108 protein-coding genes and 1 riboswitch (2 of these 109 cut by a window edge) are annotated in these 113,413 nt (G+C 72.0%); of the genes, 81 read left to right on the forward strand and 27 right to left on the reverse strand.

Annotated features, from left to right (window positions below; genetic code table 11):
• From ACFYXK_RS16705 to nusB, 14 genes are all read left to right on the forward strand, one after another.
• On the forward strand, positions 1–42 hold the end of the coding sequence (locus tag ACFYXK_RS16705; protein WP_389411775.1) for a DUF948 domain-containing protein. It extends 390 nt beyond the left edge of the window; 42 of the gene's 432 nt are visible here — the last part of the coding sequence; its start codon lies beyond the left edge, outside the window; its stop codon occupies positions 40–42.
• A gap of 8 nt (positions 43–50) precedes the next feature.
• Positions 51–392: a DUF6167 family protein gene (locus ACFYXK_RS16710; protein ID WP_389411776.1), complete on the forward strand. Its 342-nt coding sequence runs from the start codon at positions 51–53 to the stop codon at positions 390–392.
• Positions 392–3,061, forward strand: a complete 2,670-nt coding sequence (gene alaS, locus ACFYXK_RS16715; protein WP_389411777.1) for an alanine--tRNA ligase — start codon at positions 392–394, stop codon at positions 3,059–3,061. The genes ACFYXK_RS16710 and alaS overlap by 1 nt, the downstream gene beginning before the upstream one ends.
• A gap of 2 nt (positions 3,062–3,063) precedes the next feature.
• Positions 3,064–3,534 carry a Holliday junction resolvase RuvX gene (gene ruvX, locus ACFYXK_RS16720; protein ID WP_046780370.1) on the forward strand — a complete coding sequence of 157 codons (471 nt, stop codon included), beginning with the start codon at positions 3,064–3,066 and terminating at the stop codon, positions 3,532–3,534.
• A gap of 229 nt (positions 3,535–3,763) precedes the next feature.
• Complete coding sequence (gene mltG / locus ACFYXK_RS16725) at positions 3,764–5,422, forward strand: endolytic transglycosylase MltG (protein ID WP_389411778.1); 1,659 nt, start codon at positions 3,764–3,766, stop codon at positions 5,420–5,422.
• Positions 5,419–6,240, forward strand: a complete 822-nt coding sequence (locus ACFYXK_RS16730; protein ID WP_389411779.1) for a shikimate dehydrogenase — start codon at positions 5,419–5,421, stop codon at positions 6,238–6,240. The genes mltG and ACFYXK_RS16730 overlap by 4 nt, the downstream gene beginning before the upstream one ends.
• Positions 6,241–6,448: 208 nt before the next feature.
• On the forward strand, positions 6,449–7,633 hold the full coding sequence (gene aroC, locus ACFYXK_RS16735) for a chorismate synthase (RefSeq protein ID WP_383512062.1): 1,185 nt from the start codon (positions 6,449–6,451) through the stop codon (positions 7,631–7,633).
• Positions 7,630–8,148 carry a shikimate kinase gene (locus tag ACFYXK_RS16740; protein WP_383512061.1) on the forward strand — a complete coding sequence of 173 codons (519 nt, stop codon included), beginning with the start codon at positions 7,630–7,632 and terminating at the stop codon, positions 8,146–8,148. Before aroC ends, ACFYXK_RS16740 begins: the two co-directional genes overlap by 4 nt.
• Positions 8,145–9,236 (forward strand): 3-dehydroquinate synthase, encoded by a 1,092-nt coding sequence (aroB, locus tag ACFYXK_RS16745; protein ID WP_389411780.1) that lies wholly within the window; start codon positions 8,145–8,147, stop codon positions 9,234–9,236. The genes ACFYXK_RS16740 and aroB overlap by 4 nt, the downstream gene beginning before the upstream one ends.
• The gene (gene aroQ / locus ACFYXK_RS16750) at positions 9,233–9,667 is read left to right on the forward strand and encodes a type II 3-dehydroquinate dehydratase (RefSeq protein WP_327363271.1); all 435 of its coding nucleotides are present in this window, start codon (positions 9,233–9,235) and stop codon (positions 9,665–9,667) included. Before aroB ends, aroQ begins: the two co-directional genes overlap by 4 nt.
• Positions 9,668–9,747: 80 nt before the next feature.
• Positions 9,748–10,515 (forward strand): AAA family ATPase, encoded by a 768-nt coding sequence (locus ACFYXK_RS16755; RefSeq protein WP_389411781.1) that lies wholly within the window; start codon positions 9,748–9,750, stop codon positions 10,513–10,515.
• 76 nt (positions 10,516–10,591) lie between these two features.
• Positions 10,592–11,701 (forward strand): M24 family metallopeptidase, encoded by a 1,110-nt coding sequence (locus tag ACFYXK_RS16760; RefSeq protein WP_389411782.1) that lies wholly within the window; start codon positions 10,592–10,594, stop codon positions 11,699–11,701.
• A 59-nt stretch (positions 11,702–11,760) separates the two neighbouring features.
• Positions 11,761–12,327: an elongation factor P gene (efp, locus tag ACFYXK_RS16765; RefSeq protein ID WP_389411783.1), complete on the forward strand. Its 567-nt coding sequence runs from the start codon at positions 11,761–11,763 to the stop codon at positions 12,325–12,327.
• A gap of 2 nt (positions 12,328–12,329) precedes the next feature.
• On the forward strand, positions 12,330–12,761 hold the full coding sequence (gene nusB, locus ACFYXK_RS16770) for a transcription antitermination factor NusB (protein WP_356848408.1): 432 nt from the start codon (positions 12,330–12,332) through the stop codon (positions 12,759–12,761).
• A gap of 201 nt (positions 12,762–12,962) precedes the next feature.
• Here the strand turns inward: nusB and bldD are convergent, their stop codons facing one another.
• The gene (bldD, locus tag ACFYXK_RS16775; protein ID WP_007263032.1) at positions 12,963–13,463 is read right to left on the reverse strand and encodes a transcriptional regulator BldD; all 501 of its coding nucleotides are present in this window, start codon (positions 13,461–13,463) and stop codon (positions 12,963–12,965) included.
• Between the two features lie 263 nt (positions 13,464–13,726).
• On the opposite strand from bldD, the gene pyrR reads away from it, so the two are divergent.
• The 14 genes from pyrR to ACFYXK_RS16845 all read left to right on the forward strand — a co-directional run bounded on the left by pyrR (position 13,727) and on the right by ACFYXK_RS16845 (position 30,404).
• Positions 13,727–14,323: a bifunctional pyr operon transcriptional regulator/uracil phosphoribosyltransferase PyrR gene (gene pyrR / locus ACFYXK_RS16780; RefSeq protein WP_383512057.1), complete on the forward strand. Its 597-nt coding sequence runs from the start codon at positions 13,727–13,729 to the stop codon at positions 14,321–14,323.
• Positions 14,324–14,467: 144 nt separating this feature from the next.
• Positions 14,468–15,457, forward strand: a complete 990-nt coding sequence (locus ACFYXK_RS16785) for an aspartate carbamoyltransferase catalytic subunit (protein WP_030294587.1) — start codon at positions 14,468–14,470, stop codon at positions 15,455–15,457.
• Positions 15,458–15,459: 2 nt separating this feature from the next.
• The gene (locus ACFYXK_RS16790) at positions 15,460–16,746 is read left to right on the forward strand and encodes a dihydroorotase (RefSeq protein WP_389411784.1); all 1,287 of its coding nucleotides are present in this window, start codon (positions 15,460–15,462) and stop codon (positions 16,744–16,746) included.
• Positions 16,743–17,324 (forward strand): hypothetical protein, encoded by a 582-nt coding sequence (locus tag ACFYXK_RS16795; RefSeq protein WP_389411785.1) that lies wholly within the window; start codon positions 16,743–16,745, stop codon positions 17,322–17,324. Before ACFYXK_RS16790 ends, ACFYXK_RS16795 begins: the two co-directional genes overlap by 4 nt.
• The gene (carA, locus tag ACFYXK_RS16800; RefSeq protein WP_389411786.1) at positions 17,321–18,469 is read left to right on the forward strand and encodes a glutamine-hydrolyzing carbamoyl-phosphate synthase small subunit; all 1,149 of its coding nucleotides are present in this window, start codon (positions 17,321–17,323) and stop codon (positions 18,467–18,469) included. Before ACFYXK_RS16795 ends, carA begins: the two co-directional genes overlap by 4 nt.
• The gene (gene carB, locus ACFYXK_RS16805) at positions 18,462–21,770 is read left to right on the forward strand and encodes a carbamoyl-phosphate synthase large subunit (RefSeq protein WP_389411787.1); all 3,309 of its coding nucleotides are present in this window, start codon (positions 18,462–18,464) and stop codon (positions 21,768–21,770) included. Before carA ends, carB begins: the two co-directional genes overlap by 8 nt.
• 83 nt (positions 21,771–21,853) lie before the next feature.
• Complete coding sequence (locus ACFYXK_RS16810) at positions 21,854–22,963, forward strand: quinone-dependent dihydroorotate dehydrogenase (RefSeq protein ID WP_383512052.1); 1,110 nt, start codon at positions 21,854–21,856, stop codon at positions 22,961–22,963.
• A 26-nt stretch (positions 22,964–22,989) separates the two neighbouring features.
• Positions 22,990–23,823, forward strand: a complete 834-nt coding sequence (gene pyrF / locus ACFYXK_RS16815; RefSeq protein ID WP_389411886.1) for an orotidine-5'-phosphate decarboxylase — start codon at positions 22,990–22,992, stop codon at positions 23,821–23,823.
• Positions 23,824–24,124: 301 nt separating this feature from the next.
• Positions 24,125–24,448 (forward strand): integration host factor, encoded by a 324-nt coding sequence (locus ACFYXK_RS16820; RefSeq protein WP_008740406.1) that lies wholly within the window; start codon positions 24,125–24,127, stop codon positions 24,446–24,448.
• Between the two features lie 61 nt (positions 24,449–24,509).
• Positions 24,510–25,073: a guanylate kinase gene (gene gmk, locus ACFYXK_RS16825; RefSeq protein WP_030157469.1), complete on the forward strand. Its 564-nt coding sequence runs from the start codon at positions 24,510–24,512 to the stop codon at positions 25,071–25,073.
• 62 nt (positions 25,074–25,135) lie between these two features.
• Positions 25,136–25,408 (forward strand): DNA-directed RNA polymerase subunit omega, encoded by a 273-nt coding sequence (gene rpoZ, locus ACFYXK_RS16830; protein ID WP_004948662.1) that lies wholly within the window; start codon positions 25,136–25,138, stop codon positions 25,406–25,408.
• Positions 25,409–25,508: 100 nt separating this feature from the next.
• Positions 25,509–26,723 (forward strand): bifunctional phosphopantothenoylcysteine decarboxylase/phosphopantothenate--cysteine ligase CoaBC, encoded by a 1,215-nt coding sequence (coaBC, locus tag ACFYXK_RS16835; protein ID WP_389411788.1) that lies wholly within the window; start codon positions 25,509–25,511, stop codon positions 26,721–26,723.
• Positions 26,724–26,918: 195 nt separating this feature from the next.
• The gene (metK, locus tag ACFYXK_RS16840) at positions 26,919–28,127 is read left to right on the forward strand and encodes a methionine adenosyltransferase (RefSeq protein WP_266631096.1); all 1,209 of its coding nucleotides are present in this window, start codon (positions 26,919–26,921) and stop codon (positions 28,125–28,127) included.
• A gap of 156 nt (positions 28,128–28,283) precedes the next feature.
• The gene (locus ACFYXK_RS16845) at positions 28,284–30,404 is read left to right on the forward strand and encodes a primosomal protein N' (protein WP_389411789.1); all 2,121 of its coding nucleotides are present in this window, start codon (positions 28,284–28,286) and stop codon (positions 30,402–30,404) included.
• 203 nt (positions 30,405–30,607) lie between these two features.
• Here ACFYXK_RS16845 and ACFYXK_RS16850 read toward each other — a convergent pair whose 3' ends face one another.
• Complete coding sequence (locus tag ACFYXK_RS16850; RefSeq protein ID WP_053786081.1) at positions 30,608–31,126, reverse strand: hypothetical protein; 519 nt, start codon at positions 31,124–31,126, stop codon at positions 30,608–30,610.
• 296 nt (positions 31,127–31,422) lie between these two features.
• Here ACFYXK_RS16850 and fmt point away from each other — a divergent pair, with 296 nt between their 5' ends.
• Entirely contained in the window at positions 31,423–32,367 is a 945-nt protein-coding gene (gene fmt, locus ACFYXK_RS16855; protein WP_389411790.1) for a methionyl-tRNA formyltransferase, read from the forward strand.
• Between the two features lie 136 nt (positions 32,368–32,503).
• Entirely contained in the window at positions 32,504–33,964 is a 1,461-nt protein-coding gene (locus ACFYXK_RS16860) for an RsmB/NOP family class I SAM-dependent RNA methyltransferase (RefSeq protein ID WP_389411791.1), read from the forward strand.
• A 19-nt stretch (positions 33,965–33,983) separates the two neighbouring features.
• Here the strand turns inward: ACFYXK_RS16860 and ACFYXK_RS16865 are convergent, their stop codons facing one another.
• Positions 33,984–34,748: a serine hydrolase gene (locus ACFYXK_RS16865; protein WP_389411792.1), complete on the reverse strand. Its 765-nt coding sequence runs from the start codon at positions 34,746–34,748 to the stop codon at positions 33,984–33,986.
• 1,419 nt (positions 34,749–36,167) lie between these two features.
• Positions 36,168–37,415 carry an MFS transporter gene (locus ACFYXK_RS16870; RefSeq protein ID WP_389411793.1) on the reverse strand — a complete coding sequence of 416 codons (1,248 nt, stop codon included), beginning with the start codon at positions 37,413–37,415 and terminating at the stop codon, positions 36,168–36,170.
• A 133-nt stretch (positions 37,416–37,548) separates the two neighbouring features.
• Here ACFYXK_RS16870 and rpe point away from each other — a divergent pair, with 133 nt between their 5' ends.
• From rpe to ACFYXK_RS16895, 5 genes are all read left to right on the forward strand, one after another.
• Positions 37,549–38,235, forward strand: coding sequence for a ribulose-phosphate 3-epimerase (rpe, locus tag ACFYXK_RS16875; RefSeq protein WP_383512045.1), 687 nt, complete (start codon positions 37,549–37,551; stop codon positions 38,233–38,235).
• A 91-nt stretch (positions 38,236–38,326) separates the two neighbouring features.
• Positions 38,327–39,373, forward strand: coding sequence for a sugar-binding transcriptional regulator (locus ACFYXK_RS16880; protein ID WP_199828124.1), 1,047 nt, complete (start codon positions 38,327–38,329; stop codon positions 39,371–39,373).
• Between the two features lie 115 nt (positions 39,374–39,488).
• Complete coding sequence (locus tag ACFYXK_RS16885) at positions 39,489–39,710, forward strand: CarD family transcriptional regulator (RefSeq protein ID WP_053788968.1); 222 nt, start codon at positions 39,489–39,491, stop codon at positions 39,708–39,710.
• 70 nt (positions 39,711–39,780) lie between these two features.
• Positions 39,781–40,227: a ribonuclease domain-containing protein gene (locus ACFYXK_RS16890; RefSeq protein ID WP_389411794.1), complete on the forward strand. Its 447-nt coding sequence runs from the start codon at positions 39,781–39,783 to the stop codon at positions 40,225–40,227.
• The gene (locus ACFYXK_RS16895; protein WP_383512043.1) at positions 40,224–40,598 is read left to right on the forward strand and encodes a barstar family protein; all 375 of its coding nucleotides are present in this window, start codon (positions 40,224–40,226) and stop codon (positions 40,596–40,598) included. The genes ACFYXK_RS16890 and ACFYXK_RS16895 overlap by 4 nt, the downstream gene beginning before the upstream one ends.
• 52 nt (positions 40,599–40,650) lie before the next feature.
• Here ACFYXK_RS16895 and ACFYXK_RS16900 read toward each other — a convergent pair whose 3' ends face one another.
• The 5 genes from ACFYXK_RS16900 to ACFYXK_RS16920 all read right to left on the reverse strand — a co-directional run bounded on the left by ACFYXK_RS16900 (position 40,651) and on the right by ACFYXK_RS16920 (position 44,132).
• Complete coding sequence (locus ACFYXK_RS16900; RefSeq protein ID WP_383512042.1) at positions 40,651–41,130, reverse strand: group II truncated hemoglobin; 480 nt, start codon at positions 41,128–41,130, stop codon at positions 40,651–40,653.
• On the reverse strand, positions 41,127–41,462 hold the full coding sequence (locus tag ACFYXK_RS16905) for a putative quinol monooxygenase (RefSeq protein ID WP_030157498.1): 336 nt from the start codon (positions 41,460–41,462) through the stop codon (positions 41,127–41,129). The genes ACFYXK_RS16900 and ACFYXK_RS16905 overlap by 4 nt, the downstream gene beginning before the upstream one ends.
• An 83-nt stretch (positions 41,463–41,545) precedes the next feature.
• Positions 41,546–42,073 (reverse strand): hypothetical protein, encoded by a 528-nt coding sequence (locus ACFYXK_RS16910; protein ID WP_389411795.1) that lies wholly within the window; start codon positions 42,071–42,073, stop codon positions 41,546–41,548.
• A gap of 68 nt (positions 42,074–42,141) precedes the next feature.
• A complete protein-coding gene (locus ACFYXK_RS16915) occupies positions 42,142–43,863 on the reverse strand; it encodes an FAD-dependent oxidoreductase (RefSeq protein WP_389411796.1) in 1,722 nt (573 codons plus the stop codon).
• Entirely contained in the window at positions 43,860–44,132 is a 273-nt protein-coding gene (locus tag ACFYXK_RS16920) for a UBP-type zinc finger domain-containing protein (protein ID WP_389411797.1), read from the reverse strand. The genes ACFYXK_RS16915 and ACFYXK_RS16920 overlap by 4 nt, the downstream gene beginning before the upstream one ends.
• A 267-nt stretch (positions 44,133–44,399) precedes the next feature.
• Here ACFYXK_RS16920 and ACFYXK_RS16925 point away from each other — a divergent pair, with 267 nt between their 5' ends.
• The 29 genes from ACFYXK_RS16925 to ACFYXK_RS17065 all read left to right on the forward strand — a co-directional run bounded on the left by ACFYXK_RS16925 (position 44,400) and on the right by ACFYXK_RS17065 (position 73,698).
• Positions 44,400–45,224, forward strand: coding sequence for a type 1 glutamine amidotransferase domain-containing protein (locus ACFYXK_RS16925; protein ID WP_389411798.1), 825 nt, complete (start codon positions 44,400–44,402; stop codon positions 45,222–45,224).
• 30 nt (positions 45,225–45,254) lie between these two features.
• A complete protein-coding gene (locus ACFYXK_RS16930; protein WP_389411799.1) occupies positions 45,255–46,898 on the forward strand; it encodes a thiamine pyrophosphate-binding protein in 1,644 nt (547 codons plus the stop codon).
• 53 nt (positions 46,899–46,951) lie between these two features.
• Positions 46,952–47,383: a nuclear transport factor 2 family protein gene (locus ACFYXK_RS16935; protein ID WP_389411800.1), complete on the forward strand. Its 432-nt coding sequence runs from the start codon at positions 46,952–46,954 to the stop codon at positions 47,381–47,383.
• A 29-nt stretch (positions 47,384–47,412) separates the two neighbouring features.
• Positions 47,413–47,868, forward strand: coding sequence for a nuclear transport factor 2 family protein (locus tag ACFYXK_RS16940; protein WP_030298780.1), 456 nt, complete (start codon positions 47,413–47,415; stop codon positions 47,866–47,868).
• A gap of 13 nt (positions 47,869–47,881) precedes the next feature.
• Positions 47,882–48,262 carry a nuclear transport factor 2 family protein gene (locus ACFYXK_RS16945; protein WP_266631133.1) on the forward strand — a complete coding sequence of 127 codons (381 nt, stop codon included), beginning with the start codon at positions 47,882–47,884 and terminating at the stop codon, positions 48,260–48,262.
• 13 nt (positions 48,263–48,275) lie between these two features.
• Positions 48,276–49,895, forward strand: coding sequence for a GMC family oxidoreductase (locus tag ACFYXK_RS16950; RefSeq protein ID WP_389411801.1), 1,620 nt, complete (start codon positions 48,276–48,278; stop codon positions 49,893–49,895).
• Complete coding sequence (locus ACFYXK_RS16955; RefSeq protein WP_389411802.1) at positions 49,888–50,499, forward strand: DJ-1/PfpI family protein; 612 nt, start codon at positions 49,888–49,890, stop codon at positions 50,497–50,499. Before ACFYXK_RS16950 ends, ACFYXK_RS16955 begins: the two co-directional genes overlap by 8 nt.
• The gene (locus ACFYXK_RS16960; protein WP_389411803.1) at positions 50,499–50,930 is read left to right on the forward strand and encodes a VOC family protein; all 432 of its coding nucleotides are present in this window, start codon (positions 50,499–50,501) and stop codon (positions 50,928–50,930) included. The genes ACFYXK_RS16955 and ACFYXK_RS16960 overlap by 1 nt, the downstream gene beginning before the upstream one ends.
• A 1-nt stretch (position 50,931) precedes the next feature.
• Positions 50,932–52,761 (forward strand): AGE family epimerase/isomerase, encoded by a 1,830-nt coding sequence (locus ACFYXK_RS16965; RefSeq protein ID WP_383512033.1) that lies wholly within the window; start codon positions 50,932–50,934, stop codon positions 52,759–52,761.
• A 37-nt stretch (positions 52,762–52,798) separates the two neighbouring features.
• Entirely contained in the window at positions 52,799–53,155 is a 357-nt protein-coding gene (locus tag ACFYXK_RS16970; RefSeq protein ID WP_383512032.1) for an STAS domain-containing protein, read from the forward strand.
• Positions 53,152–55,287, forward strand: coding sequence for a glycogen debranching protein GlgX (glgX, locus tag ACFYXK_RS16975; RefSeq protein WP_389411804.1), 2,136 nt, complete (start codon positions 53,152–53,154; stop codon positions 55,285–55,287). The genes ACFYXK_RS16970 and glgX overlap by 4 nt, the downstream gene beginning before the upstream one ends.
• 52 nt (positions 55,288–55,339) lie before the next feature.
• Positions 55,340–55,651: an STAS domain-containing protein gene (locus ACFYXK_RS16980; RefSeq protein ID WP_266668944.1), complete on the forward strand. Its 312-nt coding sequence runs from the start codon at positions 55,340–55,342 to the stop codon at positions 55,649–55,651.
• 5 nt (positions 55,652–55,656) lie between these two features.
• Positions 55,657–56,121, forward strand: a complete 465-nt coding sequence (locus tag ACFYXK_RS16985) for an ATP-binding protein (protein WP_389411805.1) — start codon at positions 55,657–55,659, stop codon at positions 56,119–56,121.
• Positions 56,103–57,368: a PP2C family protein-serine/threonine phosphatase gene (locus tag ACFYXK_RS16990; RefSeq protein WP_383512029.1), complete on the forward strand. Its 1,266-nt coding sequence runs from the start codon at positions 56,103–56,105 to the stop codon at positions 57,366–57,368. The genes ACFYXK_RS16985 and ACFYXK_RS16990 overlap by 19 nt, the downstream gene beginning before the upstream one ends.
• Complete coding sequence (locus ACFYXK_RS16995) at positions 57,368–58,111, forward strand: MinD/ParA family protein (protein WP_389411806.1); 744 nt, start codon at positions 57,368–57,370, stop codon at positions 58,109–58,111. The genes ACFYXK_RS16990 and ACFYXK_RS16995 overlap by 1 nt, the downstream gene beginning before the upstream one ends.
• 71 nt (positions 58,112–58,182) lie before the next feature.
• Positions 58,183–58,923 (forward strand): type 1 glutamine amidotransferase domain-containing protein, encoded by a 741-nt coding sequence (locus ACFYXK_RS17000; protein ID WP_383512027.1) that lies wholly within the window; start codon positions 58,183–58,185, stop codon positions 58,921–58,923.
• A 32-nt stretch (positions 58,924–58,955) separates the two neighbouring features.
• Complete coding sequence (locus tag ACFYXK_RS17005) at positions 58,956–60,440, forward strand: aldehyde dehydrogenase family protein (protein WP_389411807.1); 1,485 nt, start codon at positions 58,956–58,958, stop codon at positions 60,438–60,440.
• Complete coding sequence (locus tag ACFYXK_RS17010; RefSeq protein WP_389411808.1) at positions 60,377–61,129, forward strand: NADPH-dependent F420 reductase; 753 nt, start codon at positions 60,377–60,379, stop codon at positions 61,127–61,129. Before ACFYXK_RS17005 ends, ACFYXK_RS17010 begins: the two co-directional genes overlap by 64 nt.
• 2 nt (positions 61,130–61,131) lie before the next feature.
• Positions 61,132–61,674 carry a (2Fe-2S)-binding protein gene (locus ACFYXK_RS17015; protein WP_389411809.1) on the forward strand — a complete coding sequence of 181 codons (543 nt, stop codon included), beginning with the start codon at positions 61,132–61,134 and terminating at the stop codon, positions 61,672–61,674.
• A gap of 5 nt (positions 61,675–61,679) precedes the next feature.
• Complete coding sequence (locus tag ACFYXK_RS17020; RefSeq protein ID WP_389411810.1) at positions 61,680–64,085, forward strand: xanthine dehydrogenase family protein molybdopterin-binding subunit; 2,406 nt, start codon at positions 61,680–61,682, stop codon at positions 64,083–64,085.
• Positions 64,082–64,906 (forward strand): FAD binding domain-containing protein, encoded by an 825-nt coding sequence (locus ACFYXK_RS17025; RefSeq protein ID WP_389411811.1) that lies wholly within the window; start codon positions 64,082–64,084, stop codon positions 64,904–64,906. Before ACFYXK_RS17020 ends, ACFYXK_RS17025 begins: the two co-directional genes overlap by 4 nt.
• A gap of 26 nt (positions 64,907–64,932) precedes the next feature.
• Entirely contained in the window at positions 64,933–66,201 is a 1,269-nt protein-coding gene (locus ACFYXK_RS17030) for an MFS transporter (RefSeq protein WP_389411812.1), read from the forward strand.
• Entirely contained in the window at positions 66,198–67,712 is a 1,515-nt protein-coding gene (locus ACFYXK_RS17035) for an ATP-binding protein (RefSeq protein ID WP_389411813.1), read from the forward strand. Before ACFYXK_RS17030 ends, ACFYXK_RS17035 begins: the two co-directional genes overlap by 4 nt.
• A 15-nt stretch (positions 67,713–67,727) precedes the next feature.
• A complete protein-coding gene (locus ACFYXK_RS17040) occupies positions 67,728–68,069 on the forward strand; it encodes a nuclear transport factor 2 family protein (RefSeq protein WP_030656331.1) in 342 nt (113 codons plus the stop codon).
• 117 nt (positions 68,070–68,186) lie between these two features.
• On the forward strand, positions 68,187–68,834 hold the full coding sequence (locus ACFYXK_RS17045; RefSeq protein WP_389411814.1) for a TMEM175 family protein: 648 nt from the start codon (positions 68,187–68,189) through the stop codon (positions 68,832–68,834).
• Between the two features lie 71 nt (positions 68,835–68,905).
• Positions 68,906–70,234 (forward strand): IS701 family transposase, encoded by a 1,329-nt coding sequence (locus ACFYXK_RS17050; protein WP_389411815.1) that lies wholly within the window; start codon positions 68,906–68,908, stop codon positions 70,232–70,234.
• Complete coding sequence (locus ACFYXK_RS17055; RefSeq protein WP_389411816.1) at positions 70,234–71,388, forward strand: XdhC family protein; 1,155 nt, start codon at positions 70,234–70,236, stop codon at positions 71,386–71,388. The genes ACFYXK_RS17050 and ACFYXK_RS17055 overlap by 1 nt, the downstream gene beginning before the upstream one ends.
• A gap of 150 nt (positions 71,389–71,538) precedes the next feature.
• Positions 71,539–72,981: a GuaB1 family IMP dehydrogenase-related protein gene (locus ACFYXK_RS17060; RefSeq protein WP_389411817.1), complete on the forward strand. Its 1,443-nt coding sequence runs from the start codon at positions 71,539–71,541 to the stop codon at positions 72,979–72,981.
• A 147-nt stretch (positions 72,982–73,128) separates the two neighbouring features.
• Positions 73,129–73,698 carry a sigma-70 family RNA polymerase sigma factor gene (locus ACFYXK_RS17065; RefSeq protein ID WP_389411818.1) on the forward strand — a complete coding sequence of 190 codons (570 nt, stop codon included), beginning with the start codon at positions 73,129–73,131 and terminating at the stop codon, positions 73,696–73,698.
• Here ACFYXK_RS17065 and ACFYXK_RS17070 read toward each other — a convergent pair.
• The 7 genes from ACFYXK_RS17070 to ACFYXK_RS17100 all read right to left on the reverse strand — a co-directional run bounded on the left by ACFYXK_RS17070 (position 73,644) and on the right by ACFYXK_RS17100 (position 83,225).
• Entirely contained in the window at positions 73,644–76,508 is a 2,865-nt protein-coding gene (locus tag ACFYXK_RS17070) for an ATP-binding protein (protein ID WP_389411819.1), read from the reverse strand. The genes ACFYXK_RS17065 and ACFYXK_RS17070 overlap by 55 nt on opposite strands.
• Positions 76,509–76,601: 93 nt before the next feature.
• On the reverse strand, positions 76,602–77,837 hold the full coding sequence (locus ACFYXK_RS17075) for a sensor histidine kinase (RefSeq protein ID WP_389411820.1): 1,236 nt from the start codon (positions 77,835–77,837) through the stop codon (positions 76,602–76,604).
• Positions 77,834–79,570 (reverse strand): cation acetate symporter, encoded by a 1,737-nt coding sequence (locus ACFYXK_RS17080; RefSeq protein WP_389411821.1) that lies wholly within the window; start codon positions 79,568–79,570, stop codon positions 77,834–77,836. Before ACFYXK_RS17080 ends, ACFYXK_RS17075 begins: the two co-directional genes overlap by 4 nt.
• Before the next feature lie 116 nt (positions 79,571–79,686).
• Entirely contained in the window at positions 79,687–79,962 is a 276-nt protein-coding gene (locus tag ACFYXK_RS17085; RefSeq protein ID WP_383512006.1) for a hypothetical protein, read from the reverse strand.
• 207 nt (positions 79,963–80,169) lie between these two features.
• Positions 80,170–80,991: a LytR/AlgR family response regulator transcription factor gene (locus ACFYXK_RS17090; RefSeq protein WP_389411822.1), complete on the reverse strand. Its 822-nt coding sequence runs from the start codon at positions 80,989–80,991 to the stop codon at positions 80,170–80,172.
• 121 nt (positions 80,992–81,112) lie between these two features.
• A complete protein-coding gene (locus ACFYXK_RS17095; protein ID WP_389411887.1) occupies positions 81,113–82,087 on the reverse strand; it encodes an SCO0930 family lipoprotein in 975 nt (324 codons plus the stop codon).
• A gap of 124 nt (positions 82,088–82,211) precedes the next feature.
• The gene (locus ACFYXK_RS17100) at positions 82,212–83,225 is read right to left on the reverse strand and encodes a GDSL-type esterase/lipase family protein (protein ID WP_389411823.1); all 1,014 of its coding nucleotides are present in this window, start codon (positions 83,223–83,225) and stop codon (positions 82,212–82,214) included.
• 443 nt (positions 83,226–83,668) lie between these two features.
• Between ACFYXK_RS17100 and ACFYXK_RS17105 the strand changes: the two genes are divergently transcribed.
• Both ACFYXK_RS17105 and ACFYXK_RS17110 read left to right on the forward strand, forming a co-directional pair.
• A complete protein-coding gene (locus ACFYXK_RS17105; RefSeq protein ID WP_389411824.1) occupies positions 83,669–85,138 on the forward strand; it encodes an amino acid permease in 1,470 nt (489 codons plus the stop codon).
• A gap of 10 nt (positions 85,139–85,148) precedes the next feature.
• Positions 85,149–85,604: an Lrp/AsnC family transcriptional regulator gene (locus ACFYXK_RS17110; protein ID WP_030027017.1), complete on the forward strand. Its 456-nt coding sequence runs from the start codon at positions 85,149–85,151 to the stop codon at positions 85,602–85,604.
• A gap of 26 nt (positions 85,605–85,630) precedes the next feature.
• On the opposite strand, the gene ACFYXK_RS17115 is transcribed toward ACFYXK_RS17110, so the two are convergent.
• Positions 85,631–85,933 (reverse strand): WhiB family transcriptional regulator, encoded by a 303-nt coding sequence (locus ACFYXK_RS17115; RefSeq protein ID WP_383511998.1) that lies wholly within the window; start codon positions 85,931–85,933, stop codon positions 85,631–85,633.
• A 97-nt stretch (positions 85,934–86,030) separates the two neighbouring features.
• Positions 86,031–86,747 carry a GNAT family N-acetyltransferase gene (locus ACFYXK_RS17120; RefSeq protein ID WP_389411825.1) on the reverse strand — a complete coding sequence of 239 codons (717 nt, stop codon included), beginning with the start codon at positions 86,745–86,747 and terminating at the stop codon, positions 86,031–86,033.
• Positions 86,748–87,246: 499 nt separating this feature from the next.
• Between ACFYXK_RS17120 and ACFYXK_RS17125 the strand changes: the two genes are divergently transcribed.
• The 3 genes from ACFYXK_RS17125 (at position 87,247) to ACFYXK_RS17135 (ending at position 90,337) form a co-directional block, all read left to right on the forward strand.
• Entirely contained in the window at positions 87,247–87,618 is a 372-nt protein-coding gene (locus ACFYXK_RS17125) for a hypothetical protein (protein WP_383511994.1), read from the forward strand.
• A 169-nt stretch (positions 87,619–87,787) separates the two neighbouring features.
• Positions 87,788–88,588: a carbon-nitrogen hydrolase family protein gene (locus ACFYXK_RS17130; protein ID WP_389411826.1), complete on the forward strand. Its 801-nt coding sequence runs from the start codon at positions 87,788–87,790 to the stop codon at positions 88,586–88,588.
• A 51-nt stretch (positions 88,589–88,639) separates the two neighbouring features.
• Positions 88,640–90,337, forward strand: coding sequence for a flavin monoamine oxidase family protein (locus tag ACFYXK_RS17135; RefSeq protein ID WP_389411827.1), 1,698 nt, complete (start codon positions 88,640–88,642; stop codon positions 90,335–90,337).
• A gap of 122 nt (positions 90,338–90,459) precedes the next feature.
• On the opposite strand, the gene ACFYXK_RS17140 is transcribed toward ACFYXK_RS17135, so the two are convergent.
• From ACFYXK_RS17140 to ACFYXK_RS17150, 3 genes are all read right to left on the reverse strand, one after another.
• Positions 90,460–91,101 carry a DUF5995 family protein gene (locus tag ACFYXK_RS17140; protein ID WP_389411828.1) on the reverse strand — a complete coding sequence of 214 codons (642 nt, stop codon included), beginning with the start codon at positions 91,099–91,101 and terminating at the stop codon, positions 90,460–90,462.
• Between the two features lie 76 nt (positions 91,102–91,177).
• Complete coding sequence (locus ACFYXK_RS17145) at positions 91,178–92,605, reverse strand: uracil-xanthine permease family protein (protein ID WP_389411829.1); 1,428 nt, start codon at positions 92,603–92,605, stop codon at positions 91,178–91,180.
• A 65-nt stretch (positions 92,606–92,670) separates the two neighbouring features.
• Positions 92,671–93,885 carry an MFS transporter gene (locus tag ACFYXK_RS17150; protein ID WP_389411830.1) on the reverse strand — a complete coding sequence of 405 codons (1,215 nt, stop codon included), beginning with the start codon at positions 93,883–93,885 and terminating at the stop codon, positions 92,671–92,673.
• 55 nt (positions 93,886–93,940) lie between these two features.
• On the opposite strand from ACFYXK_RS17150, the gene ACFYXK_RS17155 reads away from it, so the two are divergent.
• Positions 93,941–95,101: an ROK family transcriptional regulator gene (locus ACFYXK_RS17155; protein WP_389411831.1), complete on the forward strand. Its 1,161-nt coding sequence runs from the start codon at positions 93,941–93,943 to the stop codon at positions 95,099–95,101.
• A gap of 60 nt (positions 95,102–95,161) precedes the next feature.
• Here the strand turns inward: ACFYXK_RS17155 and ACFYXK_RS17160 are convergent, their stop codons facing one another.
• The 4 genes from ACFYXK_RS17160 to ACFYXK_RS17175 all read right to left on the reverse strand — a co-directional run bounded on the left by ACFYXK_RS17160 (position 95,162) and on the right by ACFYXK_RS17175 (position 100,507).
• Complete coding sequence (locus tag ACFYXK_RS17160) at positions 95,162–96,151, reverse strand: CorA family divalent cation transporter (RefSeq protein ID WP_389411832.1); 990 nt, start codon at positions 96,149–96,151, stop codon at positions 95,162–95,164.
• 165 nt (positions 96,152–96,316) lie between these two features.
• Positions 96,317–97,084 carry an SDR family oxidoreductase gene (locus ACFYXK_RS17165; protein WP_389411833.1) on the reverse strand — a complete coding sequence of 256 codons (768 nt, stop codon included), beginning with the start codon at positions 97,082–97,084 and terminating at the stop codon, positions 96,317–96,319.
• Positions 97,085–97,138: 54 nt separating this feature from the next.
• On the reverse strand, positions 97,139–98,035 hold the full coding sequence (locus ACFYXK_RS17170; protein ID WP_389411834.1) for an RNA polymerase sigma-70 factor: 897 nt from the start codon (positions 98,033–98,035) through the stop codon (positions 97,139–97,141).
• A gap of 102 nt (positions 98,036–98,137) precedes the next feature.
• The gene (locus ACFYXK_RS17175; RefSeq protein ID WP_389411835.1) at positions 98,138–100,507 is read right to left on the reverse strand and encodes a chitinase C-terminal domain-containing protein; all 2,370 of its coding nucleotides are present in this window, start codon (positions 100,505–100,507) and stop codon (positions 98,138–98,140) included.
• 279 nt (positions 100,508–100,786) lie between these two features.
• A riboswitch (FMN riboswitch) is annotated at positions 100,787–100,916 on the forward strand.
• Positions 100,917–101,149: 233 nt separating this feature from the next.
• Between ACFYXK_RS17175 and ribD the strand changes: the two genes are divergently transcribed.
• The 10 genes from ribD (at position 101,150) to ACFYXK_RS17225 (ending at position 109,957) form a co-directional block, all read left to right on the forward strand.
• A complete protein-coding gene (ribD, locus tag ACFYXK_RS17180) occupies positions 101,150–102,226 on the forward strand; it encodes a bifunctional diaminohydroxyphosphoribosylaminopyrimidine deaminase/5-amino-6-(5-phosphoribosylamino)uracil reductase RibD (protein WP_389411888.1) in 1,077 nt (358 codons plus the stop codon).
• Positions 102,227–102,865 carry a riboflavin synthase gene (locus ACFYXK_RS17185; protein WP_389411836.1) on the forward strand — a complete coding sequence of 213 codons (639 nt, stop codon included), beginning with the start codon at positions 102,227–102,229 and terminating at the stop codon, positions 102,863–102,865. It begins immediately after the preceding gene.
• Positions 102,862–103,515, forward strand: a complete 654-nt coding sequence (locus ACFYXK_RS17190; protein ID WP_266669010.1) for a nicotinamide mononucleotide transporter family protein — start codon at positions 102,862–102,864, stop codon at positions 103,513–103,515. Before ACFYXK_RS17185 ends, ACFYXK_RS17190 begins: the two co-directional genes overlap by 4 nt.
• Positions 103,512–104,810, forward strand: coding sequence for a bifunctional 3,4-dihydroxy-2-butanone-4-phosphate synthase/GTP cyclohydrolase II (locus ACFYXK_RS17195; RefSeq protein WP_389411837.1), 1,299 nt, complete (start codon positions 103,512–103,514; stop codon positions 104,808–104,810). Before ACFYXK_RS17190 ends, ACFYXK_RS17195 begins: the two co-directional genes overlap by 4 nt.
• 58 nt (positions 104,811–104,868) lie before the next feature.
• Complete coding sequence (ribH, locus tag ACFYXK_RS17200) at positions 104,869–105,354, forward strand: 6,7-dimethyl-8-ribityllumazine synthase (RefSeq protein ID WP_328622006.1); 486 nt, start codon at positions 104,869–104,871, stop codon at positions 105,352–105,354.
• Positions 105,355–105,389: 35 nt separating this feature from the next.
• A complete protein-coding gene (locus ACFYXK_RS17205) occupies positions 105,390–105,671 on the forward strand; it encodes a phosphoribosyl-ATP diphosphatase (RefSeq protein ID WP_266631220.1) in 282 nt (93 codons plus the stop codon).
• 77 nt (positions 105,672–105,748) lie between these two features.
• Positions 105,749–106,597, forward strand: a complete 849-nt coding sequence (gene hisG, locus ACFYXK_RS17210; RefSeq protein WP_383511971.1) for an ATP phosphoribosyltransferase — start codon at positions 105,749–105,751, stop codon at positions 106,595–106,597.
• A 56-nt stretch (positions 106,598–106,653) separates the two neighbouring features.
• Positions 106,654–107,118: a PH domain-containing protein gene (locus ACFYXK_RS17215; RefSeq protein WP_389411838.1), complete on the forward strand. Its 465-nt coding sequence runs from the start codon at positions 106,654–106,656 to the stop codon at positions 107,116–107,118.
• A 299-nt stretch (positions 107,119–107,417) separates the two neighbouring features.
• On the forward strand, positions 107,418–108,887 hold the full coding sequence (locus ACFYXK_RS17220; protein WP_389411839.1) for a hemolysin family protein: 1,470 nt from the start codon (positions 107,418–107,420) through the stop codon (positions 108,885–108,887).
• Positions 108,884–109,957: a hemolysin family protein gene (locus ACFYXK_RS17225; protein ID WP_383511965.1), complete on the forward strand. Its 1,074-nt coding sequence runs from the start codon at positions 108,884–108,886 to the stop codon at positions 109,955–109,957. The genes ACFYXK_RS17220 and ACFYXK_RS17225 overlap by 4 nt, the downstream gene beginning before the upstream one ends.
• 40 nt (positions 109,958–109,997) lie before the next feature.
• On the opposite strand, the gene ACFYXK_RS17230 is transcribed toward ACFYXK_RS17225, so the two are convergent.
• Together ACFYXK_RS17230 and ACFYXK_RS17235 are read right to left on the reverse strand one after the other, a co-directional pair.
• Positions 109,998–111,944, reverse strand: a complete 1,947-nt coding sequence (locus ACFYXK_RS17230) for an AAA family ATPase (RefSeq protein ID WP_389411840.1) — start codon at positions 111,942–111,944, stop codon at positions 109,998–110,000.
• A gap of 377 nt (positions 111,945–112,321) precedes the next feature.
• Positions 112,322–112,957 (reverse strand): uridine kinase, encoded by a 636-nt coding sequence (locus tag ACFYXK_RS17235; RefSeq protein ID WP_383511961.1) that lies wholly within the window; start codon positions 112,955–112,957, stop codon positions 112,322–112,324.
• A gap of 172 nt (positions 112,958–113,129) precedes the next feature.
• On the opposite strand from ACFYXK_RS17235, the gene ACFYXK_RS17240 reads away from it, so the two are divergent.
• On the forward strand, positions 113,130–113,413 hold the start of the coding sequence (locus ACFYXK_RS17240) for a peptidase C39 family protein (RefSeq protein WP_389411841.1). 1,138 nt of this gene lie beyond the right edge of the window; 284 of the gene's 1,422 nt are visible here — the first part of the coding sequence; the start codon lies at positions 113,130–113,132; the stop codon falls past the right edge of the window.

The following is a 113,413-nucleotide window of genomic DNA, read 5'->3' on the forward strand; positions in this document are numbered from 1 at the left end:
CGTACGGTGCCGACGCCCCGGCGCCGGAAGCAGAAGGGCTGAAACCTCCGATGTTCCGCCGAGCCTTCTGGTTCACCGCCGGCGCAGCCGCCGGCGTCTGGGCCACCACCAAGGTCAACCGCCAGCTCAAGAAGCTGACACCGGAGAGCCTCGCCGCCCAGGCCGCCGACAAGGCCCTGGAGGCGGGCCACCGCCTCAAGGACTTCGCCCTCGACGTGAAGGCGGGAATGTCGCAGCGCGAGGACGAGCTGAACGACGCACTGGGGCTCCACCAGGATCCCGACCGGCCCGACAACGTCACCGCCCTTCCGGGGCCGCGGCGGCTGCAGGCCATCCAGAACGACAAGACCACCCACTCGAAACTTTCGTACAACCGGAATGAGGACCACTGATGGAGTCGGCTGAAATCCGCCGCCGCTGGCTGAGCTTCTTCGAGGAGCGCGGTCACGCCGTTGTCCCTTCGGCGTCGCTCATCGCGGACGACCCGACTCTGCTGCTGGTCAACGCGGGCATGGTCCCGTTCAAGCCGTACTTCCTCGGCGAGACCAAGCCCCCGGCCCCCCGGGCCACCAGCGTGCAGAAGTGCGTCCGTACGCCGGACATCGAAGAGGTCGGCAAGACCACCCGCCACGGCACGTTCTTCCAGATGTGCGGCAACTTCTCCTTCGGCGACTACTTCAAGGAAGGCGCCATCAAGTACGCCTGGGAGCTGCTGACCAGCTCCGTGGCGGACGGCGGCTACGGCCTGGAGCCGGAGAAGCTCTGGATCACCGTCTACCTCGACGACGACGAGGCGGAGACGATCTGGCGCGACGTGATCGGCGTCCCCGCCGAGCGCATCCAGCGCCTGGGCAAGAAGGACAACTTCTGGTCCATGGGCGTTCCGGGTCCCTGTGGCCCGTGTTCGGAGATCAACTACGACCGCGGCCCCGAGTTCGGCGTCGAGGGCGGCCCGGCCGTCAACGACGAGCGCTACGTGGAGATCTGGAACCTGGTCTTCATGCAGTACGAGCGCGGCGCCGGCGACGGGAAGGAAGACTTCCCGATCCTCGGTGACCTGCCGTCGAAGAACATCGACACCGGTCTCGGCCTCGAGCGCCTCGCGATGATCCTGCAGGGCGTGCAGAACATGTACGAGACCGACACCCTGCGCGTGGTCATGGACAAGGCCACCGAGCTGACCGGCGTGCGCTACGGCGCCGCCCGGAACACCGACGTCTCGATGCGTGTGGTCGCCGACCACATCCGCACCTCCGTGATGCTCATCGGTGACGGCGTCACCCCCGGCAACGAGGGCCGCGGCTACGTGCTGCGCCGCATCATGCGCCGCGCCATCCGCAACATGCGCCTCATGGGCGCCACGGGTCCGGTCGTCCAGGACCTGGTCGACGTCGTGATCAACACGATGGGGCAGCAGTACCCGGAGCTGGTCACCGACCGCAGGCGCATCGAGACCGTCGCGCTCGCCGAAGAGGCCGCCTTCCTCAAGGCCGTCAAGGGCGGCACCAACATCCTCGACACCGCCGTGACCGAGACCAAGGCCTCCGGCGGCACCGTCCTCTCCGGCGACAAGGCGTTCCTGCTCCACGACACCTGGGGCTTCCCGATCGACCTCACCCTGGAGATGGCCGCCGAGCAGGGCCTGACCGTGGACGAGCCCGGTTTCCGCCGCCTGATGCAGGAGCAGCGCGACCGCGCCAAGGCCGACGCCAAGGCCAAGAAGACCGGCCACGCGGACATGTCCGCCTACCGGGAGATCGCCGACAACGCCGGCGGCACCGAGTTCACCGGCTACGCCACCAACCAGGGCGAGTCCACGATCGTCGGCCTGCTGGTCAACGGCGTCTCGGCGCCCGCCGCCTCCGAGGGCGACGACGTCGAGGTCGTCCTGGACCGCACCCCCTTCTACGCCGAGGGCGGCGGCCAGCTCGCCGACCAGGGCCGCATCAAGCTCGACTCCGGCGCCGTCATCGTCGTCCGCGACGTGCAGCAGCCCGTCCCGGGCGTCTCCGTGCACAAGGGCTCCGTCCAGGTCGGCGAGGTGACGGTGGGCGCCTCCGCGTACGCCGCCATCGACGTGAACCGCCGCCGGGCCATCGCCCGCGCCCACTCGGCCACGCACCTGACCCACCAGGCGCTGCGCGACGCGCTGGGCCCGACGGCCGCCCAGGCCGGTTCCGAGAACAGCCCCGGCCGCTTCCGCTTCGACTTCGGCTCGCCGAACGCCGTCCCCGGCACGGTCCTCACCGACGTCGAGCAGAAGATCAACGACGTGCTCTCCCGCGAGCTCGACGTCACCGCCGAGATCATGAGCATCGACGAGGCGAAGAAGCAGGGCGCCATCGCCGAGTTCGGCGAGAAGTACGGCGAGCGCGTGCGCGTCGTGACCATCGGCGACTTCTCCAAGGAGCTGTGCGGCGGTACCCACGTCGGCAACACCGCTCAGCTGGGCCTGGTGAAGCTGCTGGGCGAGTCCTCGATCGGCTCCGGCGTGCGCCGTGTCGAGGCCCTCGTCGGCGTGGACGCGTACAACTTCCTCGCCAAGGAGCACACGGTCGTCGCCCAGCTCCAGGAGCTGGTCAAGGGCCGTCCGGAGGAGCTGCCGGAGAAGATCGCCTCCATGCTCGGCAAGCTGAAGGACGCCGAGAAGGAGATCGAGAAGTTCCGCGCGGAGAAGGTCCTCCAGGCCGCCGCCGGTCTCGCCGAGAACGCCCAGGACATCCGCGGCGTCGCCCTCGTCGTGGGCACCGTCCCGGACGGCACCGGCGCCGACGACCTGCGCAAGCTGGTCCTCGACGTCCGCGGCCGCATCCAGGGCGACCGCCCGGCCGTCGTGGCCCTGTTCACCACGGCGAACGACCGCCCGCTGACCGTCATCGCCACCAACGAGGCCGCCCGCGAGCGCGGTCTCAAGGCCGGCGACCTGGTCCGCACCGCCGCCAAGACCCTCGGCGGCGGCGGTGGCGGCAAGCCCGACGTCGCCCAGGGCGGCGGCCAGAACCCGGCCGCCATCCCCGACGCCATCGCCGCGGTCGAGCGCCTCGTCGTCGAGACGGTCTGACCATGACTCTGCGCCGCGGTCGCCGTCTCGCCATCGATGTCGGGGACGCCCGTATCGGGGTCGCCTCGTGCGACCCCGATGGGGTCCTCGCCACACCGGTGGAAACCGTTCCGGGCCGGGACATCCCCTTCGCCCACCGGCGGCTGCGGCAGCTCGTCGAGGAGTACGAACCCCTGGAGGTCGTGGTCGGTCTGCCCCGTTCGCTCAGCGGGCGGGAGGGGCCGGCCGCGGCCAAGGTGCGCGCGTTCGCCACGGAACTCGCCAAGGGAATCAAGCCGGTGACGGTCCGTCTGGTGGACGAGCGGATGACCACGGTCACCGCCGCCCAGGGGCTGAGGGCCTCGGGGAGGAACGCGAAGAAGGGCCGTTCGGTGATCGACCAGGCGGCCGCAGTGGTGATCCTTCAGAACGCTCTTGAGACCGAACGGGTATCAGGTAATCCGCCCGGTGAGTGCGTCGAAGTGGTTGTCTGATCGCGATACGGTAACGTTCCGCGCGATGCGGCGGCATTCGAACAGTCGTCGCCCACCACTTCAGAGGCGGAACCGGGTGCCGCGGCGGATGTAGCCGTTGCCTCCGTCTCGCGGCTCTAGGGGATCGATGACTGAGTATGGCCGGGGCCGTGGCCCCGAACCGTGGCACCCTGAGGATCCCCTGTACGGGGACCAGGGGTGGACCGGGCACGAGGCCCAGCAGGCTCAGATGCCCCATGCCGGTGGCCCGCAGCAGCATCCGCAGGAGCCGCAGTACCCGCACGACCCGCAGCAGTACCCGCAGTACCACCAGCAGAACCCGCAGTACCAGCAGGACCAGTACCGGCAGGACCCGCAGTACCAGCAGCAGTACGTGCAGCAGGGGTACCCGGAGCAGCAGCAGGGCTATGCCCCGCAGCAGCCCCTCCAGGCCCAGCAGCAGCACCAGCTGCTGCAGCCGCAGCAGCAGCCGGGGTACGACGGCCAGGGCTGGGACACCGGCCAGGGCCAGTACGCCGCTGTTCCGCAGGCCGACCCGTACCTCGGCGCGGACCCGTACGCCCAGCAGCCCGTCGGCGGCTACCCGGGCGAGGCCCCCGACCTCTACGGCACCCCCGAGGCCTACCCGCCGCCGCAGCCCCCGGGCCGGCGCCACCTGGTCACGGAACAGGAGCCGGAGCCGGAGGCGGAGTACGCCGACGACGAGCCCGAGAAGGCCTCGATCCTGCCCGGCGGCGGAGACGACGACGATTCCGACGAGCCGAACGCCGGCGGACGCCGCGGCCGCTCGAAGGGCAAGCCCAAGCGCCGCAACGGCGCGGCCTGCCTGATCGCCGCCGTCGTCATCGTGGCCGTCATCGGCGGTGGCGGCTACTACGGCTACGACTACATCAAGTCCAAGTTCAGCACCGGCGAGGACTACGCCGGTGAGGGCGAGGGCTCCGTCGCCATCGACATCCCCAAGGGCACCGGCGTCGGTGAGATGGGCCGCATCCTCAAGGCGCACGGCGTCGTCAAGAGCGCGGACGCCTTCGTCGCCGCCGCCAAGGCCAACCCCAAGGGCGGTGCGATCCAGGCGGGCTCCTACGTGATGAAGGAGCACATGTCGGGCAAGGCCGCCGTGGACCTCATGGTGAACGGCGCCGGGGTCAACGCCCTCGACGTCATCCCGGGCTGGAAGAACATCCAGGTCTACAAGGCCATCGACGACAAGCTCAAGCTCAAGGAGGGCACGACCAAGGACATCGCCTCCAAGGAGGCGAAGAACCTCGGTCTGCCCGAGTGGGCCAACAACAACAAGGACATCAAGGACCCGCTCGAGGGCTTCCTCTACCCGGCCCGCTACGACCTCAGCAAGGACGCGAGCCCCCAGTCGCTGCTCAAGCAGATGGTGGCCAAGTCCAACGAGGCCTACGCGAGCGCGGACCTCCAGGGGCAGGCGGCCAAGCTGGGCCTCGCGAACCCGCTGCAGCTCGTCACCGTCGCGAGCCTCGTCCAGGCCGAGGGCAAGTACCAGCACGACTTCGACAAGATCTCCCGGGTGGTCTACAACCGCCTCAAGCCGGGCAACACCGAGACGTACGGACTGCTCGACTTCGACTCCACCGTCAACTACATCAAGGGCCAGAGCACCCTGGACGTCGGTGCCGTCAACGACCTGCGCAAGCTCGACGACCCGTACAACACGTACAAGATCAAGGGCCTGCCCGCCGGCCCGATCGGCAACCCGGGCCCGGACGCGCTGAAGTCGGCGATCAACCCGGCCGCCGGACCGTGGTACTACTTCGTGTCGGTGAACGAGAACGAGACCCTCTTCGCCGTGACGAACGCCGAGCACAACCAGAACCGCCAGCGGTACGAAGAGGAACGGAAGAAGGCAGGGCAGTGATACGCGCAGCCGTGCTCGGTTCACCGATCGAGCACTCCCTCTCACCGGTGCTGCACCGCGCCGCGTACCAGGAGCTCGGCCTCGTCGACTGGTCCTACGACCGCTTCGAGATAGACGAGGCCGCGCTCCCGCAGTTCGTCGCCGGCCTCGGCCCCGAGTGGGCCGGGCTGTCCCTGACGATGCCGCTCAAGCGCGCCGTCATCCCGCTGCTCGACGCCATCAGCGACACCGCCGCCTCCGTCGAGGCGGTCAACACGGTCGTCCTGACGAAGGACGGACGCCGCCTCGGCGACAACACCGACATCCCCGGCATCGTCTCCGCGCTCCACGAGCGCGGCGTCGACAAGGTGGAGAACGCCACCATCCTCGGCGCCGGCGCCACCGCCTCCTCGGCCCTGGCCGCCCTCGCCCGGATCTGCTCCGGCGAGGTCACGGTGTACGTGCGCTCCCGGGCCCGCGCCGACGAGATGCAGGAGTGGGGCGAGCGCCTCGGCGTGGCCGTCCGCACGGCCGACTGGACGGACGCCGCCGACGGGCTCGGCGCGCCGCTGGTCATCGCGACCACCCCGGCCAGCGCCACGGACTGGCTGGCAGCCGCCGTCCCGGCCGGTCCGGGCACCCTGTTCGACGTCCTGTACGACCCGTGGCCGACCGCCCTCGCGGCGGCCTGGTCGCAGCACGGCGGCCGCCTCCTCGGCGGCCTGGACCTCCTCGTCCACCAGGCGGTGCTCCAGGTCGAGCAGATGACCGGCCGCCACACCGCGCCGCTGGCCGCCATACGGGCCGCCGGCGAGGCCGCCCTGCGCGCCCGCCACTGAGGTCCGGGCGGCACACCTGATGCACTGCGCACACTGATCTTGCTCGCGTGAAACCGGACCCGCCAGGGTGGGGAGGGTGCACCGGCGTCCGCCAGCTGGACCGGAGGGCGGTGTACCGGCCCGGACGTGGGAGGATCGGGTATGGCGGGTCCGGGCCGCGCACCCGGCCGCGCCGCCGCAGTACCAGGCGCGAGCATGAGGAGCATCGTTGAGCAGGTTGCGTTGGCTGACCGCCGGGGAGTCGCACGGTCCGGCGCTGGTGGCGACGCTGGAGGGGCTTCCCGCCGGCGTTCCGGTCACCACCGAGCTGGTGGCCGACCATCTGGCGCGGCGCCGGCTCGGGTACGGGCGCGGTGCGCGGATGAAGTTCGAACAGGACGAGGTGACCTTCCTCGGCGGTGTCCGCCACGGTCTGTCCCTGGGTTCGCCGATCGCGGTCATGGTGGGCAACACCGAGTGGCCGAAGTGGGAGAAGGTCATGTCGGCCGATCCCGTGGACCCCTCGGAGCTGAAGGAGACGGGCCGCAACGCCCCCCTGACGCGTCCGCGCCCGGGCCACGCCGACCTGGCGGGCATGCAGAAGTACGGCTTCGACGAGGCCCGGCCGATCCTGGAGCGCGCGAGCGCCCGTGAGACCGCCGCCCGCGTCGCCCTCGGCGCCATCGCCCGGTCCTTCATCAAGGAGACCGCGGGCATCGAGATCGTCTCGCACGTCATCGAGCTGGCCGCGGCCAAGGCCCCGTACGGCGTGTACCCGACCCCCGCGGACGTGGAGAAGCTGGACGCCGACCCGGTGCGCTGCCTCGACGCGGACGCGTCGAAGGCGATGGTCGCCGAGATCGACCAGGCCCACAAGGACGGCGACACCCTCGGCGGCGTCGTCGAGGTCCTCGCGTACGGGGTCCCGGTCGGCCTCGGCTCGCACGTGCACTGGGACCGCCGCCTGGACGCCCGCCTCGCGGCCGCGCTGATGGGCATCCAGGCCATCAAGGGCGTCGAGGTCGGCGACGGCTTCGACCTGGCCCGCGTACCGGGCTCGCAGGCGCACGACGAGATCGTGTCCACCCCCGAGGGCATCAAGCGCACCTCCGGCCGCTCCGGCGGCACCGAGGGCGGTCTGACCACCGGTGAACTGCTGCGCGTACGGGCCGCCATGAAGCCGATCGCGACCGTCCCGAAGGCGCTCGCCACGGTCGACGTCGCCACCGGCGAGGCCGCGGCCGCGCACCACCAGCGCTCCGACGTCTGCGCCGTCCCCGCCGCCGGCATCGTCGCCGAGGCGATGGTCGCCCTCGTCCTCGCGGACGCGGTCGTCGAGAAGTTCGGCGGCGACTCGGTGCCCGAGACCCGGCGCAACGTCCGGTCGTACCTCGACAACCTGCAGATCCGGTGACGGGCGGACCACTGGTCGTCCTCGTCGGCCCCATGGGGTCCGGCAAGTCCACGGTGGGGGCGCTGCTCGCCGAACGGCTCGGCGTCCCCTACCGGGACACCGACGCCGACATCGTCGCGGCCCAGGGCCGCGAGATCTCGGACATCTTCGTCGACGAGGGCGAGCCGTACTTCCGTGAGCTGGAACGGCAGGCGGTCGCCGCCGCCCTCGCCCGGCACACCGGAATCCTCGCCCTCGGCGGCGGCGCCGTCCTCGACGCGGGCACCCGGCAGCTGCTGGCCGGCCTGCCCGTCGCCTACCTCTCCATGGACGTCGAGGAAGCCGTCCGGCGCGTCGGCCTGGGCGCCGCGCGCCCGCTGCTCGCCGTCAACCCGCGCCGCCAGTGGCGCGAGCAGATGGAGGCCCGGCGCCCCCTGTACACCGAAGTCGCGCGCGTCGTGGTGGCCACCGACGACCGCACCCCCGAAGAGGTCGCCCAGGCGGTCCTCGACGCTCTGGAGTTGAAGGACGTATGACAGACCAGGTGACGCGCATCCAGGTCGGCGCCGTAGCCGGACACGACGCGTACGACGTGCTGGTCGGCCGGCAGCTGCTCGGCGAGCTCGGCGCACTGATCGGCACCCAGGCCCAGCGGGTCGCCGTGATCCACCCCGAGGCGCTGGCCTCGACCGGTGAGGCGCTGCGCGACGACCTGGCCGCACAGGGCTACGAGGCGGTCGCCATCCAGGTGCCGAACGCCGAGGAGGCCAAGACGGCCGAGGTCGCCGCGTACTGCTGGAAGGCGCTGGGCCAGTCCGGGTTCACCCGCACCGACGTGATCGTCGGCGTCGGCGGCGGAGCCACCACGGACCTCGCGGGCTTCGTGGCGGCCACCTGGCTGCGCGGGGTGCGCTGGATCGCCGTACCGACCACCGTCCTCGCGATGGTCGACGCGGCCGTCGGCGGCAAGACCGGCATCAACACCGCCGAGGGCAAGAACCTGGTGGGCTCCTTCCACCCGCCGGCCGGCGTGCTGTGCGACCTCGCGGCGCTGGACTCGCTGCCGGTCCACGACTACGTCAGCGGCCTCGCGGAGATCATCAAGGCCGGTTTCATCTCCGACCCGGTGATCCTCGACCTCATCGAGGCGGACCCGCAGGGCGCGCGTACGCCCGACGGCCCGCACACGGCCGAGCTGATCACCCGCTCCATCCAGGTCAAGGCGGACGTGGTCTCCAGCGACCTCAAGGAGGCCGGGCTGCGGGAGATGCTCAACTACGGGCACACCCTCGCGCACGCCATCGAGAAGAACGAGCGCTACAAGTGGCGCCACGGCGCTGCCGTGTCCGTCGGCATGGTCTTCGCCGCCGAACTCGGCCGCCTCGCCGGCCGGCTCGACGACGCGACGGCCGACCGGCACCGGGAGATCCTCGCCTCCGTCGGCCTGCCGCTGACCTACCGCGGCGACCAGTGGCCCCAGCTGCTCCAGACCATGCAGGTCGACAAGAAGTCCCGCGGCAACCTGCTGCGCTTCATCGTCCTCGACGGACTGGCCAAGCCCACCGTCCTCGAGGGCCCCGACCCGGCACACCTGGTCGCCGCGTACGGCGAGGTGTCGGCGTGAGCCGCAAGGTGCTCGTGCTGAACGGCCCGAACCTGGGCCGGCTCGGGTCGCGCGAGCCCGACGTGTACGGTGCCACTTCGTACGCCGGACTCGTGGAGAGCTGCCGCGCGCTCGGCGAGGAGCTCGGCTTCGACGTCGAGGTCCGCGAGACCAACGACGAGGGCGCGATCGTACGCTGGCTGCACGAGGCGGCGGACGGCAAGATCCCGGTCGTGATCAACCCGGGTGCCTTCACGCACTACTCGTACGCCATGCGGGACGCGGCCGCGCAGCGCACCGCGCCGCTGATCGAGGTGCACATCTCGAACCCGTACGCCCGCGAGGAGTTCCGGCACACGTCGGTCATCGCCTCGGTGGCGACCGGGACGGTGGCGGGCTTCGGCATCGGCTCGTACCGGCTGGCGCTGCGCGCACTGGCGGACGAAGTCTGACGGTGCTGGTGGGCGGCTCCGCCGCCGCGGTCATATAACGTTCTCGCATCAGTCGGTGGAACGAGACGGAGTGGCAGCGGATGCAGCAAGGAGTGGGGGGCGGCGGCGCCGGCTGGGGGCAGCCGGGACATCATCCGTCGGCGCCCCCGCAGCCGCCGATACCCCCCGCACAGGGGTGGCCGGTGCCTGCGCCGCCGCAGGCACCGCCGCCGCACGTGCCGCCGCCACCGCCGTCCGGCCCCGAGGCCACGACGGGGCACATCCCGCTGCCGCCCGCCGTGCCCGGCACCGGCGGCGCCACGCTGGCCGTGCTGCTGATCGGCCCGGCGGGCGCGGGGAAGACCACGGTGGCCCGGCACTGGGCCAGCACCCGGCCGGTGCCGACCGCGCACGTGAGCCTGGACGACGTCCGGGAATGGGTGTGCTCGGGCTTCGCGGACCCGCAGGCGGGCTGGAACGACCATTCCGAGGCCCAGTACCGGCTGGCCCGCCGCACCTGCGGCTTCGCCGCCCGCAACTTCCTGGCCAACGGGATCTCCTGCATCCTCGACGACGCCGTGTTCCCCGACCGGCCCGTGGTGGGCCTGGGCGGCTGGAAGCGCCACGTCGGCCCCGCCCTGCTGCCGGTCGTCCTCCTTCCCGGCCTGGAGATCGTCCTGGAGCGCAATGCGGCCCGCTCGGGGAACCGGCGCCTCTCGGACGAGGAGGTCGCCCGCATCCACGGCCGGATGGCCGGCTGGTACGGCTCCGGCCTGCCGATCATCGACAACTCGGACCTCGACGTGGAAGGCACGTCCCGGGCCCTGGACGAAGCCCTGGCCCGCGCCATCGCGGCACCCGCCTTCTGACCGCCCCGCGCGGCCGGGCCCTCGTACGGGCGTGCTCACCAGGCCGGATGCGCGGGGCGCTCGTACGCTCGAAGACATGTCAGACGTGTACGCGGCCCGCCGGGGCCTGCTTCGCGACCGCTGTGCCGCCGCGGGGAACGCCGCCGCACTGATCACGCGTCCGGCGAACGTCCGCTACCTCGCCGGGGCGTCCCCGCCGGGCGCCGTCCTGCTCGTCGGGCCGGGCGGTGAGGACATGCTCTTCACCGTCGGCCCGCCCAGCGGCGAAGCCGACGAGGGCCGCCTCGACGATCAGCTCAGACTCTCCGTGCTGTCCGCCCCCGGCAGCGACGCGGCCGTCGCCGCCGGCGACACGGCCGCCTCCCTGCGCGCCGACTCGCTGGCCGTCGAGGAGCACCACCTCACCGTCGCCCGGCACCGGGCCCTGCGCTCCGTCGCGCCCAAGCTGCGGCTCGCAGACCTCGGGACCTCCGTGGAGCAGCAGCGCCTCGTCAAGGACGAGGAGGAGATCGCCTGCCTGCGGATCGCCGCCGAGATCGCCGACCAGGCGCTCGGCGAACTGCTGGAGTCGATCCTGGTGGGCCGCACCGAACGCCACCTCGCCCTGGAGCTGGAGCGCCGCCTCGTCGACCACGGGGCCGACGGACCGGCCTTCCCGACCTCCGTCGGCACCGGGCCGAACTCGGGGAGCTCCCGGCACCGGCCGTCCGACCGCCGCGTCGAGGAGGGCGACTTCCTCTCCGTCTGCCTCGGCGCCAATTACCGCGGCTACCGCTGCGAGATCGGCCGGACCTTCGTCATCGGCACCAGCCCGGCCGACTGGCAGATCGAGCTCTACGATCTTGTTTTCGCGGCCCAGCGGGCGGGACGCGAGGCCCTCGTGCCCGGCGCCGCGTACCGCGAGGTCGACCGTGCCGCGCGCTCCGTACTGGACTCCGCAGGACATGGTGAATCCATTGCTCCGTGGACCGGACACGGCGTCGGCCTCGAAATCGACGAGGACCCGCAGCTTGCACCTACGGCAATGGGTAAACTGGACGCTTGCGTGCCGGTCACCGTCGAACCGGGGGTTCACCTCCCGGGCCGGGGAGGTGTCCGGATCGATGACACGCTCGTCGTGCGCCCCGAGGCGGACGGCGGTCCCGAGCTACTCACCATTACGACCAAGGAGCTGCTCGCGCTCTAGCCCGCTGCGGCGGGCTGTGCGCGCACCCGTGGTCTTCCAGTGCAGGAGATTCCGCAACCGTGGCTTCCACGAACGACCTCAAGAACGGCATGGTGCTCAAGCTCGACGGTGGCCAGCTCTGGTCCGTCGTCGAGTTCCAGCACGTCAAGCCCGGCAAGGGCCCGGCCTTCGTGCGCACCAAGCTGAAGAGCGTGATGTCCGGCAAGGTCGTCGACAAGACGTTCAACGCCGGCACGAAGGTCGAGACGGCCACCATCGACCGCCGCGACATGCAGTTCTCGTACATGGACGGCGACTACTTCGTCTTCATGGACATGCAGACCTACGACCAGCTGATGGTCGACCGCAAGGCCGTCGGCGACGCCGCCAACTTCCTGATCGAGGGCTTCACCGCCTCGGTCGCCCAGCACGAGGGCGAGGTGCTCTACGTCGAGCTCCCGGCCGCCGTCGAGCTCGTCATCGAGCACACCGACCCGGGCGTCCAGGGCGACCGCTCCACCGGTGGCACCAAGCCGGCGCGCCTGGAGACCGGGTACGAGATCCAGGTCCCGCTCTTCGTCACCACCGGCGAGAAGGTCAAGGTCGACACCCGCACCTCCGACTACCTCGGCCGGGTGAACAGCTAACCGTGGCTGCCCGCAGCAACGCGCGCAAGCGCGCATTCCAGATCCTGTTCGAGGCCGACCAGCGCGGGGTGCCCGTGCGCGAGGTCCTCGCGGACTGGATCCGCCACGCGCGGTCGGACGACCGGCAGCCGCCCGTCAGCGCCTTCACGATGGATCTCGTCGAGGGTTACGCCGACAAGGTGAACCGCATCGACGACCTGATCGTCACCTACGCCGTGGACTGGGAACTCGACCGCATGCCGGTCGTGGACCGGAACATCGTGCGGCTCGGTGCCTACGAGCTGATCTGGGTGGACGACACCCCGGACGCCGTGGCCATCGACGAGGCCGTCCAGCTGGCCAAGGAATTCTCGACGGACGAGTCCCCCTCGTTCGTGAACGGGCTGCTGGCCCGCTTCAAGGACCTGAAGCCGAGCCTGCGCCGGGGAGAGTAGACCCCGGCGGTTCGGCGAGAACGGAGGGCCCGCAGCGCACATGCGCCGCGGGCCCTCCGTTTCTGCTTCCGCTTCCTTCGTGCTCCGCCTGCGGTTCCGCTTGCGCTGCCGGGCCCGGAGACGCGAAACCGGCGTGGGCCGGGAGCCACGGCCGGCTCCCGGCCCACGCCGGTAACGTTTCTGCTGGTCCTGGGCGCGGGACTAGATGTCCTCGTGCGCCACGGCGCGACGCGCATCCGCGTCGAGCACGCCCCAGCTGATCAGCTGCTCGGTCAGGACCGAGGGGGACTGGTCGTAGATGACGGCGAGGGTGCGCAGGTCGTCCTGACGGATCGACAGCACCTTGCCGTTGTAGTCCCCGCGCTGGCTCTGGATGGTCGCCGCGTACCGCTGCAGCGGACCGGCCTTCTCGGCGGGCACGCCCGCGAGGCGCTCGAGGTCGAGGCGCAGCTTCGGCGGCGGCTCGGCCGCCCCTCCGGGGGTCGTGCCCGGCAGGAGCTCCTGCACCGGCACCCCGTAGAAGTCCGCCAGCTCGGCAAGGCGCTGGACGGTCACGGCGCGGTCCCCGCGCTCGTACGATCCGACCACCACGGCCTTCCACCGGCCCTGGGACTTCTCCTCGACACCGTGGAGGGAGAGGCCCTGCTGGGTGCGGATGGCGCGGAGCTTGGCCCCGAGCTGTTTGGCGTATTCGCTGGACATAACGCTCCCGGACGCTGTGACGCTGTGACGACATGGACGCTGACGACATGGACCACGTGCGGCTCCGCCGCGCGGCTGGTAACTCACTGTGAGGTTACGCAGCGTTACTTGGATGCGTCAAGCCGAATGCTCTTCGACGCCCACGTACGAGGGGCGGGCACCGGCCCGGTGCGGGTTCCCCACCAGGGTCCTGGTACCGTGGAGGACGTACATCAGACGTCCTTTAAGGTCCGTCCCGTGAGGCGGAGAAGGAGGTCCTTTTCATGGACGCTCAGGCTGCTCAGAACGTCGATGCCCAGAGCATCGAGGCGATGCGCCCCGTGCTCGAGGCACAGGACATCGCGCGGGTGCTGACCCGCATCGCCCACGAGATCGTCGAACGCGCCAAGGGCGCCGACGACGTGGTGCTCCTCGGCATCCCCACCCGCGGTGTGTACCTCGCCCGCCGGCTGGCCGCCAAGCTCGAAGAGATCACCGGCACGAAGATCCCGGTCGGATCCCTCGACATCACCATGTACCGCGACGACCTGCGGATGAAGCCCGCCCGCGCGATCGGCCGCACCGAGATCCCCGGCGACGACATCGACGGGCGCCTCGTCGTCCTCGTCGACGACGTGCTCTTCTCCGGCCGCACCATCAGAGCCGCCCTCGACGCACTGGGCGACCTCGGCCGCCCCCGCGCCGTACAGCTCGCGGTCCTCGTCGACCGCGGCCACCGCGAGCTGCCGATCCGCGCCGACTACGTCGGCAAGAACCTCCCCACGTCGCTGCGGGAGACCGTCAAGGTCCAGCTCCAGGAGGAGGACGGCCGAGACGCCGTACTGCTCGGGCAGCGGACCGACGCGGCCGCCGGGCGGTAGTAGCCCGTACGGGTGAGGGGCCCCGAACGCGGGGGCCGTGCGCGAGCCTGCCCGCCGGGCCGCACTCCCTCCCGTCCGCCGCTCCGCCCCTCACCGCTCTGACCTCGCCACTGCTCTGACCTCACCGACATACGGAGCACCCTGATGAAGCGCCACCTCATCTCGGCCGCCGATCTCACGCGCGACGACGCCGTCCTCATCCTCGACACCGCCGAGGAGATGGCACGCGTCGCGGACCGGCCGATCAAGAAGCTGCCCACCCTGCGCGGCCTCACCGTCGTCAACCTCTTCTTCGAGGACTCGACCCGCACCCGGATCTCCTTCGAGGCGGCCGCCAAGCGGCTCTCCGCCGACGTCATCAACTTCTCCGCCAAGGGCTCCTCGGTCTCCAAGGGCGAGTCCCTGAAGGACACCGCGCTGACCCTCGAGGCCATGGGCGCGGACGCGGTCGTCATCCGCCACCACGCCTCCGGCGCCCCCTACCGGCTCGCGACCTCCGGCTGGATCGACTCCGCCGTCGTCAACGCGGGCGACGGCACCCACGAGCACCCCACCCAGGCGCTGCTGGACGCCTTCACCATGCGCCGCCGCCTGGTCGGCCGCGACGCCGGCCTCGGCAAGGACCTGAACGGCCGGCGTATCACCATCGTCGGCGACGTCCTGCACAGCCGGGTCGCCCGCTCCAACGTCCAGCTGCTCCACACGCTCGGCGCCGAGGTCACCGTGGTGGCCCCGCCCACCCTGGTCCCGATCGGCGTCGAGAGCTGGCCCTGCGAGGTCTCGTACAACCTCGACGAGGTGCTGCCGAAGTCCGACGCGGTCATGATGCTGCGTGTGCAGCGCGAACGCATGAACGCCGCCTTCTTCCCGACCGAGCGCGAGTACTCCCGCCGGTACGGGCTCGACGGCGACCGCATGGCCAAGATGCCCGAGCACGCCATCGTCATGCACCCCGGACCGATGAACCGCGGCATGGAGATCACCGCCGAGGTCGCCGACTCCGACCGCTGCACCGCCGTCGAGCAGGTCGCCAACGGCGTCTCCACCCGGATGGCCGTCCTGTACCTGCTGCTCGGAGGCTCCGAGCCCGCCGTCACCACAACCAGCACGCCCCGCATCGAGGAGAGCAAGTAATCATGAGCAAGATCCTGATCCGTGGGGCGAAGGTACTCGGTGGCGAGGCGCAGGACGTCCTGATCGACGGCGAGACCATCGCCGAGGTCGGCACCGGACTCTCCGCCGAGGGCGCGACCGTCATCGAGGCCGAGGGCCAGGTCCTCCTCCCCGGCCTCGTCGACCTGCACACCCACCTGCGCGAGCCCGGCCGCGAGGACTCCGAGACCGTCCTGACCGGCACCCGCGCCGCGGCCTCCGGCGGCTTCACCGCCGTCTTCGCCATGGCGAACACCTTCCCGGTCGCCGACACCGCCGGCGTCGTCGAGCAGGTCTGGCGGCTCGGCAAGGAATCCGGCTACTGCGACGTGCAGCCCATCGGCGCCGTCACCGTCGGCCTGGAGGGCAAGCAGCTCTCCGAGCTGGGCGCCATGCACGAGTCCGCCGCCCGCGTCACCGTCTTCTCCGACGACGGCAAGTGCGTCGACGACGCCGTGATCATGCGCCGCGCCCTGGAGTACGTGAAGGCCTTCGGCGGCGTCGTCGCCCAGCACGCCCAGGAGCCCCGCCTGACCGAAGGCGCCCAGATGAACGAGGGCGTCGTCTCCGCCGAGCTGGGCCTGGGCGGCTGGCCCGCCGTCGCCGAAGAGTCGATCATCGCCCGCGACGTCCTCCTCGCCGAGCACGTCGGCTCCCGCGTGCACATCTGCCACCTCTCCACCGCCGGCTCCGTCGAGATCGTCCGCTGGGCCAAGTCCCGCGGCATCGACGTCACCGCCGAGGTCACCCCGCACCACCTCCTCCTCACCGACGAGCTGGTCCGCTCGTACAACGCGGTCTACAAGGTCAACCCGCCGCTGCGCACCGAGCGCGACGTGATGGCCCTGCGCGAGGCACTCGCCGACGGCACGATCGACATCGTCGCCACCGACCACGCCCCGCACCCCCACGAGGACAAGGACTGCGAGTGGGCCGCCGCAGCCATGGGCATGGTGGGACTGGAGACCGCGCTCTCCGTCGTCCAGCAGACGATGGTGGAGACCGGGCTCCTCGACTGGGCGGGCGTCGCCGAGCGCATGTCCTTCGCCCCGGCGCGGATCGGCGGCCTGGACCACCACGGCCGCCCCGTCTCGGCAGGTGAACCCGCGAACCTGACGCTGGTCGATACCTCGTACCGTGGTGTCGTGGACCCCGCACACTTCGCCTCCCGCAGCCGCAACACGCCTTACGAGGGCCGTGAGCTGCCGGGTCGCGTCACTCACACCTTCCTGCGGGGCCGGGCAACGGTCGTGGACGGGAATCTGGCGTGACACCTGCAGTAATCCAACTGGCCGCCGAGGCCGCCGAACGACGGTCGGCGGAGGTGACGGACTGGGGCGCCCGCATCGCGTGGGTGATCGGTCTGCTCGTCTTCATCGCGTTCGTGTACTGGCTGATGCGGCAGGGCTGGAAATGGCGCGGAGCCCTGCAGAGCGATCTGCCGGAGCTCCCCGCCGCCCCCGGCGGCCTCCCCGAGCACCGGCTGGCCCTGACCGGCCGGTACCACGGGTCCACCACCGCCGGGCAATGGCTCGACCGGATCGTCGCCCACGGTCTGGGCGTCCGCAGCCGGGTCGAGCTCACGCTCACCGACGCGGGCCTCGACGTGGTCCGTCCGGGTGCCACCGACTTCTTCGTACCGGCCGCGCAGCTGCGCGGCGCCCGCCTCGACAAGGGAATCGCGGGCAAGGTACTCACCGAGGGCGGTCTCCTCGTCGTCACCTGGGCGCACGGCGACAAGCTGATCGACTCCGGATTCCGCTCCGACCGCGCGGCCGAACACGCCGCCTGGGTCGAAGCACTCAATCTCATGAACCAATCCATCACGACGGAAGGCGCCGAACGATGACGACCTCCACCAGGGGAGCAGCCAAAGCTCCCGCCGTACTCGTCCTGGAGGACGGTCGGATGTTCCGCGGCCGCGCCTACGGCGCTGTGGGGGAGACCTTCGGCGAGGCCGTGTTCTCCACCGGCATGACCGGCTACCAGGAGACCCTCACCGACCCGTCGTACCACCGGCAGGTCGTCGTGATGACCGCCCCGCACGTGGGCAACACCGGCGTCAACGACGAGGACCCCGAGTCCTCCCGCATCTGGGTCGCCGGGTACGTCGTACGCGACCCCGCCCGCATCCCCTCCAACTGGCGCTCGCAGCGCTCGCTGGACGAGGAGCTGGTCAAGCAGGGCGTCGTCGGCATCTGCGGCATCGACACCCGCGCGCTGACCCGCCACCTGCGCGAGCGCGGCGCCATGCGCGTCGGCATCTTCTCGGGCGAGGCCTGGGCGCACGTCCGCGACGAGGCCCTGCTGGCGAAGGTCCAGGCCTCCCCGCAGATGAAGGGCGCGAACCTCTCCGCCGAGGTCGCCACCAAGGCGACGTACGTCGTCCCCGCCATCGGCGAGAAGAAGTTCACCGTCGCCGCCGTCGACCTCGGCATCAAGGGCATGACCCCGCACCGGATGGCCGAACGCGGCATCGAGGTGCACGTGCTGCCCGCCACCGCCACCGTCGAGGACGTCTACGCGGTCCGGCCCGACGGCGTGTTCTTCTCCAACGGCCCGGGCGACCCGGCCACCGCCGACGGCCCCGTCGCCGTCATGCAGGGCGTCCTGGAGCGCAAGACCCCGCTCTTCGGCATCTGCTTCGGCAACCAGATCCTGGGCCGCGCGCTCGGCTTCGGCACGTACAAGCTGAAGTACGGCCACCGCGGCATCAACCAGCCGGTGCAGGACCGCACCACCGGCAAGGTCGAGGTCACCGCGCACAACCACGGCTTCGCCGTGGACGCGCCGCTCGACAAGGTCTCCGAGACCCCCTACGGCCGCGCCGAGGTCTCCCACGTCTGCCTGAACGACCAGGTCGTCGAAGGCCTCCAGCTGCTCGACCAGCCGGCCTTCTCCGTCCAGTACCACCCCGAAGCGGCTGCCGGCCCGCACGACGCCGCATACCTCTTCGACCGCTTCGTATCCCTGATGGAGGCCGAGCGTGCCTAAGCGCACCGATATCCAGTCCGTCCTGGTCATCGGCTCCGGCCCGATCGTCATCGGACAGGCCGCCGAGTTCGACTACTCCGGCACCCAGGCCTGCCGCATCCTCAAGGCCGAGGGCCTGCGGGTCATCCTGGTGAACTCCAACCCGGCGACGATCATGACCGACCCGGAGATCGCCGACGCCACGTACGTCGAGCCGATCACCCCCGAGTTCGTCGAGAAGATCATCGCGAAGGAGCGCCCCGACGCGCTGCTCCCGACCCTCGGCGGCCAGACCGCGCTCAACACCGCGATCTCCATGCACGAGCAGGGTGTGCTGGAGAAGTACGGCGTCGAGCTCATCGGCGCCAACGTCGAGGCCATCAACAAGGGCGAGGACCGCGACCTCTTCAAGGGCGTCGTCGAGGCCGTCAAGGCCAAGATCGGATACGGCGAGTCCGCCCGCTCGGTCATCTGCCACTCGATGGACGACGTCATCAAGGGCGTCGACACCCTCGGCGGCTACCCCGTCGTCGTCCGCCCCTCCTTCACCATGGGCGGCGCCGGCTCCGGCTTCGCCCACGACGAGGACGAGCTGCGCCGCATCGCCGGCCAGGGCCTCACGCTCTCCCCGACCACCGAGGTGCTCCTGGAGGAGTCCATCCTCGGCTGGAAGGAGTACGAGCTGGAGCTGATGCGCGACACCAAGGACAACGTGGTCGTCGTCTGCTCCATCGAGAACTTCGACCCGATGGGCGTCCACACCGGCGACTCCATCACCGTCGCCCCGGCGATGACGCTGACCGACCGCGAGTACCAGCGGCTGCGCGACATCGGCATCGCGATCATCCGCGAGGTCGGCGTCGACACCGGCGGCTGCAACATCCAGTTCGCGATCGACCCGGTCGACGGCCGCGTCATCGTCATCGAGATGAACCCGCGCGTCTCGCGCTCCTCGGCGCTCGCGTCGAAGGCCACCGGCTTCCCGATCGCCAAGATCGCCGCCAAGCTGGCCATCGGCTACACGCTCGACGAGGTCCCCAACGACATCACCGAGAAGACGCCGGCCTCCTTCGAGCCGTCCCTCGACTACGTCGTGGTCAAGGCCCCGCGCTTCGCCTTCGAGAAGTTCCCGCTGGCCGACGCCACCCTCACCACCACCATGAAGTCGGTGGGCGAGGCCATGGCCATCGGCCGCAACTTCACCGAGGCCCTCCAGAAGGCCCTGCGCTCCCTGGAGAAGAAGGGCTCGCAGTTCACCTTCGTCGGCGACCCCGGTGACAAGGCCGAGCTGCTGGCCACCGCGGTCCGCCCGACCGACGGCCGCATCAACACCGTCATGCAGGCCATCCGCGCCGGCGCCACCCAGGAAGAGGTCTTCGAGTCCACGAAGATCGACCCCTGGTTCGTCGACCAGCTCTTCCTGATCAAGGAGATCGCCGACGAGCTGGCCGGCGCCGAGAAGCTCGAGCCCGAGCTCCTCGCCGAGGCCAAGCGGCACGGCTTCTCCGACGCCCAGATCGCCGAGATCCGCGGCCTGCGCGAGGACGTCGTCCGCGAGGTCCGCCACGCCCTCGGCGTCCGCCCGGTCTACAAGACGGTCGACACCTGCGCCGCCGAGTTCGCGGCGAAGACCCCGTACTTCTACTCCTCGTACGACGAGGAGTCCGAGGTCGCGCCCCGCACCAAGCCCGCGGTGATCATCCTGGGCTCCGGCCCGAACCGCATCGGCCAGGGCATCGAGTTCGACTACTCCTGCGTCCACGCCTCCTTCGCGCTCAGCGACGCCGGCTACGAGACCGTGATGGTCAACTGCAACCCGGAGACCGTCTCGACGGACTACGACACCTCCGACCGCCTGTACTTCGAGCCGCTGACGCTCGAGGACGTGCTGGAGATCGTCCACGCCGAGTCGCTGGCCGGCCCCATCGCCGGCGTCGTCGTCCAGCTCGGCGGCCAGACCCCCCTCGGTCTCGCCCAGGCGCTCAAGGACAACGGCGTCCCCGTCGTCGGCACCTCGCCCGAGGCCATCCACGCCGCCGAGGACCGCGGCGCCTTCGGCCAGGTCCTCGCCGAGGCCGGCCTGCCCGCCCCCAAGCACGGCACCGCGACCACCTTCGCGGGTGCGAAGGCCATCGCCGACGAGATCGGCTACCCGGTCCTCGTCCGCCCGTCCTACGTGCTCGGCGGCCGCGGCATGGAGATCGTCTACGACGAGGCCCGCCTCGAGTCGTACATCGCCGAGTCCACCGAGATCTCGCCGACCCGCCCCGTGCTGGTCGACCGCTTCCTCGACGACGCCATCGAGATCGATGTCGACGCCCTCTACGACGGCAACGAGCTCTACCTCGGCGGCGTCATGGAGCACATCGAGGAAGCCGGCATCCACTCCGGCGACTCCGCCTGCGCCCTGCCCCCGATCACCCTCGGCGGCTTCGACATCAAGCGGCTGCGCGCCTCCACCGAGGCCATCGCCAAGGGCGTCGGCGTCCGCGGCCTGATCAACATCCAGTTCGCGATGGCGGGTGACATCCTCTACGTCCTGGAGGCCAACCCGCGCGCCTCCCGCACCGTCCCCTTCACCTCGAAGGCGACCGCGGTCCCGCTCGCGAAGGCCGCCGCCCGCATCTCGCTCGGCACCACCATCGCCGAGCTGCGCGAGGAGGGCATGCTCCCGAAGACCGGCGACGGCGGCACCCTGCCGCTCGACGCGCCGATCTCCGTCAAGGAGGCCGTCATGCCGTGGTCGCGCTTCCGCGACATCCACGGCCGCGGCGTCGACACCGTCCTCGGCCCGGAGATGCGCTCCACCGGCGAGGTCATGGGCATCGACTCCGTCTTCGGCACGGCGTACGCCAAGTCGCAGGCCGGCGCCTACGGCCCGCTGCCCACCAAGGGCCGCGCGTTCATCTCCGTCGCCAACCGCGACAAGCGCTCGATGATCTTCCCGGCGCGCGAGCTGGTCGCCCACGGCTTCGAGCTCATGGCCACCTCCGGCACCGCCGAGGTGCTGCGCCGCAACGGCATCAACGCCACCGTGGTGCGCAAGCTCAGCGAGGGCGAGGGCCCGAACGGCGAGAAGACCATCGTCCAGCTGATCCACGACGGCCAGGTCGACCTGATCGTCAACACCCCGTACGGCACCGGCGGCCGCCTCGACGGCTACGAGATCCGTACGGCGGCCGTGGCGCGCAGCGTCCCGTGCCTGACCACGGTCCAGGCGCTCGCCGCGGCCGTCCAGGGCATCGACGCGCTCAACCACGGCGGCGTGGGCGTCCGCTCGCTCCAGGAGCACGCGGAGCACCTGACCGCGGCCCGCGACTAGCAGCCCGTACGAGGAGGGGGACACGGATGCGCGATGCGCATCGGTGTCCCCCTCGTCATGAGCGCACAAGGGATCTTCTCGACATGTACAAACTCTTCTTCGACCTCGTCTTCAAGCGGATGGACCCGGAGCAGGCCCACTACCTGGCCTTCCGCTGGATCCGGCTCGCCGCCCGCACCCCGGTGCTGCGCACCTTCGTGGCGGCGGCCCTGGCCCCGCGCCACAAGGAGCTGCGCACCGAGGCGCTCGGACTGCGCATGCACGGCCCCTTCGGCCTCGCGGCGGGCTTCGACAAGAACGCCGTGGCCATCGACGGCATGTCCATGCTCGGCTTCGACCACATCGAGATCGGCACGGTCACGGCGCAGGCGCAGCCGGGCAACCCCAAGAAGCGGCTGTTCCGGCTCGTGCCGGACCGCGCGCTGATCAACCGGATGGGCTTCAACAACGAGGGCTCCGCGGCCGTGGCGGCCCGCCTGGCGGCCCGGGTCCCCGTCTTCAAGACGGTCGTGGGCGTCAACATCGGCAAGACCAAGGTCGTGCCGGAGGAGGAGGCGGTGGCGGACTACGTCGCCTCCACCGAGCGCCTGGCCCGCCACGCGGACTACCTGGTCGTGAACGTCTCCTCGCCGAACACGCCGGGCCTGCGCAACCTCCAGGCCACCGAGTCCCTCCGGCCGCTCCTGACGGCCGTACGGGAGGCCGCGGACCGCACGGTGACCGACCGCCGGGTCCCGCTCCTGGTGAAGATCGCGCCGGACCTCGCGGACGAGGACGTGGACGCGGTCGCGGACCTGGCCCTGGAGCTGGGCCTGGACGGCATCATCGCGACGAACACCACCATCGCGCGGGAGGGGCTGGGCCTGAAGTCCGACCCGTCCCTCGTGAAGGAGACCGGAGGCCTCTCCGGCGCCCCCGTCAAGGAGCGCTCCCTGGAGGTCCTGCGCCGCCTGTACGCCCGTGTGGGCGACCGCCTGGTCCTGGTGGGCGTCGGGGGCATCGAGAACGCCGAGGACGCCTGGCAGCGGATCCTGGCCGGCGCGACCCTGATCCAGGGCTACAGCGCGTTCATCTACGAGGGCCCGTTCTACGCCCGCGCCATCCACAAGGGCCTGGCCGCGCGCCTGGCCGTCAGCCCGTACGCGACCCTCGCCGAGGCCGTCGGCGCCGAAACCCGAAAGGCCGCCCAGTGACCGAGACCCCCGTGAACGAGAGCGCCGTGACCCCCTTCGGCACCCGCCTGCGCGCGGCGATGGACTCCCGCGGCCCCCTGTGCGTGGGCATCGACCCGCACGCGGCCCTGCTGTCGTCGTGGGGCCTGAACGACGACATCGCGGGCCTGGAGAAGTTCTCCCGCACGGTCGTGGAGGCCCTGGCCGACTCGGTGGCCGTCTTCAAGCCGCAGGCGGCCTTCTTCGAGCGCTTCGGCTCGAAGGGCATCGCCGTGCTGGAGCAGACCGTGGCCGACGCGCGGGCCGCGGGCACGCTGGTCGTGATGGACGCGAAGCGCGGTGACATCGGCTCGACGATGGCCGCGTACGCGCAGACGTTCCTCTCGCCGTCCTCGCCGCTGTTCTCCGACGCCCTGACGGTGTCCCCGTACCTGGGCTACGGCTCGCTGCAGCCGGCGGTGGAACTCGCCCGCCGCTCGGGCGCCGGTCTCTTCGTCCTCGCGCTCACCTCGAACCCGGAGGGAGCGGAGGTCCAGCGCGCGGTGCGCGAGGACGGCCGCACGATCGGCGCGACGATGCTGGCCCACCTCGCGGCGGAGAACGAGGGCGCGGCGCCGATGGGCTCCTTCGGAGCGGTGGTCGGGGCGACGCTGGGCGACCTGTCGTCCTTCGACCTGGACATCAACGGGCCGCTGCTGGCCCCCGGCATCGGCGCGCAGGGTGCGACGGCGGCCGATCTGCCGGCGGTCTTCGGCGCGGCGGTCCGCAACGTGGTCCCGAACGTGTCGCGGGGCGTGCTGAAGCACGGTCCGGACGCCGCGGCCCTGCGCGCCTCGGCCACCCGGTTCGCGGACGAAATCCGCGAGGCGGTCTCCGTCTGAGGCCGTTCGGAAGTGCCGTCGGGCGCTCAGGCCGCACCGCACGTCGCACGGTCTGACGAAATTCGAACGTCTTTCACCGGACAAAACCGGGGTGGTTTGTCCGTGATGTACGGTTCAGTGGAGGCTGACCAGGACTTTTCGTCCGTTCTCGCTGACTGGAGCGGCCTTGGCCGCTAGTCTCCGATCAGAGTGAACGAGCAGCGAACGAGTTCCACCGCTGTTCGGGCATTCGCCTGGTGTGGCGCCCTAGGGTTCCCCACCGGTCCGTATCCGACAGTTCGACATCCGAGGTGACGTAGGCGTGGCTCTTCCGCCCCTTACCCCTGAACAGCGCGCAGCCGCGCTCGAAAAGGCCGCCGCGGCTCGCCGGGAGCGGGCCGAGGTGAAGAATCGACTCAAGCACTCCGGCGCCTCGCTCCAAGAGGTCATCAAGACGGGCCAGGAGAACGACGTCATCGGCAAGATGAAGGTCTCCGCCCTGCTGGAGTCCCTGCCTGGCGTGGGCAAGGTCCGCGCCAAGCAGATCATGGAGCGCCTCGGCATCTCCGAGTCCCGGCGTGTCCGAGGTCTCGGTTCCAACCAGATCGCGTCTCTGGAGCGTGAGTTCGGCACTCCTGCCGGCTGACGCGTTGCCTGAAGTTCTCCCGGCGTTCTCAGGCAGTCCCGAGAACCTGGATAATCGCTCTATGGCAGCAGAGGTTCGTCCGCGGCTGACCGTGCTCTCCGGCCCTTCGGGGGTCGGCAAGAGCACGGTCGTCGCGCATATGCGCAAGGTCCACCCCGAGGTATGGCTCTCGGTGTCGGCCACCACCCGCAAGCCGCGGCCCGGTGAGCGACACGGAGTCCACTACTTCTTCGTCAACGACGACGAGTTCGACAAGCTGATCGCCAACGGCGAGCTGCTGGAGTGGGCCGAGTTCGCGGGCAACCGCTACGGCACACCGCGCGGCGCGGTGGTGGAGCGACTCGAGAACGGCGAGCCCGTTCTCCTGGAGATCGACCTCCAGGGCGCGCGACTCGTCCGCGAGTCCATGCCCGAAGCACAACTCGTCTTCCTGGCGCCGCCGAGCTGGGACGAGCTGGTCCGCCGGCTCACCGGCCGCGGCACCGAATCGCCCGAGGTCATCCAGCGCAGGCTGGAGACCGCCAAGGTCGAGCTCGCTGCCGAGTCCGAGTTCGACACCACCCTGGTGAACACCTCCGTCGAGGACGTGGCGCGCGAGCTGCTAGCCTTGATGGAAGTTGTCTGATCGTTGATCGATGTTCATTTCGATCAATGCTTGATCTTTCACCCATCTTCGGAAGGTAGAGCGTGTCCTCTTCCATCACTGCGCCCGAGGGCATCATCAACCCGCCGATCGACGAGCTGCTCGAGGCCACGGACTCGAAGTACAGCCTCGTGATCTACGCGGCCAAGCGCGCGCGTCAGATCAACGCGTACTACTCGCAGCTCGGTGAGGGCCTGCTCGAGTACGTCGGCCCGCTGGTGGACACCCACGTCCACGAGAAGCCGCTTTCGATCGCGCTGCGCGAGATCAACGCGGGTCTGCTGACCTCCGAGGCCATCGAGGCCCCGGCTCAGTAAGGCACCGAGCATTCCTTTCACCACAGGCCCGGCAGAACATCTGCCGGGCCTGTGGTGTGTCATAGACACGTACGACGATCAGCGAGAGAGGGCGTGTGTGGTGGGTAAGCCGAAGGTCGTGCTCGGAGTCAGCGGCGGGATCGCCGCCTACAAGGCGTGCGAGCTGCTGCGCCGGCTGACCGAGTCCGGACACGACGTACGGGTGGTGCCCACGGCGGCGTCCCTGAACTTCGTGGGCGAGGCCACCTGGGCCGCGCTGTCCGGCAACCCGGCCGGAACCGAGGTCTGGGAGACGGTCCACGAGGTCCCCCACGTCCGGATCGGGCAGGGCGCCGACCTCGTCGTCGTCGCCCCGGCCACCGCGGACATGCTCGCCAAGGCGGCCCACGGCCTCGCCGACGACCTCCTCACGAACACGCTGCTCACCGCGCGCTGCCCCGTGGTGTTCGCCCCCGCCATGCACACCGAGATGTGGGAGCACCCCGCCACCCGGGAGAACGTGGCCACGCTGCGCCGCCGCGGCGCCCTCGTCATCGAGCCCGCCGTCGGCCGGCTCACCGGCAAGGACACCGGCAAGGGGCGGCTGCCCGACCCCGAGGAGATCTACGAGGTCTGCCGCAGGGTCCTGGCGCGCGGCGTGGCCGAGCCCGACCTGGCCGGCCGGCACGTGGTGATCAGCGCGGGCGGCACGAGGGAGCCGCTCGACCCGGTCCGCTTCCTAGGCAACCGCTCCTCCGGCAAGCAGGGCTACGCGCTGGCCCGCACGGCCGTCGCCCGCGGGGCCCGGGTCACCCTCGTGGCGGCCAACACCGCGCTGGCCGACCCGGCCGGGGTGGACGTCGTACGGGTCGGGACGGCCGTACAGCTGCGCGAGGCCGTCCTCGAGGCGGCCGCGGCCGCCGACGCCGTGGTGATGGCCGCGGCCGTGGCCGACTTCCGGCCGGCCGAGTACGCCGACGGCAAGATCAAGAAGAAGGACGGGCAGGATCCGGCCCCGGTGGCGCTCGTCCGCAACCCCGACGTCCTCGCCGAGATCTCGGCCGACCGGGCCCTGGAGGGCCAGGTCGTGGTCGGTTTCGCCGCCGAAACTGACAATGTCCTCGCGAACGGCCGGGCCAAATTGCTCCGCAAGAGGTGTGATCTTCTCGTCGTGAACGAGGTGGGCACATCCAAGACCTTCGGTTCCGAGGAGAACGAAGCTGTGATCCTTGCCTCCGATGGGGCAGAGGTGGCGGTTCCCTTTGGTCCGAAGGAAGCGCTGGCCGAAGTGATTTGGGACCAGGTCGTCCCGCGACTCGCTCCCCGACGCGCCTGAGCGACGGCTCTTCTCGTAGCGGATTCCATGAGCCAGAATGGAGTGCCGCAGGTCACATGGCTCCCATTGGGCGAGACAGGTGGTCCGGCAAACGGTGGCGACCGATAAACTGCATTCGGAACGTGATCGGGCGCAGCCCCCGGTGTGGTTCCGCCAAATGATCAGCCAGCAGCCGCTGCAACCCCAGGGAGCGTTGTGTCCCGTCGCCTGTTCACCTCGGAGTCCGTCACCGAGGGTCACCCCGACAAGATCGCTGACCAGATCAGCGACACGATCCTCGACGCACTTCTCACCGAGGACCCGACCTCGCGTGTGGCCGTGGAGACCCTCATCACCACCGGTCTCGTCCACATCGCCGGTGAGGTGACGACGAAGGCGTACGCGCCGATCGCGCAGCTCGTCCGCGACAAGATCCTCGAGATCGGCTACGACTCGTCGAAGAAGGGCTTCGACGGCGCCTCCTGCGGCGTCTCGGTGTCCATCGGCGCGCAGTCCCCGGACATCGCGCAGGGCGTCGACACCGCGTACGAGAAGCGCGTCGAGGGCGACGAGGACGAGCTCGACAAGCAGGGCGCCGGCGACCAGGGCCTGATGTTCGGCTACGCGTGCGACGAGACCCCCGAGCTCATGCCGCTCCCGATCCACATCGCGCACCGGCTCTCGCGCCGCCTGTCCGAGGTCCGCAAGAACGGGACCATCCCGTACCTGCGCCCCGACGGCAAGACCCAGGTCACCATCGAGTACGACGGCGACAAGGCCGTCCGCCTCGACACCGTCGTCGTGTCCTCGCAGCACGCCTCGGACATCGACCTGGACTCGCTGCTCGCCCCGGACATCCGCGAGTTCGTCGTCGAGCACGTGCTCAAGGAGCTCGTCGAGGACGGCATCAAGCTCGACACCGACGGCTACCGCCTCCTGGTCAACCCGACCGGCCGCTTCGAGATCGGCGGCCCGATGGGCGACGCCGGCCTGACCGGCCGCAAGATCATCATCGACACGTACGGCGGCATGGCCCGCCACGGCGGCGGCGCCTTCTCCGGCAAGGACCCGTCCAAGGTCGACCGCTCCGCCGCGTACGCGATGCGCTGGGTCGCCAAGAACGTGGTCGCCGCCGGCCTCGCCTCGCGCTGCGAGGTCCAGGTCGCGTACGCCATCGGCAAGGCCGAGCCCGTGGGCCTGTTCGTCGAGACCTTCGGCACCGCCAAGGTCGAGGTCCAGAAGATCGAGGACGCGATCGGCCAGGTCTTCGACCTCCGCCCGGCCGCGATCATCCGCGACCTGGACCTGCTGCGCCCGATCTACGCCCAGACCGCCGCGTACGGCCACTTCGGCCGCGAGCTGCCGGACTTCACCTGGGAGCGCACCGACCGCGTCGACGCGCTGCGCACGGCTGCCGGCCTGTAAGCCCACCCCGCCGCACGGCGGACCCGTACGGCCCCGGACCCGCTGGTCCGGGGCCGTACCGCGTTGATCGGCCGCGACCCGGCACCCGTGCCGCTCCCGCCCGCCCTCATCTCGGGAGGGCGCCCACTGTCGGTGGCGTTTGGTAAGAATGCTGCTGTGAGCAGGGACAACGGCGAGAGCGAAACCGAGGCGGGCGGCCCGCCGGAGCAGCTCGCGCTGATACGGGAGATGGTCGCCGAGGCGAAGGCCAAGGCCCCCAAGGCCAAGCCGCGCACCTGGCGGGGCGCCGCCCTCGCCAAGGAGCTGCCGGTCGCCCGGATCCTCGTCAACAAGGGCGTCCTCCACCTCGACCAGCTCTGGGACTACGCCGTCCCCGAAGAGCTCTCCGAAGCGGCACAGCCCGGAGTCCGCGTCCGGGTCCGCTTCGGGGCCGGCGCGCACCAGGTCCACGGCGGCCGCCGCGAGGGCGGCGGCCTCATCGACGGGTTCATCGTCGAGCGCCGCGCCGAATCCGACTACAACGGTGCCCTGGCCGCCCTCGCCCACGTCGTCTCGCCCGAGATCGTGCTCACCCCGGGCATGCTGGCCCTGGCCCGGGCCGTCGCCGACCGGTACGCGGGCAGCCTGGCCGACGTACTCCAGCTCGCCCTGCCCCCGCGCAACGCGCGCGCCGAGGCCAAGCCCTCACCCGAACCGCTGCCCCCGCCCGCCGCCCCCGAACCGGGCGGCTGGACGCGGTACGGCTCAGGCCCCGCCTTCCTGCGGGCCCTCGCCGGCGGCGGCGCCCCGCGCGCCGTCTGGACCGCCCTGCCCGGCCCCGGCTGGGCCGACGAGCTGGCCCGCGCCATGGCCGCCACCCTCGCCTCCGGCCGCGGCGCCCTCGCCGTCCTGCCCGACGGGCGCACCGCAGCCCGGGTCGACGCCGCGCTGACCGCCCTGCTCGGCGAAGGGCGGCACGCGCTGCTGACCGCCGAATCGGGCCCCGAGAAGCGCTACCGCCAGTGGCTCGCCGTGCACCGCGGCTCGGTGCGGGCCGTCATCGGCACCCGGGCCGCGATGTTCGCGCCCGTACGGGACCTCGGGCTGGTCGCCGTCTGGGACGACGGCGACTCCAGCCACAGCGACGACCACGCGCCGTTCCCGCACGTACGCGAGGTCCTGGAGCTGCGGGCCGTCGGCGACGGCTGCGGATTCCTGGCCGGGAGCACGAGCTGCACCGTGGAAGCCGCCCAGCTGGTCGAGACGGGCTGGGCGCGGCCGCTCGTCGCCGACCGGGAGACGGTACGGGCCTGCGCGCCCCGGATCCGGACCGTCGGCGACGAACTGCTGGCCCGCGACGAAGCGGCCCGCGCCGCCCGGTTGCCCAGCCTGGCCTGGGAGACCGTACGCGAGGGCCTGAAGTCCGGGCCCGTGCTCGTCCAGGTGCCCCGGCGCGGCTATGCGCCGAGGCTCGCGTGCGAGCGGTGCCGCACCCCCGCCCGCTGCAAGGCCTGCGCGGGGCCGCTGGAGGCCCCCGACGCGCGGGACCTGCACTGCGGCTGGTGCGGACGGCAGGAGACCGCCTGGCACTGCGAGGAGTGCGGATCGTTCCGGCTGCGCGCCCAGGTGGTGGGCGCCCGGCGGACCGCCGAGGAGCTCGGGCGGGCCTTCCCGGCCGTGCCCGTGCGCACGTCCGGCCGCGACCACGTCCTGGACGAGGTGCCCGACCGGCCCGCGCTGGTGGTGAGCACCCCCGGAGCCGAGCCGGTCGCGGCGGGCGCCGGATACGCGGCGGCGCTGCTCCTGGACGGCTGGGCGATGCTGACCCGGCCCGACCTGAGGGCCGGGGAGGACGCCCTGCGCCGGTGGATCGCGGCCGCCTCGCTGGTCCGCGGGGAGGGGCAGGTCGTCGTGGTCGCCGAGCCGACGCTGCGCCCCGTCCAGGCCCTCGTGCGGTGGGATCCGGTGGGCCACGCCGTACGGGAGCTCGCGGAACGGGCCCAGCTCGGCTTCCCGCCGGTGTCCCGGATGGCGGCCGTGGCCGGGCGGGGCGAGGCCGTGGAGGCCTTCCTGGCCGGAGCCGGGCTGCCGCCGGACGCGGAGGTGCTGGGCCCGGTCCCGGTGCCGGGCCGGCGCGGGGAGCCGTCGCCGGGGGAGCGGGCCCTGGTCCGCGTCCCGCCCGGCAGCGGGGCCGCACTGGCGGCCGCCCTGAAGTCGGCCCAGGCGGCCCGGCTGGCACGCGGAGTCCCGGCGGCGGAGGCGGTCCGGGTCCGGATCGACCCGCCGGACATCGGCTAGGCCCCGCCGGCCAGACGGGACTTTGACGACACTCCCCAGTGCCGTGACCGGCCGGGGCGCAGCCGAACGCCCCCGGCGGGAACGACCGAGGCGGTCGCCCCGCCGGGGGCGGGATGCGGGTACGGCGTCAGGCCGGCCGGCCGTCGGAGGTCGGCGTCCCGGCGGCCGGCGGGGTTCGGCCGTGGCGGTGCAGCCGTGCCGGGTCAGCCGTTGCGGGGCCCCGGGAAGGCCCCCGAACGGGCCGCGGCCGCGGGCTGGGACTCCTCGCGCACCGGCTGCGGCGGGACCGAGCGGGCCGCCGGGACGGTGGGCAGCGGCCCCAGGGTCCGGGTGGTGGTGCCCTCGGCCAGCGGCTCCGCGGACTCCGCGGCCTGGGCCCGCCGGGCCCCGTACCGCCGGTGCACGGCCTGCTTGGTGACGCCGAGCGCGGAACCCACCGCGTCCCACGAGAAGCCGAGCGAGCGGTCGAAGTCCACCGCTGCGGTCACCAGCGTCTCGACGCTGTCCCGCAGCTCCTGCGCGAGACGGACGGTGGGCGCGGGGGCCCGGCCATAGACGACGAAGCCCGTGGAGGGACCGGAGCGGCGCGGGCGGTACACGTTGCCGAGCTGGGCGGTGAGCGTACGCAGAGCATCCACCTGCCGGCGGACCCGCTCGATGTCCCGCACCAGGAGGTGCAGGCTGGCCCGTGCTTGGGCGTCGTGGGTGGCGTGGTCGGCCATGAAGAAGCCTCTCGAACCGGTGCTGAAGAGCGGATCGGGCCGCAGACACCGTTCTCATCGCGGCCCGGTTTCGGTCAATCTCTCTTGACCAACGCGCCATACGGCACGGAAGTCACGCACCGGGGGCGTGTCGGCATATGCGAGAGGCGCGCGGGTGTCCCCACGCCCCCTGACGAGGCATCCAGGCCCCCTGAACGGCCCCGGGGGCGCCTGCGGATCGGGCCGGGCAGCCCCAACGGCGCCGGGAACATAGACTGGTGCGCTGCTGACAGCCGAGATAGCGAGGTAGGACCCCAGTGAAGCTCGTCTTCGCAGGCACCCCCGAGGTCGCCGTGCCCGCCCTGGACGCCCTCATCGCCTCCGGGCGCCACGAGGTCGCCGCCGTCGTCACCCGGCCCGACGCACCGGCCGGCCGCGGCCGCCGGCTCATCGCCAGCCCGGTCGCCGAGCGCGCCGAAGAGGCCGGCATCGAGGTCCTCAAGCCGGTCCGCCCCCGGGACCCGGAATTCCAGGCCCGGCTGCGCGAGATCGACCCGGACTGCTGCCCGGTCGTCGCGTACGGCGCGCTGATCCCCAAGAGCGCCATCGAGATCCCCCGCCACGGCTGGGTCAACCTGCACTTCTCGCTGCTGCCCGCCTGGCGCGGAGCGGCGCCCGTACAGCACTCGATCATGGCGGGGGACCAGGTCACCGGCGCCTCCACGTTCCTCATCGAGGAGGGCCTGGACTCCGGCCCCGTCTACGGGCACCTGACCGAGGAGATCCGGCCCACCGACACCAGCGGCGACCTGCTGACCCGCCTCGCCTTCGCCGGCGCCGGCCTGCTGGCCGCCACGATGGACGGCATCGAGGACGGCACCCTGCGTGCCGTCGGGCAGCCCGCCGACGGGATCTCGCTCGCCCCCAAGATCACCGTCGAGGACGCCCGGATCGACTGGAAGGCCCCCGCGATGCGCGCCGACCGCATGGTGCGCGGCTGCACGCCCGCACCCGGCGCCTGGACCGTCTTCCGCGGCGAACGGCTCAAGCTGATCTCCGTCGGCCTGGTCGCCGACCGCACGGACCTGGCCCCCGGCGAGCTCGCCCCGGCCAAGAACAACGTCTACGTCGGCACCGGCTCGCACGCCGTGGAGCTGCTCTGGGTACAGCCCCAGGGCAAGAAGCCGATGCGCGGCGCCGACTGGGCACGCGGGGTGCGGATCGCTCCCGGCGAGCGCGTCGGCGGCACGGACGTAGGCTGATCCGTACCGGAACCCTTTTTCGGGACCCACCCCCCCGGTCGCGACCGGCAACCCGTGCGGGCACCCGCCTCGCCGTCAGCAGCACCCCGTACACCCCGTACACCTCGTACACCCGTAAACCCGGAGCACCTTTCACGTGAGCGAACAGTCCCGTCCCCCGCGCAGCGACGCAGGCAAGCGGCAGGCCAAGCCGTACCGCCGCCCCAAGAAGGACCCCGTCCGGCTGCTGGCCTTCGAGGCGCTCCGGGCGGTGGACGAGCGCGACGCGTACGCGAACCTCGTCCTGCCCCCGCTGCTGCGCAAGGCCCGCCAGACGGAGGGCTTCGAGGCACGGGACGCGGCGCTGGCCACCGAGCTCGTGTACGGGACGCTGCGCCGGCAGGGCACGTACGACGCCGTCATCAAGGCCTGCATCGACCGGCCGCTGCGGGAGGTGGACCCGCCCGTGCTGGACGTGCTCTCGCTCGGCGCCCACCAACTGCTCGGGACCCGGATCCCCCCGCACGCGGCGGTGTCGGCCAGCGTGGAGCTCGCCCGGGTGGTGCTCGGCGACGGGCGCGCCAAGTTCGTGAACGCCGTGCTGCGCAAGATCGCCGCGCACGACCTGGACGGCTGGCTCGAGCGGGTGGCCCCGCCGTACGAGGAGGACGCCGAGGAGCACCTCGCGGTGTACCACTCGCACCCGAGGTGGGTCGTCAGCGCACTGTGGGACGCGCTCGGCGGCGGCCGGGCGGGCATCGAGGACCTGCTCGAAGCCGACAACGAGCGGCCCGAGGTCACGCTGGTGGCACGGCCCGGACGGTCCACCCCCGAGGAACTGCTCGAGGCGGTCGGCGAGGACTCGGCGCTGCCGGGGCGCTGGTCGCCGTACGCCGTCCGGATGGCCGAGGGCGGCGAGCCCGGAGCGCTGGAGGCCGTCCGCGACGGCCGCGCCGGCGTCCAGGACGAGGGCAGCCAGCTGGTGGCGATGGCCCTCGCAGCCGCGCCGGTCGAGGGCCGCGACGAGCGCTGGCTGGACGGCTGCGCGGGACCCGGCGGCAAGGCGGCCCTGCTGGGCGCCCTGGCGGCGCAGCGCGGGGCGTTCCTGCTGGCCTCCGAAAAGCAGCCGCACCGGGCACGGCTCGTGGAGCGCGCCCTGGCCGGCAACCCCGGCCCCTACCAGGTCATCGCGGCGGACGGCACCCGGCCGCCGTGGCGGCCGGGCTCCTTCGACCGGGTCCTGATGGACGTCCCGTGCTCCGGCCTGGGCGCGCTGCGCCGCCGCCCGGAGGCGCGGTGGCGCCGCCGCCCCGAGGACCTGGAAGGCTTCGCCCCGCTGCAGCGCGCACTGCTGCGGGAGGCGCTGTCCGCCGTCCGGGTGGGCGGCGTCGTGGGCTACGCCACGTGCTCCCCGCACCTGGCGGAGACCCGGGTGGTCGTGGACGACGTCCTGCGCGGCCGCGGCGCGGGCGCCTCGCCGGTGGATGCCGAACTGATCGACGCCAGGCCGTACATGGCGGGTGTCCCGGCCCTCGGCGACGGCCCGGACGTCCAGCTGTGGCCGCACCTGCACGGCACGGACGCGATGTACCTGGCACTGATCCGGCGTACGGGCTGACGGGGCGGGCCCGGCAGGCTCATCGGCAGAAGCCCTTGTCCACCACGGCCTCCACGCGATGGGCCGCCGCCTCGTCCTTCGCCATGACGGTCACGGCGACGGAGACGGCGCGGCCGTCGTCGGTGGCGCCCCCGCGGGTCTCGTACCCCGGAATGTCGCCGCCGTGGCCCCAGTACACCCCGTCGCAGGACAGTGGCCTGCTGACCAGGCCCAGCCCGTAGCGGGCCCCGCGGCCGAGGTACTCGGCGGGGACGGTGGTGCGCATCTGGGCGAGCTGTTCGGGGGCGAGGAGGCGGCCGCCGAGCAGGGCGCCGTGGAACCGGTTGACGTCGCTGTTGGTGGAGATCAGCTGGCCAGCCGCCCAGCCCCAGCCGGGTCCATCTCGGTGTACTCCTCCAGCGGACCGTCGGGCGCCGGGCGGGGGCGGGGGCGGTGCGCGGGGTCCGCGTGCGCGGGGTCGGGTGGGCCGGGCGGGGTCCGGGGCCGGGGCCTGTGGGCTCGGGGTCGGGAGGGGCGAGCGGGACGCCGGGGGCGGGGTCCGTGTGCTCGGTGTCGGTGGAGTGTCCGGGGGTTTCCCGGCAGTCCACTGTCCTTCCGTGTCGTGCCGGTCCCTCAAGGGCGCTCCCTGCGGTCGCGTCGCTTCGCGATGTCGCTGCGCTCCACCCTTGACCGACCGGCCCGCCCCGGAATGCCATAAGACTGCCGGGAAGCCCCCGAAGGAACGGTCAGGGGGTTCGTGTTCCGATTGGCCCCGATCAGAGATCCCGGGCGGGGCCCCGGTCATCCGGAGTCCGCTCACCAGAACCACAGAGCCAGGCCGGTGACGGGGCCAGGGGGAGGGCACGGTCCCCTGAAGGGCCCAGATGAAGCCCTTTCCGGGTCCAGGCAGGGTCAACCTGCACCAGACAGCGATGAGATGACGATGCGGTGAGGGGTGGGCCCGCACACGCCCCAGATCGCTACGCGCTCCTCATCTCTCAGCGTCCGACGGCCGTCTGGGGCTGGACATAGGCCGCCCAGACGCCTCCCATGGGCAGCTTTTCGCGCGTCTGCACGCTATGTGGGGCGTAAGGAGGGTGAGAGGGAGCCTGATGCCGGATTTCTCAACCTCCCACTCCGGCAGGGCGTCTTCTGGCGCTCAACTGGCGGATGAAAGGGGCAAACGACCCGCTGTCGCATGCCCGGCCGGTCCTCGGCCGGTCGTGGGCGGCTTATGTCCAGCCGAGGGCGGGCTGCGGACGCCAAACCAGGCGGAGCGCGTAGCGATTCGATGCGTCCACGGGCCAGCTGGCACTGGATCGTCATCTCATCGCTGTCTGGTGCAGGTTGACCCTGCCAGGGTCCGGAAAGGGCTTCCTCTGGGCCCTTCAGGGAGCCCTTCCCCTCCCCGCGCACCCTTACCGGCTGGGCTCTGTGGCCCTGGTGAACTGGGTGCGGAGGGACAGGGGATGCCGGTCCGCATCTCTGATCGGGGCCAATCGGAATCCGAACCCCCTGGCCATCCTTCGGGGGCTTCCCGACAGTCTTTGGCATTCCGGGGCGGGCCGGTCGGTCAAGGGTGGCCGAAGGCCATCGCGAAGCGACGCGACGACGAAGGAGGAGCGCCCTTGAGGGACCGGCACGACACGGAAGGACAGTGGACTGGCGGGACGCCCCCGGACACACTCCGACACCGAGTCGACGGACCCCGCCCCCTGGCCCCCGGTGCGCTCCACTGACGCCGAGTGCACGGAGCCCGCCCCTGGCCTCCGATGCATTCCTGCTGACCCCGAGCACACGGACTCCGCCCTCTGCCCCCGATCCGCCCTCCCGGCGCCGTGCACACAGACCCGCCGAACCCAGCCCCCGATGCGTGGGTCGACGCCGCGTGTGTGGCTCGGCCCGTGGTCCCCCGTCCGGTATGCCTGCTCCCGTGTGTGCGGCTCCGGCCTGTCGTCTCCTGTCCGGTTTGCCGGCCCCCGCGTGAGTGGCTGCCGTCCACCGTCCCCCGTCCGGTCTGTCTGCTCCCGGGCGGGTGGCTGCCGTCCGCCGTCCCCCGCCCAGTCCGTCCGCTCCCGGGCGCGTGGCTCCGGCCCGCCGTCCCCCGCCCGGTCCGTCCGCTCCCGGGCGCGTGGCTCCCGTCCACCGTCCCCCGCCCAGTCCGTCCGCTCCCGCGTGCGTGGCTCCCGCCCGTCGCCCCCACCCCGCCCACCCCCGCTCGACCTCACACCCCCTCCACCCGCCTCCGTACCGGCGACAGGGACAGCGGGAGCCAGGCCAGGGCCATGATCGTGGCTCCCGTCCAGAGGGTGGTGTGGAGGGTCGTGAGGTCCGTCAGGAGGCCCGACAGGGCCGCGCCCAGGGCCATGGCGCCGGTCAGCATGAAGCGGAAGGTGGCGTTCATGCGGCCCAGCAGGGCGTGCGGGGTCAGGTGCTGGCGGAGGCTGACGGCCAGGACGTTGTTCGAGCCGATCTTCATCATGGCCAGCAGCCACCCGGCCCCCGCCACCCAGAGCCAGACCCCGCGGTCGAGCAGGGGCACCATCAGGGTCGCCGGGGTCAGGCTCAGGACCAGGGCGCGGCCGTAGCCCACGCGGGCCGCGAAGGGCCGGGCCAGCCGGGCGCCCAGGAGCAGTCCCATGCCGCCCGCGGCCCAGAACAGGCCGAGGGCGGCCGGGGACAGCCCGAGCTCCCGTACGAAGAGCACCGGAAGCATGGTGTTGATGATCGCGCCGCCCAGGTTGCTGAGGGAGGCGTTGAGTGCCAGGGCCCGCAGCTCGGGGTGGCCCAGTACGTGCCGCAGCCCCTCCCGGATCTGGGCCCGCAGCGGTGTCCGGTCGGCGGCCGGCGGGGCCGGGGCGGTGCCCATGCCGGTCAGGCGGAGCGCGGAGGCGAGGTACGCGGCCGCGGCGAAGGCCAGCGCGAGGGGGGCCGAGAGGGCGGCGACCAGGGCTCCGCCCGCCCCGCGGCCGGCGATGTTGGCGACGGCCATCAGGGTGACGATGGCCGCGTTGGCCCGGACCAGCCCCGCGCGGCCGATCAGCCGGGGCAGCACGCTCTGTGCGCCGACCTCCGAGAAGACGGTGGCGCAGCCGCCGAGGAGCACGGCGGCGTACAGCTGCGCGAGCGTGAGTGCGTCCAGCCACCAGGCGAGGGGGAGCGAGGCGAAGAGGGCCGCGCGCGCGAGGTCCGCGGCGACGAGGACCCGGCGGGTGCGCAGGCGGTCCACCCACGCGCCGGCCGGCAGCCCGATGAGGAGGAACGCGGTGGTGGACAGCGCGGCGAGGGTGCCGACCTGGCCGGCGGTCGCGTCGAGGGCGGTGAGGGCGAGCAGCGGGACGGCCACGTGGCCGGTGTTGGTGCCGAGCTGGCTGAGGGTGGTGGCGGAGAAGAGGGTGCGGAAGTCCTTGGTGCGCCAGGGCGAGGTGTCGGTGGTCCCGGACGCTGCTTCGGTCTCGGTGGCGGGTGTCATGCAGAGAACCGTGCCGGAAGACGATCTATTAGAACAAATTAATTGTTCTCCGGGATCGGTTAAGTGTTGCTACGAACGTCTCGAGTTCCGGGGTCGTGGCCGGAAGTGCGCGCAGGCATGGCAGGCTTGGGGCATGGCCGCTCAGATTTATCCCAGCATCCTGTCCGCCGACTTCGCGCGCCTCGCCGACGAGGTGAAGGCCGTGGAGGGGGCCGACTGGCTGCATGTCGACGTCATGGACAACCATTTCGTCCCCAACCTCACCCTCGGTATGCCGGTCGTGGAGTCCCTGAGCCGCGCCACGGACATTCCGCTGGATCTGCACCTCATGATCGAGGACCCGGACCGCTGGGCCCCGCAGTACGTCGAGGCCGGAGCCGGGTCGGTCACCTTCCACGCCGAAGCCGCCGCCGCGCCCGTGCGGCTCGCGCGGGAGATCCGGGCCAAGGGGGCGCGGGCGTCGATGGCGCTCAAGCCCGCCACGCCGATCGAGCAGTACGAGGACATCCTCCCCGAGCTCGACATGCTGCTGATCATGACGGTCGAGCCGGGCTTCGGCGGCCAGCCCTTTCTCGACATCATGCTCCCCAAGATCCGCCGTACCCGGGAGCTGATCGCCAAGCACGGACTGGAGCTGTGGCTCCAGGTCGACGGCGGGGTCTCGGCCACGACGATCGAGAGGTGTGCCGAGGCCGGCGCCGACGTGTTCGTCGCGGGAAGCGCGGTCTACGGGGCCGTCGACCCGGCCGCCGCCGTACGTACCCTGCGGGAGCAGGCGGACGTCGCGATCGCCGCGGCGCCCTGGGCCTGCGACCACTGAAACAAGGGTTGGTGAACAGCTCGGTGAACGGAAGCTGTCCAGGCTGATCAACGGCCGCCGGATCTGACAGGATGAACGGCGAGTCGAGAGTGTGAACAGCAGTGAGGAGAACGCGGTGTCTGCAATGTCGGCGGGACGGTCAGCCCTGCGGATGGGACCCGCGGAGCTGGTGCAGGCGGCGGCCATGGCCCGCCGCTTCTACCTGGAGGGCAAGTCCAAGATCCAGATCGCCGAGGAGTTCGGCGTGAGCCGCTTCAAGGTGGCCCGGGTCCTGGAGACCGCCCTCGAGCGCGACCTCGTGCGGATCGAGATCCGGGTACCCGCCGAGCTCGATGCGGAGCGGTCCGACGCGCTGCGGGCCCGGTACGGGCTCCGGCACGCCGTGGTGGTCGAATCCCCGGCGGACGCGACCGAGGACGCCCCGGATCCGGAGAACCTGGGCGCGGTCGCCGCCGACCTGCTCGGCGAGCTGGTCAACGAGGGCGACGTACTGGGCCTGGCCTGGGGGCGGTCGACCATCCACATGGCCGCCTCCCTGCACCGGCTCCCGCAGTGCACCGTGGTGCAGCTGACGGGTGTGTACGACGCCGGTACGGCCGAGCGCGGCTCCGTGGAGGCCGTACGGCGGGCCGCCCAGGTCTCGGGTGGTGACGCGCACCCGATCTACGCGCCGATGCTGCTCCCCGACCCGGCGACGGCGGCCGCGCTGCGGAACCAGACGGGGATCGCCCGGGCCTTCGAGTACTTCGACAAGGTGACCGTCGCGGCGGTGTCGATCGGCTCCTGGGAGCCGGGGATCTCGACCGTCCACGACATGCTCACGGACGAGGAGCGGGCGCACTACGCCTCGCTGGGCGTCGCCGCCGAAATGTCCGCCCACCTGTTCGACTCCGAGGGTCGGCGCGTGGGACGGGACCTCGGTGAGCGCTGCATCACGGTCGAGGCGGACCGGCTGCGCCGGATCCCCGAGGTCGTGGCGATCGCGGGCGGGCTGCGCAAGGCCTCCGCGATCGGGGCGGTGCTCCGTTCCGGCCTGGTGACCAGCCTGGTCACGGACACGGCGGTCGCGGACTATCTGCTCACCGAGTCGGCCCCGGGGCTGCGGCCGGCGCTTGAGCGGGCCGACCCGGACGACTGATCCGGCGCTGCGGGTCCCGCGGCGGGCGCCGTGGGACCTCGTGAGGCCGATGGTGCCGCAATTGAGATCCGAACAGCGGGCCGTGCGGCGGCCTGTGGGGCGCATACTGGTCTCAATGACAAAGTCAGCAGTACCTCGCCGCCATTTGCCGTCCAGCCCGTTCAAGGCCCCCGTGGAACCGCCGCTCCGGCAGTTCAGCGTCGGCGACCGGGTCTCTCACGATGAGCACGGCCTCGGCCGTGTCGTCGGTATCGAGGAGGGGATCGCTGTCCTGGTCGACTTCGGGTCGGTCCAGAAGAGAATTCTGAGTCCTTACACCAAGATGGCCGCCCTCTGAGGGTGCCGCCGTCGCGGAGACCGTTACCGCGCGATTCGCGAGCGAATCGGATATTTGGCACGATCGGTGCATGATCTTCAGGGACGTGCCCCGGTCGTTGCTGCGTTGTGTCGTGGGGGCGGTGTTCCTTTGCGTTGCGCTGGTCGGCGTGGCGGGGTGCGGTGGGGAGAAGGCCGCGCCGTCCGCCGCGGCCGGGGTGAGTTCAGGGGCTGATGCCCCCGCGCCCGTCTGGGCCAAGGGGATGGCCGCCGTACGGGCCGATGCGCTGCCTTCGCAGGCGCGGGACGTGCTCGTACTCATCGACAAGGGCGGGCCGTATCCGTACCGGCAGGACGGGACCGTCTTCGGGAACTTCGAGAAGGTCCTCCCGCAGCAGAAGCGCGGCTACTACCACGAGTTCACGGTGAAGACACCGGGAGAGCGCGACCGCGGGGCCCGGCGGATCGTGACCGGTGAGGGTGGGGAGTTCTTCTACACGGACGACCACTACGACACGTTCAAGGCGGTTCTGCGATGACCCTGGACCCGCAGCCGCTCGCCCCGGCGGTCGCCGCCGCCGAGAAGGCGGGCTGGACGACCCTACGGGTGGACCTGGCCGGTGTGCGCAGCAAGGCCGAGCTGATGCGGCGGTGGGGGGCGGCGCTGGCCGTGCCGGCGTGGTTCGGGGGGAACTGGGACGCGTTGGCCGATGCGCTGATCGACCTGTCGTGGTTGCCGCGGGCGCCGGGGCGGCTGGTGGCGGTGACGTCGTGGTCCTCGTACGCGGGGGCGCGGCCGGGGGACTGGGAGACGCTGCAGGAGGTCCTGGAGGGGGCGGTGGAGTACTGGCGCGACGCCGAGGAGGGGGCCTTGGCCGTCGTGCTGGCCGAGCCGCCGCCCGCCGGATGAGGGCCCGGACACGGCTGTGGGGGCGCAGGCTCTGCCTCCGCCCCCACGGGGACTAGCTCTTCGGGATCCACGGGGGTGTTTGGCCCCAGGACCAGACCGGGATCTTCGCCGCGTCCACCGGCGGGGGGTTGGGGCCCGAGTAGATCAGGGCCATGCGGGTGCCCCATTCGATGTAGTAGGCGAACACCGCCCGGAACTCGGGGTCCGTCGGGAGGCCGACCTCGTCGGCCGTGTCCATCAGCAGGTCCACCCAGCGGCGGCGCTGCTTCTCGGTGATGCCGCGGCCCAGGTGCTTGGTGGCCATGTGCTGGTGGCCGCCGTGGTGGGCCGTGTACTCCGCCGGGCCGCCGAAGACCTCCGACAGCCAGACGGCGACGTGCTGGGGGTGCTCCGAGTCCATGCCCGCGAAGACCGGGGCCAGGATCTCGTCCTGCAGGGCGTGCGCGTAGAAGGCGTCCGTGAGGCGGTTCATCGCCTCCGCTCCGCCCATCCACTCGTAGATGGTGGGAGTGGTGCCGGGTGTGGTGCTCATGACTGGGGTGCGGCCTTTCCGGGGCCGGCCACGTCGGTGACGCGGTAGTGCTGCATCTCCTCGATGGCCTTCACGTACGGGCGGATCGCGCTGAAGAACGCCGGGAAGTGCTCGCCCTTGCGGAATCCGTTGAGGTGGGCGTCGACCGACGTCCAGCGGATGCGCAGGATGTAGCGCTCCCGGTCGTTCTCCTCCTCGCAGCGGGCCAGCTCGTAGTCGATGCACTCGGGTGACGCGGCCAGGGCCTCAGCGGCCTGGCGGTACGAGTCCTCGAAGGCCTGCTGGTCGTCCAATGCGATCCGGTAGCGGATGTATTCGACGGTGGTGGTCATGGGGCGTGCCTCTCCCTGTGATCGGGTGCCGGTCGGCTCGCTGTCAGACTTGCGTGATCATGCCCGGGTGGGGAGGACTTTCCTCATTCCGACCCAGACTTCTGGGAGTCCGTGGTGTCGGAGGCCTCGGACGCGTCCGAGACGTCGGGGCCGGCCGCGCGGACCTGCCGGACCTTGGCCAGCGAGTCGCGGAGCTCGGTCAGCCACTCGTCCGTGTTGCGGCCGACGAGGCGGACGCACCAGGCGAGGGCGTCGGCCCGGCTGCGGGCGACGCCGCCCGCGACCAGGGTGTCGAGGACCTGGCGCTCCGGCTGGCGCAGGCGCGTCATCACCGGGACCGCCAGGTGCGTGAACAGGACGCGGTCGTCGCCGGACTGGACGGCCCAGGCGACCTTGCGGCGGTAGAGCTCCTCCGCCTCCCGCGCCACCTCGATGCGCTGCTCGCGGGTGCGCTCGCGGAACTCCTTGACGGATTCGGTCGCCGGGATGGCCCCGACGACCGTGATCTCCTCGCGGTCGACCGCCACGTCGACCAGGGACTCGTACACGTCCACCGGAAGGCGGTCCGCGAACCACTGGCGAAGCTGCTCGCTCTGCTCGGATGTAATCATGTAATCAACGTTGCATCCGGCGGCCGCTTGATCGCAAGCGATTCGCGTTCGCTCTCAGCCCAGCGCCCTCAGCCCATAGAGCGGTAGCGGTGGATCAGCGAGACCGCCATGGCTCCCTCGCCCACGCCCGACGCCACGCGCTTGACCGAGTGTGCCCGGACGTCGCCGGCCGCGAAGACGCCCGGGACGCTGGTCTCGAGCGGGTACGGGGCGCGCTCCAGGCTCCACTCCGCCGGGAGTTCCCCGCCGTTCGCGATCAGGTCCGACCCGGTGAGCACGAAGCCGTACTCGTCGCGTTCGACCACGCCCGACAGCCAGTCGGTGTGCGGGCGGGCGCCGATGAAGGTGAACATGAAGCGGGCCGGGACCTGCGTGTCCTCGCCCGTCGTCGAGTCGTGGAGCGTCAGCTTCTCCAGGTGCTCGTCGCCGTCCAGCCGGACCACCGTCGTACGGACCTTGACCTCGATGTTCGGGGTGCGGTCGATCTCGTCGATCAGGTAGCGGGACATGCTCGCGTCCAGGGACTCGGCGCGGACCAGGATGGTCACCCTGGCCGCGTACTTGGCGAAGTGCACCGCAGCCTGGCCGGCCGAGTTCGCGCCGCCCACGATGAACACGTGCTGGGAGATGCACGCCGAGCTCTCGGTGGTGGCCGCGCCGTAGTAGAGCCCGGCGCCCTCGAAGCGGTCCGCGCCGGGGGCCTCCAGGCGGTTGTACGAGACCCCCGTGGCCAGCAGCACCGTCTCGGCGCTGATCTCCGTTCCGTCGGCCAGCGTCAGGATCTTCGCCGGGTCGTCCCGGGTCAGCGAGACCACCTCCACCGGGTGCAGGATCTCGGCGCCGAAGCGGGAGGCCTGGATGGTGGCGCGGCGGGTCAGGTCGCCGCCGGAGAGGCCCGAGGGGAAGCCGAGGTAGTTCTCGATCAGGCTGGAGGTGCCGGCCTGGCCGCCCGGGGCGCGGGAGTCCAGCATCAGCGTCGAGAGGCCCTCCGAGGCCGCGTACACGCCGGCCGCCAGGCCCGCCGGTCCCGCGCCGACGATGACGCACTCGTAGTGCGGGCGGGAGGCGGTGGTGGCCAGCCCCAGCCGCCGGGCGAGCTCGGTGTCGGAGGGCGCGGAGAGGACCGTCCCGTCCGGGAAGCGGACGAGGGGGAGCGCCGCATCGGGCTGGGCGGCGATCAGGGTCAGGGCTTCGGGGTCGCGCTCGACGTTGAGGAAGCGGAACGGCTGGCCGTTGCGGGTGAAGAAGTCCCGGACGGCGTGGGTGCCGGGGGAGACGAGGTGTCCGGCGACGATGATGCCGTCGTACGCGGGGCGGTAGGTGGCCAGCCAGTCCGAGAGCAGGTCGTCCAGGACCGGGAAGAGCCGTTCGTGCGGCGGGTCCCACGGCTTGAGCAGGTAGTAGTCCAGCCGGACCCGGTTGATGGCGGTGATCGCCGCGTCCGTCTCCGCGTACGCCGTGAGCAGCACCCGGCGGGCGTCGGGGAAGCGGCTGACGGCCTCGAGGAGGAACTCGACGCCGGTCACGTCGGGCATCCGCTGGTCCACGAGGAACAGCGCCGGGTCGTGGCCGCGCTCGTCGAGGGAGTCCAGGATCTTGAGGGCGTCGGCGGCGGAGGAGGCGCCGAGCACCCGGTAGCGGTCGCCGTAGGCGCTGCGCAGGTCGCGGCGTACGGCCCGCAGCACCTGGGGATCGTCGTCCACGGCCAGGATGACGGGCTTCCTGCTCTCCGCGCGCTCGGCCGCGGCCGCCGTGGCGTGGGCGGTGGCGCTCTCCGGGGCCGCGCTCATGCCGCGTCCAGCATCAGCTTGTCGGCGTAGCACCAGGCCCAGGTCTCACCGGGTTCGTGCGACGCGGCGATGGGGTGCTCGCTCCTGCGGTAGTGCTTGGTGGCGTGGCGGTTCTTGGAGGAGTCGCAGCATCCGACGTGCCCGCAGCTGAGGCACATCCTCAGGTGCACCCAGGTGTCGCCGAGGGCGAGGCACTCCTCGCAGCCCTCGGTGCCTGGCTTCACCGGACGTATCTGATCGATGTGTGTGCACAACAGGTCCGTCGTCATCGTCCCCGTCCCTCTCCTCGGTCCTTCACGCACCCGTGATTCACGGAGCGTCCAGACCATAGGTCGGTGCCCCCGTAATGGTTCACTGATTCGGCCGAAGTCAGGAAGTCCCGCGGCTACTTCATGACCTCCGGAAGCGACTACCTGAGGTGCCCGTGCGACCTGCCTTCCTACCTCACGAAGTCGCGTACGGGCGCTTTGACGCAGGCCCCGGGCGCAAGCAGTGTGGGTCACGCCAACGACAACAGGCGGCGCCTGGAGGAATCCGTGAGCAGAAAGATTCTGGTCATTGTCTCCGAACACGGTTACTGGGCCGAAGAACTGATAGGCCCCGTATCGAAGTTCGATGAGCAGGGCTACGAAGTCGTATTCGCCACGCCGACGGGAAAGCGTGCGCACGCTCTTCCGCCGAGCCTCGACGCGAACTTCATCGATCCTCCGCTGGGACGCTCGGTCACCACCGAGGAGAACGCCCGGCTGGGCCGGGAGTTCGAGCAGTCGAGCCGGCTGGACTCGCCGCTCGACATCGAGGCGTGGGTCCCCGAGCGGCCGTACACGAGTGACGAGGGCTATCTGCGCAAGCTCGAGCAGTACCACCGGGATCTGGACAAGCTCGAGGCCGACATCGCCGGCTACGACGCGGTCCTCATCGTCGGCGGCAGCGGGCCCATCGTCGACCTCGCCAACAACGAGCGCGTGCACGCCCTGATCCTGGCCTTCCAGAAGGCCGGCAAGGTCGTGGCGGCCGAGTGCTACGGCGTGGCCTGCCTGGCCTTCGCCCGGGACTGGGGCGACCGCAAGAGCATCATCTGGGGCAAGCACGTCACCGGCCACTGCAAGGAGTACGACTACAAGGACGGCACCGGATTCCTCGGTACCGACTTCAACATGGGCCCGCCGCCGTACCCGCTGGAGTACATCCTGCGCGACGCGACCGGCCCGCGCGGGGCGTACCACGGGAACTTCGGTCACCCGCTCTCGGTGATTGTCGACTACCCGTTCGTGACCGGCCGTTCCACCCCCGACTCGTATCTCACGGGGCAGAAGATCGTGGAAGTCCTGGAGGAAGGCCTCACCCGCTACGGGTGGTGATCCGGAAACCGTGAGAATGAGGGGGAATTCATGGTAGCCACTCCCGGACGGGAAAGGCTGATCGAGCAGTTCAAGGCCGACGGCCTGAATGTGATGTTCGGAAATCCGGGGACGGTGGAACAGGGATTCCTCGACGCGGTGGACGCGGCGGAGGACTTCCACTACGTCCTCGCCCTCCAGGAGACCGTGGCCGCCGGCATCGCCGACGGCTACGCCCGGGCCACCGGCGGCGCGGCCCTGCTCCAGCTGCACTCCGGAGTGGGGCTGGGCAACGGCATCGGGATGCTGTACCAGTCGCTGCGCGGCCACACCCCGCTCGTCGTGGTCGCCGGCGACGCCGGGGTCCGCTACGACGCCATGGACGCGCAGATGGCGTCCGACCTGGTGGCGATGGCGAAGCCGGTGACGAAGTACGCGACCCGGGTCACCGACCGGCACTCCGTACTGCGCACCATCCGCCGGGCGGTCAAGATCGCCCTGACCCCGCCGCGCGGCCCCGTGTTCGTGGCGCTGCCGATGGACGTGCTGGACGAGCTGAACTCGGAGCCCGTCCTGCCCGCCGCGGTGCCCCTCACGGACGTGGCGCCCTCACCCGCCTCGGTGGGGCGGGCGGCCGAGCTGCTCGCCTCCGCGGAGCGGCCCGTGGTCCTCGTGGGCGACGGGGTCTCGCTCTCCGGCGCCCAGCGCGAACTGGCCGCCGTCGCCGAGCTGCTGGGCGCCGACGTGTACGAGGTGGACTCGTCCGAGGTGAACATCGCGGCCTCGCACCCGCTGCGCCGCGGCCAGACGGGCCACATGTTCGGCCCGCACAGCAAGGAGCTCGTCGCCGGCGCGGACGGAGTGCTGATCGTCGGCACCTACGTCTTCCCGGAGGTGTTCCCCGAGCTGGAGAGCCCCTTCCGGGCCGGCGCGAAGGTCGTCCACATCGACCTGAACGCGTACGAGATCGCCAAGAACCACCCGGTGGACCTGGGCCTGGCAGCCGATCCCCGGCAGGCGCTGCGCGCGCTGGCCGGCGTACTCGAACGCCTGCTGACCCCGCAGCGGCGGGCGGCCGCGGCCGCCCGGCTCGACGACCGCACCCGCGAGCGGGCGCTGGCCGCCCGGTCGGGGGAGACCGAGCAGGACGGCACGCCGATGGCCGTCTTCCTGCGGACCCTGGCCGAGCGCACCGGCGGGGACCTGATCGTCTTCGACGAGGCGCTGACCACCTCCCCGCTGGTCACCCGGTACCTGCCTCCGGAGCGGCCGGGCGACTACCACCTCACCCGGGGCGGGTCGCTCGGCGTGGGCTTCCCGGGGGCGGTCGGGGCCAAGCTGGCCCGTCCGGACCGCCTCGTCGTCGGCTTCGCGGGCGACGGCGGGTCGATGTACACGTACCAGGCGCTGTGGACCGCGGTCCGGCACGGCATCGACGCCAAGTTCGTGGTCTGCAACAACCGCAAGTACCGGCTGCTCGACGACAACATCGCCCAGTACTGGCGGGAGCGGGACATCCCGGAGCACGGCTTCCCGGGCTCCTTCGACCTGTCCCACCCCGAGATCGACTTCGCCGGGCTGGCACGGGCGCTCGGCGCCGAGGGGATGCGGGTGGAGAAGCCGGACGAGGCGGTCGCCGCCGTCGCCCGGATGCTCGACCACCCCGGTCCCTTCCTCGTCGACGTACAGATCTGACGCACCGCTGCGCACCACCGCACAGCACACCACCACGGACAGGAGGAGACCGCATGCCCGCCGAGCGGCTGACCGAGGAAGCGATCCGCACCTTTGCGGAGAACTGGTACGTGGCCCTGGACCAGCACCTTCCGCTGGACCAGGTGCTCCCCCTCATCACCGAGGACCTGGAGTTCAAGGTCCCCGAGGACACCTTCCTCGGACACCAGGGCTTCGGCCGCTGGTACGCGGCGGTCACGAACCGCTTCTTCGACGAGGTCCACACCGTCACCAAGGTGGAGCCCGTCATCGAGGGTGACCGGGCGATCGTCCGGGTCCTCGTCAACTGGCAGGCCAAGATCTGGGACCCGCCGGGCGCCCGCAGCCAGTGGATCGGCTTCGACGCCGACCAGACCTGGACGGTCGTGGCCGGTTCCGACGGACCGCTGATCAAGCAGTACACCGTCAACGACCTGGCCCCGATGCCCGGTTCCGGCTCGCTCTGAGCACGGGCGCCGGCGAAGGAGGAGCGACGATGACCGAAGTGACACGGGAGCGGGTCGAGGCGGCCTACGCCGCTCTCGGCTCCGGCGACCGGGCCCGCATCCTCGAGTACTACTCCGAGGACCTGCGCTGGCTGGTGCCGGGCAACCACCCGCTGGCCGGCTGGTACGAGAGCCTGGACGCCTTCCTGGAGCTGATGGGGCAGACGCACAAGCTCACGGGCGGCACCTTCCGCATGGACATCCAGTCCGTCCTCGTCGGCGAGGACTGCAGCGCCGACGTCTGCCGCAACGTCGCCCTGCGCGACGGCGCGGACCAGGGGAGCCGATCCCCGTACGAGCGGATGGACTACCCGGTCTTCCACTTCATGCGGTGGCGCGACGGCCGGATCGTCGAGGGCCGCGACGGGCTCTTCGGGGACTCGGCGACCGCCTTCAGCCAGTTCTGGGCGCCGTTCGCGCCCGACGGAACCCGCCGGGACCGATAGGGGGAGGAGCGCGATGAGCGCTGTGGACGCACGACAGATCCTTGAGAAGTACTACGAGTACGCCAACGCCGGGGACTGGGACCGCTGGTGCGACCTGTTCGCCGACGACCAGGTCATGGACGAGCAGCTCGCCGGACACATCGAGGGCCTGGAGGTCCTGCGCTCGATGATGAAGGGCATGGGGACGATGTACCGGGTCTTCCGGAACGAGCCCGTGCACTTCCTCGTCGACGGGGAGAAGGCCGCGGCCGTCTCCCACCTCAGCGCCGTCAGCGCCTCAGGCGAGGCGATCGAGGCCGAGGTCATGAACTTCTTCCGGATCGTGGACGGAAAGATCGCCTACATGGCGAACTACCACGACACCGTCCCCTTCCAGGTGCTGAGCCAGGGCTGAGGGGGGCCGACTCGTGGCGATCGCCGAGAGCGAGAGAGAAGAGTACGACTACGTCATCGTGGGATCCGGCACCGCGGGCAGCGTCCTCGCGAACCGGCTCTCCGAGGACCCGGACGTCTCCGTCCTGGTCCTGGAGGCGGGCGGTAACCGGATCCCGCCCGAGGTGGACGACCCGTCCTCCTGGTACAAGCTGCTCGGCGGGCCCGTGGACTGGGGCTACACCAGCGTCCCGCAGCCCGGGCTCGACGGCCGCCGTACGTACGAACCGCGCGGCAAGGCCCCCGGCGGCAGCAGCAACCTGTACATCATGATGCACATCCGGGGCCACGCCTCGGACTTCGACAACTGGGCCTACCAGGGCGCCGCCGGCTGGGGCTACGAGGACGTCCTGCCGTACTTCGCCCTCCTGGAGGGCCAGGAGGACGTCACCGCGCCCACCACCGGCACCCGCGGCCCGCAGCGCATCACCAACGCCGGGCAGCACGGCCCCAACCCGGTCTCCCGCGCCTTCATCGACGCGGCCGTCGAACTCGGCCACCAGGAGATCGCCGACTTCAACACCGACGGGCCCCGGCGCGGCCTGTTCGGCACCGGCTGGCACCACATCGACGTGGCCGACGGGCGCCGCCAGGGCACCCTCGCCGCCTATCTGGAGCCGGCGCTGGAGCGGTCCAACCTGACGCTGCGCACCAGCGCCCAGAGCACCCGGCTGCTCTTCGACGGCGACACCTGCACCGGCGTCGAGTACGTGCAGCTCGCACCGCCCGCCGGGTTCCCCGGCCGGACCGTGCGCGACGGCCACAGCGCCACCGCCGAGCCCGGGCCGCACACCGTACGGGCCCGCCGGGAGGTGATCGTGGCGGCCGGGGCGATCGAGTCCCCGAAGCTGCTGCTGCTCTCCGGCATCGGGAACCCCGAGCAGCTGCGCGAGCACGGCATCGCGGTGACGGCGGCCCTGCCCGGGGTCGGCGAGAACTTCCACAACCACGTCCTGACCGGGCTGATGGCCGAGGTCACCCAGGAACTCCCGCCGCCGGCGCAGAACCTGTCGGAGAGCGCTCTGTTCCTCTCGTCCCGGCCCGGTCTGCCCGCGCCCGACCTGCAGATCGCCTTCGTCCACGTGCCGTTCGACGTGATCGTCGGCAAGGACCACCCGAACACGGTGAGCATCCTGCCCGGTGTCGTACGGCCCGTCTCGCGCGGCTGGATCAGGCTCGCGAGCGCCGACCCGCTGGCCCACCCGCTGATCAACCCGAACTACCTGGGCGACCGGTGGGACCTGGAGCGGATGGTGCAGGGCATCAAGCTGGCCCGGGAGATCTTCGCGACCTCGGCCTTCTCGCCCTGGTACAAGCAGGAGCTGCAGCCCGGTCCCGGCTACGGCTCCGACGAGGACCTGCGGACCTTCGCGAAGCAGAAGTCGGAGAGCTACCACCACCAGGCCGGCTCCTGCCGCATGGGCATCGACGACCTCTCGGTCGTCGACCCCGAGCTGCGGGTCCACGGCGTACGCAACCTGCGCGTCGTCGACGCGAGCGTGATGCCCGCGGTCCCGTCGGGCAACTGCCACACCGCCATCGCGATGATCGCCGAGCGCGCGGCGGACTTCCTGAAGGGGGTGTCCCGTGCCTGATGCGGTCCTGCGCGAGGGCGCGCTGTCCGGGACCCGGATCGCGGTCCTGGTCGAGAGCGACTTCTACGAGCCGGAGATCTTCTACTACAGCCGCCGGTTCGCGGAGGAGGGCGCCGAGGTCGACTTCCTGACCCGGCTGTGGGGCAACGACTCCATCACCTTCTCCGGGCACGAGTACCGGGCGCCGTTCACCGCCGACAAGTCCCTGGAGGGGCTGAGCGACGAGGAGCTGCGCCGGTACGCGGCGATCATCGTGCCCTCGGGCATGGTGGCCGACCGGCTGCGCTACACCGAGGACGTCGACGTCCTCGCGCCGGCGACCGAGCTGCTGCGCCGGGCCTTCGAGGAGCCGACGGTCCTCAAGGGGATCATCTGCCACGGCATGTGGCTGGCCTCCTCGATCCCCGGCAAGGTGCGCGGCCGCAAGGTGGTCTGCCACAACAACCTCATCGGCGACGTCCGGAACATGGGCGGCGAGTACGTCGACGAGGACGTGGTGGTCGACGGTGACCTGGTCACCGGCCGCACCGGCGCCCACCACCACCTGTTCGCCCGCCGGATCATCGAGCTGATCGCGGCGGGGCGGGGCCGGGGGGCCGCCTGATGGCCGGGATGGTCTGGTCGCACGTGGGCCTGAACTGCACGGACCAGAAGACCACCGAGGAGTTCTACACCCGGTACTTCGGCTTCACCCGGGCCAGGGTGGTCGATCTCGGGGAGGCACAGATCGTGTTCCTGCGCCGCGGGGACGCGTACCTGGAGCTCTTCGCGGCCGGAGCCGCCGCGGCCCGGCCTGCGCAGGACGACGGGCCGCAGGCCCCGGGCCGGATGCGCCACCTGGCCTTTCAGACCGACAGCGTGGACGCGTTCCTGGCCGAGCTGGGCGACGCGGCCGAGGTGACCCTGGGCCCGCTGGACTTCGACGACTTCATCTGCGGCTGGCGGACCGTGTGGGTCCGCGATCCCGACGGGGTGATCGTCGAGGTCAGTCAGGGATTCGAGGACGACCGCTCACACGACAAGGACGGTGCATGACATGGCGGACGCCGTGAGCTTCTCCTTCTCCGACACCATCGCGGGCTACGTCGGCCGCTTCGACTCCGAGTCCCGCCTGCTGCGGCTGAAGACCTCGGACGGCCGCGAGTTCGACGTCTCCCTCGCCGGGGACCCGAGTGCCGAGCTGGTCCGCAACCTGGACGAGCCGTACATCGACGCCTCCGGGCACATCGACGAGATGCTCTCGCCGGGCCGGTTCCTCTTCGTCTACGGCGTCCACTACCCGGAGCACGGGGGCCGCTTCGAGGCGAAGCGCCTGGTGTTCCTGGGCCGCGGCGCCGAGGACTACCGGTTCGAGGAGGCCAGCTGGTGGGTCAAGCAGATCGAGTCGCTGGCCGACTTCTACAAGCGGGCGCAGTTCGGCGAGGGCCCGGTGGACTTCACCGAGTACCGCACCGAGATCCGGCTCGGCGGCGACAAGACCGCCAGCCACGTCCAGGAGACCGACACGATCTCCCGCCTGGTCTACGGCATGGCCTCGGCCTACCTGCTGACCGGCAAGGACGAGTACCTGGAGGTCGCCGAGCGCGGCACCGAGTACCTGCGCAAGCACATGCGGGTCGTGGACAGCGAGGAGGACGTGGTCTTCTGGTACCACGGCATCAGCGTCGACGGGGACAGCGAGCGCAAGCTGTTCACCTCGGAGTTCTCCGACGACTACGACGCGATCCCGATGTACGAGCAGATCTACGCGCTGGCCGGCCCGATCCAGACGTACCGCGTCACCGGTGACATCCGGATCAAGAACGACGCGGACGCCACCATCCGGCTGTTCGACAAGTTCTTCCTGGACCGCGAGCAGGGCGGCTACTACTCGCACATCGACCCGATCCTGTTCAGCGCGGACCACGAGTCGCTCGGCGAGAACGCCGAGCGCAAGAACTGGAACTCGGTCGGCGACCACGCGCCCGCGTACCTCATCAACCTGTACCTGGCGACCGGCGAGCAGAAGTACGCCGACTTCCTCGAGTACACCTTCGACACCATCGCGGACAAGTTCCCGGACTACAAGAACAGCCCGTTCGTCCAGGAGCGCTTCTTCCGCGACTGGTCGCACGACACCGCGCACAGCTGGCAGCAGAACCGCGCGGTCGTCGGGCACAACCTGAAGATCGCCTGGAACCTGATGCGGATGAACTCGCTGAAGGCCAAGCCGGCGTACGAGGAGCTCGCCAAGAAGATCGGCGAGATCATGCCGGCCGTCGGCAGCGACGTGCAGCGCGGCGGGTGGTACGACGTCGTGGAGCGCGTCAAGTCCGTCAGCAAGGACGGCCAGGAGACGTATCGTTTCGCCTGGCACGACCGCAAGGCCTGGTGGCAGCAGGAGCAGGCGATCCTCGCCTACCTCATCCTGAAGGGCACGGTCGGCGGCGACGCCTTCCTGCGCGAGGCCCGGCAGGCGGAGGCCTTCTACAACACGTTCTTCCTCGACCACGACGAGGGAGCCGTCTACTTCAACGTGCTCGCCAGCGGTACGCCGTACCTGCTCGGCACGGAGCGGCTCAAGGGCAGCCACTCGATGTCCATGTACCACTCGGCGGAGCTCTGCTACCTGTCCGCCGTCTACAACAACCTGCTCATCAACGGGCGGGAAATGGACTTCCACTTCAAGCCCGACCCGACCAACCTGCCCGACCGCGTGCTGCGCGTCTCGCCCGACCTGCTGCCCGCGGGCTCGGTGCAGATCGCGTCCGTCGAGATCGACGAGAAGCCGTACCGGGACTTCGACGCCGACGGCCTCACCGTCCGGCTGCCCGACGTCCAGGGGCGGGTCAAGGTCAAGGTCCGGCTGCGCCCGGTGACTTCATAGCGCTCAACGGGGGGCGCCCCGACAAGAGGGGAAAGCAATGTCTCTGAACGTCAAGGAACGCCGCAACAAGGGCGGTACCGTCCTCGTCGCCACCGGCGAGATCAACAGCGAGACCTCCGGACAGCTGCTGCAGGCCCTGCTGCCGCTGGTCCGCGAGGGCCGGCCGCTGCGCATCGACCTCACGGCCGTCACGTACGTGTCCAGCGCGGGCCTGCGCACCCTGCTCGTCGTCTACCGCGAGGCCCAGCACGCCGGGGTCGCGGTCACCCTGTACGGGGTGAGCGAGGAAGTCCGGTTCGTCATGTCGGCCACCGGCTTCCTCGACTTCTTCGAGACCGGCGAGGCGGCGGCCGCGCAGTCCAAGTCGACGCTGAAGAGCGCGGTCGCGCGATGACCGAGGCCCAGTCCGAGCAGGTCCTGCGCGTCGACGCGTACCCGACCCACGAAGTGGGCGGGTACCGCGTCCGCGCGGGCAAGCCGTTCCCGTTCGGGGCCAACGTGGTCCCCGGCGGGGTCAGTTTCTCCGTCTTCTCCGACCAGGCGACCTCCATGACCCTGGTCATCTTCAAGCGCGGAGAGCCCGAGCCGATGGCCGAGCTGGAATTCCCCGAGGAGTTCCGCACCGGCAGCGTCTTCGCCATGACGGTCTTCGGCCTCGACCACGAGAACATCGAGTACGGGTACCGGGCCGACGGCCCCTACGACCCGGTCACCGGCCACCGCTTCGACGCCCGGCAGGTCCTCTCCGACCCGTACGCCCGGCTGATCGCCGGCCGCGACGTGTGGGGCGTGGAGCCGGACCGCAGCCGCGGCTACCAGTACCGCTCGCGCGTCTGCCTCCAGGACTTCGACTGGGGCGACGACACGCCGCTGCGGCTCCCCGCCGAGGACCTCGTCGTGTACGAGACCCACGTGCGCGGCTTCACCCGGCACCCCTCCTCGCAGGTCACCGCTCCCGGCACCTTCGCGGGGCTGCGGGAGAAGATCCCGTACCTGAAGGAGCTCGGGATCAACTGCATCGAGCTGCTCCCGGTGTTCGAGTTCGACGAGAGCGACAACATGCGCTCCAACCCGGAGACGGGCGAGCACCTCTTCGACTACTGGGGCTACAACACCGTCTCGTTCTTCGCGCCCAAGGCCGGCTACGCGGCCACCGGACGCTACGGGATGCAGGGCGACGAGTTCCGCACCCTGATCAAGGACCTGCACGCGGCCGGCATCGAGGTCATCCTCGACGTCGTCTTCAACCACACCGCCGAGGGCAACGAGCAGGGCCCGACGATCTCCTTCAAGGGGCTCGACAACGCCACGTACTACATGCTCACGCCGGAGGGGTACTACTTCAACTTCAGCGGCACGGGCAACACGGTCAACTGCAACCACCCCGTCGTGCGCAACTTCGTGCTCGACTGCCTGCGCCACTGGGTCGCCGACTACCACATCGACGGCTTCCGCTTCGACCTCGCGGCCATCCTCGGCCGGGCCCTGGACGGCACTCCGCTGCCCAACCCGCCGCTGCTGGAGCTGCTCGCCTACGACCCCGTCCTGCGGCACACCAAGCTCATCGCCGAGGCCTGGGACGCCGGCGGCCTCTACGAGGTCGGCAACTTCCCGGCGTACGGGCGCTGGGCGGAGTGGAACGGGAAGTACCGCGACACCGTGCGCAGCTTCCTCAAGGGCGATCCCGGGGTGACCGGGGAGCTGGCCACCCGGATCGCCGGCTCGCCCGACCTGTACTCCAGCCGGGGCACGTCCGCCTCGGTCAACTTCCTCACCGCCCACGACGGTTTCACCCTGGCCGACCTCGTCTCGTACAACGACAAGCACAACGAGGCGAACGGCGAGGGCAACAACGACGGGGCCAACGACAACAACAGCTGGAACTGCGGGGCCGAAGGGCCGACCGACGACCCCGAGGTCAACCGGCTGCGGCTGCGGCAGATGAAGAACGCCCTGGCCATCCTCTTCACCAGCCAGGGCATCCCGATGCTGCTGTCGGGCGACGAGGTCGCCCGCACCCAGCAGGGCAACAACAACACGTACTGCCAGGACAACGAGCTGTCCTGGTTCGACTGGAGCCAGGTCGACGACAACGCCGAACTGCTCCGGTTCACCCGGGAGATGATCGCCTTCCGCGGGCAGCACCGCGAACTGCGCTCCACCTCCCACCCCACCGGCCAGGTCCGCGAAAGCCTCGGACTGCCCGACATCAGCTGGCACGGCGAGCGGGCCTGGCAGCCCGACTGGTCCGCGGACAGCCGGCTGCTGGCGGTGGCCCGCTGCGGCATCGGGGACGACGACGTGGTGTACGTGGCCATGAACTCGCACTGGGAGCCGCACGACCTCGAGCTGCCCGCGCTGCCGCACGGGCGCAGCTGGCACCTGTTCGCGGACACCGGGGCCGAGGCCCCGCACGACATCCGCACCCCGGGCGGCGAGCCCGAGCTGGAGAACGCCGGGAAGTACCTGATCGGTCCGCGCTCGGTCGTGATCCTGGTCGGCCGGACGCCCGATCCCGAGCTCTAGCCGCCCCAGCCCTGACCCAACGCTCCTACCGTACGGCCGAAGGAGACCTCACATGCCGCTTTCCGTGTCCCTGAGCATCGAGGGCGACACCACCGTGATCGAGCTGGCGGGCGAGCTGGACGCCAAGACCGCGCCGGACTTCCACCAGACCATCGAGAAGGCCGCCGGGCACGGCACCGGCACGGTCGAGATCAGGATGGCCGGTGTCGGCTACATGGCCAGTGCCGGACTGCGGTCCCTGGTCTTCGCCCAGCAGAAGGTGGCGGACCACGTGACCATCAAGGTGGTCGGCGCGATCGAGCCCGTGTCCCGGACCATCCGGACCGCCGGGCTGGACCGCAGCATCGTGCTCTCCGATGAGTGAATCGCATGAGTGACATGGTCGAACTGGCGAGGACGCCCGCGGAACTGGAGGTGCCCGCCACCGTGGGGGCACTGGGCGACATCGCCTCGTTCGTCCTGCGGCTGGCCGGCCGGGCGGCGCTGGACAAGGGCGCCGCGTACCGGATCCGGCTGGCCGTGGACGAGCTGGCCACGAACATCGTGATGCACGGGTACCGGGGCGGCGACGGGCGGATCACCGTCCGCGGCCGCTCCGGTCCCGGCCGGGTGCAGATCTCCATCACGGACTCCGCACCGGCCTTCGACCCCGTCGAGGGCCGCCTGCCCCCCGCCCCCGGGGTTCCCCCCGAGCGGCGGCGGGTCGGCGGACTCGGCATCCACCTGGCGCTGACCAGCGTGGACGAATTCAGCTACGTACGCAGGGACGGCCGCAACATCAGCACGCTGACTGTGAAGGCTGAGGGGACGGACCCATGCCCTCCACGACCGTGATCATCCTCGACGAGTACCCGCCGCCTCCGCCCGAGCTGCTCGACGCGCTGCGGTCGATGGACGCGGAACTCGTCGCCCGCACCCTGGCGGAGCTTCGCACCGGCCCGCTGGAGGGGCTGCCCGCCGCCGACGTGCTGCTCGCCCCGGCCGAGGCCGACGGGGAGTCGGTGCGCCTCGCGGTACGGCGGCTGCGCCGCTGGGGCGGAGCCCCCATCGTGGTCGTCTGGACGGTGACGGAGTTCGCCGCCCTGGAGGAGCACGTCCGGCTCGGCCACGACTACCTCGTACCCCCCTTCCTGCCCGCCCTCGTCGGGGCCAGGCTGCACAGCTGCTCGGAGCGCGCCGGACTCGGCCGCACCCTGCGCGAAGCCGACGCCCGCGCCGAACTCATGGGATACGAGAAGGAGTTGGAGATCGGCCGGGAGATCCAGGCCGGTTTCCTGCCCGAATCGCTGCCGGTCCCCGAAGGCTGGGAGATCGACGTCCGGTTCCGGCCCGCCCGGCAGGTCGCCGGGGACTTCTACGACGTCTTCGAGATCTCCCGCGGCCGCCGCCTCGCCTTCGTCGTCGCCGACGTGTGCGACAAGGGGGTCGGCGCCGCGCTGTTCATGGCGCTCATCCGCTCGCTGCTGCGGCACACCGCGGAGAACAGCGGACTGCAGCACCTGGTGGCCGCCGGACGGGCCGGCGGAAGCCGGCGCATCCCGGTGGTCGGCGCGACACCGCTGCTCAATGCGGTCACCGCCACCAACGGCTACCTGACCCGCAACCATCTGAGACAGGGCTACTTCGCCACCCTGTTCTTCGGTGTGCTCGACCCGCTGACCGGCAGCCTCGTGTACATCAACGGGGGCCACAACGCGCCGCTGCTGCTGCGCGCCGAGGGTGGTGACCCGCTCGCCCTGGAGGTCACCGGGCCGGCCGTCGGGGTGCTGCCGGACTGCGTGTACACGCTCGGCTACGCCCAGCTGAACCCCGGTGACACCCTCTTCGTGTTCACCGACGGAGTGCCCGAGGCCCGCTGTCCGGCCGGCAGCTTCCTCGGTGACGAGCGGATGCTGGAGCTGCTCGCCGGCCCTCGGGTGAGCGGCAGGGAGGTGGTCGACCGGATGGACACCGCCGTACGGGAGCACACGGGCACGGCCGAACAGCACGACGATGTCACCATGCTGGCCCTGCACCGGCCACGTGCGGCGCGGGGGCCGCACGCGGACCGGCCTGCGGCAGCCCGCACGGCGGTGGCCTGATGACCCGGACCATCGTGGTGCACTCGCACCGCGGCGGCACCGGGAAGTCCTCGGTACTGGCGAACCTCGCCCTGCTCATCGCGGGCGAGGGGCGCCGGGTGGGGGTGGTCGACACGGACATCCAGTCGCCCACCCTGGACCTGCTCTTCCGGCTCGGCCCGGGCCCCTCCCTGGCCGACTACCTGCTCGGGCGCTGCGAGATCGAGGCCACGGCCCAGCGGGTCGCAGTGCCCGGGCTGTACGTCGTACCGGCCCGGACCGGGACGGCGGCGCTGCGCGAGCTCATGACGAGCGGCTACGACGTGGGGCTGCTGCCGGAGGGCTTCGACCGGCTGGCCGAGCACTACGCGCTCGACGTGCTGCTGCTCGACACGCACGCCGGGCTCAACAACGAGTCGGTGACCGCCATGGCGAGCGCCGACGTACTGATGATCATGGCCCGGGCCGACCGGATCGACCTCTCGGGAGTCGAGGAGACCATCGCCCTGGCCGGGCGGCTGCCCTGCCGGCGGGCTTTGGTCATGAGCATGGCCCCCGCGGGCATCGACGGTGAAACGGTCCGCCGGCGGTGCGAGGAGGTGTACGGCGCCCCCCTGGCCGGAATCCTTCCGTATGTGCCGGAAATGGCCGCCCTGTGCGGTGAACGCATATTCGCCGAAGCCCATCCCGACCACCCCCTGGTCGGTGAATTCCGCACCATCATCTCCGCGTTGGACGCACCTCACGAAGTATCGCGCGCCTGACGCTCCCCCCCTTACGCCCCCTGCGGGGGGCGTGTTGAATCGGCAGCGATTCCAGAACAAGGAGAGAAGTCATGAAGATTCTCGTCGTCATGACGGCCAAGGCAACCCTCCATCTGTTGGACGGGGAACAGCACCCCTCGGGATTCTGGGCCGAGGAATTCGTCGTTCCCTACACCCTCTTCAAGGCCGCAGGCCACACCGTGGACGTGGCGACGATCGGGGGCCAGGCCCCCACGGTCGACCAGACCAGCATCGACCCCCAGTTCCTCCAGTGGGTCCGCCCCCAGGGCTCACCGGACGAGGACGCGGCCAACGCCGCCGAGTACGTCAGAGTCATCGAGAACACCCCCCAGCTCAAGAACCCGCTCGCAGTGGAGTCCCTCACCGAGAAGGACATCGCCGACTACGACGGCATCTACGTGAGCGGCGGCCACGGCGCGATCGGGGACCTGCCCAAGTCCGACGAGCTCGCCCAGATCCTGCGGTGGGCCATCGCCGCGGACAAGCCCCTCGCCACCGTCTGCCACGGCCACACCTCGCTGCTCGCCCTGCGCGACGGCGAGGGGCACTGGCCCTTCGAGGGCTACCGGATGACCGCGTTCTCGCACAGCGAGGAGATGGTCACCAACATGGCCGGCCGGCTCCCGCTGATCCTCGAGGCCGAGCTCACCCGGCTCGGCGCGCGCTACGAGAAGGCCGAGGCGATCTGGGACTCGCACGTGGTCGTGGACCGCAAGCTCACCACCGGCCAGAACCCGTACTCCTCCAAGGCCCTTGCCGAGACGTTCCTGACACAGCTCGCCAAGGGATAGAAAGCCCCCGCATCCGACACCGGAAGGCAGCCATGACCAAGCGCGCGCTCAGCGACCAGCCCTTGGCCAACCCCGGGAAGCTGTTCATCGGCGGCACATGGGTCTCGGCCCAGGACGGCCGTACCGAGCCGGACATCAGCCCCGTGGACGGACAGGAGATCGTACCGGTGGCCCAGGCCACCGCCGCCGACGCGGACGCGGCCGTGGCGGCCGCCCGCCAGGCGTACGAGGAAGGTCCCTGGAGCAGACTGTCCGCCCAGGAACGCGCGCTGAGGCTGAACCGGGTCGGTGAGCTCATCGAGCGCGACCTGGAGGAGATCGCCCTGCTGGAGACGGTGGACATGGGCAAGCCGTTCGCCTTCTCCAGCACGGTCGACGCCCCCATGGCCGCCCAGCTCATGCACTACTACGCCGGCGCGGTGACCCGCGTCGACGGCTCCTCGCGGGCCCCCGCCGGCGGGCAGCTCGCGTACACCCTGCGCGAGCCGCTGGGCGTGGTCTGCGCGATCACCCCGTTCAACTTCCCGCTGCTGCTGTCGATGACGAAGATCGCACCGGCCCTGGCGGCGGGCAACACGGTCGTCCACAAGCCCTCCCCGGCCACCCCGCTCACCGCGCTGAAGATCGCCGAACTCTTCCAGGAGGCGGAGATCCCGGACGGCGTGCTGAACGTCATCACCGGTCCGGGCGTGGAACTGGGCGAGACCCTCACCGGCCACCCCGACATCGACAAGATCGCCTTCACCGGCTCCACCTCGGTCGGCCAGACGATCATCCGCAAGGCGGCGGGCACCCTGAAGAAGGTGACGATGGAGCTCGGCGGCAAGTCCGCCAACATCGTCTTCGCCGACGCCGACCTCGACGCCGCCGAAGAGCTCGCCTTCTTCGGCATCTACTACAACAAGGGCGAGATCTGCACCGCCGGCTCCCGGCTGCTGCTCCAGCGCCCCATCCACGACGAGCTGGTCGAGCGCCTGGTCCGGCGCGCCGCCGCCCTGAAGCCCGGGGACCCGCGCGACCCGGAGACGCTGTTCGGGCCGCTGGCCCACCGCGGCCAGTTCGACAAGGTCAGCTCGTACATCGAGGTCGGCGAGAAGGAAGGCGCCCTGCTGCGCACCGGCGGCACCGGCTGGACCCCCGAGGGAGCCTCCAGCCAGGGCCTGTACTTCCTGCCGACCATCTTCACCGGCGTCGACAACGGCATGCGGATCGCCCAGGAGGAGATCTTCGGGCCGGTCCTGTCGATCATCCCCTTCGACACCGAGGAAGACGCCATCCGGATCGCCAACGACAGCGCGTACGGCCTCGCCGCCGGCGTCCACACCAAGGACCTGCGGCGCGCCCACCGGGTGGCCTCGCAGATCAAAGCCGGCACGGTCTGGGTGAATTGCTACAACCAGTACGACCCCTCCGTGCCGTACGGCGGCTACAAGGCCTCCGGATACGGGCGCGAGTGCGGACCGGAATCCCTCGAGAGCTACACCCAGACCAAGTCGGTCTGGATCGGCATGGACTGAGCGACCCACCGACTGAACGAGCGACCGACCGAGTAGGAGCGGCAATGCGCACAGGCATCATCGGCACCGGGCGGATCGGTTCCACCCTCGCGCGGATCCTGGTGGCGGCCGGGCACGAGGTCTTACTGGCCAATGCCCGCGGCCCCCGATCCATCGGCCCCTTACTGGCCGAACTGGGCCCGACGGCCTCGGCGGCGCACCCCGCCGAGGTCGCCGACCAGGCCGAACTGCTGGTGCTGATGGTGCCGTACGCGAGCATCCGCGGGCTCCTGCCGCCCGCGGCCGTACAGGACAAGGTGCTGGTGGACGCCACGAACGCGTTCGGCGGCGCGGGCGCACCCGCGGATCTGGGCGACCGCAGTTCCAGCGAACTGGTCGCCGAGTGGTATCCGGGCGCCCGCGTCGTGAAATCCCTGAACACCATGCATTTCGAGACTCTCGCCGTCGCTGGGGGCACCTCCCGGACGAAGTCCAGGGGGAGCACAGCGGGGGGCGAACGCCTGGCCCATTTCACGGCGGGCGACGACGAGAAGGCGAAGGAAATCGTCGCGGGAATCATCACGGATCTGGGATTCGCACCCGTCGACACCGGCTCGCTGCACTCCGGAGGAATTCTCCAGCAGCCCGGCGGGCCCCTTTTCAACCGGCCGCTCACGGAAGCGCAGGCGCTGGCATGGATATCTCACTGAACGTGAACGGAAGACCCGAGCAGTTCTCGGCCGAGCCGAACGAACTGCTGGTGGAACGGCTCCGCGACGGCCTCGGGCTGACCGGCACCAAGGTCGGCTGCGACACCGGCCAGTGCGGTACCTGCGTCGTCCGGCTCGACGGCCGGTCCGTCAAGAGCTGCCTGATCCTCACCGCGTCGGCGGCCGGCTCCCGGGTGACCACCATCGAGGGCGTCACCGAGCGGGGCGGCGAACTCACCGGCCTCCAGGAGGCCCTGCGCCAGGAGCACGGCACCCAGTGCGGGTTCTGCACCCCCGGCATGGTGATGGCCCTCGGCGAGCTCGTCGAGAACACCGCCGACCGCGAGGCGCCCACCGAGCCCGAGATCCGCGAGTGGCTCACCGGCAACCTGTGCCGCTGCACCGGCTACCACAGCGTCGTGCGGGGCGTGCAGCGCGCCTGCTCCGCCGCCCGGGCCGAGATCCCCGAGGAGCTCACCGAGGGCGCCGCCGTCTCCGCGTCGGCCGCGTCCGCCCCGGCTTCGGCGTCCGGCAAGGAGGTGTGAGGGAGATGACCGCAGTGACGGGGGAGGCCCCCCTCCAGGGTTCGGGCGTGCTCGGACAGCCGCTGGACAGCCGCGAGGATCCGCAGCTGCTGCGCGGCGAGGCGAAGTACGTGGCCGACATCGACCTCCCGGGCACCGCCCACATGGCGATCCTCGGCAGCCCGGTGGCCCACGCGAAGATCCTCTCCATCGAGACCAAGGCCGCCGAGCAGATGCCCGGCGTGCTGAAGGTGGCCACCGCCGCCGACTTCACCGACGTGATGCCGCTGCCGTGCATCTGGATCCCCGGCGGGGTCGAGAGCCACTTCCCGCCCCACCCCTACGGACTTCCCGGCGCCCGCCCGGTCCTGACCGGCGACACCGTCCGGCACGTCGGCGACCCGATCGCCGTGGTCGTCGCCGAGACCCCGCGCCAGGCCGCGGCCGCGCTGGCCGCCATCGCCGTCGAGTACGAGCCGCTGACCGTGGTCACCCGGGCCGACGAGGCACTCGCCGAGGGCGCGCCCCAGCTGCACGAGGCCGTACCGGGCAACCTGAACGCGTACTGGACCTGCGGCGACAAGGACCGCACCGACGCGGCCATCGCCGAGGCCGAGGTCACCGTCGAGCTCGACCTGGTGAACCAGCGCACCATCAACAGCCCCATCGAGCCCCGCGGCGCGGTCGGCGACTACAACGCCGCCACCGACGAGTACACGCTCTACGCGTCCACGCAGGGCCCGCACAACCACCGCTTCCTGCTCGCCGCCCTGGTCCTCGGCATCCCGTTCAACAAGCTCCGGGTGATCGCCCCGACCGTCGGCGGCAGCTTCGGCACCAAGGGCTACCTCTACCCCGACATGGCGCTGGTCCTGCTGCTCTCCAAGGCGCTCGGCCGGCCCGTGAAGTGGGTGGACACCCGCACCGGCCTGATGAACTCCACCGTCCAGGGCCGCGACCACCGCCAGCACGTGGTGCTCGCCGGCACCCGCGACGGCCGCATCACCGGCCTGCGCGCAACCAGCTACGCCAACCTCGGCGCGTACCCCTCCACCATCGGCCCCGGTGTGGCCACCGCCCTGATGGGCCGCTCCATCAGCGGCATGTACGACATCCCCGCCGCCTTCTGCGAGGTCTACGCAGCCTTCACCAACACCGTCTCGCTCGGCGCCCAGCGCGGCAGCGGGCGCGCCGAGGCCGCCTTCCTGATGGAGCGGCTCGTCGACCGCTACGCCTCCGAGATCGGCATGGACCCGGCGGCCGTCCGGCGCATGAACCTGGTGCCGAAGGAGAAGTTCCCGTACGACAACGGCCTCGGCTGGACGTACGACTCCGGGGACTACCAGCTGAACTTCGACAAGGCGATGGAGCTGTCGGGCTACGCCGACATGCCCGCCCGCAAGGCCGAGGCCCGCACCCGCGGCAAGCGGCTCGGCGTGGGCCTGGCCACCTACGTGGCCATCTGCGGCGTCGGCCCCTCCACCCGGATGTCCAAGGAGGGCATGCTCGGCGGCACCTGGGAGAGCGCGAACATCCGCGTCCACCCGACCGGCGAGGTCACCGTCACCGTCGGCTCCGCCTCCACCGGCCAGAGCCACCACACGGTCTTCGCGCAGGTCGCCGCCGACGAGCTCGGCATCGACCCGTCCCTGGTCCAGGTGTACGAGGGGGACACGCTCAAGGCCCCGTACGGGCAGGGCACGTACGGCTCGCGCTCCTACAGCATGGCCGCGCCCGCCGTCGCCATCACCGCCCGGAAGATCAAGGCCAAGCTGGTCAAGGCCGGGGCCGTGTTCCTGGGCGTCCCTGAGGAGAAGGTCGTCTACGAGGGCGGCAAGGTCTACGAAGAGGGCAACGAGGAGAACACCAAGACGTTCGCCGAGCTGGCGATGGCCATGTGGTACGGCTGGGGGCTGCCGCCGGAGATCGAGCCGGCCCTCGACGAGACCAGCCACTTCGACCCGCCGGACTTCAACTACCCCTTCGGCACGCACGTCGCGGTCGTCGAGGTCGACGAACTCACGGGCGAGACCGAGGTGGTGGCGTACACCGCGGTCGACGACGCCGGCAACATCGGCAACCCGAAGATCGTCCTCGGCCAGATCGAGGGCAGCATCACGCACGGCCTCGGCCAGGCGCTGATGGAGGCCGCCGTCTACGACGAACAGGGCCTGCTCATCAGTGCCGACCTGACCACGTACGCCCTGCCGCGCGCCGCGGACGTGCCGTTCTTCACCCTCGACAAGACCACCACGCCCAGCCCGCACAACCCGCTGGGCGCCAAGGGCGCCGGCGAGATCGCCACCGTGCCGCCCGCCGCGGCCGTCGTCAACGCGGTCGTCGACGCCCTGTCCGACCTGGGCGTGCAGCACATCGACATGCCGCTCACCCCCGAGAAGGTCTGGCGCCGCCTGCGAGGAGAAGCCCAGTGATCCTCACCGAGTTCGACTACGTACGGCCCGCCGGCCTCGCCGAGGCGCTGACCCTGCTGTCCGCCACCCGGGGCGCCCGGGTGCTGGCCGGCGGCCAGAGCCTGCTGCCCGGGCTGCGCACCGGGGAGGACACCGCCCGGCTCCTCGTCGACGTACGCCACCTCGAGGAGCTCCGCGGCATCGAGCGGACCGCCGACGGGATCCGGATCGGCGCGCTCACCACGCTCGCCGAGCTCGCCGCGCACCCGGCCGTCCTCGCCGAGGTCCCGGAGGTGGCGGCCGCCGCCCGGGCCAACGGGGACCCCCAGGTCCGCAACCTCGGCACCGCCGGCGGGAACCTCGCCGCCAGCGGGCGCGCCACCGACCTGCCGGTCGCGGCCATCGCCGCGGACGCCCGGGTCGAACTGGCCGGACCCGGCGGGCGGTCGACCGTGACCGCCGAGGAGTTCACCGCTTCCGGGGTGCCGGCCGGGGCCGTGGTCACCGCACTGCTGCTGCCCGCCGCCGGGCGGGCCGGCGCCTTCGAGAAGACCGCCGACCGGGCCACCCGCTACCCGGTCTGCGCCACCGCCGTACGGATCACCCCCGACGGGCCGCGCATCGCGGTCACCGGGGCCACCGCCCGCCCGCTGCGGCTGCGCGGGGTCGAGGACCGGCTGCGCGGGGGCCCGTACACGACGGAGGCCGTGCTCGCGGCCTTCCGCGCCGAGCCCAGGGAGCTGTTCGTCCCCGGGCGCGGCACCTCGGCCGAGTACCTCGGCCACCTCGCGGGGGTGCTCACCGCCCGCGCGCTGCAGAGGGCAGACCAGGCCCTCGCCTGAACCGCCCACCACGGGGAGTTGACGCAGTGGCCGAATTGTCCAGGACGACCACGGGGGTACCGGCCGGGCCGGCCGCCGCCCAGCCGGCGGCCGCGCCACCCGGAGGCTCCGGCTTCTGGGTGGTCGGGGCGGTCCTCGTCCTGCTGATGCTCTCCTCGTCCGTACCGTCCGCCCTCTACGTGCTCTACCAGGAGAGATGGGGCCTGTCCTCCGGCATGATCACGGTGGTCTTCGCCCTGTACGCGGTCACCGTGCTGATCGGGCTCCTGTTGTTCGGGTCCCTCTCGGACACCCTGGGCCGGCGCCCCGTGCTGGGCGTCGGCCTGGTCCTGGCGATCGTCTCCATGGGGCTGTTCGCCGGGGCCCGGGGGCTCGGGCTGCTGCTGGCCGCCCGCGCCGTGCAGGGGCTCGCGGTGGGCCTGGCCACCGGGGCGATGGGCGCCGCCCTGCTCGAACTCAGCCCGCGTTCGCGGCCCGCGCTGGGCGCCCAGGTCAACAGCGCCGGGCCGACGGTGGGCATCGGGCTCGGCGGGATCGGGGCCGGGCTGCTCGTCCAGTACGCGCCCGCCCCGACCGTGCTCAGCTACCTGCTGCTGGTCGCCGCCTTCGCGGTCACGCTGGTGGGGGTGGTCCGGATGCGTGAGAGCGCTCCCGGCACCCGCTCCGGCGGGCGGATGCGGATCAGCGCACGCCGGATCCACGTCCCGGCCGCCGTACGGGGCCGGTTCGCGATCCTCGTCCTGACCATCGTCGCCGTCTGGTCGGTCGGCGGCTTCTACCTCTCGCTCGGGCCGCACCTGGCCCTGTCCCTGCTGCGGAGCAGCAACTACCTCGTCGGCGGGGCCACCGTGGCCCTGCTCGCGGGCGCCGCCACCGCGGCGCAGCTGCTGCTGGGCCGCACCGAGGCCCTGCGCACCGCCGTCCTGGGCCTGTGCGGCCTGCTGGCCGGCCTCGGCCTCGTCCTGCTCGCGCTGGGCCTCGGCTCGGCGCCCGTGTTCCTCGTCGCCACCGCCGTCCTCGGCGCCGGCTGGGGCGCGGCGTTCCTCGGCTCCTTCCGGGCGCTGAGCGCGCTGGCCGAACCGGCGCACCGCGGGGAACTGACCGCCGCCGTCTACGTCTTCGCGTACCTCGCGATGAGCGTGCCGGCGGTGCTCGCCGGAATGCTCACCAACATCCACGGACTGCACCGCACCTCGGTCGGCTTCATGGCCGCCGTCGCCGGGGTGTGCGCGCTGGCCCTGGTCGTCACGCTGCGGCTCGCCGCCCGCACCCGGGCCGAAGGGAGCACCACATGAAGGCTGCCGACATGGACGCCGCCGCGCTGCGGTCCGCCCTGCTCGGGCTGGAGATCTTCGCCGGTCTCACCGAGGACCAGCTGGACTGGCTGGCCTCGGTCTCCGAGCCCCGGGTGCTCGCCGACGGGGAGGTCCTCTTCCGGGACGGCGAGGAGGCCACCTGCTTCCACGTGCTGCTCGAGGGCGGGCTGGTCGTCACCAAGGTCGTCGACGGGCGGGAGGAGGTGCTGACCCGGCACTCCACCGAGGAGGAGAGCGCGGCCGCCGAGGAGCACGACGGAAAGCCCTCCGCCGCGCACCGCTTCACCGGCGAACTGCCGCTGCTGACGGACGGGGCGTACGTGGCCACCGCCGCCGCGAGCGGCCCGGCGACCACCGTCGTCGCCTACCCGAAGCCGGTGTTCTTCGAGATGCTGACCCGCTGCCACGGGGTGGCCGCCGTGCTGATCCCGGTGCTGGCCTGGCGGATCAAGTCCTCCGAGGTGCAGGCCCGCAAGCGGGCCACCGTCGAGGCGCTCGGCACCCTGGCCGCGGGCCTCGCGCACGAGCTGAACAACCCGGCGGCCGCCGTGGCCCGGGCCGCCCAGGAGCTGGCACCGGCCCTGGAGGGGCTCACCCGGACCGCCCAGGCCTGGGGCGCCGCCGCGACGGGCGCGGAGCGCTCCGTACTCGACCGGCTGGCCGAGGAGCTCGACAAGCTGCCGCCGCCGGTCACCACCGACCCGCTCGCCCAGGCCGACGCGGAGGAGGAGATCGCCGACTGGGCCGAGGAGGCGGGCACGGAACGGCCCGGGCTGCTCGGCTCGGGGATCTCGGACCTCGGGCTGGAACTGGGCTGGCTGCTGGAGCGGCTGGAAGGGGTCGGGGAGCCGGCCCTGCCCGCCGCGCTGGACCACCTGGCGGCCCTGCTGGAGATCCGCTCGCTCGCCGCGGAACTGCGCGCGGCCGGTCCGAGGATCTCCCAACTGGTCGCCGCCACCCGGGATTACGCCAATCTCGACCGGGCGCCCGAACAGCGCTTCGCGGTGGCCGACGGGATCGAGAACACGCTGGTCGTGCTGCGTTCCAAGCTCACCGGCATCACCATCGTGCGCGAGTACGAGCCGGGTCTGCCCGAACTGACGGGCTACCCGAGCGAGTTGAACCAGGTGTGGACCAACCTGGTCGACAACTCGGCCGAGGCCATGGAGGGCGCCGGCACGCTCACCCTGCGGGTCCGCGCCGAGGGCGTCTGCCTCGTCGTGGAGATCGCCGACACCGGCCGGGGCATCCCCGAGGACTCCCTGCCGCGGATCTTCGAACCCTTCTACACGACCAAGGACGTGGGGAAGGGCACGGGCCTCGGACTGCACCTCAGCTACCGCATCGTGACCCAGCGCCACCACGGCTCGATCACCGCCCGTTCGCGTCCCGGAGAGACCCGGATGGTCGTGCGGCTGCCGCTCACCGCGGCCGCCGCCTGCGCCGTAACACCTGATGAGCCCACCTCCACCCGCTCCACCACCCGTTGAGAGAATGGAGTCGACATGGCCAAGTACGACATCTCCAAGCTGCACCCGGTGTTCGTCCGCCAGATGGAGGCCCTGGCCGCCCTGGACATCGAGGCGGTGATGAAGAACTACACCGACGACGCCGTCCTGCTGCGCTTCGAGGGGGTCTCGGTCGGGATCGAAGCCGTGCGCGAGACGTTCACGGGCTACCTGACGGTGAAGCCCACGCTGGTGGAACTCCAGGAGTACATCGAGACCGAGGACACGATCTTCTACCGCGCGATCATGAATCTGAACGGCGAACCGGAGCACGCGTTCGGGACACTTGTGGTCCGCGATGGCCGGATCTGGCGCCAGACCGCCGGTTTCGGCGGCTGACCAACGATATCTGGGTAGCGTGTGCGGGGAGGGCGAAGGCAGCGCCCTCCCCGCACGCGCAGGCCCCGCCGGAGACCGCGGCGAGGGCCTCGCTGGTGAAATGGCAAAGGGGAGGTCATGGAACGCGAAACCGGGCGTGTCGAGGCATTCAGTGACGGGGTATTCGCCATCGTCATCACGATTCTCGTTCTGGAACTAAAGGTTCCGGAGGAAACGGGATCGGACTTCTGGCACGGCGTGTGGGAACAGTGGCCGCACTATGCCGCATACGTGGTGAGTTTCCTCATCATCGGCGTGATGTGGGTGAACCACCACACCATCTTCAGTCACCTCAAGAGGGTGGACCGGCCGCTGTTGTTCCTGAATCTCATGGTGTTGATGGTGGTGTCGGTGATTCCGTACACCACCACCGTGCTCGCCGAGCACCTCGTCGAGGAAGGCGGCTCCGCCAACGCCGCCGCGATCCTCTACAGTTCGGTCACCGTCGTCTACGCGCTGGCGTTCCTGGCCTTCTGGTGGTACGTCACCCGCGTCGGCCACCTGTTCCACGAACGGGTGGACAAAGAGGGTGCCCGGGCCACCCGCGTGCGCTTCGGCCTCGGCGCCGTGGCGTACCCCCTGACCGTTCTCCTGTCCTTCTTCTCCGCACCGCTCACTCTCGTCGCACACTTCCTGATCGCGCTCTACTATGCGGCGAACCAGATCCCCATCCCCCTCGTGGTAGAGGAGGAGCGGCTCGAATCTGCCAGCGACCTCAGGAAGTAGCCGCCGTGGCCTACGGCCGTTCTGCACGGTCAAGTAGGGTATTGGATCTAGTGGTCGCGGGGGAGGCCCAGATGGCTCGCGTAGTCCTTCCGGAGGATTCCACGAAGGAAATCTCCGAATTGATCGACGTACTGATCTCTCTATTCTTCGAGTCCTTACCCCGGCGGGACCAGCGAAACTGGGCCCGCGTTTATCTCAACGGCCTGGTGCGGACCAGCGGGAAGAAAACAATCCGTAACATCGCCGGAACAGGGGCCAGTTCCGTCGAGCAGAGCCTCCAGCAGTTCATCAGCAAGTCCCCCTGGGACTGGACCCCGGTACGCCGCTCCCTCGCCCAGTACCTCGAACGCACCGCCCAGCGCCCGCTGGCCTGGGTGGTCCAGCCCATGGTCATTGAGAAGGCCGGCGACCGCTCGGTCGGCGTGGGCCGCCAGTTCGTCCCCCAGCTCGGCCGCACCGCCAACTGTCAGCAGGCCAGCGGCATCTGGCTCGCCTCCAGCGAGGCCAGCTTCCCCGTCGAATGGACCCTCACCCTCCCCGGGCCCTGGACGAGCGAGCTGCTGCGCCGCCGGCGGGCCGGCATCCCCGACACCGCACGCTCGCTCACCCCCGCCCAGGACGCCGTACACGCCGTCCAGCGGATGGCCGCCAGCTGGCAACTCCAGCGCCGGCCCGTGGTGATGGAGGTCGCCAACACCGACATCCCGCAGAGCATCGAGTCCTTCGCCCTGCAGGACATCCCCTTCGTCTTCAAGGTCGACGGCTCGCTGCCCGTCTCCTTCGGCGGCGCCGGCCGGCACAAACCCGGACCGCACACCGCGCCCGCCCGCGAACTCATCGACTCCCTGCGCTCCCAGCGGCGCGTCGTGGAATGGACCCGGCACGGCCGCGCCGAAGGGGCAGTGACCCTGCTGACCTCGGCCGCCATCCTCGCGACCCCCGGCGAGGACCGGTCCGCACCCCTGCCGCCCACCCCGCTGCTGCTCGTCGGCGCCTGGACCGAAGCCGCCCTGCTGCCCTCCGAGTTCTGGATCACCAACATCGGCGACCGGCCGCTGGCCCAGCTCTTCCTCCTCGCCAAACTCACCGACCGGGTATCCCTCGATTTCACCGAGACCTGCGAACCCGTAGGCATCCGTGATTTCGAGGGCCGCTCCTTCCGTGGCTGGCACCACCACGCCACGCTCGCGAGTGTCGCCCACGCCTCGATGCTGCTCGGTGCGCGCGGCAGGATCCCCGACGGCTTCTCCGGGCACGTGCGGCCCTCGCTCGGCGGGGCGCCCGGGCCCGTGTCCCGTACCGGAGCACCCGGCCCCGTGGCGCGCACCGGCCCGCCGCCGGTGCTGCCGCCGCGGCCGCTGATCCCCGGCCAGAGCGCGAGACGCGAGTACATCCGCTGATGCTCGACATCGCCGAGGAACTCCGCGCGTGGTGCGCCGCGCACCGCGAATTCGCCCTGGCCACCGTGGTCGCCGTCAGCGGGAGCGCGCCGCGCGGCCCGGGCGCCTCGCTGGCCGTAGACGCCGGCGGCACCGCGCTCGGCTCCCTCTCCGGGGGCTGCGTGGAATCCGCCGTGCACGAGCTGTGCCTCGACGCGATCGCCTCCGGCGAAGGCGGCGTGCACCGCTTCGGGTACAGCGACGACGACGCCTTCGCCGTAGGCCTGACCTGCGGGGGAGTCCTGGACGTGCTCGTCACCCCGGTGCGCGGGCACGACCCGGTACGGCCCGTACTCGGCTCCGTGCTCGAGGCCGCCGCCGCGGGCGCCCGGGCCGCGCTGGCCCGGGTGGTCTCCGGCCCGCCGCCGCAGCTCGGCCGGGCCCTCGCCGTCCACCCCGACGGGTCCTACGAGGGCTGCCTGGGCGGTGGGCCGGCCCTGGACCGGGCCGCCGCCGGGCACGTACGGGACCTGCTGCTGGCCGGCCGCACCGGGACCGCCGAGCTCGGCACGGCGGGCGGGCTGTGCGGGCAGCCGCTCACCCTGCTGGTCGAATCCGCCGCAGAACCGCCCCGGCTGATCGTCTACGGGGCCATCGACTTCGCCGCCGCGCTGGCCCGGATCGGGGCCTTCCTGGGGCACCGGGTCACCGTCTGCGACGCCCGGCCCGTCTTCGCGACGCCGGCCCGCTTCCCCGACGCCGACGAGGTGGTCGTGGACTGGCCGCACCGCCACCTGGCCGCCGAATGGGAGGCGGGCCGGCTGGACTCCCGTACGGCGGTCTGCGTCCTCACCCACGACGCCAAGTTCGACGTGCCCCTGCTGGCCCTCGCCCTCCGGCTGCCGCTGGGCTACGTGGGAGCCATGGGATCGCGGCGCACCCACGCCGAACGCGAGCAGCGGCTGCGCGAGCAGGGGGTGGCGCGGGCCGCGCTCGCCCGGCTGCGCTCACCCATCGGGCTGGACCTGGGCGGCGCCACCCCCGAGGAGACGGCCCTGTCCATCGCCGCCGAGTTCACCGCGGTCCGGTACGGGGGATCCGTCGCCCCCCTCGCCCGGCGCCGGGGCCCGGTGCACGCGCGCCCCCGGCTCGCCTACGGGACCAAGGTCCCGTAGGAACAGACCACGGGGCCCGGTATGTCCTGGACGATCAGCCCGGGCGGCATTAATGCCAGGCCATGGGAGAATGAAGTACGTGCGTTTCCTCGGCTGCCCTGCCTGTCGAGGCCGTAGACGGATCCTTCGATCGACTGGGATGTTCAGCACGTGCGTTTCCTCAATGACCAGAAGCCGCCGTACGACCTGACGTACGACGACGTATTCATGGTGCCGAGCCGCTCCGCGGTCGGTTCCCGCCAGGGCGTGGACCTCTCCTCGCCCGACGGCACCGGCACCACCATTCCGCTCGTCGTCGCGAACATGACCGCCATCGCGGGTCGCCGCATGGCCGAGACGGTCGCCCGCCGCGGCGGCATCGTGGTCATCCCGCAGGACATCCCGATCGAGGTCGTCACCGACGTCATCTCCTGGGTGAAGACCCGCCACCTCGTGCTCGACACCCCGATCACGCTGGCGCCCACCCAGACCGTCGCCGACGCGCTGTCCCTGCTGCCCAAGCGGGCCCACGGCGCCGGTGTCGTCGTCGACGCCGACGGCCGCCCGGTCGGCGTCGTCACCGACCACGACCTGACCGGCGTGGACCGCTTCACCCAGCTCTCCGAGGTCATGTCGAAGGAGCTCCTGCTCATCGACGCCGACATCGACCCCCGCGAGGCGTTCAACAAGCTCGACGCCGGCCACCGCAAGCTGGCCCCGGCAGTCGACGAGGACGGCAAGCTCGTCGGCATCCTGACCCGCAAGGGCGCGCTGCGCGCGACCCTGTACACCCCGGCCACGGACGCCGACGGCAAGCTGCGCATCGCGGCGGCCGTCGGCATCAACGGGGACTTCGTGCAGAAGGCCAAGCAGCTGCTCGACGCGGGCGTGGACACGCTCGTCATCGACACGGCCCACGGCCACCAGGAGTCGATGATCAACGCGATCAAGGCCGTGCGCGCGCTGGACCCGCAGGTCCCGATCGTGGCGGGCAACATCGTGGCCGCCGAGGGCGTCAAGGACCTCATCGACGCCGGCGCCGACATCATCAAGGTCGGTGTGGGCCCCGGCGCCATGTGCACCACCCGCATGATGACCGGCGTGGGCCGCCCGCAGTTCTCCGCGGTGCTGGAGTGCGCGGCGGAGGCGAAGAAGTACGGGAAGCACGTGTGGGCCGACGGCGGTGTCCGTCACCCGCGTGACGTGGCGATGGCGCTGGCCGCCGGCGCCGCGAACGTGATGATCGGCTCCTGGTTCGCCGGGACGTACGAGTCCCCGGGCGACCTGCAGCAGAGCGCCGACGGCCGTCTCTACAAGGAGTCGTTCGGCATGGCGTCGGCGCGTGCCGTGCAGAACCGCACGTCGGAGGAGTCGGCGTACGACCGGGCGCGCAAGGGCCTGTTCGAGGAGGGCATCTCCACCTCGCGCATGTTCCTGGACCCGGCCCGTCCGGGCGTCGAGGACCTGATCGACTCGATCATCGCGGGTGTGCGGTCCTCGTGCACCTACGCCGGTGCGGGCTCCCTCGCCGAGTTCGAGGAGAAGGCCGTCGTCGGCGTGCAGTCCGCGGCGGGCTACGCCGAGGGCAAGCCGCTGCACGCCAGCTGGAGCTAGTTCCCCTTTTTCCGGTGGCCCCGGGGGACCGTTCGGCGTGCCGTTCGACCGGTCGGCGCAGGTGGCGGACGGATACGCCAAGCGGCGGATAACTCCGGGCGCCGGGTCCGTCACGCTCAGGTCATCCGACCTGGAAGGGGCAACCCCGTGGCCAGTACCCTCCGCCGCCGCACCGACGCGCACGCCCTCGCGCGACTGCACAGCGAACACGGCAAGGCCCTCTACGGCTTCCTCCTCGGCCTCACCTACGGCGACCGGCACCGCGCCGAGGACCTGCTCCAGGAGACCCTGTTCCGTGCCTGGAAGCACCCCGAGGCACTGGAGAGCGACCACGCGTCCATGCGGCCCTGGCTCTACACCGTCGGCCGGCGCCTCGCCATCGACGCCCGGCGGGCCCGCCAGGTCCGGCCGGCCGAGGTCGGGCCGGACGCCCTGGACACCCACATGCCCGTCGCCGAGGACCGCACCGAGCGGTCCGTCGCCGTCCTCGACGTCCGCGACGCGCTGAGATTACTCAGCCCCGAGCACCGCGCCGTGCTCGTACAGATCTACTTCCGCGGGGCGTCGGTGTGCGAGGCCGCCGAGGCGCTCGGGGTTCCCGTCGGGACCGTCAAGTCGCGTACCTACTACGCCCTGCGGGCCCTGCGGGAGGCCATGCCCGGCTACGGTCCCGTCCCTCGCACCGGCTCCGGGCCCGACCGCCGCGCCGCTGCCTGAGCGGCCACCGCCGCCCGCGAGCGGACCTGCAGCTTCGCCAGGATGTGCGACACGTGCGTCTGCACCGTCCGCGTGGACAGGAAGAGGGCGCCCGCGATCTCCGGGTTCGACCGGCCCTGCGCGACGAGCAGGGCCACCTTCAGCTCCGCCGGTGTCAGCGCCTCCCACCCGTTGGCCGGCCGCCGCCGCGCCGAGCGGCTGCCGCGCCGGACGCCCAGGCTCCGCAGCCGGGCGTCGGCCCGTGCGGTGTCCCACCGGGCGCCCAGGTCCTCGTACGCCGCCACCGCCCGCGTCAGCGCCGACCGCGCCGCCGCCAGGTCGCCGTGCCAGGCCCGGGCCACCGCGAGGTCCTCCCACGCATGGCCCAGCACCAGCGGCCAGCCGCCGCGCTCAGCCCGCTCCAGCGCCTGCGCCAGCAACTGCGGGTCCTGCGCGAACAGCCCCCGGCAGCGCAGCAGCGCCAGCGCCGGGCCCGGGTACTCGGGCAGCGCCGCCGCCACCCGCCCGCAGGCCGCCACCGCAGCCCGGGCCGTCGCCGCGTCCCCGCTGTCCAGGGCCACGCGGACGATCTCCGACAGCACCCAGGGGCGCTCGTACGCCCCCGCCGCGTCGGGGCTGTCGGCCAGCGCCGGCAGCAGCTCGCGCACCGCGTCGGCCGGACGGCCCGCGCGCTCCGCCAGCAGGGCCCGGGCCAGGAGCACGTGCCCGCTGTAGCGGCGGGCCGCCGGGACCGCGAACGGGTCCGGCGGGAGCAGCGCGAGCTCGGCCTGCGCCGCCTCGCGCTCGTCCCGGTGGCCGAGTACGAGGGCCCGCAGCCCGTGCACCACCACCGGCAGCCAGCCGTCCGAGACCGGCAGCCCGTCCGCGCGGGCCACCCCGGCGAGGGCCGCGTCCCAGTCGCCGAGCCGGTAGTGGAACTCGGCGAGCCGGGCCTCGGTGACCACCAGCCGCCCCGTCGAGCGGGTGGACAGCGCCAGCTCCCGCGCCTCCCGCAGCGCCGCCGCGACGGTCTCCGGCTCGTCGAACCGCAGGTGGGCCTCGGCCTGGTTGGCGAGGAGCAGCAGCCGCATGTCGTTGGCCTCGGGGCTGCGCCGGGCGCACGCGATCCCCTCGGCGACGTGCCGCAGCGACGCGCGGCCGCGGCCCAGGTGGAACAGGGCGAAGGCCATCGCGTGGTGGGCCTCCGCCCCGCACAGCGGATCGCCCAGCCGGGCCGCCTCCGCCACCACCGCCGCGGCGAGCGTGTGGGCCTGCGCCGGGCAGCTCAGATCCGCCAGGGCCAGCACCCGGCACGCCTCCAGCCGCAGCCGGAGCGTGGGGGAGGACACCTGCTCCGCCAGCGCGTCGTCCGTGACGGCCAGCGAACGGGCCATGTCCCCCTGGATCATCAGCGCCGACACCAGCTTGAAGGCCAGCTCCGCCCGGCGCCCGGGATCCGTGGCCCGCCCGTGCAGGGTGGTCAGGAGCTCCACCGACTCGGGCCGGCGCAGCATCAGGGCGGCGTCCGCGAGGCTCCCCTCCAGGGCGTCCCGGTCCCCGCAGTCGGCCTGCGCGACGGCCCGCTCCAGGAGTTCGGCGGCCGCTCCGGGCGCCGCCGCGATCAGGGACTGCGCCGAGTCGGCCAGCCAGTGCACCGCCCAGCGGTCCAACGCCCCGCCGGCCAGCAGCTGTTCGGCCGTCCGCTCCGGATCGTGCCCGGCCTCGCCCAGGGCCCGGGCCGCGTCCTGGTGCAGGGCGGCCCGGGCGGCCCGGGGGAGCTCCGCGTACAGGGCCCGGCGCAGCGCCGGCTGCCGGAAGCGCAGCCGCTCGCCGGTGTCCTCCAGCAGCCCGGCGAGGAGCCCCTCCTCCAGCTCGGCCAGCACCTCCCGGGCAGTTCTGGCCTGTACGAGGGCCAGCTCGCGCGGGGTGAAGGCCGGGCCGAGCAGCGCCGCGTGCCGCAGGGTGGTGTACGCGGGGCGGGAGAGATAGCCGATGCCCCGCGGGACGGAGGCGGGCGGATCCGGCAACTCCGGCTCGGGCAAGGTCAGTTCGGCGAACGCGTCGGTGTGCGGGGCGTCGCCCCGGGCGCCGCCGCCGGCGGCGTCACCGGACCCGCCGGTGATCTCGATGAACCGGGACCACTGCGTGGCCAGGTCCCGCAGCAGCCGGGGATTGCCGCCCGCCTGCCCGGCGGCCTCCCGCAGCCGCGGTCCGGGAGCCGCCCCCAGCATTCCCCGCAGCAGCTGCGCCGACTCCGCCCCGGTCAGCGGCTCCAGCCGCAGGGTGCGCCCGCGCGGGCCCGCTCCGAGCTCGGCGCACAGCTGCTCAACCTCGGGCCGCCGCGGCAGCGGTCTCCGGGTCGCCGCCAGCAGCAGCGGCAGCCGGTCCACCGCCCGGGACAGGCGCTGCCACAGCAGCAGGCTGGCCGGGTCCGCCCAGTGCAGGTCGTCCAGCACGAGCAGCAGCGGGCGCTGCGCGCACCACTCTTCGACCCCGCTCACCAGCAGGTCCATGGCCGCGAGCCACGCCCCGCCGGGCTGCGCCGCCTCCCGGGCCTCCCGGAGCAGCGCGACCACGGCCGCCCGGCCGGGCCCCTCGGGGTACAGGCAATCCAGCGCGGCCCGCAGCGGCAGCTCCGCCGTGAAGGCGTCGGCGGCCCCGTAGCGCACCCGGCTGCCGAGGGCGGCCGCCTCGGCCAGCGCCTCGCGCACCAGGGCGGTCCGGCCCGCGCCGGGCTCGCCCTCCACGATCAGGTGACCCCCGCTGCCCCGCGCACCGCCGCGCACCCGGTCCCGTAACTCTTCACGCAGTCGTTCACGCCCGACCCGCACGTCGGTGATCCTCCCCGGACGTCTCCCGGCTGCCGCCGGGGTGCCCCGCCGGCCGGTCCGCGCCTTGGCCAGGATGGCATGCCCGCGGGGCGATCAGTAGCGGGGGAGCTGCTCGCCGGGCGATGAACTGTGCACGCCCGCACGGTACTTGGGGATCCGCAGGGTGATCTTCATGCCTGCGCCGACGCCCGTCTCGATCACCGGGCCGTACGCGTCCCCGTACACCTGCCGGATCCGCTCGTCCACGTTCGTCAGCCCGATGCCCGACGAGGACCCGCTCCGCTCCCCGGCCAGGATCCGGCGCAGCAGGGCGGGATCCATCCCGACCCCGTTGTCCTCGATGGTGATCACGGCCTCCGCGCCCGCGTCCCGGGCGGCGATCGTGATCAGGCACTCCTCGGTGGAGTCCTCCAGCCCGTGCTTGACGGCGTTCTCCACGAGCGGCTGCAGGCACAGGAACGGCAGCGCCACCGGCAGCACCTCGGGTGCCACCTGGAGGGTCACCTTCAGCCGGTCCCCGAACCGGGCCCCGGCCAGCGCCAGGTACTGCTCGATGGAGCGCAGCTCCTCGGCGAGGGTGGTGAACTCGCCGTGCCGCCGGAAGGAGTAGCGCGTGAAGTCGGCGAACTCCAGCAGCAGGTCCCGGGCCCGCTCCGGGTCGGTGCGCACGAACGAGGCGATCGCGGCGAGGGAGTTGAAGATGAAGTGCGGGGAGATCTGCGCCCGCAGCGCCTTGATCTCCGCCTCCATCAGCCGGGTCCGCGAGCGGTCCAGCTCGGAGAGCTCCAGCTGGACGGAGACCCAGCGTGCGACCTCCGTCGCGGCCCGCACCAGTACCGCCGACTCGCGCGAACCGTAGGCCACGAGCGCGCCGAGCATCCCGTCCTCGCCGGTGAGCGGGGCGACCACCGCCCACTTCAGCGGGCAGTCGGGGCGGGTGCACTCGGTCCGTACGCTCTGGCTGCGCCCCGAGTTCAGCATCACGGTGACCCGGGCCATCGCCCGCCGCTGGTGGTGGTCGGCGCCGGGCCCGTCCCAGGCCAGTACCGCATCCCGGTCGGTGAGGCACAGGGCTTCGGTGCCCAGCAGGGAGCGCAGCCGCCTGGCGGCCTTGCGGGCGGCGTCCTCGGTGAGCCCGGCGCGCAGCGGGGGAGCGGCGAGCGAGGCGGTGTGCAGGGTGTGGAAGGTGGCCCGCTCCACCGGGGTCCCGAGGCCGAGGCCGGTCGCCCGTTCGCCGCGCCGGGCGTGCCACCGGCCGGCGGCCCAGCCCAGGCCGAGCAGCAGGGCCGCGCCCGCCGCGGCCAGGGCCGCGAGCACCGCTCCGGTCACGGAGCACCGCCCGCGCGGGCGCCGGAGCCGGTCACGCTCTCCGGCAGGTGCAGCCGGGCCAGGGTCGCCGCCGTCCCCGCCGGGACCCGCGACCGCGTGGCCAGCGACACCAGCACCATCGTCAGGAACCCCAGCGGTACCGACCACGCCGCGGGCCACGCCAGCAGCGTGTGCACCCAGCCCGCCGGGGGCAGCCCCGCCCGCGTCGCCAGCACCGCGCCGAGCGCCGCCCCGCCGCCGGTGACCAGCCCCGCCACCGCACCCGGCGGGGTCAGCCCGCGCCACCAGATGCCCAGCACCAGCAGCGGGCAGAACGACGAGGCCGACACCGCGAAGGCCAGCCCCACCGCGTCCGCCACCGGGACGTCGGTCAGCGCCATGCTCCCGGCCAGCGGCACCAGCATCGCCACCAGCACCGCGCACCGGAACGTCCGCACCCCGCGCGTCGGCAGCACGTCCTGGTGCAGCACCCCGGCCACCGCCATGGTCAGCCCCGAGGCCGTCGACAGGAACGCGGCGAACGCGCCCCCCGCCAGCAGCGCCCCCAGCAGGTCGCCGAGCACCCCGCCCAGCATCCGCTCCGGCAGCACCAGCACCGCGGCGTCCGCGTCCCCGGTGAGGGCGAGCTCCGGGGCGTAGGTGCGGCCGAGCACCCCGTACACCGGCGGCAGCAGGTAGAAGCAGCCGAGCAGCCCGAGCACCACCAGCGTGGTGCGCCGCGCGTCGCGGCCGTCGGGGCTCGTGTAGAAGCGCACGGCGACGTGGGGCAGGCCCATGGTGCCGAGGAAGGTGGCCAGCACCAGCCCGTACGTCGCGTACAGGCCGAGCGCCGGCCGGCCCCCGTCCAGTGGCTCGGACCAGCGGGAGGCGTCGGGCCCGGACGTCGCCCGGGTCTGCGGGACCCGGGTGTCCGGGGCGAACTCGAGCCGCGCACGGGCCCGTACGGAGTGCTCCCCGGGCTCCAGCGTCAGCGGGGCCGCCGCGTACGTCCGCCCGTCCACCTGCCCGGTGACCTTCAGCGTCAGCGGCGCGTCCAAGGACAGCCGGACGTCCTCGGCGAGCGTGACGGCGGTGTGCTCGCGGAAGACCGCCGGAGCGTCGAACGAGGCCCGCGGCGCGCCGTCGCCGGCCCAGGCGGCGAGCAGGAAGAAGGCGGGCACCAGCAGCGCGGTGAGCTTGAGCCAGTACTGGAAGGCCTGCACGAAGGTGATGCTCCGCATCCCGCCGGCCGCGACGGCCGCGGTCACCACGAACGCGACGACCACCCCGCCCACCCAGTGCGGGGCCCCGGTCAGGATCTCCAGGGTCAGCCCGGCGCCCTGCAGCTGCGGCAGCAGGTACAGCCAGCCCACCCCGACCACGAACAGCACCGCGACGCGGCGCACCGCCTGCGACTCCAGCCGGGCCTCGGCGAAGTCGGGCAGCGTGTACGCCCCCGAGCGCCGCAGCGGGGCCGCCACCAGCGCGAGCAGCACCAGGTATCCGGCGGTGTAGCCGACCGGGTACCAGAGCATCTCGGGCCCCTGGAGCAGCACCAGCCCGGCCACCCCGAGGAAGGAGGCCGCGGAGAGGTACTCCCCGCTGATCGCGGCCGCGTTGAGCCGGGGCCCCACCGTCCGCGAGGCGACGTAGAAGTCGGAGGTGGTCCGCGATATCCGCAGGCCCAGCGCGCCGACCAGCACCGTGACCAGGACGACGACGGTGACCGCGGTCAGCGCGTACGTCTGGTTCACCGGTCGGTCCTTCGCCGCGGGGAGCAGGGGGTAACGGAGTCTACGCACGCCCGCGGACCGGGCAACAGGCGTGATCCCGGCCGATCACCCGCGTTCGCAGCGGCCGAAAAGGGTGGTCAGCGTGCGGGGTCGCGATGGTCCGCGCAGTCGCGCAGGGCGATCTCCAGCTCCACGTACGAGTCCTCGGCGCGCCGGAAGGCGAGGGTGAGGGCCGCCTCCGCGCGGGGCGGCAGCTGCTGCCGGACCCCCTCGTTGGCCTCGTACAGTACGTCGGCCCAGCGCGCGGCGGCGCTGCGCAGCCGGGCGAGCAGCACCTCGGCCTCGGCGGGCCCGGCCGGCGGGGTCCGGGGCAGTACGGCCAGCGCGTCGAGCAGCGCCTGGATCTCGGCCATCCGCACCCCCTGCTCGTTCCGGCCTGTTCCTTCCGGACCGGCGGCTCCACGATAGGTGCGGGCCGGGCCGGCTGCGGGCGCCGGGGCCCGCCCTGCGACCGACGGCAGCAGCGGGGCGCCGTACGCCCCTTGCGGTGCGACGAACGGCGCCCCGGCACGCCGGACGGTCGGCGCGCCGGGCGGTCGGCCGTGTGGCTGGGTCGGTCGCTATCCGGTCGCCTGGCGCATCAGCAGGTCCCGCAGCTGCCGGGCGTGGCGGCGGCTGACCTGGAGCTCGGCCGATCCGACGCGGACGCTGGTGGTGCCGGCGTCGAGCCGGAGCTCGTCGATCCGGCCCAGCGCCACCAGGTGGCGGCGGTGGATGCGGACGAACCCGCGGGCCGCCCAGCGTTCCTCCAGGGTGGAGAGCGGGATGCGGACCAGGTGGCTGCCCTCGTCGGTGTGCAGCCGGGCGTAGTCGCCCTGGGCCTCGACGTACGCGATGTCGGCGATCGCCACGAACCGGGTGACGCCGCCCAGTTCGACGGCGATCTGGTCCGCGGTGCGGTCGGCGACGGTGACCTCGGGGGCGGGGCGGCGCTGCACCGGGACGAGCGGCCCGGCCGGCTGCGCGGGTCCGGGCGGCTGCGCGGCGGCCCGGCCGAGCTGGGCGCAGGCCCGCCGGACGGCCTCGGCGAGCCGCTCCGGGCGGACGGGCTTGAGTACGTAGTCCACGGCCTTGAGGTCGAAGGCCTGTACGGCGAACCCCTCGTGGGCGGTGACGAACACGATCAGCGGCGGCTGTGCGAACCCGGCCAGCAGCCGGGCGATGTCGAGGCCGGTCAGCCCTGCCATGTGGATGTCGAGGAAGACCACGTCGATGCCGTCGGGCCCGTCCGGGCCGCTCTCCAGGGCCCGGGTGATCCGCCGCAGGGCCTCGGTGGCGTCCGAGGCGCCCTCGGCGCTCAGTACCCGGGGGTCGGAGCGCAGCAGGTAGAGCAGTTCCTCGAGGAGCGGCTTCTCGTCGTCGACGGCCAGTACGCGCAGCATGCGGTGGAGTCTATGGACGAGTGCGCCGGGGCGGAACGGTGCGCGGCCCGCCTGCCGGGGGGAGTGGGCAGGGGGCCGCGCGGTTCGGGAGCGGGGGGAGGAGGGGATCAGGAGGTGGTGATCAGGAGGTGGTGATCAGCTTGCCGTCGGGCGAGACCGCGTACCAGGTGCCGCCGACGCCCTGGCCGTTGATGTCGCCGGCCTTCTTGTCACCCGTGAAGGTGTAGACGGGCCAGCAGTCGATCGCCTGCTGCTTCATGCCGTCGGGGCGGTCCAGGACGGAGTAGCCCTTCTCCACGATGCCCTTGGCGTTGGCCTTGTCCACCGGGGGCACCACGGGCCACTTGGCGACGCAGTCGCCGGTGCAGTTGGAGGCCATCGGCCAGGCGGTGTCCTTCTTGAAGCGGTAGACCGTCATGCCGTTGCCGTCGACGATGTGCTCGCCGAGCTTGGGGTCCTTGGCCACCGTCAGGGCGCCCGCGGCCTGGCCCGCACCGGCGGGCGCGGCGGGCGCGGGGGCGGCCGCCTTCGCGGCCTTCTTGCCGTCGGGGGCGAGGGCGAACCAGGTGCCGCCGACGCCCTGCCCGTTGGTCTCGCCCGCCTTGGTGTCCTTGCTGTAGCGGTACACGGGCCAGCCGGCGACCGTCAGCTGCTTGCTGCCGTCGGTGCGGACGACCTCGCCCAGCAGCGACGGGTCCATGCCCGCGGCGGCGGTGGCGTCGCCGGCCGCGACCACGGGCCAGGTCTTCGCGCAGTCCCCCTCGCAGTTGGACTTCGGCGGCTTGGCGGTGTCCTTGTCGAAGCGGTACAGGGTGAAGCCGGCGCTGTCGGCGAGGACCGAGCCGAGCTGCTCGTTCTGGGCGATCGCCAGCTGGCCCGCGGCCTTGGTGCCGGAGCCGGCGGCGTCCGCCGCGCCTGCGGCGGATCCCGCGCCGTAGTCGGAGCCGTAGTCGCCGGCTCCGGAGGCGGGAGCCTGGGACGCGGCCCCGGCCGGCTTCGCGTCGCCGGCCTTGGTGTCGTCCCCGCCGCAGGCGGTCGCCGTGAGGGCGACGACAACTGCCACGGCGGCGAGGGTGGTTCCGCGCTTGATGCCCATCTTGATCTCTCCCACGTGTGGTGTCTCCGTGTCCGCCGCCCGTCTCCGGTGCGCCGGCAACTCTGCGAAGGACACGCCCTGTCGGGGTCGATCTGTTCAAGCGGATTCCTGTGGGCTGTTTCACTCACCCTGCATCGAACCCGGCCCGCCGCAGAGCCGTGACCACAGCGAGGCCGAGAACCTGGTGTCCGGTGTCGTCGGGGTGCAGCCCGTCCGCCAGGTGCTCCGGACCGAGCAGGTCACGGCCCGGCAGCAGGGCGAGGCGGTCGTCCCCGGCGGCGATCCGGTCGCGGGCGGCCCGCTCCATCGCATCGCGCAGGGCGCCCAGGGTGGCGCCGAGCCGGTTCGGGGTGCGCTCGGCGTCGGGCCGCAGCACGGGGGAGACCAGCAGCAGCGGGGTCCGTGGATGCCCCTGGCGGACCAGGTCGAGGAACGCGCGGGTGGTCTCGTACAGCAGTGGCCCCGAAAAGGGCACGCGGGACCAGCAGTTGGTGCCGAAGGCGAGGGTGAGGACATCGGCGGGGAGGCCGGCGAGCTGCTCGGCGGTGGCGAGCTCCCCGCGGGCGGCGCCCGCGTAGCCGAGGTTGACGGTGTCCCAGCCCAGGGCCCGGCCGGCGACCGCGGGCCAGCCGTGTGCGGGCCGGGTCGACCACCAGCCCTCGGTGATCGAGTCGCCGTGGACCACCCAGCGCGGTGCGGGCGGCGCCGGGGCCACGGAGCCGCCGACCCCGCGCAGCCCGAGGATCAGCGGGGACTGCCCCTCGGGCGGGTGCACGGTGAACGGGCCCGGCCCGCCCGGGAGTTCGATGTGTACGACGGCCTCCACGGCCGGTTCGGTCCACACCTCCCGGACCACCCCGTGGCGGTCCCACAGGGCGAAGCCGTGCGCGAGGTCGCGCAGCGCGTCGGTGGGGCCGGGCACGGTCGCCCGGTAGCGGATCTCCACCGCGCGCGCCGCCTGCGCCGTGAACTCCAGGCGCACCCCTATCGGCAGGGTGGCCCGCTCGCCGGTGTCCCAGGGCAGCCGCATGCTGTCCGCCGGGTCGGCCCGTACCGGGCGCCCCTTGTCCAGCCAGGCGACTCCGCGCAGGAACGGCCCCGGGTCCAGCCAGTGCGTGGCGGTGCTCTCGGCGGTCACTGCGCGCCTCCGCTCGTCGGTGGGGTGTCGGGGCCGGAGGAGTCCGCAGCCCCCGCTGCCACCGCGTTCACCCGTACCCCGCACGGGCCCGGTTCACCGCCGCGGGAGCGCACCCGTGCGATCGGGCCCGACCCGGCGGCATGCTCGGGCAGATCTGACGAGGTGTCAATAATGGGGGTGAAGGAGCCGTGCGCACTGATCGATCATCCGTGCGCAACGAAGGACCATCCAGGACAGATCCGCGCAACGATCGTGCGGCAATGTGCAAGGATGGTGCATTACGGGCGGTATCACTCAGCTCGTAGGCTCACTCGCTGTACGTGGAGTGGCGTGGACCGCCTGCTCGGCGGTCCTCCCCATGCCCAGGCTCATGTCTGTGTCCTGCTCCGGACCGCTGCGGTCGATGCCTCAGTCCCCATCCGCAGTGTCTAAGGAGTCCCCCCGTGCTCGATCAGGGCCAGGCACCCCCGCTCTCCCCGGAGACGCGCAAGCCCGTGAACCCGCTGCTCCGGCGCAAGCCCGTCGAGCGGCTCGTCTCCGAGGGCGGCCAGGGCGAGGGCGGCACGCTGCGCCGCTCGCTCACCATGTGGCAGCTGACCATGATCAGCATCGGCGCCACCCTGGGCACCGGCATCTTCGTCGTCCTCGGCACCGCCACCCCCAAGGCCGGCCCCGCCGTGACGATCTCCTTCATCCTCGCGGGTCTGACCGCCTTGTTCTCGGCCCTGTCCTACGCCGAGCTGGCCGGCTCCGTCCCGGTCTCCGGCTCCTCGTATTCGTACGCGTACGCCACCATGGGCGAGCTGATCGCCTGGATCTGCGGCTGGTGCCTGGTCCTGGAGTACGCCGTCTCCGTCGCGGCCGTCGCCGTCGGCTGGGGCCAGTACCTCAACGAGCTCCTCGACGGGACCATAGGCGTCACCGTCCCCGACGCGGTGTCCGCACCGCTGGGCGACGGCGGGTTCATCAACCTTCCGGCGCTGGTCGTCGTCCTGCTTTCGATGGTCTTCCTGATGCGTGGCGCCAAGGAGAGCGCGACGGTCAACTCGATCATGGTCGCGGTGAAGATCGTCACCCTGGTGCTCTTCATCGGCATCGGCGTCATGGGCATCAAGGCCGGCAACTACACCCCGCTGGCCCCGCTCGGGGTCACCGGCATCAGCGCCGCCGCCTCCACCCTCTTCTTCTCCTACATCGGCTTCGACGCCGCCTCCACCGCCGGTGAGGAAGCCAAGAACCCGAAGAAGGACCTGCCGCGCGCGATCATGCTCTCGCTGGCCATCGTCACCGCCCTCTACGTGCTCGTCGCCTTCGTCGCCGTCGGCGCCATGCCGTGGCAGGACTTCGAGGGCACCGAGGCCGCGCTCGCACAGATCATGACCGACGTCACGGGCAACAGCGTCTGGGGCGTCGTCCTCGCCGCCGGCGCCGTCGTCGCGATCTTCTCCGTGGTCTTCGCTGTCCTGTACGGCCAGACCCGCATCCTCTTCGCGATGGCGCGCGACGGCCTCGTCCCCAAGGTCTTCGCCAAGGTCGACGAGAAGACCGGAGCCCCCCGCGCCAACGTGGTGATCGTCTCCCTGTTCTGCGGTGTCCTCGCGGCCTTCATCCCGCTGGGCAAGCTCGCCGACGCCACCAGCATCGGCACCCTCTTCGCCTTCGGCCTGGTCAACGTAGCCGTCATCATCCTGCGCAGGACCCGCCCGGACATGCCGCGCACCTTCAAGGTGGCACTCTTCCCCGTCACCCCGATCCTGGGCGCCATCGCTTGCGGCTACATGATGACCGAGCTCGATACGGCCACGTGGATGGTCTTCGGTGGCTGGATGCTCGTGGGCCTCGTGTTCTACTTCGTGTACGGCATCCGCCGCTCCCGCCTGGCCACGGAAGACGTGGCCACAGCAGAAAAGTGATCCACCCGCAGTGCGACTGAACGATCTCGACGAACGCATCGTGCACGCCCTCGCCGAGGACGCCCGCCGCTCCTACGCGGACATCGGCTCCGAGGTCGGCCTCTCGGCCCCCGCCGTGAAGCGACGCGTGGACCGGCTGCGGGCCGAGGGAGCCATCACCGGCTTCACCGTCCGCGTCGACCCCGCCGCGATGGGCTGGGAGACCGAGGGCTTCATCGAGATCTACTGTCGCCACAACACCTCGCCGGACGACATCCGGCGGGGGTTGGAGCGGTACCCCGAGGTGGTGTCCGCGTCGACCGTCACCGGCGACGCGGACGCCCTCGTCCAGATCTTCGCCTCCGACATGAGGCACTTCGAGCGGGTGCTCGAGCGCATCGCGGGCGAGCCCTTCGTGGAGCGCACCAAGTCGGTGCTCGTCCTCTCCCCGCTACTGCGCCGCTTCACCTCCGGCGCACCTGCATAGGCGGGCCCGGCCCGCCGGGCACGGCCCTACGCCGTCGTGCGGGCCGCAGCGGTGTGCGCCGGGTCCCACAGGGCCCGGCGTTCCTCTTCGGTCAGCCCGCCCCACACCCCGAACGGCTCGCGGGTCCTCAGCGCGTGCTCCAGGCACGCGGCCCTCACCGGGCAGACCGCACAGACCCGCTTCGCGGCCTCGTCGCGGTCCTCCCGCTCCTCGCCCCGCTCACCCGCGGGATGGAAGAACCGGCCGGTGCCCAGATCCCGGCAGGCGGCCCGCAGCTGCCACTGCCAGTGATGGTGCGCGGCGCCGGGCAGGCGGGAGACGTCGGTCATGGCAGTTCCTTTCGGTTTCATCGGCATGCCCTCGCGTGTGACCACTCAGCGCCCCGTGAAACCTGCCGCTCCGCCCCGGCCGTACGGCGGCGCCCCGTCAGGCTCCGGCGTCCGGGGTGCGCAGCCCGATGAAGAGCGGCCGGCGCCGCAGCGTGAACCCCATCGACTCGTACAGTGCGATCGCCCCGGTGTTGTCCGCCGCCGCATGCAGGAACGGGCGATCGCCGCGCTCCCGGATCCCGGCGGCCACCGCCCGGATCAGCCGGCCCGCGAGCCCCCGGCCCCGGTGGTCCGGGTGCGTGCACACCGCGCTGATCTCCGACCAGCCCGGCGGCCGCATCCGCTCCCCGGCCATCGCGACGAGCCGGCCCTCGTGCCGGATCCCGAGGTACGTGCCCAGCTCGACGGTGCGCGCCAGGAACGGCCCCGGCTTCGTCAGGTCGACCAGCTCCCGCATCTCCGGGACGTCGCCGGGCCCCAGCAGGACCGCTTCGGGCGCGGCCTCGGCCCGTACCGCCCCGCCGTCCAGCTGTACGCCCGGTATCGAGGCCTCCGTCGTCCACCCCGCGGGCGGGGTCGGCAGCCCGGTGACCCAGACCGCGGCGCCGGGCCCGGCCAGCGCGGCCAGATCGGCCCAGGCCCGCGGGTCGTCCGGGTCCGCGAGCGCGGCGAACGGCGAGGCCTGCGCGACGTACCGGGCCGCGAGGCCGGCGGGCCCGGTCTCGGCGAAGGCGCGGCTCGGGCCGGTCAGCGCAGCCCAGACCGGATTGTCGAGTACGTGCACGGGCGCGGCCGTGCCGGTGTCGGACGACATGGGGTGGCGAACTCCTTCCCTCGGCAGCGGCCGCAGGCCCGTCCACCGCGTTCTTGACGGCCCCGCGCACCGCCACGAGACTGCTGGTGACGACGGTCACCCCAGTCAGCGTCCGTCGCGGGCGGGTTTATGCCCCAAGGGCGGGACGGAGCCGGTGGAGATGGCCAGGACGGCGGTCGCGGGGATACGGATCCTGCGCCGCTGGTGGCTGACCCGGCGCCTGCACATCGATCTGCGGCGCGTGTGCAGCGCATTCCGCCCGGGCATCTGACACCCCCGGCCCTCCGTACGCCGCGCACGGCCTCCCCGCCGCCGCGGGCCCGGTTCCGCGGACCGCTCGCCGCGCACACCGGCGGCGTCCACCCCGCCGCCGCACCGTGCGTGCCGCCCGCGCCCGGGCCCACGCCGCGTACGGTCCCCGCACGACCCCTGTGACCCGGCGCGCGCCCCCGCCCGCCGGGACGTCCGCCACGTCTTCGTGCCCGCCCCCAGGAGAGTCATGCTCCACACCGTCCTGCCCCGTACCGGTCCGGCCCCCGTCCTGCGCGGCCGCATCGGCGCCGGCTTCTCGCCGGTGCCGTACCGCTACCGCCTCTACCTGTCCGCCGCCTGTCCCGGCTCCCTGCGCGTCTCGGCCGCCCTCGCCCGGCTCGGCCTGGAGGGCTCCGTGGCCACCACCGTGCTCGGCCCGCCCGCCTCGTACACCGCGCTGCGCCGGGCCTACGAGGCCGCCGGACACTACGACGGCGCGCTCGCCGTCCCCGCCCTGTGCGACACCTGGAGCGGTCGCATCGTCGGCAACGACACGGACGATATCCTCGACGACCTGCGGCGACTGCGCGCCCACCCGGCTTTCCGCAGCGACACGTAACCCCCCGGCAGGGGGGAACCGTGAGGAGCCCGCGCAACGAATCTCCGTCCCCACCGCAAAACACGCAACGAATCGATGCGCGGAGCGCAACGGTCACGGCTTGTCGGGGTCGAACGCGCGAACGTACCTTCAATAGGACCCCCACCCCTCCTGCCACAGAGGTACGCCCATGCCCCCGCTGCGCACCGCCCTCCTCCAGAGCTCCGGACGGCTCGGCGACACCGCCGAGAACCTCAAGGCGCTCGACGAGGCCGTGGAGCGCGCCGCACAGGCGGGTGCCGGACTCCTCGTGACCTCGGAGATGTTCCTGACCGGCTACGCGCTGGAGGTCCAGGACATCGCCGCCCTCGCCGAGGCGGCCGACGGCATGTCGGCCCGCGCCATCGGCGAGATCGCCCGCCGCCACGGGGTGGCCGTCCTGTACGGCTACCCGGAGCGCGAGGGCGACACCGTGTACAACGCGGCCCAGCTCGTCGGCCCGGACGGGGTCCGGCTGGCGAACTACCGCAAGACCCACCTGTTCGGCTGCTTCGAGCAGGACGCCTTCACGCCCGGCGACACCCCCGTCGTCCAGGCGGAGCTGAACGGCCTCCGCATCGGCATCATGATCTGCTACGACGTGGAGTTCCCGGAGAACGTCCGCTCCCACGCGCTGGCCGGCACCGACCTCCTCCTGGTGCCGACCGCGCAGATGCACCCGTTCCAGTTCGTCGCCGAACAGCTGGTCCCCGTAAGGGCCTTCGAGAACCAGATGTACATCGCGTACGTCAACCGCACCGGTCCGGAAGGCGAGTTCGAGTTCGTCGGACTCAGCTGCCTGGCGAGCCCCGACGGGGTCACCCGCACCCGGGCCGGCCGCGGCGAGGAGCTGGTGATCGGCGAGGCCGACCCCGAGCTGCTGACCGCCTCGCGCGAGAACAACCCGTACCTGCGCGACCGCCGCCCCGGGCTCTACGCGTCCCTCGTCTGAGTCCCGCCACCGCCCTCCCCCCTGCCCCACCCCCGCAAGGAGCCGTACCCCATGACGTCCACGGTGCCCACCACCGCCGTCCCGCACAGCGACGGACAGCCGCCGATCACCATGTTCGGCCCGGACTTCCCGTACGCGTACGACGACTTCCTGGCCCACCCGGCGGGCCTGGGCCAGATACCGGCGACGGAGCACGGCACCGAGGTCGCGGTCATCGGCGGCGGCCTGTCCGGCATCATCTCGGCGTACGAGCTGATGAAGATGGGCCTCAAGCCCGTCGTCTACGAAGCGGACCAGATCGGCGGCCGGCTGCGCACCGTCGGCTTCGAGGGCGCCGGCACCGAGGGCCTGACCGCGGAGATGGGCGCCATGCGCTTCCCGCCGTCCTCCACGGCGCTCCAGCACTACATCGACCTCGTCGGCCTGGTCACCGAGCCCTTCCCGAACCCGCTCGCCGAGGCCACCCCCTCGACGGTCGTGGACCTCAAGGGCGAGACCCACTACGCCGAGACGATCGCCGACCTCCCGCAGATCTACCGCGACGTCGCCGACGCGTGGAACGCCTGCCTCGACGAGGGCGCCGACTTCTCCGACATGAACACCGCGATGCGCGAGCGGGACGTCCCGCGCATCCGCGAGATCTGGGCCAAGCTCGTCGAGAAGCTCGACGACGAGACCTTCTACGGCTTCCTGTGCAAGTCCGAGGCCTTCCAGTCCTTCCGCAAGCGCGAGATCTTCGGCCAGGTCGGCTTCGGCACCGGCGGCTGGGACACCGACTTCCCGAACTCCATCCTGGAGATCCTGCGCGTCGTCTACACCGAGGCGGACGACCACCACCGCGGCATCGTCGGCGGCTCGCAGCAGCTGCCGGTGCGCCTGTGGGAGCGCGAGCCCGAGAAGATCGTCCACTGGGCCCAGGGCACCTCGCTGTCCTCCCTGCACGAGGGCACCCCGCGCCCGGCGGTGACCCGCCTGCACCGCACGGCCGGCAACCGCATCACGGTGACCGACGCCGACGGCGACATCCGTACGTACCGCGCCGCGATCTTCACGGCCCAGTCCTGGATGCTCCTGTCGAAGATCGCGTGCGACGACACGCTCTTCCCGATCGACCACTGGACGGCGATCGAGCGCACCCACTACATGGAGTCGTCCAAGCTCTTCATCCCCGTGGACCGGCCGTTCTGGCTGGACAAGGACGAGGAGACCGGCCGCGACGTCATGTCGATGACCCTCACGGACCGCATGACCCGCGGTACCTACCTCCTGGACAACGGCCCGGACCAGCCGGCCGTCATCTGCCTCTCGTACACCTGGTGCGACGACAGCCTCAAGTGGCTGCCGCTGTCCGCGAACGAGCGGATGGAGGTCATGCTGAAGTCCCTCGGCGAGATCTACCCCAAGGTCGACATCCGCCGCCACGTCATCGGCAACCCGGTGACCGTGTCGTGGGAGAACGAGCCCTACTTCATGGGCGCGTTCAAGGCCAACCTGCCGGGCCACTACCGCTACCAGCGGCGCCTGTTCACCCACTTCATGCAGGACCGCCTCCCCGAGGACAAGCGCGGCATCTTCCTCGCGGGCGACGACATCTCCTGGACGGCGGGCTGGGCCGAGGGCGCGGTCCAGACGGCGCTGAACGCGGTCTGGGGCGTCATGCACCACCTCGGCGGCTCCACGGACGCCACCAACCCCGGCCCGGGCGACGTCTACGACGAGATCGCCCCGGTCGAACTCCCGGAGGACTGACCCGCTCCGGCCCCTCCGGCCCCGTGACCACGGGCCGCCCCCGCGTACACAGCGCGGCGGCGGCCCGTTTTCACGTCCGCGGCGCGGCGCGGCGCGGCGTACGCGCGCTCAGGGCGCCGGGCTCAGCACGTCGGGGTGAGGAGGCAGCGGCCGACCAGGCCGACGCCCGCGTCCAGGGAATCCGTGAACTCCTCGGCCAGGTCGGGGGAGCGGCGCAGGGTCCACAGCAGGCGGGCCGCCGACCAGGCCGCTCCCCGGGCCCGGTCCAGGCTCCACGAACCGAGCAGGTGCGTCAGCGGGTCGGCGACCTCCAGCAGGTCCGGGCCCGGCATCAGGTCCTCCCGGATGTGCTCCTCCAGGCAGACCAGGGTGTCGCCGACCCGGTCGAAGTCCGCTTCCAGGGCCCGCGGTTCGCAGTCCAGCGCCCGGCAGGTGGCCACCACCGCCAGCGCGAGGTCGTGCCCGATGTGCGCGTTGATCCCCGCCAGCGCGTGCTGCAGCGGGCGGATCCCGGGGTGGCGGCGGTACTGCAGCAGCGGCCGCCAGCACGCCGGGGCCCGGTCGGCCTCCACCGCCGACAGGTACCGCTCCGCGAACCGTACGCTGAGCGCCTCCGCGCGCCGCGGCACGGGGAACTCCCCGTGGGAGATGCGGGCGTGCAGCGTCTCGGTCACCGTCAGGTACACCCGGTTGAAGACGGCGACACCGTCCTGCGCGGGGAGCCGCTCGTCCAGGGCGCGCATCCGCGCGAGCACCGCTTCCATGGGAGGCAGGTTCCCAGCCGGCGGTGCGGATCCGGGGAACTTGGCCGTGTGCTTCCCCGGTTCGGGCGAACCCGGCTCAGGAAGGCGTGTCCCGCTGGGCGGTTTCCCCGCCCGGACCCGCCTCGCCCGCATCGCCCGCGTCGTACGCCGAGGTGCCCGAGTCGAGCAGCGGCTCCTGCGTCTTCAGGTGCGCCGGCGCGAAGTACCGCAGCGTGTGGTACCCGGTGATCACCACGATCGTGCCGAGCGCGATACCGCCCAGCTCGAAGCTGTCCGTGAGGTGCAGCTCCACCCCGCCGATGCCGATGATGATGCCCGCCGCGGCCGGCACCAGGTTCAGCGGATTGCGCAGGTCCACCCCGCCGTTGATCCAGATCTGGGCGCCGAGCAGGCCGATCATCCCGTACAGGATCACGGTGATGCCGCCCAGCACGCCGCCGGGGATCGCGGCCACGACCGCCCCGAACTTCGGGCACAGGCCGAAGAGCAGCGCGAAGCACGCCGCCGCCCAGTAGGCCGCCGTCGAGTAGACCCGGGTGGCCGCCATGACGCCGATGTTCTCGGAGTACGTGGTGTTCGGCGGGCCGCCGACCGCCGTGGACAGCATGGACGCGGCGCCGTCGGCGGCGATCGCGGTGCCGAGCTCGTCGTCGAGCGGATCGCCGGTCATCTCGCCGACGGCCTTGATGTGCCCGGCGTTCTCCGCGATCAGGGCGATCACCACCGGCAGCGCGATCAGGATCGCCGACCACTCGAACTGCGGCGCGTGGAAGGACGGCAGACCGATCCAGTCGGCCTTGCCCACCCCGGAGAGGTCGAGCCGCCAGTGGTCGACGGCCTCCTGCCCGCCCACCGTCGAGTGGATCTTGCCGAAGAGCAGGTCGAGGACCCAGGAGAGGGCGTACCCGAAGAGCAGCCCGAGGAAGATCGCGATGCGCGACCAGAAACCGCGCAGGCAGACCACGGCCGCCCCGGTGACCAGCATGGTCAGCAGCGCCGTCCACTGGTCCTGCGGCCAGTACGTCGAGGCCGTCACCGGCGCCAGGTTGAAGCCGATCAGCATGACCACCGCGCCCGTCACCACCGGCGGCATCGCCGCGTGGATGATCCGCGCCCCGAACCGCTGCACCGCGAGCCCGGCCAGGCACAGCGCCGCGCCGACCACGAACACCGCGCCCGTGACGACCGCACTGTCCCCGCCGCCCGCCCGGATCGCCGCCGCGACACCGACGAAGGAGAGCGAGCAGCCCAGGTACGAGGGGACCCGCCCGCGCGTGGCGAGCAGGAAGATCGCCGTCGCGACGCCCGACATCATGATGGCCAGGTTCGGGTCCAGGCCCATCAGGACCGGAGCGACGAAGCTCGCCCCGAACATCGCCACGACGTGCTGGGCACCGAGCCCGGCGGTACGCGGCCACGACAGCCGCTCGTCCGGCCGCACCACCGCGCCGGGGGCGGGGGTCCGCCCGTCTCCGTGCAGGGTCCAGCGCACGCCGAGGCCCATGTTCCACCACTTCCGTCGAACCGATCGATCAAGCATCCGGGCCGCAGAGCAGCGCCCGCGCAATATTACGGCCGGATACCTGCTGGTTCGTCCAGGTCTGCGGGCCTGGAGTCCGCGGCCGCCGGCCTCTGCCGCAGTACGGCGGCCCCCGCGACGAGCGCGAACGCCAGCAGGGTGACCAGCCCGAAGGACACCACGAGCGAGGTCGCGTCCGCCACCGCACCGATCGCCGACGGGGCGATCAGCCCCGAGGTGTACGTGATCGTCGCGACGCCCGCGATGGCCTGCGCAGGAGCCGGCCCGCTGCGCGCGGCCGCCGCGAACGCCAGCGGGACCACCACCGCGATGCCGAGTCCGATCAGGCCGAAGCCCGCCAGCGCCGCGGCCGGGTGGTGGGCCGTCACCACGAGCAGCCCGCCCGCGGTGGCCACCACCCCGCCCGCCCGGACCGTGCGCACCGGCCCGAACCGGTCCACCACCCGGTCCCCGGCGAGCCGGGCGACGGCCATGGTGAGCGCGAACGCAGTGGTGGAGGCGGCCGCGAGACCTGCGTCCGTGTCCAGGACGTCCCGCAGATAGACCGCGGACCAGTCCAGGCTCGCGCCCTCCGCGAAGACCGCGCAGAACCCGATCGCGCCGATCAGCAGCGCCGACCTCGGGGGCAGCGCGAAGTGCGGCGGCGCCTCGGCCTCCGCGGCGCTGCGCAGATCCAGCACCCCCCGTACGGCGATCAGCCCGGCCGCGGTCAGGGCGAGCGCGGCGACGAGGTGGTGCAGCCGGGCATCGGCCCCGGCGTGGGCGGCGACCGTGCCCGCCGCCGAGCCGAGCAGCGCACCCACGCTCCACATGCCGTGCAGCGAGGACATGATCGAGCGGCCGAGCCGGTTCTCGGTCTCCACGCCCAGCGCGTTCATCGCGACGTCCGACATCCCGGCCGTCGCCCCGTAGACGAAGAGGACGAAACACAGGACGGCCAGGTTCGGGGCGAGGCTCGGCAGGATCAGGGACAGGGTCCACAGCGAGAGCAGCCCGCGCAGCGCGGCGCGGGCGCCGAAGCGGTGGTTGATCCGGCCGGCCAGCGGCATCGCGACCGCGGCGCCCAGCGCGGGGAAGGCCAGGGCCAGGCCCAGGGTGCCCGCGCCGAGCTGCGCGTGCTCCTGGATCCAGGGGATGCGGGTGGCGAAGGAGCCGGTCACGGCACCGTGGGTGCAGAAGACGGCGGCGATGGCGATGCGGGCCCGGCGCAGGCGCGCCGGGCCGAGGTCTGTTTCCCCTGTCATGGGACTAAACTATCAGGGACCCTGCCTGATAGTTAGTGCGGACGAGGTACCTAAGATGGGCGCCGTGACTCCTGCCAAGGTGCTGACCGCCGCCGCTCCGTCGCCCGCGTCGCCGAGCACGGCCCGGGCCATCAACGACCGTCTCGCCCTGCGACTCCTCCAGGAGGAAGGGCCGCTGACCGCCACTCAGCTCAAGACGATGACCGGCCTCTCCCGCCCGTCGGTCGCCGATCTCGTCGAGCGGCTGACCGGGGCCGGGCTCATCGAGGTCGTGGGGGAGTCGGGCGAACAGCGCCGCGGCCCCAATGCCCGGCTGTACGGGATCGTCGCCCGCCGCGCGTACCTGGCGGCCCTGGACGTCCGGACGGACAGCGCCACCGCGGTGGTCGCGGACCTGCTCGGCCGCCCGCTCGCCCAGGCCGAGCTCCCGGTGGACGCGGTCGACGAAGCGGTGGACCTGCTCGAGGCGCTCGCGCGGGAGGCCGGCGCGGACCGGCTGCACACCGTGGTGGTCGGCGCCCCGGGCCTGGTGGCCCCCTCCGACGGCGTGCTGCGCAGCACCGTCGGCCTGCCCTCCTGGCACCAGGACCTGGTGGCGGCCCTGCGGCGGCGGCTGCCGGCCACGGTGGTCGTGGAGAACGAGACCAACCTCGCGGCCCTCGCCGAACAGCGGCTCGGCGCCGCGCGGGACCTGGACTCCTTCGTGCTGCTGTGGCTCGGCGCGGGCGTCGGCGCGGCGGTGGTTCTGGACGGGCGGCTGCGGCGGGGCGCGTCGGGCGGGGCGGGGGAGATCGGCTTCCTGCCGGTGCCGGGCACGGGCCGGCTGCCCTCCGCCACGGACTGCGGGGGCGGGTTCCACGCTCTGGTCGGCCGGGACGCGGTGGCCGCGCTCGCGGCGGAGCACGGCTGGGCCGGGCCGGTGCAGGAGGCGGTGGCGGGCGCCGCGGGCGAGGCCTTCCTCGAGGCGCTGGCGCAGCGGCTCGCCCTGGGCGCGGCGGCCGTCGCGGCGGTCCTGGACCCGGGGTGCCTGGTCCTGGCGGGCGAGTTGGGCCACGCGGGCGGCGCCGGCCTGGCGGCCGCGGTCGGCCGCCGGCTGACCACGCTGACGCCGGTGCCGATGGAGGTCCGCGCCACTTCCCTCGGCGATCCGGCCGTCCTCGCGGGTGCACGCCTGGCCGCCCGCGAAGCCGCGCAGGCGGACCTCTTCGCCCCCTGAGCGGCACCGGGCCGACCGGGCCGACCGGGCCGCGCACCGGGTCGCGCCCGGCCGGACGAGCTACTCGTCGTCGATGCCTTCGTCGTCGCGCAGCCGGCGCCAGATACGGGTGCGGTGCAGTACGTAGAACGCGCCGACCAGGAAGAGCACCTGGAGGCCCACGGCGAGCAGCCAGAAGACGGCCCCGCTCTCCAACTCGTCCGTCAGGTAGGCGAAGTTCATACCGAAGAACCCGGTCAGGAAGGTCAGCGGCAGAAAGATCGTCGACACGATCGCCAGACGGTTGATCACGCCGTTCTGCTCGCCGGACACGAGCGAGGAGTAGGTGCCGAAGCCCCGCCGGGCGGCCTCCTGGAGTGCCTCGATCTCCGTGAGCACCAGCCTCGACGTGCGCTGGTACTCGCGGGCGAGCCGCTGGCGCTCCTGCGGGAAATTGGGGTTCAGCACCCTGCGCGTGATCGTCTCGTCCGCCGCCTGGTGGTAGGGGAGGAGCGTGTGGTGCAGGAGGGCCGCGGTCCGGCGCAGTCGCGCCAGGCGGTAGAGCTGCTCCGGCTCCCGCCGCCGGAACATCTCGTCCTCCAGGTCCTCCACCTCCAGGAGGGCCCGGACGGCAGCGCGCCGGTACGTCTCCAGGGCCTCGCCCAGCAGCAGGAACAGCGTGGCCACGGCGTCCGGGGGCCGCTCGTGCGGGAAGCGGGCGGTGAGGCTCTCCACCAGCCCGACCGGTCCCCGGTGCACCGTGAGCAGGTACCGCTCGGTGGCCACGACGTGGATGTGGATGACCTGGCCCGCCTCGATCGCGGGGACGACGAACGCGGCGCTGTCGCCGCGGAACTCGGCTCGGACGGATTCCCTCTCCCGGCCGAGCCACTCCAGGTCCTGGGCCTCCAGGCCGAGCAGGTGGGCGACCGGCTGTCCGCCGGGGGTGTCCTCCTCGGGCAGCTCCGCGTCCACGAACAGGAAACGGGCTGCCGCGAGCCGCTCACGGGCCTCCGACACCGGGGTGCGCCGCGCGATGCCCTCCGGCATGGACACCACCGAAACGATCATCGCCCCTCACCGTGGATCATGCCGTGGGTCATGCAGTGGGTCGTCTTGTGACGGTATCTACCGCATTGTTCCCCATGGAGACCGGGCAGGCGCACCGATGACTCCACATGGCGGCCGCGCCCCACGCCCGGCTCAGCCCCCGCCTCGCCCGGCCCCGGCCCCGGCTCAGCCCCCGGCCTTCGCGGCCTCGGCTGCCCGGGCCGTCAGGAACTCGGCGAAGGTGCCCTTGCCGACGGCGTGGGACGGGGTCAGGTTGCCGCCGCGGCGGAAGGCCGCGTACGCCTTCCCCGCCAGGGGCAGCGGGAACACCTTGCGCCGCCGCCCCGTCGCCGCCAGGTACGACCGGCCCAGCTCCACCAGCGTGTGGATCTCCGGACCGCCCATGTCCGTGACCCGGCCCGCCGGGGTGGGGACGGCGAGTTCCGCCATCCGGTCGGCGACCTCCGCCACGGCGACCGGCTGCACCCTGACCCCCTTCGGCAGCGGCAGCGGCACCACGGGCACCTTCGCCAGCGCGTCCACCGCCATGGCCACCAGGTCGTGGAACTGCGTGGTCCGCAGGATCGTCACGCCCAGCCCGGACGCCTCCAGCATCCGCTCGACCTTGTACTTCACCGTGTAGTAGCCGAACGGGACCACGTCCACCCCGACGATCGAGATGTAGACGATGTTGGTGACCGTCCCGGCCCGCCGGGCCGCCTCGATGAGGTGCCCGGCGGCCACGTCGTCGCCGCCCCGCGGGCTGCTCGCGCAGTGCACGACGACCTCCGCGCCCGCCATCGCCGCGTCCAGCCCGCTGCCGTCCCGCAGGTCGACCGGGTGGTCCTTCGCGTGCCGGCTCAGGACCCGTACGTCGTGGCCCGCCGCCCGCAGCCGGGTGACGACCAGCGCGCCGAGGTTTCCGGTGCCTCCGGTGACGAGGATCGTGCTCATGGTGTCCGTTCCTTCCCTGAAGGGGTGCGTTCACCAGCTGGGACCGGACAGCCCTCAGGAACGTGACAGCTGCCGCTGAAGGAATTCCAGCTTCTGCGGATTCACCACGCTCCGCACCTCGCGGACCAGCCCGCCCTCCGTCTCCACCTGCAGGACCGTCCCGCCCACGATCAGCGCGGGCTCCCCGTTGACCTCCGCGAACGAGATCGGCAGGCCGGCCGCGAACTTGCGCAGCGCGCCCACCAGGAAGCGCGCCACCTTGTCCGGACCCAGGATCGGCCGCCGGGCCGCGCCCACGATCCCGCCGCCGTCCGCCACGTACCGCACGTCGGCGGTCAGCAGGCCCTCCAGCCGGGCCAGGTCGCCGTCGCGCGCCGCCGTCAGGAAGGTCTCGACCAGGCTCTGCCACTGCGCCGGATCCGGCTCGAAGCGGGGGCGCGGCCCGGCCGCCCGGCCCGCGGCCACCCGGACCGCGGCCCGCCGGTAGAGCTGCCGGCAGTTGGCCTCGGTCAGGTCCAGGAGCCCAGCGATCTCCCGGTGGCCGTACGCGAACGCCTCGCGCAGCACATAGACCGCCCGCTCCACCGGCGTCAGCTGCTCCAGCAGCACCAGCAGGGCCATGGAGACGCTGTCCCGCTGCTCCGCCGACTCCAGCGGGCCGAGCGCCCCGTCCCCGGTGAGGACCGGCTCCGGGAGCCAGGGGCCGACGTACTCCTCGCGCCGGGCCCGCGCCGAGGTGAGGCGGTTCAGGCACAGGCGGGTGACGACCTTGGCGAGCCAGGCCCCGGGGTGCTCGACGTCCTCGCGCCCGGCGGAGCTCCAGCGCAGCCAGGCGTCCTGGACGGTGTCCTCGGCCTCGGCGGCGGAGCCGAGCATGCGGTAGGCGATGCCGAACATCCGGGGCCGGTGCTCCTCGAAGTCCGCGACGGGTGCTGCGTCCTGTGTGATCACCGCAGCAGCCTACGAGGGGGCCGCGGCAGCACGTGCGAGGACCCGGTGGCCGCCGGGCCACCGGGTCCTCACGTTCGTTCGGCTACGGGCGGCGACGCGGGGTCAGCAGGCGCCCTGGTCCTTCCAGACGCCCCACTCGCCGGTGGTGCCGGGCTCCTCGTTCTGCGTCCACCACTGAGCCTTCCAGTTGTGGCCCTTGTGCGAGACGACGGTCCCGCCGTTGTACACCGTGCCCGCGACGTACGCCGGGTTCGTGCAGGTCCCGCCCGGGGGCGTGGTCGGGGGAGTGGTCGGCGGCGTCGTCGGGGGAGTGGTCGGCGGGGTCGTGGGCGGGGTGGTCGGGGGCTGGGTGGTGCCCGGCTCCGTCACCGTCGTGCCGCGCGCCAGGTCGCCGGCGAGGGCGTAGGTGGTGCCGGAGATGTCCACCGTCCAGTTGGAGGGCGTGGACACCGGCAGGTAGTAGTTGAACGCCAGGTCCACCGAGGCGCCGGGGGCCAGCGTCTGCCAGGCGGGGAGCTTCAGCGAGACCCGCTGGAAGTCGCCCTTCAGACCGCCGACGTTGTTGCCGCTGTGGCCGGTGGCGATCACCTTCGTGCCGAAGCCGGACTGGTCCGAGGCGTTGGCCGGGGCCGAGGTCCCGTAGTCGAACTGGAACTCGGTGCCGCCGGGCAGCGTGGTCTTCGTGTTGTTGGTGATCTTGAGCTTCGGGGTGATCGGGTAGTTGGAGTCGCCCAGCTTGAACTCGGTGAACTCCGTCTTGATGTCCACGGCCCGGGCCGGCAGCGCGCCGCCCGCCTTCTTCGCGCCGTACGGCGCGGCCGCCTTGAACTTGTCGTACATCAGGGAGGTGAGCGTGTCGCCCATCTCGTACTGGCCCTTGGCGGAGTTGTACGCGTAGTCGCCCGCCAGCTCCCAGACCATCGTGCCGCCGATGCCCTTGTTGACCACGTAGTCGGCCTTCGCGGCGACGGACTGCTCGTCCTCCGTCGACAGGAAGACCTTCTTCTGGGCGTTCCACAGCCACGGCGCCACCAGGGTGGAGTCGTACTTGCGGGCGTAGGTGCCGGTCAGGGTGGTGTTCGCCGGGAAGCCGTACCGGGTGACGTAGTCGCCGACGACGCCCTTCTCCAGGTTCTTGGCGTGCCACATCGGGTTGGAGCCCGCCGGGGACTCGGCCCCGTTGGTGTCCAGGTCGTGCCACAGGTTGTCGATGCCGACCGCGCCGTCACCGCATTTGGTCAGCCCGGCGCCGGCCGGGCAGGTGGTCGCCGGTGCCTTGCCCCACAGGCCGTCCGTGCCGCCCTGCACGTTCTTGAAGCCGCGGGTGTAGTAGGGCAGGCCCATGTTGATGCGGCCCGCCGGCATCGAGCCGCGGAAGTAGTGGTAGGCCCAGTCGGAGTTCAGGTAGCCGATGCCGCCGTACTGGGAGGTGGAGTAGACGCCGGCGGCGGCCAGTTCGCCGTCCTTGCCGTCGTCGAAGAGCGAGGCGTTCGGGCCGACGTACTCGTTCCAGGCGCCGTGCAGGTCGTAGGACATGATGTTGACGTAGTCCAGGTACTTCTGCATCTGGAACGTCTCCATGCCCCGCAGCAGGTAGCCGGAGGAGGGGGCGGCGACGGAGAGCAGGTAGTGCTTGCCGTCGGCGGCGCCCGCACGGTCGAGCTTCTCGCGCAGCGACTTCATCAGCGCGGCGTAGCCCTGGACGAGCCCGGCCCGGCGGGCGTTGGAGAGCTGCCAGTCCAGCGGGTTGCCCGCGTCCTTCATGGTGGTCGGGTACTCGTAGTCGATGTCGACGCCGTTGAACCCGTACGTGCGGATGAACTCGACCGAGGAGTCCGCGAACGTGTCGATGCCGGCCTGGTTGACCGAGCCGTCGGCGTTGGTGGCCATCGAGTAGAAGCCGCCGGAGGCGACGCGGTTGCCGTCGTCGCCGAAGTAGCCGCCGGTCTCGGCCCAGCCGCCGACCGAGATCAGCGTCTTCACGTTCGGGTACTGCTTCTTGAATTTGTTCAGCAGGTTGAAGTGGCCCTTGTACGGCAGGGCCGGGTCCATCTCGGCGCCCGCGACACCCGGCCAGGTCATCCCGGTGGCGGCGTTGTTCGCGTTGTCCGCGCCGACCGAGATCCTGTTGTCGGCGCCTACGTGGGCGAAGGCGTAATTCAGATGGGTGACCTTGGACCACGGGACGTTGTTGGCGAGGTAGGCGGGGGTGCCGTCCTTGCCGGTCCGCCACCCGGTGAAATATCCGATGACGCGGCGCTGGTGGTCGGCGCCCATCTTCTCGCGGCCTTCGGAGTCGTAGACCGAGCAGTACGGGACGTCGACTCCGGCCGTCTTGTAGAGCCCGTCCGGGCGACAGCCCTCGTTGTCGGCGGCGTGTGAGACGCCGGTCGAGAGCCCGCCCATCAGCAGTCCGGCGATTGCGGCGCCGGATGCCAGGAGCATCGCTCTCGTACGTGTGGGGGACGGCATGGTGCCTCCTGGGGAGGGGAGGATGGCAGGACACGAAAGGGCACAACAGGCGGAAAAGTGGTGCGTGTTGGCCCGTGACGTGCGCACATCTGACGGGCTGTCTCCCGGGGAGGGTGAAGGGAACGTTAAGAGGACTAGACCACCTCGTCAATAGGTCTGTACCAATCGCAGGCGTACTTGACAGACTCCCGCGGAACACCCTCTCTGTGACCCAGGCCACAGCCCCTCACTCGCATGGCCGCCGATCACCCGTGGCAAACTGGCAGCAGTACCAGTAAGCAGCGCACTCCGGGGTCGGTGTAATTCCGAACCGGCGGTATAGTCCGCGACCCGTCCGCAGCCAGCGGCCGGTTGACCAGGTGAAATTCCTGGACCGACGGTGAAAGTCCGGATGGGAGGCAGTGCGCGGCGGGCCAGTCACCGGTACGCCGCCGTCGGCGGTTCATCGGCGTATCCCCTGCGGAAACGTCCGGGCGGACCGTTTTTTCGGCCTCGGCGTCCCCGTGTGTGCTGAACCGCTTCATCTGTCGTATCCCGACAGGCCCCGGAGTCCGTGCCCGACAGAGGCAGGAGGACCCGGTGGCGAACCATGCCGCGAACGCACCGCACGTCATCGGCGATGCCGATGCCGACGCGCAGGCCATGCGCCGCGCCATCGAGCTCGCCGCCCGCGGCCTCGGCTCCACCAGCCCCAACCCGGTCGTCGGCTGCGTCATCACGGACGCCGCGGGCACCGTCGTCGGCGAGGGCTGGCACGAGCGGGCCGGCGGCCCCCACGCCGAGGTCCACGCCCTGCGCACGGCAGGCGCGGCAGCCCGCGGCGGCACCGCCTACGTCACCCTCGAACCCTGCAACCACACCGGTCGTACGGGGCCCTGCGCCCAGGCGCTCGTCGAGGCCGGGGTCACCCGGGTGGTCTACGCCGTCGCGGACCCGAACCCGCAGGCCAGCGGCGGCGGCGACACCCTGCTCGGCGCCGGGGTCAAGGCCGAGGGCGGGCTCCTGGAGGCCGAGGCGGCAACGGGCAACGCCGCCTGGCTCACCTCCGTACGCCTCGGCCGCCCGCACGTGACCTGGAAGTACGCGGCCACCCTCGACGGCCGCAGCGCCGCCGAGGACGGCAGCAGCCGCTGGATCACCGGCCCGCAGTCCCGCGCCGACGTCCACCGGCTGCGCGCCGAGGCCGACGCCGTCCTCGTGGGCGGCGGCACCCTGCGCGAGGACGACCCGCACCTGGCCGTCCGCGGCATCGCGGGAGCCACCCAGCCCCTGCGCGTCGCCCTCGACACCCGTGCCGGCCTGCTGCCGACCGCCCGCGTCCTCGACGACGCCGCACCCACGCTGCTCGTCACCGGCGAGGACGCCGACACCCGGCACCTGCCGGGCGTCGAGCTGCTCCGGCTGCCCCTGCACGCCGGCCGCATCGCCGTCCACGACCTGCTCACCGAGCTGTACGCCCGCGGCGTGCGCTCCGTCCTGCTCGAAGGCGGCCCGACCCTGGCCGGAGCCTTCCTGGAGGCCGGAGCCGTCGACCGGGTCATCGGCTACCTCGCCCCGGCCCTCCTCGGCTCCGGCCCCGCCGCCCTGGCCGGCGCAGGCATCACGAACATCGCCCACGCGATACGCCTCGACATCACCGAGGCCGTCCGCGTCGGCACCGATCTCCGCATCACCGCAGTACCCGCAGCCGCCCCCACCACCGCCCCCAAGGAGCACTGAGTGTTCACCGGAATCGTCGAAGAACTGGGCGAGGTCACCGCCGTCGAGCAGCTCGCCGAGGCCTCCCGCTTCCGCCTGCGCGGCCCCGTCGTCACCGACGGCGCCAAGCACGGCGACTCCATCGCCGTCAACGGCGTCTGCCTGACCGTCGTGGAGACCGCCGACGGCGAGTTCACCGCCGACGTCATGCAGGAGACCCTGAACCGCTCCAGCCTCGGCGCCCTCGACAAGGGCTCCCGGGTCAACCTGGAGCGCCCGATGGCCCTCGGCGGACGGCTCGGCGGACACCTGGTCCAGGGGCACGTGGACGGCACCGGCGAGATCCTCTCCCGCACACCCTCCGAGCACTGGGAGATCGTCAAGGTCGCACTCCCCGCGCACCTGTCCCGGTACGTCGTCGAGAAGGGCTCCATCACGGTCGACGGCGTCAGCCTCACCGTGGTCGAAGCCGCCGCCGACTACTTCACCATCAGCCTCATCCCCACCACCCTCGCGCTGACCACGCTCGGCATCAAGCAGCCCGGCGACCCCGTCAACCTCGAGGTCGACGTCCTCGCGAAGTACGTCGAACGCCTGCTGGCCGCCGGTGTGAACCCCCTGACCGCGACCCCCGGCGAAGGCAAGGAGGCCGACCGGTGAGCGCCCTGACCTGGCTCAACGCCGAGGCCTTCACGGTCTTCGGCCAGAAGGTCATCTGGTCCGACATGATCGGCAACCTGATGGGCCTGGCCGCCCTCGCCCTCGGCTGGCGCCGCTCGATTTGGACCTGGCCCGCCCAGCTCCTGTCCGGCCTGATCCTCATAGCCGCCTACGCCTCCGCCCACCTCGCAGGCGGCGTCGGCAAGCAGCTCCTCGTCATCGGCGTGGCCGCATGGGGCTGGCGCGCCTGGCAGCTCGGCAGGAAGCAGGCCCAGGACGGCACCCTCGCCGTGCGCACCGCGACCTGGACCGAGCGCGGACTGCTCCTGGCCGGCGCGGCCCTCGGCACCCTCGCCGTCGGCGGCCTGTTCACGCTCTTCCCGGACCTGTCCTGGAGCCCGTGGGCCGACGCCTACATCTTCGTCGGCACGATCGTCGCGATGGTCGCCCAGGCCCGCGGCCTGGTCGAGTTCTGGTTCGCCTGGCTCCTCGTCGACCTGGTCGGCGTCCCGCTCGCCTTCACCAACGGACTGGCCTTCTCCGGCCTCGTCTACGTCGTCTACTTCGCGCTCGTCCTGTGGGGCGCCCACGACTGGTACCAGCGTTCGCGCACCACCCCCGCCCCGGCCCTGGAAGGAGCAACGGCATGAACTCCCTCAAGCCCGTGCCCGACATCGACGCCGTCCTCGACGCCGTCTTCCGGCTCGACCCCGTCGAGCAGGCCATCCGCGACATCGCGGCCGGCCGGCCGGTCGTCGTCGTCGACGACGAGGACCGCGAGAACGAGGGCGACCTCGTCATCGCCGCCGAGAAGGCCACCCCCGAGATCGTCGCGTTCATGATGAGCGAGTGCCGCGGCCTGATCTGCGCCCCCATGGAGGGCCCCGAGCTGGAGCGGCTCGAGCTGCCCCAGATGGTCCAGCACAACACCGAGTCGATGAAGACCGCCTTCACGGTCTCCGTCGACGCGAGCGCCGCCCACGGCGTCACCACCGGCATCTCGGCCGCCGACCGCTCCACCACCCTGCGGATGCTCGCCGACGGGGTCTCCGAGCCCTCGGACTTCGTCCGCCCCGGCCACGTCTTCCCGCTGCGCGCCAAGCCCGGCGGCGTCCTGGTCCGCAACGGCCACACCGAGGCCGCCGTCGACCTCGCCCGCCTCGCGGGCCTGCGCCCCGTCGGCGCGATCGTGGAGATCGCCGGCGAGGACGGCGTCATGCTGCGCCTGCCCGAGCTGATCCCCTTCGCCCGCAAGCACGGCCTGACGATCATCTCCATCGAGGACCTGATCGCCTACCGCCGCTCCGCCGAGCCGACCGTGCGCCGCGAGGCCGAGGTCGTCCTGCCGACCGCCCACGGCGACTTCACGGCGTACGGCTACCGCTCCACCGTCGACGGCGTCGAGCACGTCGCCCTCGTCCACGGCGAGATCGGCGACGGCAAGGACGTCGTGGTCCGGGTCCACTCCGAGTGCCTGACCGGCGACATCTTCCACTCGCTGCGCTGCGACTGCGGCCCCCAGCTGCACGCCTCCATGGCCCGCATCAAGGAGGCCGGCCGAGGCGTGGTCGTCTACCTGCGCGGCCACGAGGGCCGTGGCATCGGGCTCGTGTCCAAGCTGCGCGCGTACGAGCTCCAGGAGCGCGGCCGCGACACCCTCGACGCCAACCTGGAGCTCGGCCTGCCGGCCGACGCCCGCGACTACGCCGCCGGCGCGCAGATCCTCGCCGACCTCGGCGTCAGGAGCGTCCGGCTGCTGACCAACAACCCCGACAAGTCCGAGGCCCTCGTACGGCACGGCATCGCGGTCAACGACCGGGTGGCCATGCCCATGGAGGCGGGCGAGCACAATCTGCGGTACCTGCGCACCAAGCGGGACCGGATGGGTCACGACCTGCCCTGGCTGGAGCCGACCGTGACCACCTCCGCCTGCGGCAACCAGTAAGCACGAACCACCACCACCAGCACACACCACGAACCACGAACCACCGAGGAGCACAGCTGTGAGCGGCAAGGGCGCACCCGAACTGAGTGTCAGGAACTGCGGAGACCTCCGGGTCGCGGTCATCGCGGCCCAGTGGCACGAGAAGGTCATGGACGGCCTCGTCGACGGCGCCCTGCGCGCCCTGCACGAGCTGGGCATCGACGAGCCCACCGTGCTCCGCGTCCCCGGCAGCTTCGAGCTCCCGGTCGTGGCGAAGGTACTCGCCGGTCGCGGTTACGATGCCATCGTCGCCCTCGGAGTCGTCATCCGCGGCGGCACCCCGCACTTCGACTACGTCTGCCAGGGCGTTACCCAAGGCCTGGTACAGGTGTCGATCGACACCGGAGTCCCCATCGGCTTCGGCGTTCTGACGTGCGACAACGACGAGCAGGCGCTGGACCGCGCCGGGCTCGAGGGGTCGAACGAGGACAAGGGACACGAAGCGGTCATCGCCGCCGTCTCGACTGCTGCGACCCTGCGGTCCGTCAGCGAACCCTGGCGCTGAGTGGCGGCGGGGGACCCCTTATTCTGAGGACCATCATGGCGAACACACCCTCCAAGAGTTTCGAAGAGCTCTTCACCGAGCTCCAGCTCAAGGCCGCCAACGGCGACCCCAGCACCTCCCGGACCGCCGAGCTCGTCGGCAAGGGCGTCCACGCGATCGGCAAGAAGATCGTCGAGGAGGCCGCCGAGGTCTGGATGGCCGCCGAGCACGAGGGCAAGGAAGCCGCCGCCGAGGAGATCTCCCAGCTGCTGTACCACGTCCAGGTGATGATGGTCGCGCGCGGGATCTCCCTCGACGACGTCTACGCGCACCTCTAGGCCGGAGCCCGCCCCGCGGGTCCCCCGCCCGCCGCTTAGCCCACACCGTTCGCAATCCACGCACTGAAGGAAGCCCCATGCTGCGCATCGCCGTCCCCAACAAGGGTTCACTCTCCGGAGCGGCGTCGGCGATGCTCCATGAGGCCGGCTACCGCCAGCGCAAGGAGTCCAAGGAGCTCGTGGTCCTCGACCCCGACAACGGGGTGGAGTTCTTCTACCTGCGCCCCAAGGACATCGCGATCTACGTCGCCTCGGGCAAGCTCGACATCGGCATCACCGGCCGTGACCTGCTGCTCGACTCCGGCGCCAGCGCCGAGGAGATCCTCCCGCTGAACTTCGGCCGCTCCACCTTCCGCTACGCCACCAAGCCCGGCACGGCGAAGGGCCCCGAGGACTTCCACGGGATGACGATCGCGACCTCGTACGAGGGAATCGTCGCCAAGCACCTCGCCGAGCAGGGCATCGACGCCTCCGTCGTGCACCTCGACGGCGCGGTCGAGACCGCCATCCAGCTCGGCGTCGCCCAGATCATCGCGGACGTCGTCGAGACCGGCACCAGCCTGCGCAACGCCGGCCTCGAGGTCATCGGGGAGCCGATCCTCACCTCCGAGGCCGTGGTCATCCGCGGCAACGGCGCCGACGCCGACAACGCGCAGGCCCAGCAGTTCCTGCGCCGCCTCCAGGGCGTCCTGGTGGCCCGCAGCTACGTGATGATGGACTACGACTGCCGCGCCGAGCACCTCGAGCGCGCCGTCGCCCTCACCCCGGGCCTGGAGTCACCGACCGTCTCCCCGCTGCACAACGAGGGCTGGGTCGCCGTCCGCGCGATGGTCCCGGCCAAGGAGGCGCAGCGGATCATGGACGACCTGTACGAGCTCGGCGCGCGTGCGATCCTCACCACCTCGATCCACGCCTGCCGTCTCTGACCCGTACGTCCGTCCGTCCGGTCCGTACGCCCCCTCCCGAAGGCATCTCCCGCATCATGGCCGAGTCCGCCGCCCAGCCCGCACCGCCCGCCCTGCCGGTCACCTTCCGGCCGACCCGTACCCGGGCCGTCCTGCTGGGCGTCGGGCTCGCCATGTTCGCCACCATCACGGCGATCGCCCTCCTGCTCGAGAACCTCGGGCCGGGGGAGCGGATGAGCTTCATCTTCACCGCCGTCCTGCTGACCTCCGTACTCGTCCTGCTCAGCCGCCCCAAGGTGGTCGCGGACGAGGCGGGCGTCACCGTCGTCAACCTGACCAGCACCCGCCGCCTCGAGTGGGCGCAGATCCTGCGCGTGAACCTCCGCCCGGGCGACCCGTGGGTGTTCCTGGACCTCAGCGACGGCACGAGCCTGCCCGCCCTCGGCATCCAGCCCGGAGTGGCCAAGCAGCAGGCGATCGGCGACGCCCGCGCCCTGCGCGCGCTCGCCGAGGCCCGGGGGACCGGGCCGCACGACCGCTGAGCCGCCGCCGCGCGGACCCCGTCCGGGCAGTCGAACGAGCACCGAACAGGCCTCGAAGGGGCCTTGAGCGCGTCTCGAGCGACCCTCGGGCGGAGCACCGGAGCCGCAGCCGACCGCTGCGTCCCATTGCGGCGGCGATCTCAGTGACTACCCTGGTGGCGGGGCGCACCCGTGCGTCCTCCCACCGGCCCCCGGGACCCCGAGGTCCGGGGGCACCTGCGACTTGAGGAGTGACTCCCTCCAGCAATGGACGGATCGTCCGGTAGTACCCGCGCCGCCCTCCCCACGGAGGCGGCGGCATGACCATCCCGCTACTCCTGCTCGTGGCGGCATTCGCCCTGATCCTCGCCAACGGCTTCTTCGTGGCGGCCGAGTTCGGCCTCGTCACCGTGGAACGACCCGAGGCCGAACGCGCCGCAGCCGATGGCGACCGCCGTGCCCGCACGGTGGTCGAGGCCCTGCGGGAGCTGTCCTTCCAGCTCTCCGGCACCCAGCTCGGCATCACCATCACCTCCCTCGTGGTCGGCATGCTCGCCGAACCGGCCCTCGCCGGACTGCTGGCCGGGCCGCTCGCGGCCACCGGCCTGCCCGCGGGAGCCGTCTCCGGCGTCGCCGTCTTCACCGGCATGCTGCTCGCCTCCGCCGTCCAGATGGTCGTCGGCGAGCTCGTTCCGAAGAACTGGGCGGTCTCCCGGCCGCTGCAGGTGGCCCGGTTCGTGGCCGGCCCGCAGCAGGTCTTCTCCCGTGCCTTCCGGCCGGTCATCGCCGGCCTCAACGCCGTCGCCAACCGCCTCGTGCGGGCGCTCGGCGTGGAACCGGCCGAGGAGATGGCCTCCGCCCGCACCCCCGGCGAACTGGTCTCCCTGGTCCGCCATTCGGCCCAGGCCGGCGCCCTCGAACAGGACACCGCCGACCTCTTCGTACGGACCCTCTCGCTGGGCGAGCTCACGGCCCAGCACGTCATGACCCCCCGGGTGAAGGTCAGCGCACTCCAGCACACGGCCACCGCGGCCGACGTGCTCAACCTGACCCGCGCCACCGGGCTGTCCCGGTTCCCGGTCTACCGGGAGCGCATCGACGAGGTCACCGGTGTCGTCCACCTCAAGGACGCCCTCGCCGTGCCCGAGTCCGAGCGCGCCCGCACCACCGTGAGCCGGATCTGCGTCGCCCCGCTGCTGGTGCCCGGCTCGCTGCCGGTGCAGCCGCTGCTGGAGCGGCTGCGCAGCGAGCAGCCGATGGCCGTGGTCGTCGACGAGTACGGCGGCACCGCCGGGGTCGTCACCCTGGAGGACATCGTGGAGGAGCTCGTCGGCGAGGTCCGCGACGAGCACGACCTCGCCGAGACCGAGGGCCCCGAGCTGGCCGCCGTGCCCGCCGAGGACGGCCGCCCCTCCTGGGAGGCCGACGGCAGCTGCCGGGTGCAGACCCTGCGCCGGATAGGCCTCGAGGTGCCCGAAGGCCCCTACGAGACCGTCGCCGGACTCGTCGCCGACCTGCTCGGCCGGATCCCCGCCCCCGGGGACCGCGCCGAACTGCCCGGCTGGAGGCTGTCCGTCCGCCAGGTCGGCCGCAACCGCGCCGAACGGGTCCGGCTGGTCCGGCTGGGCAGCGTGCCCGCCGCCGGGCACGGGACCGGCCCCGAGGCCGCCCGCGCCACCGTCCTGATCGACGCCGGCTCCACAGGCACCCGGCCCGGCCGGCAGGCCTCCCCGGACGCGCGGTCGGCCCAGCCGGCCCAGTCGGCCCAGCTGGAAGGCGCCGGCCGATGAACGCCCTCCAACTGCTCTTCGCCCTGCTCCTGGTCCTGGCCAATGGTTTCTTCGTCGGCGCCGAGTTCGCGCTCGTCTCCGTACGGCGCAGCCAGATCGAGCCGCTGGCCAAGGAGTCCAAGCGGGCCCGCCAGGTGCTCTACGGCCTGGAGAACCTGCCGCGGATGATGGCGGCGGCCCAGTTCGGCATCACCGTCTGCTCCCTGACCCTCGGCGCGGTCGCCGAGCCGACGATGGCCCGCCTGCTCGAGCCGCTCTTCCACGCGGCCCACGTCCCGCAGGGAATGATCCACCCGCTCGGCTACGCGGTGGCCCTCGCCGCCGTCGTCTTCCTGCACCTGGTCATCGGCGAGATGGTGCCCAAGAACCTCGCCATGGCCGCACCCGAGAAGACCGCCCTGTGGTTCAGCCCGGGCCTGGTGGCCTTCGCCCGGCTGTGCGGCCCCGTCACCAGCGCGCTGGGCTCCTGCGCGCACCTGGTGCTCCGCCTGTTCAAGGTGGAGCCCAAGGACGAGGTCGAGGCCGTCTACACCAGCGCCCAGCTCGGCCGGCTCGTCGAGGACTCCCGGCAGGCCGGGCTCCTGGATCCGGGCGAGCAGGAGCGCCTGGAGGACGCCCTCGAACTGGGCAGCCGCCGGGTCACCGACGTCCTGCTCTCCCGGGAGCGGCTCGTGACGGTCGGCCCCTCGGCGACCCCGCGGCAGATCGAGCAGCTGACCGTCCGCACCGGGTACTCCCGCTTCCCCGTCCGCTCCGAGAACGGCGCCTTCATGGGCTACCTGCACGTCAAGGACGTGCTGGACCTCGAGGACCGGGAGCGGGCCGTGCCCCAGCGGGTCTGGCGCCGCATGCCCACGCTGTCCGCCACCCTCCCGCTCGACGACGCGCTCAGCGTCATGCGCCGGGACGCCACCCATCTGGCCCAGGTCGCCGACCCGGCCGGGCGGGTGCTCGGCCTGGTCGCCCTGGAGGACGTACTGGAGATGCTCGTGGGCGAGGTGCGCGACCCCGCGCACCGCATCCCGGCCCGCCGGCCGGGCCCCCGCGAAACCAGCCCCGCCGGCGTCTGAGGCGTCAGGGGGTGCCGGGGCTCCGGCCCCGGCACCCCCGCTACAGCGGCGGCGGCTCCGGGCGGTCGCGGTCCTGCGGGCCCCGGCCCGACAGGACCTCCCCGTACGCCTGCATCAGGTCGGGCAGCCGCAGCGTCGACAGGTCGTCCCGGGAGGGCTCACCGGGGAACCCCGCCAGCCGCAGGTCCCGGTACGCGCAGCTCTTCTCGTACAAGGTGCGCAGGAACCGGCCGTTGCCCAGCTCGTCGATCCAGCCCTGCTCCACCACGTGCCCGCTGATGCTGCGCAGCTCCTCGAGGGCCTCCTCGTCCCAGCAGTCCCCGTTCGCCTCCGCCAGCACCCCGCCGATCGCGGTCAGTTCCAGCGGCCGGTAGCTGGGGAAGTCCACCCGGGTGGTGAACCGCGAGGACAGTCCCGGATTGGCGGCCAGCAGCCGGTCCATCCCCGCCGGATAGCCGGCCAGGATCACCACCAGGTGGTCCCGGTTGTCCTCGGCCCGCTTCAGCAGCACCTGCAGCGCCTCGTCCCCGTACGCGTCGCCCTTGCTGTAGCCGGTGTTGGAGAGGCTGTAGGCCTCGTCCACGAACAGCACCCCGCCGATCGCGGAATCGATCAGCTCGTTGGCCTTGACGGCGGTCTGCCCGAGGAACTCGCCCACCAGATCGGCCCGTTGGGCCTCCACCAGGTGGTCACCGCCCAGCAGCCCGAGTGCGTAGAAGACCCGGCCCAGGATCCGCGCCACGGTCGTCTTGCCCGTGCCCGAGGGCCCCGAGAACACGAAGTGCCGCTTCGGGGGCTGCACCGGCAGGCCCTGCCCGGCCCGCAGCCGGGCCATGTGCAGCTGCGCCGAGAGGGCCTTCACCTGCCGTTTCACCGGTTCCAGCCCCACCATCCGCTCCAGCTCCGCGAGCGCCTCGGCGAGCAGCGCCGGATCGGCCGGCCCGGCCGGCAGCCCCCCGGGTGCGGTCTGCGGCGGAACCGCCACCTTGCGGCGTACGCCTCCCGCCCGGCCCGTGCCCGTACCCGGAGCTCCGAACCGCGGATCCGGCTCCGGCACGATCAGCGGGTCCGGCTCCGCCTGCCCGTCCGCCGCGATGTCCTGGACGGGGCCGCCGCCGAGGGCCACCGCCGCGAAATCCCCGCCGACCGGCGAGAGATCGTGCCCGGCGTACCCCTCGTAGCCGGACGCGGCGTACCCGGCGTACCCGTCGGCCCCGTCGACGTAGTCGCTGTCCTCGATCGCCGTCAGCCGGGCCGCCGTGTCCATGAACGCCGGGTCCACCCGGTGCACCGCCCGGTACAGCGGCAGCGCCGCCGCGCTGCGCCCGGTCCCCTCGTGCGCCCGCGCCAGCCAGTACCGCAGCTCCTTGCGCTGCGGCTGCTCGCTGCGGCAGCGCATCAGCGCCGCCGACAGCATCGGTTCGGCCTGCCCGTACATCTCGAGGCGGACCCGGGCCATCCCGCCGAACAGGCCCGCCTCGATGCCCAGCAGCGGATCGTCCACCAGCGGCTCGGTGTGCCGCACCAGCTGCTCCCAGTCCTTGACCAGGTAGGCCCGGCAGGCGTGCAGGAACCGCACCTGCGCATCGGTGTCCACCGGCGGCAGCGCGGCCAGCGCCTGGTCCAGCTCGGGGACGTGCCGGCCGTCCAGCCAGTGCGAGGCGTGGGCCAGCAGGAGGTCGCGCCGGCTCTCCAGGACGGGCTGCACCCACCAGCCCAGCCAGTACCAGGAGTTCAGCGTCCGCCGATGGCGGGCCCGCTGCTCGCCGAAGCGGTCGCGGTGGGCGTACATGCGCAATAAGGCGTTGGTGGTGTCCACCCGGAGCGCGTGCAGGCCCAGCCATGCGTCGGCCATCGAGGGATCCAGTCGTACGGCCGCCCGGAACTCCTCCTCGGCCTGCGGATAGGCGCCCATGGTGCAGGCGTCCACCCCGCGCAGCCAGGCGAGTTCGGCCGGGGCGTGCGTGCCCGGCGTGCCGAAATCCATCACATCCCCCACAAGCCTGCCCCCGTGGTGCACAGCAACCCCCGCGTCGCGCCCGCGAGTTGTCCACTGCGCCGATGAAATCAGGGGTGCATCGTACCTGCGGCTACGCACCATACGTAGGGTGCGGCGGGCACCGGTCGGCCGGGCTCCGGGGGCGCACAAGGTGACTCAGGGTGAAGAATTCGGGGAGGTCGGGCCCCTGCGGCGGCGGCTCCGAGCCGGGCGGGGCAGAACGAAGCCCCCGATCACGGGGGAACAATCGGGGGCTTCGCGTCCGCTGCGGCCTGGAAAGACCGCGCATTCAGAACGTAAGGCCGCTGCGGGGCCCAGGTCAAGCAAGTCGGTGCAGGCCCGCGCAAGCGGTTTTCCGGAGCGGCTCAGGCCCGGGGGAGTCCGTCACCTTCGGTGACGGAAGTGGCCCTTCCGGCGGTCGCACCCGTCCCGGAAGACCACTCGTATCCCGTACCGCTCTGGCGTACCAACGTGTCGGCGAAGGGGCGCGAAGGATCATCCGAGAAGTGCGCGAGCTCCGCGCGCTCCCATCCGTCCCAGAAGTCGGAAAGTTCACGCCCGTCCCGATTTCGCCCGCGCCCCCAGGACTGCGCGCGCGGTGTCTCCATCCACAGCAGCCGCGCCAGATGCGGGCGCAGCGCCCGCCGCCCGGCACCGACCCCCTCGATCAGCAGCACCGGCACCGGCTCCAGCACCCGCTCCGGGCCGAACCGGCGCTCCACCCAGTCGTACGGGGCCCAGTGGGCCGCCCGCCCGGCGGCCAGCGGCTCCAGCACCTGTACGCGCAGCCGCTCCGGCCAGCCGAACAGCTCCTCGTGGGTGGCCACGTCGTCCAGGTGCAGCACCGGCACCCCGCCCAGCGCCTCGGCGAGCCGCCCGGCGAACGTGCTCTTCCCCGATCCGGCGTGCCCGTCGATCCCGATCAGCCGGACCGGGCCGAGGGAGGGCGGCAGGGCGGCGAGTTCGCGCGCGAGTGACTGAAGTGACTGCTGAGGCTCCACCCGGCCAGCGTATGGCCCCGGGAGCGGGCAACCCCCGGCCGCCCCCCGCTCGGGCCCCCGGCCCGGCGCCCCGCGTCACCCCCGACACGGTGCCCGGCTTCGCCGCCGGGCGGGCGGGAACTGGAAGGGTGGAGCAGCCGATCCACCGCACCGACCCCTGGGGGCCACGCCGATGACCGCACCCACACCACGCAGGGCCCTGCTGGCCCTGGCCCTCGCCGCGGCCACCGCGGCGACCGTCCCCGGCGGCAGGGCTTCGGCGGCCGGAACGCACGGAGACGGTGACCCGCAGGCCGGGACGGGAGCCGCCGACGGCGCGCCGGCCGAAGCGGAGCCCGCCGAAGCGGCCACCGGCGCGACGGTCGACAACCGGTTCTGGTACGCGTACGCCCACTGGCTGGCCGGCACCCACCGGGGCACCGCCGCCCTCGCCGGGGAACGCCCCGGCCTGGTGAT

This window comes from Streptomyces sp. NPDC002209 (genome assembly GCF_042890265.1).
Taxonomy (GTDB): Bacteria; Actinomycetota; Actinomycetes; order Streptomycetales; family Streptomycetaceae; genus Streptomyces.

Excerpts from the sequence above, each read along its gene's own strand:
- ACFYXK_RS16710 (WP_389411776.1), top strand. The coding sequence starts at position 51 with ATGTTCCGCCGAGCCTTCTGGTTCACCGCCGGCGCAGCCGCCGGCGTC.
- alaS (WP_389411777.1), top strand. The coding sequence starts at position 392 with ATGGAGTCGGCTGAAATCCGCCGCCGCTGGCTGAGCTTCTTCGAGGAG.
- ruvX (WP_046780370.1), top strand. The coding sequence starts at position 3,064 with ATGACTCTGCGCCGCGGTCGCCGTCTCGCCATCGATGTCGGGGACGCC.
- mltG (WP_389411778.1), top strand. The coding sequence starts at position 3,764 with ATGCCCCATGCCGGTGGCCCGCAGCAGCATCCGCAGGAGCCGCAGTAC.
- aroB (WP_389411780.1), top strand. The coding sequence starts at position 8,145 with ATGACAGACCAGGTGACGCGCATCCAGGTCGGCGCCGTAGCCGGACAC.
- ACFYXK_RS16755 (WP_389411781.1), top strand. The coding sequence starts at position 9,748 with ATGCAGCAAGGAGTGGGGGGCGGCGGCGCCGGCTGGGGGCAGCCGGGA.
- ACFYXK_RS16760 (WP_389411782.1), top strand. The coding sequence starts at position 10,592 with ATGTCAGACGTGTACGCGGCCCGCCGGGGCCTGCTTCGCGACCGCTGT.
- bldD (WP_007263032.1), bottom strand. The coding sequence starts at position 13,463 with ATGTCCAGCGAATACGCCAAACAGCTCGGGGCCAAGCTCCGCGCCATC.
- pyrR (WP_383512057.1), top strand. The coding sequence starts at position 13,727 with ATGGACGCTCAGGCTGCTCAGAACGTCGATGCCCAGAGCATCGAGGCG.
- ACFYXK_RS16785 (WP_030294587.1), top strand. The coding sequence starts at position 14,468 with ATGAAGCGCCACCTCATCTCGGCCGCCGATCTCACGCGCGACGACGCC.
- ACFYXK_RS16790 (WP_389411784.1), top strand. The coding sequence starts at position 15,460 with ATGAGCAAGATCCTGATCCGTGGGGCGAAGGTACTCGGTGGCGAGGCG.
- carA (WP_389411786.1), top strand. The coding sequence starts at position 17,321 with ATGACGACCTCCACCAGGGGAGCAGCCAAAGCTCCCGCCGTACTCGTC.
- ACFYXK_RS16810 (WP_383512052.1), top strand. The coding sequence starts at position 21,854 with ATGTACAAACTCTTCTTCGACCTCGTCTTCAAGCGGATGGACCCGGAG.
- gmk (WP_030157469.1), top strand. The coding sequence starts at position 24,510 with ATGGCAGCAGAGGTTCGTCCGCGGCTGACCGTGCTCTCCGGCCCTTCG.
- ACFYXK_RS16850 (WP_053786081.1), bottom strand. The coding sequence starts at position 31,126 with ATGGCCGACCACGCCACCCACGACGCCCAAGCACGGGCCAGCCTGCAC.
- ACFYXK_RS16865 (WP_389411792.1), bottom strand. The coding sequence starts at position 34,748 with ATGACCGGGGCCCCGCCCGGGATCTCTGATCGGGGCCAATCGGAACAC.
- ACFYXK_RS16870 (WP_389411793.1), bottom strand. The coding sequence starts at position 37,415 with ATGACACCCGCCACCGAGACCGAAGCAGCGTCCGGGACCACCGACACC.
- rpe (WP_383512045.1), top strand. The coding sequence starts at position 37,549 with ATGGCCGCTCAGATTTATCCCAGCATCCTGTCCGCCGACTTCGCGCGC.
- ACFYXK_RS16885 (WP_053788968.1), top strand. The coding sequence starts at position 39,489 with ATGACAAAGTCAGCAGTACCTCGCCGCCATTTGCCGTCCAGCCCGTTC.
- ACFYXK_RS16890 (WP_389411794.1), top strand. The coding sequence starts at position 39,781 with ATGATCTTCAGGGACGTGCCCCGGTCGTTGCTGCGTTGTGTCGTGGGG.
- ACFYXK_RS16895 (WP_383512043.1), top strand. The coding sequence starts at position 40,224 with ATGACCCTGGACCCGCAGCCGCTCGCCCCGGCGGTCGCCGCCGCCGAG.
- ACFYXK_RS16900 (WP_383512042.1), bottom strand. The coding sequence starts at position 41,130 with ATGAGCACCACACCCGGCACCACTCCCACCATCTACGAGTGGATGGGC.
- ACFYXK_RS16905 (WP_030157498.1), bottom strand. The coding sequence starts at position 41,462 with ATGACCACCACCGTCGAATACATCCGCTACCGGATCGCATTGGACGAC.
- ACFYXK_RS16910 (WP_389411795.1), bottom strand. The coding sequence starts at position 42,073 with ATGATTACATCCGAGCAGAGCGAGCAGCTTCGCCAGTGGTTCGCGGAC.
- ACFYXK_RS16915 (WP_389411796.1), bottom strand. The coding sequence starts at position 43,863 with ATGAGCGCGGCCCCGGAGAGCGCCACCGCCCACGCCACGGCGGCCGCG.
- ACFYXK_RS16920 (WP_389411797.1), bottom strand. The coding sequence starts at position 44,132 with ATGACGACGGACCTGTTGTGCACACACATCGATCAGATACGTCCGGTG.
- ACFYXK_RS16930 (WP_389411799.1), top strand. The coding sequence starts at position 45,255 with ATGGTAGCCACTCCCGGACGGGAAAGGCTGATCGAGCAGTTCAAGGCC.
- ACFYXK_RS16935 (WP_389411800.1), top strand. The coding sequence starts at position 46,952 with ATGCCCGCCGAGCGGCTGACCGAGGAAGCGATCCGCACCTTTGCGGAG.
- ACFYXK_RS16940 (WP_030298780.1), top strand. The coding sequence starts at position 47,413 with ATGACCGAAGTGACACGGGAGCGGGTCGAGGCGGCCTACGCCGCTCTC.
- ACFYXK_RS16945 (WP_266631133.1), top strand. The coding sequence starts at position 47,882 with ATGAGCGCTGTGGACGCACGACAGATCCTTGAGAAGTACTACGAGTAC.
- ACFYXK_RS16960 (WP_389411803.1), top strand. The coding sequence starts at position 50,499 with ATGGCCGGGATGGTCTGGTCGCACGTGGGCCTGAACTGCACGGACCAG.
- ACFYXK_RS16965 (WP_383512033.1), top strand. The coding sequence starts at position 50,932 with ATGGCGGACGCCGTGAGCTTCTCCTTCTCCGACACCATCGCGGGCTAC.
- ACFYXK_RS16970 (WP_383512032.1), top strand. The coding sequence starts at position 52,799 with ATGTCTCTGAACGTCAAGGAACGCCGCAACAAGGGCGGTACCGTCCTC.
- glgX (WP_389411804.1), top strand. The coding sequence starts at position 53,152 with ATGACCGAGGCCCAGTCCGAGCAGGTCCTGCGCGTCGACGCGTACCCG.
- ACFYXK_RS16980 (WP_266668944.1), top strand. The coding sequence starts at position 55,340 with ATGCCGCTTTCCGTGTCCCTGAGCATCGAGGGCGACACCACCGTGATC.
- ACFYXK_RS16985 (WP_389411805.1), top strand. The coding sequence starts at position 55,657 with ATGAGTGACATGGTCGAACTGGCGAGGACGCCCGCGGAACTGGAGGTG.
- ACFYXK_RS16990 (WP_383512029.1), top strand. The coding sequence starts at position 56,103 with ATGCCCTCCACGACCGTGATCATCCTCGACGAGTACCCGCCGCCTCCG.
- ACFYXK_RS16995 (WP_389411806.1), top strand. The coding sequence starts at position 57,368 with ATGACCCGGACCATCGTGGTGCACTCGCACCGCGGCGGCACCGGGAAG.
- ACFYXK_RS17000 (WP_383512027.1), top strand. The coding sequence starts at position 58,183 with ATGAAGATTCTCGTCGTCATGACGGCCAAGGCAACCCTCCATCTGTTG.
- ACFYXK_RS17005 (WP_389411807.1), top strand. The coding sequence starts at position 58,956 with ATGACCAAGCGCGCGCTCAGCGACCAGCCCTTGGCCAACCCCGGGAAG.
- ACFYXK_RS17020 (WP_389411810.1), top strand. The coding sequence starts at position 61,680 with ATGACCGCAGTGACGGGGGAGGCCCCCCTCCAGGGTTCGGGCGTGCTC.
- ACFYXK_RS17035 (WP_389411813.1), top strand. The coding sequence starts at position 66,198 with ATGAAGGCTGCCGACATGGACGCCGCCGCGCTGCGGTCCGCCCTGCTC.
- ACFYXK_RS17040 (WP_030656331.1), top strand. The coding sequence starts at position 67,728 with ATGGCCAAGTACGACATCTCCAAGCTGCACCCGGTGTTCGTCCGCCAG.
- ACFYXK_RS17045 (WP_389411814.1), top strand. The coding sequence starts at position 68,187 with ATGGAACGCGAAACCGGGCGTGTCGAGGCATTCAGTGACGGGGTATTC.
- ACFYXK_RS17050 (WP_389411815.1), top strand. The coding sequence starts at position 68,906 with ATGGCTCGCGTAGTCCTTCCGGAGGATTCCACGAAGGAAATCTCCGAA.
- ACFYXK_RS17055 (WP_389411816.1), top strand. The coding sequence starts at position 70,234 with ATGCTCGACATCGCCGAGGAACTCCGCGCGTGGTGCGCCGCGCACCGC.
- ACFYXK_RS17085 (WP_383512006.1), bottom strand. The coding sequence starts at position 79,962 with ATGGCCGAGATCCAGGCGCTGCTCGACGCGCTGGCCGTACTGCCCCGG.
- ACFYXK_RS17090 (WP_389411822.1), bottom strand. The coding sequence starts at position 80,991 with ATGCTGCGCGTACTGGCCGTCGACGACGAGAAGCCGCTCCTCGAGGAA.
- ACFYXK_RS17095 (WP_389411887.1), bottom strand. The coding sequence starts at position 82,087 with ATGGGCATCAAGCGCGGAACCACCCTCGCCGCCGTGGCAGTTGTCGTC.
- ACFYXK_RS17115 (WP_383511998.1), bottom strand. The coding sequence starts at position 85,933 with ATGACCGACGTCTCCCGCCTGCCCGGCGCCGCGCACCATCACTGGCAG.
- ACFYXK_RS17120 (WP_389411825.1), bottom strand. The coding sequence starts at position 86,747 with ATGTCGTCCGACACCGGCACGGCCGCGCCCGTGCACGTACTCGACAAT.
- ACFYXK_RS17125 (WP_383511994.1), top strand. The coding sequence starts at position 87,247 with ATGCTCCACACCGTCCTGCCCCGTACCGGTCCGGCCCCCGTCCTGCGC.
- ACFYXK_RS17130 (WP_389411826.1), top strand. The coding sequence starts at position 87,788 with ATGCCCCCGCTGCGCACCGCCCTCCTCCAGAGCTCCGGACGGCTCGGC.
- ACFYXK_RS17135 (WP_389411827.1), top strand. The coding sequence starts at position 88,640 with ATGACGTCCACGGTGCCCACCACCGCCGTCCCGCACAGCGACGGACAG.
- ACFYXK_RS17140 (WP_389411828.1), bottom strand. The coding sequence starts at position 91,101 with ATGGAAGCGGTGCTCGCGCGGATGCGCGCCCTGGACGAGCGGCTCCCC.
- ACFYXK_RS17145 (WP_389411829.1), bottom strand. The coding sequence starts at position 92,605 with ATGGGCCTCGGCGTGCGCTGGACCCTGCACGGAGACGGGCGGACCCCC.
- ACFYXK_RS17150 (WP_389411830.1), bottom strand. The coding sequence starts at position 93,885 with ATGACAGGGGAAACAGACCTCGGCCCGGCGCGCCTGCGCCGGGCCCGC.
- ACFYXK_RS17155 (WP_389411831.1), top strand. The coding sequence starts at position 93,941 with ATGGGCGCCGTGACTCCTGCCAAGGTGCTGACCGCCGCCGCTCCGTCG.
- ACFYXK_RS17160 (WP_389411832.1), bottom strand. The coding sequence starts at position 96,151 with ATGATCGTTTCGGTGGTGTCCATGCCGGAGGGCATCGCGCGGCGCACC.
- ACFYXK_RS17165 (WP_389411833.1), bottom strand. The coding sequence starts at position 97,084 with ATGAGCACGATCCTCGTCACCGGAGGCACCGGAAACCTCGGCGCGCTG.
- ACFYXK_RS17175 (WP_389411835.1), bottom strand. The coding sequence starts at position 100,507 with ATGCCGTCCCCCACACGTACGAGAGCGATGCTCCTGGCATCCGGCGCC.
- ribD (WP_389411888.1), top strand. The coding sequence starts at position 101,150 with ATGCGCCGCGCCATCGAGCTCGCCGCCCGCGGCCTCGGCTCCACCAGC.
- ACFYXK_RS17195 (WP_389411837.1), top strand. The coding sequence starts at position 103,512 with ATGAACTCCCTCAAGCCCGTGCCCGACATCGACGCCGTCCTCGACGCC.
- ACFYXK_RS17205 (WP_266631220.1), top strand. The coding sequence starts at position 105,390 with ATGGCGAACACACCCTCCAAGAGTTTCGAAGAGCTCTTCACCGAGCTC.
- hisG (WP_383511971.1), top strand. The coding sequence starts at position 105,749 with ATGCTGCGCATCGCCGTCCCCAACAAGGGTTCACTCTCCGGAGCGGCG.
- ACFYXK_RS17215 (WP_389411838.1), top strand. The coding sequence starts at position 106,654 with ATGGCCGAGTCCGCCGCCCAGCCCGCACCGCCCGCCCTGCCGGTCACC.
- ACFYXK_RS17220 (WP_389411839.1), top strand. The coding sequence starts at position 107,418 with ATGACCATCCCGCTACTCCTGCTCGTGGCGGCATTCGCCCTGATCCTC.
- ACFYXK_RS17225 (WP_383511965.1), top strand. The coding sequence starts at position 108,884 with ATGAACGCCCTCCAACTGCTCTTCGCCCTGCTCCTGGTCCTGGCCAAT.
- ACFYXK_RS17230 (WP_389411840.1), bottom strand. The coding sequence starts at position 111,944 with ATGGATTTCGGCACGCCGGGCACGCACGCCCCGGCCGAACTCGCCTGG.